Annotated in this window: 116 protein-coding genes, 3 tRNA genes and 1 pseudogene (2 of these 120 cut by a window edge); 72 read left to right on the top strand and 48 right to left on the bottom strand. The window is 60.0% G+C overall.

Features of this window, described 5'->3' with window-relative positions:
- A protein-coding gene (locus AC13C8_RS04090) for a saccharopine dehydrogenase NADP-binding domain-containing protein (protein WP_091429880.1) crosses the window boundary here: on the bottom strand, positions 1 to 728 show its 5' portion. The gene continues 313 nt to the left of window position 1, outside the view; only the first 728 of its 1041 coding nucleotides appear in the window; the start codon lies at positions 726 to 728; its stop codon lies off the left edge, out of view.
- Positions 729 to 1053: 325 nt separating this feature from the next.
- On the opposite strand from AC13C8_RS04090, the gene AC13C8_RS04085 reads away from it, so the two are divergent.
- Genes AC13C8_RS04085 through AC13C8_RS04060 form a run of 6 tightly spaced genes read left to right on the top strand, consistent with a single transcriptional unit; the run spans position 1054 to position 8877 of the window.
- Positions 1054 to 3438, top strand: coding sequence for a heavy metal translocating P-type ATPase (locus AC13C8_RS04085; protein WP_482846457.1), 2385 nt, complete (start codon positions 1054 to 1056; stop codon positions 3436 to 3438).
- A 17-nt stretch (positions 3439 to 3455) separates the two neighbouring features.
- A complete protein-coding gene (locus AC13C8_RS04080; RefSeq protein ID WP_091429882.1) occupies positions 3456 to 4904 on the top strand; it encodes a YfcC family protein in 1449 nt (482 codons plus the stop codon).
- A 22-nt stretch (positions 4905 to 4926) separates the two neighbouring features.
- Entirely contained in the window at positions 4927 to 6153 is a 1227-nt protein-coding gene (locus tag AC13C8_RS04075) for an arginine deiminase (RefSeq protein WP_482846456.1), read from the top strand.
- A gap of 14 nt (positions 6154 to 6167) precedes the next feature.
- Positions 6168 to 7169: an ornithine carbamoyltransferase gene (gene argF / locus AC13C8_RS04070; protein ID WP_091432216.1), complete on the top strand. Its 1002-nt coding sequence runs from the start codon at positions 6168 to 6170 to the stop codon at positions 7167 to 7169.
- A gap of 2 nt (positions 7170 to 7171) precedes the next feature.
- A complete protein-coding gene (arcC, locus tag AC13C8_RS04065) occupies positions 7172 to 8110 on the top strand; it encodes a carbamate kinase (protein WP_482846455.1) in 939 nt (312 codons plus the stop codon).
- The gene (locus AC13C8_RS04060) at positions 8107 to 8877 is read left to right on the top strand and encodes an SDR family NAD(P)-dependent oxidoreductase (protein ID WP_482846454.1); all 771 of its coding nucleotides are present in this window, start codon (positions 8107 to 8109) and stop codon (positions 8875 to 8877) included. Before arcC ends, AC13C8_RS04060 begins: the two co-directional genes overlap by 4 nt.
- 130 nt (positions 8878 to 9007) lie before the next feature.
- Here AC13C8_RS04060 and AC13C8_RS04055 read toward each other — a convergent pair whose 3' ends face one another.
- From AC13C8_RS04055 to AC13C8_RS04045, 3 genes are all read right to left on the bottom strand, one after another.
- Entirely contained in the window at positions 9008 to 10063 is a 1056-nt protein-coding gene (locus tag AC13C8_RS04055) for a type II glyceraldehyde-3-phosphate dehydrogenase (protein ID WP_482846453.1), read from the bottom strand.
- Positions 10060 to 11400, bottom strand: a complete 1341-nt coding sequence (locus AC13C8_RS04050; RefSeq protein ID WP_482846452.1) for a class I SAM-dependent methyltransferase — start codon at positions 11398 to 11400, stop codon at positions 10060 to 10062. Before AC13C8_RS04050 ends, AC13C8_RS04055 begins: the two co-directional genes overlap by 4 nt.
- A 259-nt stretch (positions 11401 to 11659) precedes the next feature.
- A complete protein-coding gene (locus AC13C8_RS04045) occupies positions 11660 to 12316 on the bottom strand; it encodes an RNA polymerase sigma factor (RefSeq protein ID WP_091429898.1) in 657 nt (218 codons plus the stop codon).
- Positions 12317 to 12698: 382 nt separating this feature from the next.
- Between AC13C8_RS04045 and AC13C8_RS04040 the strand changes: the two genes are divergently transcribed.
- From AC13C8_RS04040 to AC13C8_RS04005, 8 genes are all read left to right on the top strand, one after another.
- Complete coding sequence (locus tag AC13C8_RS04040) at positions 12699 to 13589, top strand: DMT family transporter (protein ID WP_091432217.1); 891 nt, start codon at positions 12699 to 12701, stop codon at positions 13587 to 13589.
- Between the two features lie 229 nt (positions 13590 to 13818).
- Positions 13819 to 14445 carry an RNA polymerase sigma factor gene (locus tag AC13C8_RS04035; protein WP_482846451.1) on the top strand — a complete coding sequence of 209 codons (627 nt, stop codon included), beginning with the start codon at positions 13819 to 13821 and terminating at the stop codon, positions 14443 to 14445.
- 92 nt (positions 14446 to 14537) lie between these two features.
- Entirely contained in the window at positions 14538 to 14870 is a 333-nt protein-coding gene (locus tag AC13C8_RS04030) for a hypothetical protein (RefSeq protein ID WP_245744693.1), read from the top strand.
- On the top strand, positions 14863 to 16629 hold the full coding sequence (locus AC13C8_RS04025) for a DUF3141 domain-containing protein (RefSeq protein ID WP_482846450.1): 1767 nt from the start codon (positions 14863 to 14865) through the stop codon (positions 16627 to 16629). Before AC13C8_RS04030 ends, AC13C8_RS04025 begins: the two co-directional genes overlap by 8 nt.
- A gap of 5 nt (positions 16630 to 16634) precedes the next feature.
- Positions 16635 to 16823, top strand: a complete 189-nt coding sequence (locus AC13C8_RS04020) for a hypothetical protein (protein WP_482846449.1) — start codon at positions 16635 to 16637, stop codon at positions 16821 to 16823.
- A complete protein-coding gene (gene fabI / locus AC13C8_RS04015; protein ID WP_482846448.1) occupies positions 16816 to 17661 on the top strand; it encodes an enoyl-ACP reductase FabI in 846 nt (281 codons plus the stop codon). Before AC13C8_RS04020 ends, fabI begins: the two co-directional genes overlap by 8 nt.
- Positions 17658 to 18257 carry a ubiquinol-cytochrome c reductase iron-sulfur subunit gene (gene petA, locus AC13C8_RS04010; RefSeq protein WP_482846447.1) on the top strand — a complete coding sequence of 200 codons (600 nt, stop codon included), beginning with the start codon at positions 17658 to 17660 and terminating at the stop codon, positions 18255 to 18257. The genes fabI and petA overlap by 4 nt, the downstream gene beginning before the upstream one ends.
- A gap of 47 nt (positions 18258 to 18304) precedes the next feature.
- Positions 18305 to 19000 (top strand): CBS domain-containing protein, encoded by a 696-nt coding sequence (locus AC13C8_RS04005; protein ID WP_091429905.1) that lies wholly within the window; start codon positions 18305 to 18307, stop codon positions 18998 to 19000.
- Between the two features lie 339 nt (positions 19001 to 19339).
- Here AC13C8_RS04005 and AC13C8_RS04000 read toward each other — a convergent pair whose 3' ends face one another.
- Positions 19340 to 19627, bottom strand: a complete 288-nt coding sequence (locus tag AC13C8_RS04000; protein ID WP_482846446.1) for a hypothetical protein — start codon at positions 19625 to 19627, stop codon at positions 19340 to 19342.
- Positions 19628 to 19654: 27 nt separating this feature from the next.
- On the opposite strand from AC13C8_RS04000, the gene AC13C8_RS03995 reads away from it, so the two are divergent.
- The 12 genes from AC13C8_RS03995 to AC13C8_RS03940 all read left to right on the top strand — a co-directional run bounded on the left by AC13C8_RS03995 (position 19655) and on the right by AC13C8_RS03940 (position 32577).
- A complete protein-coding gene (locus AC13C8_RS03995) occupies positions 19655 to 20020 on the top strand; it encodes a DUF5676 family membrane protein (RefSeq protein WP_091429908.1) in 366 nt (121 codons plus the stop codon).
- On the top strand, positions 20017 to 21399 hold the full coding sequence (locus tag AC13C8_RS03990) for an MBL fold metallo-hydrolase (protein ID WP_482846445.1): 1383 nt from the start codon (positions 20017 to 20019) through the stop codon (positions 21397 to 21399). The genes AC13C8_RS03995 and AC13C8_RS03990 overlap by 4 nt, the downstream gene beginning before the upstream one ends.
- On the top strand, positions 21396 to 22904 hold the full coding sequence (locus AC13C8_RS03985; protein WP_482846444.1) for a thymidine phosphorylase family protein: 1509 nt from the start codon (positions 21396 to 21398) through the stop codon (positions 22902 to 22904). The genes AC13C8_RS03990 and AC13C8_RS03985 overlap by 4 nt, the downstream gene beginning before the upstream one ends.
- The gene (locus AC13C8_RS03980) at positions 22901 to 23848 is read left to right on the top strand and encodes a ribose-phosphate diphosphokinase (protein ID WP_482846443.1); all 948 of its coding nucleotides are present in this window, start codon (positions 22901 to 22903) and stop codon (positions 23846 to 23848) included. The genes AC13C8_RS03985 and AC13C8_RS03980 overlap by 4 nt, the downstream gene beginning before the upstream one ends.
- Positions 23845 to 24270, top strand: coding sequence for a DUF6010 family protein (locus tag AC13C8_RS03975; RefSeq protein ID WP_482846442.1), 426 nt, complete (start codon positions 23845 to 23847; stop codon positions 24268 to 24270). Before AC13C8_RS03980 ends, AC13C8_RS03975 begins: the two co-directional genes overlap by 4 nt.
- Before the next feature lie 119 nt (positions 24271 to 24389).
- The gene (locus tag AC13C8_RS03970) at positions 24390 to 26747 is read left to right on the top strand and encodes a copper-transporting P-type ATPase (RefSeq protein WP_482846468.1); all 2358 of its coding nucleotides are present in this window, start codon (positions 24390 to 24392) and stop codon (positions 26745 to 26747) included.
- A complete protein-coding gene (locus tag AC13C8_RS03965) occupies positions 26744 to 27349 on the top strand; it encodes a hypothetical protein (protein ID WP_143064312.1) in 606 nt (201 codons plus the stop codon). The genes AC13C8_RS03970 and AC13C8_RS03965 overlap by 4 nt, the downstream gene beginning before the upstream one ends.
- Before the next feature lie 443 nt (positions 27350 to 27792).
- Positions 27793 to 28173 (top strand): c-type cytochrome, encoded by a 381-nt coding sequence (locus tag AC13C8_RS03960; RefSeq protein ID WP_245744694.1) that lies wholly within the window; start codon positions 27793 to 27795, stop codon positions 28171 to 28173.
- An 81-nt stretch (positions 28174 to 28254) separates the two neighbouring features.
- Positions 28255 to 28455 carry a hypothetical protein gene (locus tag AC13C8_RS03955; RefSeq protein WP_482846441.1) on the top strand — a complete coding sequence of 67 codons (201 nt, stop codon included), beginning with the start codon at positions 28255 to 28257 and terminating at the stop codon, positions 28453 to 28455.
- The gene (locus AC13C8_RS03950) at positions 28452 to 30521 is read left to right on the top strand and encodes an AarF/UbiB family protein (RefSeq protein WP_482846440.1); all 2070 of its coding nucleotides are present in this window, start codon (positions 28452 to 28454) and stop codon (positions 30519 to 30521) included. The genes AC13C8_RS03955 and AC13C8_RS03950 overlap by 4 nt, the downstream gene beginning before the upstream one ends.
- Complete coding sequence (locus AC13C8_RS03945; RefSeq protein ID WP_482846439.1) at positions 30505 to 31830, top strand: APC family permease; 1326 nt, start codon at positions 30505 to 30507, stop codon at positions 31828 to 31830. The genes AC13C8_RS03950 and AC13C8_RS03945 overlap by 17 nt, the downstream gene beginning before the upstream one ends.
- A gap of 39 nt (positions 31831 to 31869) precedes the next feature.
- The gene (locus AC13C8_RS03940; protein WP_482846438.1) at positions 31870 to 32577 is read left to right on the top strand and encodes a ferric reductase-like transmembrane domain-containing protein; all 708 of its coding nucleotides are present in this window, start codon (positions 31870 to 31872) and stop codon (positions 32575 to 32577) included.
- Between the two features lie 49 nt (positions 32578 to 32626).
- On the opposite strand, the gene AC13C8_RS03935 is transcribed toward AC13C8_RS03940, so the two are convergent.
- Positions 32627 to 33151, bottom strand: coding sequence for a potassium channel family protein (locus AC13C8_RS03935; protein ID WP_482846436.1), 525 nt, complete (start codon positions 33149 to 33151; stop codon positions 32627 to 32629).
- 416 nt (positions 33152 to 33567) lie between these two features.
- Here AC13C8_RS03935 and dusA point away from each other — a divergent pair, with 416 nt between their 5' ends.
- On the top strand, positions 33568 to 34563 hold the full coding sequence (gene dusA, locus AC13C8_RS03930; RefSeq protein ID WP_482846435.1) for a tRNA dihydrouridine(20/20a) synthase DusA: 996 nt from the start codon (positions 33568 to 33570) through the stop codon (positions 34561 to 34563).
- A gap of 8 nt (positions 34564 to 34571) precedes the next feature.
- Positions 34572 to 35396, top strand: coding sequence for a sulfite exporter TauE/SafE family protein (locus AC13C8_RS03925; RefSeq protein ID WP_091429926.1), 825 nt, complete (start codon positions 34572 to 34574; stop codon positions 35394 to 35396).
- 3 nt (positions 35397 to 35399) lie between these two features.
- On the opposite strand, the gene AC13C8_RS03920 is transcribed toward AC13C8_RS03925, so the two are convergent.
- The 6 genes from AC13C8_RS03920 to AC13C8_RS03895 form a co-directional block, all read right to left on the bottom strand.
- Positions 35400 to 35888: an acyl-CoA thioesterase gene (locus AC13C8_RS03920; protein ID WP_091429928.1), complete on the bottom strand. Its 489-nt coding sequence runs from the start codon at positions 35886 to 35888 to the stop codon at positions 35400 to 35402.
- Between the two features lie 60 nt (positions 35889 to 35948).
- A tRNA-Gly gene (locus AC13C8_RS03915) sits at positions 35949 to 36022 on the bottom strand.
- Between the two features lie 65 nt (positions 36023 to 36087).
- Positions 36088 to 38130, bottom strand: coding sequence for an ASKHA domain-containing protein (locus AC13C8_RS03910; RefSeq protein WP_091429929.1), 2043 nt, complete (start codon positions 38128 to 38130; stop codon positions 36088 to 36090).
- 139 nt (positions 38131 to 38269) lie between these two features.
- A complete protein-coding gene (locus AC13C8_RS03905; RefSeq protein WP_482846434.1) occupies positions 38270 to 39445 on the bottom strand; it encodes a CaiB/BaiF CoA transferase family protein in 1176 nt (391 codons plus the stop codon).
- A 199-nt stretch (positions 39446 to 39644) separates the two neighbouring features.
- Entirely contained in the window at positions 39645 to 40052 is a 408-nt protein-coding gene (locus tag AC13C8_RS03900; protein ID WP_322787722.1) for a putative quinol monooxygenase, read from the bottom strand.
- A gap of 91 nt (positions 40053 to 40143) precedes the next feature.
- Positions 40144 to 40458, bottom strand: a complete 315-nt coding sequence (locus AC13C8_RS03895) for a hypothetical protein (protein ID WP_482846432.1) — start codon at positions 40456 to 40458, stop codon at positions 40144 to 40146.
- A 136-nt stretch (positions 40459 to 40594) separates the two neighbouring features.
- Here AC13C8_RS03895 and AC13C8_RS03890 point away from each other — a divergent pair, with 136 nt between their 5' ends.
- Positions 40595 to 41146, top strand: coding sequence for a hypothetical protein (locus AC13C8_RS03890; RefSeq protein ID WP_482846431.1), 552 nt, complete (start codon positions 40595 to 40597; stop codon positions 41144 to 41146).
- A gap of 73 nt (positions 41147 to 41219) precedes the next feature.
- Here AC13C8_RS03890 and AC13C8_RS03885 read toward each other — a convergent pair whose 3' ends face one another.
- The 3 genes from AC13C8_RS03885 to AC13C8_RS03875 are packed head-to-tail and all read right to left on the bottom strand — an operon-like array spanning position 41220 to position 43558.
- Positions 41220 to 42293, bottom strand: coding sequence for a methyltetrahydrofolate cobalamin methyltransferase (locus tag AC13C8_RS03885; RefSeq protein ID WP_091429935.1), 1074 nt, complete (start codon positions 42291 to 42293; stop codon positions 41220 to 41222).
- Between the two features lie 3 nt (positions 42294 to 42296).
- Positions 42297 to 43235, bottom strand: coding sequence for a methylenetetrahydrofolate reductase (locus tag AC13C8_RS03880; RefSeq protein ID WP_482846429.1), 939 nt, complete (start codon positions 43233 to 43235; stop codon positions 42297 to 42299).
- 26 nt (positions 43236 to 43261) lie between these two features.
- Positions 43262 to 43558 carry a virulence factor gene (locus AC13C8_RS03875; protein ID WP_091429937.1) on the bottom strand — a complete coding sequence of 99 codons (297 nt, stop codon included), beginning with the start codon at positions 43556 to 43558 and terminating at the stop codon, positions 43262 to 43264.
- 278 nt (positions 43559 to 43836) lie between these two features.
- Here AC13C8_RS03875 and AC13C8_RS03870 point away from each other — a divergent pair, with 278 nt between their 5' ends.
- From AC13C8_RS03870 to betB, 3 genes are all read left to right on the top strand, one after another.
- On the top strand, positions 43837 to 44949 hold the full coding sequence (locus AC13C8_RS03870; RefSeq protein WP_482846427.1) for a Ppx/GppA phosphatase family protein: 1113 nt from the start codon (positions 43837 to 43839) through the stop codon (positions 44947 to 44949).
- The gene (locus tag AC13C8_RS03865; RefSeq protein ID WP_091429940.1) at positions 44949 to 45680 is read left to right on the top strand and encodes an RlmE family RNA methyltransferase; all 732 of its coding nucleotides are present in this window, start codon (positions 44949 to 44951) and stop codon (positions 45678 to 45680) included. Before AC13C8_RS03870 ends, AC13C8_RS03865 begins: the two co-directional genes overlap by 1 nt.
- A 164-nt stretch (positions 45681 to 45844) precedes the next feature.
- Positions 45845 to 47299, top strand: a complete 1455-nt coding sequence (gene betB, locus AC13C8_RS03860; protein WP_091429941.1) for a betaine-aldehyde dehydrogenase — start codon at positions 45845 to 45847, stop codon at positions 47297 to 47299.
- Between the two features lie 13 nt (positions 47300 to 47312).
- On the opposite strand, the gene AC13C8_RS03855 is transcribed toward betB, so the two are convergent.
- Positions 47313 to 49181 (bottom strand): hypothetical protein, encoded by a 1869-nt coding sequence (locus tag AC13C8_RS03855; protein ID WP_482846426.1) that lies wholly within the window; start codon positions 49179 to 49181, stop codon positions 47313 to 47315.
- A complete protein-coding gene (locus AC13C8_RS03850; RefSeq protein ID WP_482846425.1) occupies positions 49178 to 49756 on the bottom strand; it encodes a hypothetical protein in 579 nt (192 codons plus the stop codon). Before AC13C8_RS03850 ends, AC13C8_RS03855 begins: the two co-directional genes overlap by 4 nt.
- 315 nt (positions 49757 to 50071) lie before the next feature.
- Between AC13C8_RS03850 and AC13C8_RS03845 the strand changes: the two genes are divergently transcribed.
- The 4 genes from AC13C8_RS03845 (at position 50072) to AC13C8_RS03830 (ending at position 55325) form a co-directional block, all read left to right on the top strand.
- Positions 50072 to 52111: an AAA family ATPase gene (locus tag AC13C8_RS03845; protein ID WP_482846424.1), complete on the top strand. Its 2040-nt coding sequence runs from the start codon at positions 50072 to 50074 to the stop codon at positions 52109 to 52111.
- 295 nt (positions 52112 to 52406) lie between these two features.
- Positions 52407 to 52910 carry a hypothetical protein gene (locus AC13C8_RS03840; protein WP_482846422.1) on the top strand — a complete coding sequence of 168 codons (504 nt, stop codon included), beginning with the start codon at positions 52407 to 52409 and terminating at the stop codon, positions 52908 to 52910.
- The gene (locus AC13C8_RS03835) at positions 52900 to 54672 is read left to right on the top strand and encodes a phage terminase large subunit family protein (protein ID WP_482846421.1); all 1773 of its coding nucleotides are present in this window, start codon (positions 52900 to 52902) and stop codon (positions 54670 to 54672) included. Before AC13C8_RS03840 ends, AC13C8_RS03835 begins: the two co-directional genes overlap by 11 nt.
- 62 nt (positions 54673 to 54734) lie before the next feature.
- The gene (locus AC13C8_RS03830) at positions 54735 to 55325 is read left to right on the top strand and encodes a hypothetical protein (protein WP_482846420.1); all 591 of its coding nucleotides are present in this window, start codon (positions 54735 to 54737) and stop codon (positions 55323 to 55325) included.
- A gap of 7 nt (positions 55326 to 55332) precedes the next feature.
- On the opposite strand, the gene AC13C8_RS03825 is transcribed toward AC13C8_RS03830, so the two are convergent.
- Positions 55333 to 55572, bottom strand: a complete 240-nt coding sequence (locus AC13C8_RS03825; RefSeq protein WP_482846419.1) for a hypothetical protein — start codon at positions 55570 to 55572, stop codon at positions 55333 to 55335.
- Positions 55569 to 55811 (bottom strand): hypothetical protein, encoded by a 243-nt coding sequence (locus AC13C8_RS03820; protein WP_482846418.1) that lies wholly within the window; start codon positions 55809 to 55811, stop codon positions 55569 to 55571. The genes AC13C8_RS03825 and AC13C8_RS03820 overlap by 4 nt, the downstream gene beginning before the upstream one ends.
- 264 nt (positions 55812 to 56075) lie before the next feature.
- Between AC13C8_RS03820 and AC13C8_RS03815 the strand changes: the two genes are divergently transcribed.
- The 5 genes from AC13C8_RS03815 to AC13C8_RS03795 are packed head-to-tail and all read left to right on the top strand — an operon-like array spanning position 56076 to position 60363.
- Positions 56076 to 56654, top strand: a complete 579-nt coding sequence (locus AC13C8_RS03815; RefSeq protein WP_482846417.1) for a hypothetical protein — start codon at positions 56076 to 56078, stop codon at positions 56652 to 56654.
- Entirely contained in the window at positions 56651 to 58057 is a 1407-nt protein-coding gene (locus tag AC13C8_RS03810) for a phage portal protein (protein ID WP_482846416.1), read from the top strand. The genes AC13C8_RS03815 and AC13C8_RS03810 overlap by 4 nt, the downstream gene beginning before the upstream one ends.
- Positions 58047 to 59807 carry a prohead protease/major capsid protein fusion protein gene (locus AC13C8_RS03805; RefSeq protein ID WP_482846415.1) on the top strand — a complete coding sequence of 587 codons (1761 nt, stop codon included), beginning with the start codon at positions 58047 to 58049 and terminating at the stop codon, positions 59805 to 59807. Before AC13C8_RS03810 ends, AC13C8_RS03805 begins: the two co-directional genes overlap by 11 nt.
- Before the next feature lie 3 nt (positions 59808 to 59810).
- Entirely contained in the window at positions 59811 to 60032 is a 222-nt protein-coding gene (locus AC13C8_RS03800; protein WP_482846414.1) for a phage head-tail joining protein, read from the top strand.
- A 1-nt stretch (position 60033) separates the two neighbouring features.
- Positions 60034 to 60363, top strand: coding sequence for a DUF2190 family protein (locus AC13C8_RS03795; RefSeq protein WP_482846413.1), 330 nt, complete (start codon positions 60034 to 60036; stop codon positions 60361 to 60363).
- A 186-nt stretch (positions 60364 to 60549) separates the two neighbouring features.
- On the opposite strand, the gene AC13C8_RS03790 is transcribed toward AC13C8_RS03795, so the two are convergent.
- Together AC13C8_RS03790 and AC13C8_RS03785 are read right to left on the bottom strand one after the other, a co-directional pair.
- A complete protein-coding gene (locus tag AC13C8_RS03790; protein ID WP_482846467.1) occupies positions 60550 to 61818 on the bottom strand; it encodes a DUF6538 domain-containing protein in 1269 nt (422 codons plus the stop codon).
- A 143-nt stretch (positions 61819 to 61961) separates the two neighbouring features.
- Positions 61962 to 62051 (bottom strand) — tRNA-Ser (locus AC13C8_RS03785).
- Between the two features lie 167 nt (positions 62052 to 62218).
- Between AC13C8_RS03785 and AC13C8_RS03780 the strand changes: the two genes are divergently transcribed.
- Both AC13C8_RS03780 and AC13C8_RS03775 read left to right on the top strand, forming a co-directional pair.
- Positions 62219 to 63049: a DUF2059 domain-containing protein gene (locus AC13C8_RS03780; protein ID WP_482846412.1), complete on the top strand. Its 831-nt coding sequence runs from the start codon at positions 62219 to 62221 to the stop codon at positions 63047 to 63049.
- On the top strand, positions 63049 to 63930 hold the full coding sequence (locus AC13C8_RS03775; RefSeq protein ID WP_482846411.1) for a DUF2059 domain-containing protein: 882 nt from the start codon (positions 63049 to 63051) through the stop codon (positions 63928 to 63930). The genes AC13C8_RS03780 and AC13C8_RS03775 overlap by 1 nt, the downstream gene beginning before the upstream one ends.
- 45 nt (positions 63931 to 63975) lie before the next feature.
- Here the strand turns inward: AC13C8_RS03775 and AC13C8_RS03770 are convergent, their stop codons facing one another.
- Positions 63976 to 66144, bottom strand: a complete 2169-nt coding sequence (locus AC13C8_RS03770) for a tetratricopeptide repeat-containing sulfotransferase family protein (RefSeq protein ID WP_482846410.1) — start codon at positions 66142 to 66144, stop codon at positions 63976 to 63978.
- A gap of 328 nt (positions 66145 to 66472) precedes the next feature.
- Between AC13C8_RS03770 and AC13C8_RS03765 the strand changes: the two genes are divergently transcribed.
- The 8 genes from AC13C8_RS03765 (at position 66473) to AC13C8_RS03730 (ending at position 72645) form a co-directional block, all read left to right on the top strand.
- Positions 66473 to 67084, top strand: coding sequence for a 50S ribosomal protein L21 (locus tag AC13C8_RS03765; protein WP_091432229.1), 612 nt, complete (start codon positions 66473 to 66475; stop codon positions 67082 to 67084).
- Between the two features lie 21 nt (positions 67085 to 67105).
- Positions 67106 to 67375 carry a 50S ribosomal protein L27 gene (gene rpmA / locus AC13C8_RS03760; RefSeq protein WP_091429947.1) on the top strand — a complete coding sequence of 90 codons (270 nt, stop codon included), beginning with the start codon at positions 67106 to 67108 and terminating at the stop codon, positions 67373 to 67375.
- A 196-nt stretch (positions 67376 to 67571) separates the two neighbouring features.
- Positions 67572 to 68111 carry a GNAT family N-acetyltransferase gene (locus AC13C8_RS03755; RefSeq protein WP_091429949.1) on the top strand — a complete coding sequence of 180 codons (540 nt, stop codon included), beginning with the start codon at positions 67572 to 67574 and terminating at the stop codon, positions 68109 to 68111.
- A gap of 12 nt (positions 68112 to 68123) precedes the next feature.
- The gene (locus tag AC13C8_RS03750; protein ID WP_482846409.1) at positions 68124 to 68636 is read left to right on the top strand and encodes a GNAT family N-acetyltransferase; all 513 of its coding nucleotides are present in this window, start codon (positions 68124 to 68126) and stop codon (positions 68634 to 68636) included.
- Positions 68636 to 69151, top strand: a complete 516-nt coding sequence (locus AC13C8_RS03745) for a GNAT family N-acetyltransferase (protein WP_482846408.1) — start codon at positions 68636 to 68638, stop codon at positions 69149 to 69151. The genes AC13C8_RS03750 and AC13C8_RS03745 overlap by 1 nt, the downstream gene beginning before the upstream one ends.
- A 90-nt stretch (positions 69152 to 69241) precedes the next feature.
- Positions 69242 to 70273: a GTPase ObgE gene (gene obgE / locus AC13C8_RS03740; protein ID WP_482846407.1), complete on the top strand. Its 1032-nt coding sequence runs from the start codon at positions 69242 to 69244 to the stop codon at positions 70271 to 70273.
- Entirely contained in the window at positions 70261 to 71367 is a 1107-nt protein-coding gene (proB, locus tag AC13C8_RS03735; RefSeq protein ID WP_091429957.1) for a glutamate 5-kinase, read from the top strand. Before obgE ends, proB begins: the two co-directional genes overlap by 13 nt.
- Before the next feature lie 30 nt (positions 71368 to 71397).
- Entirely contained in the window at positions 71398 to 72645 is a 1248-nt protein-coding gene (locus AC13C8_RS03730) for a glutamate-5-semialdehyde dehydrogenase (protein WP_482846406.1), read from the top strand.
- A gap of 6 nt (positions 72646 to 72651) precedes the next feature.
- Here the strand turns inward: AC13C8_RS03730 and AC13C8_RS03725 are convergent, their stop codons facing one another.
- Positions 72652 to 73251: a histidine phosphotransferase family protein gene (locus AC13C8_RS03725; protein WP_482846405.1), complete on the bottom strand. Its 600-nt coding sequence runs from the start codon at positions 73249 to 73251 to the stop codon at positions 72652 to 72654.
- A 25-nt stretch (positions 73252 to 73276) separates the two neighbouring features.
- On the opposite strand from AC13C8_RS03725, the gene AC13C8_RS03720 reads away from it, so the two are divergent.
- The 3 genes from AC13C8_RS03720 to olsA all read left to right on the top strand — a co-directional run bounded on the left by AC13C8_RS03720 (position 73277) and on the right by olsA (position 75184).
- Positions 73277 to 73468 carry a DUF3553 domain-containing protein gene (locus tag AC13C8_RS03720; protein ID WP_091432231.1) on the top strand — a complete coding sequence of 64 codons (192 nt, stop codon included), beginning with the start codon at positions 73277 to 73279 and terminating at the stop codon, positions 73466 to 73468.
- A 106-nt stretch (positions 73469 to 73574) separates the two neighbouring features.
- Positions 73575 to 74351 (top strand): L-ornithine N(alpha)-acyltransferase, encoded by a 777-nt coding sequence (olsB, locus tag AC13C8_RS03715; RefSeq protein ID WP_482846404.1) that lies wholly within the window; start codon positions 73575 to 73577, stop codon positions 74349 to 74351.
- Positions 74348 to 75184: a lyso-ornithine lipid O-acyltransferase gene (gene olsA, locus AC13C8_RS03710; protein ID WP_091429966.1), complete on the top strand. Its 837-nt coding sequence runs from the start codon at positions 74348 to 74350 to the stop codon at positions 75182 to 75184. The genes olsB and olsA overlap by 4 nt, the downstream gene beginning before the upstream one ends.
- Here the strand turns inward: olsA and AC13C8_RS03705 are convergent.
- Together AC13C8_RS03705 and AC13C8_RS03700 are read right to left on the bottom strand one after the other, a co-directional pair.
- Positions 75181 to 75810 carry a thiamine phosphate synthase gene (locus tag AC13C8_RS03705; RefSeq protein ID WP_091432233.1) on the bottom strand — a complete coding sequence of 210 codons (630 nt, stop codon included), beginning with the start codon at positions 75808 to 75810 and terminating at the stop codon, positions 75181 to 75183. The genes olsA and AC13C8_RS03705 overlap by 4 nt on opposite strands.
- 82 nt (positions 75811 to 75892) lie before the next feature.
- Positions 75893 to 76222 (bottom strand): TfoX/Sxy family protein, encoded by a 330-nt coding sequence (locus AC13C8_RS03700; RefSeq protein ID WP_482846403.1) that lies wholly within the window; start codon positions 76220 to 76222, stop codon positions 75893 to 75895.
- 82 nt (positions 76223 to 76304) lie between these two features.
- Here AC13C8_RS03700 and AC13C8_RS03695 point away from each other — a divergent pair, with 82 nt between their 5' ends.
- Complete coding sequence (locus AC13C8_RS03695; RefSeq protein ID WP_091432235.1) at positions 76305 to 77048, top strand: RNA methyltransferase; 744 nt, start codon at positions 76305 to 76307, stop codon at positions 77046 to 77048.
- Here AC13C8_RS03695 and AC13C8_RS03690 read toward each other — a convergent pair whose 3' ends face one another.
- Positions 77049 to 77525 (bottom strand): disulfide bond formation protein B, encoded by a 477-nt coding sequence (locus AC13C8_RS03690; protein WP_091429969.1) that lies wholly within the window; start codon positions 77523 to 77525, stop codon positions 77049 to 77051.
- Complete coding sequence (locus AC13C8_RS03685) at positions 77522 to 78100, bottom strand: YqaA family protein (RefSeq protein WP_091429971.1); 579 nt, start codon at positions 78098 to 78100, stop codon at positions 77522 to 77524. The genes AC13C8_RS03690 and AC13C8_RS03685 overlap by 4 nt, the downstream gene beginning before the upstream one ends.
- 167 nt (positions 78101 to 78267) lie before the next feature.
- Here AC13C8_RS03685 and ypfJ point away from each other — a divergent pair, with 167 nt between their 5' ends.
- The 7 genes from ypfJ (at position 78268) to AC13C8_RS03650 (ending at position 84747) form a co-directional block, all read left to right on the top strand.
- Positions 78268 to 79107 (top strand): KPN_02809 family neutral zinc metallopeptidase, encoded by an 840-nt coding sequence (gene ypfJ / locus AC13C8_RS03680; protein ID WP_091429973.1) that lies wholly within the window; start codon positions 78268 to 78270, stop codon positions 79105 to 79107.
- A 294-nt stretch (positions 79108 to 79401) separates the two neighbouring features.
- Positions 79402 to 80439 carry a TRAP transporter substrate-binding protein gene (locus AC13C8_RS03675; protein WP_091429975.1) on the top strand — a complete coding sequence of 346 codons (1038 nt, stop codon included), beginning with the start codon at positions 79402 to 79404 and terminating at the stop codon, positions 80437 to 80439.
- Positions 80440 to 80550: 111 nt separating this feature from the next.
- Entirely contained in the window at positions 80551 to 81135 is a 585-nt protein-coding gene (locus AC13C8_RS03670; protein ID WP_482846402.1) for a TRAP transporter small permease, read from the top strand.
- On the top strand, positions 81132 to 82484 hold the full coding sequence (locus AC13C8_RS03665; protein WP_091429978.1) for a TRAP transporter large permease: 1353 nt from the start codon (positions 81132 to 81134) through the stop codon (positions 82482 to 82484). Before AC13C8_RS03670 ends, AC13C8_RS03665 begins: the two co-directional genes overlap by 4 nt.
- 74 nt (positions 82485 to 82558) lie before the next feature.
- Positions 82559 to 82644, top strand: a tRNA-Leu gene (locus AC13C8_RS03660).
- A 68-nt stretch (positions 82645 to 82712) separates the two neighbouring features.
- On the top strand, positions 82713 to 83831 hold the full coding sequence (locus tag AC13C8_RS03655) for a cystathionine gamma-lyase (protein ID WP_482846401.1): 1119 nt from the start codon (positions 82713 to 82715) through the stop codon (positions 83829 to 83831).
- Between the two features lie 241 nt (positions 83832 to 84072).
- On the top strand, positions 84073 to 84747 hold the full coding sequence (locus AC13C8_RS03650) for a Hint domain-containing protein (protein WP_482846400.1): 675 nt from the start codon (positions 84073 to 84075) through the stop codon (positions 84745 to 84747).
- A gap of 19 nt (positions 84748 to 84766) precedes the next feature.
- On the opposite strand, the gene AC13C8_RS03645 is transcribed toward AC13C8_RS03650, so the two are convergent.
- From AC13C8_RS03645 to AC13C8_RS03605, 9 genes are all read right to left on the bottom strand, one after another.
- Positions 84767 to 85366 carry a nucleotidyltransferase family protein gene (locus AC13C8_RS03645; protein WP_482846399.1) on the bottom strand — a complete coding sequence of 200 codons (600 nt, stop codon included), beginning with the start codon at positions 85364 to 85366 and terminating at the stop codon, positions 84767 to 84769.
- 7 nt (positions 85367 to 85373) lie between these two features.
- On the bottom strand, positions 85374 to 86729 hold the full coding sequence (locus tag AC13C8_RS03640; RefSeq protein ID WP_091429986.1) for a branched-chain amino acid ABC transporter permease: 1356 nt from the start codon (positions 86727 to 86729) through the stop codon (positions 85374 to 85376).
- Positions 86726 to 87736 (bottom strand): branched-chain amino acid ABC transporter permease, encoded by a 1011-nt coding sequence (locus AC13C8_RS03635; protein ID WP_091429988.1) that lies wholly within the window; start codon positions 87734 to 87736, stop codon positions 86726 to 86728. Before AC13C8_RS03635 ends, AC13C8_RS03640 begins: the two co-directional genes overlap by 4 nt.
- The gene (locus tag AC13C8_RS03630) at positions 87736 to 88077 is read right to left on the bottom strand and encodes a hypothetical protein (protein ID WP_482846398.1); all 342 of its coding nucleotides are present in this window, start codon (positions 88075 to 88077) and stop codon (positions 87736 to 87738) included. The genes AC13C8_RS03635 and AC13C8_RS03630 overlap by 1 nt, the downstream gene beginning before the upstream one ends.
- 2 nt (positions 88078 to 88079) lie before the next feature.
- Positions 88080 to 88907, bottom strand: coding sequence for an ABC transporter ATP-binding protein (locus AC13C8_RS03625; RefSeq protein ID WP_091429991.1), 828 nt, complete (start codon positions 88905 to 88907; stop codon positions 88080 to 88082).
- Entirely contained in the window at positions 88904 to 89686 is a 783-nt protein-coding gene (locus tag AC13C8_RS03620; protein WP_482846397.1) for an ABC transporter ATP-binding protein, read from the bottom strand. Before AC13C8_RS03620 ends, AC13C8_RS03625 begins: the two co-directional genes overlap by 4 nt.
- A 93-nt stretch (positions 89687 to 89779) precedes the next feature.
- Entirely contained in the window at positions 89780 to 90964 is a 1185-nt protein-coding gene (locus AC13C8_RS03615; protein ID WP_091429994.1) for an ABC transporter substrate-binding protein, read from the bottom strand.
- A 98-nt stretch (positions 90965 to 91062) separates the two neighbouring features.
- Positions 91063 to 91569, bottom strand: a complete 507-nt coding sequence (locus AC13C8_RS03610) for a GNAT family N-acetyltransferase (protein ID WP_091429995.1) — start codon at positions 91567 to 91569, stop codon at positions 91063 to 91065.
- Positions 91566 to 92555, bottom strand: a complete 990-nt coding sequence (locus AC13C8_RS03605; RefSeq protein ID WP_091429997.1) for a GlxA family transcriptional regulator — start codon at positions 92553 to 92555, stop codon at positions 91566 to 91568. Before AC13C8_RS03605 ends, AC13C8_RS03610 begins: the two co-directional genes overlap by 4 nt.
- A gap of 237 nt (positions 92556 to 92792) precedes the next feature.
- On the opposite strand from AC13C8_RS03605, the gene AC13C8_RS03600 reads away from it, so the two are divergent.
- Positions 92793 to 94166, top strand: a complete 1374-nt coding sequence (locus AC13C8_RS03600) for a class II 3-deoxy-7-phosphoheptulonate synthase (RefSeq protein ID WP_091429998.1) — start codon at positions 92793 to 92795, stop codon at positions 94164 to 94166.
- Between the two features lie 91 nt (positions 94167 to 94257).
- Here AC13C8_RS03600 and AC13C8_RS03595 read toward each other — a convergent pair whose 3' ends face one another.
- Positions 94258 to 95133, bottom strand: a complete 876-nt coding sequence (locus AC13C8_RS03595) for a PAS domain-containing protein (RefSeq protein ID WP_091430000.1) — start codon at positions 95131 to 95133, stop codon at positions 94258 to 94260.
- 169 nt (positions 95134 to 95302) lie between these two features.
- Between AC13C8_RS03595 and AC13C8_RS03590 the strand changes: the two genes are divergently transcribed.
- The 4 genes and pseudogenes from AC13C8_RS03590 to AC13C8_RS03575 form a co-directional block, all read left to right on the top strand.
- Positions 95303 to 96196, top strand: coding sequence for a YicC/YloC family endoribonuclease (locus AC13C8_RS03590; RefSeq protein ID WP_482846396.1), 894 nt, complete (start codon positions 95303 to 95305; stop codon positions 96194 to 96196).
- Between the two features lie 4 nt (positions 96197 to 96200).
- Positions 96201 to 96845 carry a guanylate kinase gene (gmk, locus tag AC13C8_RS03585; RefSeq protein WP_091430003.1) on the top strand — a complete coding sequence of 215 codons (645 nt, stop codon included), beginning with the start codon at positions 96201 to 96203 and terminating at the stop codon, positions 96843 to 96845.
- Positions 96842 to 97366: a gamma carbonic anhydrase family protein gene (locus tag AC13C8_RS03580; RefSeq protein WP_482846395.1), complete on the top strand. Its 525-nt coding sequence runs from the start codon at positions 96842 to 96844 to the stop codon at positions 97364 to 97366. Before gmk ends, AC13C8_RS03580 begins: the two co-directional genes overlap by 4 nt.
- Before the next feature lie 90 nt (positions 97367 to 97456).
- A pseudogene (locus AC13C8_RS03575) lies at positions 97457 to 97747 on the top strand (4a-hydroxytetrahydrobiopterin dehydratase); the annotation flags it as partial.
- A gap of 244 nt (positions 97748 to 97991) precedes the next feature.
- Here AC13C8_RS03575 and AC13C8_RS03570 read toward each other — a convergent pair.
- A complete protein-coding gene (locus tag AC13C8_RS03570) occupies positions 97992 to 98537 on the bottom strand; it encodes a redoxin family protein (protein ID WP_482846394.1) in 546 nt (181 codons plus the stop codon).
- A gap of 251 nt (positions 98538 to 98788) precedes the next feature.
- On the opposite strand from AC13C8_RS03570, the gene lipA reads away from it, so the two are divergent.
- A complete protein-coding gene (lipA, locus tag AC13C8_RS03565) occupies positions 98789 to 99739 on the top strand; it encodes a lipoyl synthase (RefSeq protein ID WP_482846393.1) in 951 nt (316 codons plus the stop codon).
- A 189-nt stretch (positions 99740 to 99928) separates the two neighbouring features.
- Here lipA and hpt read toward each other — a convergent pair whose 3' ends face one another.
- The gene (gene hpt, locus AC13C8_RS03560) at positions 99929 to 100474 is read right to left on the bottom strand and encodes a hypoxanthine phosphoribosyltransferase (RefSeq protein ID WP_091430012.1); all 546 of its coding nucleotides are present in this window, start codon (positions 100472 to 100474) and stop codon (positions 99929 to 99931) included.
- Between the two features lie 69 nt (positions 100475 to 100543).
- On the opposite strand from hpt, the gene AC13C8_RS03555 reads away from it, so the two are divergent.
- Positions 100544 to 101014, top strand: a complete 471-nt coding sequence (locus tag AC13C8_RS03555; RefSeq protein ID WP_091430013.1) for a type II toxin-antitoxin system RatA family toxin — start codon at positions 100544 to 100546, stop codon at positions 101012 to 101014.
- A 15-nt stretch (positions 101015 to 101029) separates the two neighbouring features.
- Here AC13C8_RS03555 and AC13C8_RS03550 read toward each other — a convergent pair whose 3' ends face one another.
- The 4 genes from AC13C8_RS03550 to AC13C8_RS03535 all read right to left on the bottom strand — a co-directional run bounded on the left by AC13C8_RS03550 (position 101030) and on the right by AC13C8_RS03535 (position 105902).
- On the bottom strand, positions 101030 to 102979 hold the full coding sequence (locus tag AC13C8_RS03550; protein ID WP_482846392.1) for a DEAD/DEAH box helicase: 1950 nt from the start codon (positions 102977 to 102979) through the stop codon (positions 101030 to 101032).
- Positions 102980 to 103103: 124 nt separating this feature from the next.
- Positions 103104 to 104042 carry a site-specific tyrosine recombinase XerD gene (locus AC13C8_RS03545; RefSeq protein ID WP_482846391.1) on the bottom strand — a complete coding sequence of 313 codons (939 nt, stop codon included), beginning with the start codon at positions 104040 to 104042 and terminating at the stop codon, positions 103104 to 103106.
- Entirely contained in the window at positions 104039 to 105652 is a 1614-nt protein-coding gene (locus AC13C8_RS03540) for a hypothetical protein (RefSeq protein WP_482846390.1), read from the bottom strand. The genes AC13C8_RS03545 and AC13C8_RS03540 overlap by 4 nt, the downstream gene beginning before the upstream one ends.
- A complete protein-coding gene (locus AC13C8_RS03535; RefSeq protein WP_482846389.1) occupies positions 105642 to 105902 on the bottom strand; it encodes a hypothetical protein in 261 nt (86 codons plus the stop codon). The genes AC13C8_RS03540 and AC13C8_RS03535 overlap by 11 nt, the downstream gene beginning before the upstream one ends.
- A 23-nt stretch (positions 105903 to 105925) precedes the next feature.
- Here AC13C8_RS03535 and AC13C8_RS03530 point away from each other — a divergent pair, with 23 nt between their 5' ends.
- Together AC13C8_RS03530 and aroB are read left to right on the top strand one after the other, a co-directional pair.
- Entirely contained in the window at positions 105926 to 106441 is a 516-nt protein-coding gene (locus AC13C8_RS03530; protein ID WP_482846466.1) for a shikimate kinase, read from the top strand.
- A gap of 1 nt (position 106442) precedes the next feature.
- Complete coding sequence (gene aroB / locus AC13C8_RS03525; protein ID WP_482846388.1) at positions 106443 to 107555, top strand: 3-dehydroquinate synthase; 1113 nt, start codon at positions 106443 to 106445, stop codon at positions 107553 to 107555.
- 49 nt (positions 107556 to 107604) lie between these two features.
- Here the strand turns inward: aroB and ssb are convergent, their stop codons facing one another.
- Complete coding sequence (gene ssb, locus AC13C8_RS03520) at positions 107605 to 108075, bottom strand: single-stranded DNA-binding protein (RefSeq protein WP_482846387.1); 471 nt, start codon at positions 108073 to 108075, stop codon at positions 107605 to 107607.
- A 213-nt stretch (positions 108076 to 108288) separates the two neighbouring features.
- On the opposite strand from ssb, the gene AC13C8_RS03515 reads away from it, so the two are divergent.
- Positions 108289 to 108897, top strand: a complete 609-nt coding sequence (locus tag AC13C8_RS03515; RefSeq protein ID WP_482846386.1) for a lytic transglycosylase domain-containing protein — start codon at positions 108289 to 108291, stop codon at positions 108895 to 108897.
- Positions 108898 to 108906: 9 nt separating this feature from the next.
- On the opposite strand, the gene AC13C8_RS03510 is transcribed toward AC13C8_RS03515, so the two are convergent.
- From AC13C8_RS03510 to AC13C8_RS03495, 4 genes are all read right to left on the bottom strand, one after another.
- Complete coding sequence (locus tag AC13C8_RS03510) at positions 108907 to 109254, bottom strand: antibiotic biosynthesis monooxygenase family protein (protein ID WP_482846385.1); 348 nt, start codon at positions 109252 to 109254, stop codon at positions 108907 to 108909.
- 50 nt (positions 109255 to 109304) lie between these two features.
- Entirely contained in the window at positions 109305 to 109850 is a 546-nt protein-coding gene (locus AC13C8_RS03505) for a VOC family protein (RefSeq protein ID WP_482846384.1), read from the bottom strand.
- Between the two features lie 92 nt (positions 109851 to 109942).
- Entirely contained in the window at positions 109943 to 111589 is a 1647-nt protein-coding gene (locus tag AC13C8_RS03500) for a hypothetical protein (protein WP_091430028.1), read from the bottom strand.
- A gap of 90 nt (positions 111590 to 111679) precedes the next feature.
- Positions 111680 to 111727, bottom strand: the end of a protein-coding gene (locus AC13C8_RS03495) for an AraC family transcriptional regulator (protein WP_091430030.1). The gene runs 759 nt beyond the window's last position; 48 of the gene's 807 nt are visible here — the last part of the coding sequence; the start codon falls outside the window, past its right edge — the gene reads right to left on this strand; the stop codon is at positions 111680 to 111682.

Here is a 111727-nt window from a genome sequence, read left to right as displayed (position 1 = left end):
TATCTGACCAGCAAAGGTGCGATCGCAGGCAGCATTCGCGTTGACCATTTCGGGACCAGTGCAAGGGCTGATGTTACAGTCTCCACCTGCAATTTCTGTTTCACTTTGTCCCGATCGACAAAATCGACCGGGATGACGTAGCGACCGACGGCTGGCAATGGGGGAACGATGCTTTCGGCCCTGCTTGCCTCAACGCAACGTGCCAGTGTCCAGTCCATTGCTTCCACGCCGTGTGTTCCGACCAAGCCAAGCTGCAAGATCAGTTCCGCGACCTCCGTTTGGGGTACGTCATCTACGATGTGTTGCAACATGAGATTGCTCAGGCCCGGCGCAAGACCGACCTCGGTGACAAGCGCGACATGCGCGGCTTGGGCATCAGCCGATATACTGCCAATAGTCCGCATGACCGATACGCTGGCTGCAACCGAAATCATGGATATTCTGTGATCAATGCAGGCGCGTGCGGCCGTTTCGGCACCAGCTTCGGTATTCAGAACAACAAGCGACGCCATCGGAAATACGGCATTGATGGAAGCGCGCGAGGTCAGGTCAATGTGCTGGGCGGTGACTCCCGATGCGAATGTGTCGGCAAGTGCTTTCGCTTTTTTCAGGGACCGGCCAGCCACGATGATCTGTGCTTCGGGCAGGTTCCTGTGCAGTTCGGTAACGATATGCGTTCCTACGGCACCGTAGCCGCCGACGATCAGGATTGTTTTTTCTTCCGGCAAATCTCAGCATCCTTTCCGGGGCGGATGGCCTGCTTAGGCACTTCTCTGGCCGCTTTTACGCGACGTTGGATACACCTGCTCATCATACCCCGACACATGAACTCAGACGCAGCACGGTGCAAAACCTTACGATGAAAGATGTTCCGGCACCCAAGATATACGTCGGGAAGGTTCGATCCGGCGACCATCCACGCCGCATATTGGATTGCCGGATGACCGTTTCCCACAAAATCTGTTGGTTGACGCTGTAACCTTTGGCGACAGGCAACGTCTATCACTCAAACGGTCGTTCCCGATCGCATGGATGATTAGACAGGAGCCAAACTTGAAAACACTGACCCTTGAGGTCCGCGGGCTGTTCGAGAAACTCGATCATCTCGCGGTCGAACGCCATTTGTCAGCCCTCGACGGGGTGCAACGCGCCGAGGCAAACCCTGCGTCGGCAAGCGTGACCGTGCACTACGATGAGACGGCGGTAGATGATGACGCACTGCGCAGGACGATTGACGCCTGCGGCTTCCATTGTGTCGGAGAACAGGTTCCAAACCATGTCGGTCAGCGGAACCAGATGGACCATGAAGGCCATGCAGCACAGGGCGGAAAAGCCCCTGCCGCCAAAGATGCGATGGCGCATGAGATGGGCCATGGTGGCGGCATGGAGATGGCCGACATGGTCCGCGACATGCGCAACCGTTTCTGGGTGGCGCTGCTTTTTACCATCCCGATCTTCATCTACTCGCCAATGGGCGGCATGTTCACGCCACCGGCGCCGCCTTTCGGTCTCAGGCTGGACCTGTGGCTGTTCTTCCTCGGTAGTGCGGCGGTGCTCTGGCCAAGCTGGCCGTTTTTCGTGGCGGCGTGGCGGGCCTTGAAAAACGGCATCCTCAACATGGCGGTGCTGGTCGTGCTGTCGGTCGGCACCGGCTATGTTTTCAGCGTCGGCTCGACCTTCTTCTTTCCAGGTGTGCAATTCTACGAGGCGGTCGCGGTGCTGTTGGTCTTTATCCTGCTGGGCCACTGGTTGGAAATGCGGGCGCGGGCAGGGGCGTCTGCGGCAATCCGGGCACTGCTCGACCTTGCGCCGCCGAAGGCCATTGTGATCCGCGACGGGCAAGAGGTCGAGGTGCCGACCTCCGAAGTGCTGGAAGGCGAAACGGTGGTGATCCGTCCCGGCAACAAGATCCCGGTGGATGGTGAGGTTTTGGAAGGATCGTCGCTGGTGGACGAGTCGATGCTGACGGGCGAGTCGATGCCGGTGAACAAGGCCGTGGGCGATACCGTTATCGGGGCCACGATCAACAAGAGCGGCACGTTCCGCTACCGCGCCACCAAGGTCGGTGCCGATACCGCGCTGGCGCAGATCGTCAAGCTGGTCCAAGAGGCGCAGAATTCCAAGGCACCGGCACAGCTTCTGGCGGACCGTGCCTCGCAATGGCTGGTCCTCATCGCTATCGTGATCGGGCTGGCCACCTTCGCGGTCTGGTTCTGGTGGATCGGTTCGCCGCTGTTGTTCGCGCTGACGCTGACGATCACCGTTTTCGTCATCGCCTGCCCGGATGCGTTGGGTCTGGCCACCCCGATGGCGGTGATGGTCGGCACCGGGCTGGGGGCGCAGCACGGCATCCTGTTCAAGAATGCCGGGGCGCTTGAGGACGCGACGAAGCTTGACGTGATCGTCTTCGACAAGACCGGCACGCTGACGATGGGCGAACCGCGCGTTGTCGAACTCGTCGCGGCCGAGGGTCGCTCCGAGGACGACGCCCTGCGCGCAGCGGCTGCCGTTGATCGCGGCTCGGACCATCCTCTGGCGCTGGCGATCGTCAAACGTGCCGAGGGTCTCGATGTGCCGCAGATGACCGGGTTCGAGAACCTTGAAGGCCGCGGCGCGCGTGCCGAGATCGCGGGCGAGCCCGTGCTGGTTGGCAACCGACGGCTGATGGATGAGGAACGTATTGACCTTGGGGCCCTGACAGCAAAGGCCGAGCGTCTGAAGGGTGAAGGCCGCACCGTGGTGCATGTGGCTCAGGCCGGGCGTGTGCTGGGCCTGATCGCCATTGCCGACGCGCCGCGCCCCAGCGCCAAGGCCGCCGTGGCCAAGCTGCGCGAACGCGGGGTCGAGGTCGCGATGCTGACCGGCGACAACGAGGGCACCGCGCGGCGCATCGCGGGCGAGCTTGGCATCGACATGGTGCTGGCCGACGTGCTGCCGGGTCAGAAGGCCGACAAGGTCAAGGAACTTCAGGCCCAAGGCAAAAAGGTCGGAATGGTCGGTGACGGCGTCAACGACGCGCCCGCGCTGACCCAGGCCGATGTCGGCTTTGCCATCGGAGCGGGCACCGATGTGGCGATGGAAAGCGCCGATGTCGTGCTGATGAAAAGCGATCCCTACGATGTCGTGGGGGCGATCGAATTGTCGCGCGCCACCCTGCGCAAGATGCACCAGAACCTGTTCTGGGCGGTGGCGTATAACGTTGTCGCGTTTCCGATGGCCGCGGGCGTGTTCTATCCGCTGATCATCAGCCCCGCCGTGGCGGCGATTGCCATGTCGGGCAGCTCGGCGTTGGTCGCCGTCAATGCGCTTCTGCTCAAGCGGACGCGGCTGGAAGGGATCGGCGGCGGCCAAGGCAGCGCGGGTGGTCGGCGCGATCCGGTGGAACCTGAATCCATCCAGGCGTTGGGTTCCACAAGTCAAGCGCACCAAACACATTGAATGAAGGGGAGGCCACTATGACCGATACATCAATAGACAAAAAACCCGACGGAGATGGGCTGGCGGCACGATTTCCCACCGCCTATTCGATCCTTTTCTTGCTGATCATTGTTGTTGCCGCTCTTACGTGGATCATTCCCGCAGGGCAGTACGACCGTGCGATGAATGACGAGGTCGGACGCGAGATTGCAGTGCCCGGCACCTATCAGACGGTCGAGGCAAATCCGCAGGGTTTCGTGGATGTCATGCTGGCACCCGTCGCGGGGTTCTACGACCCTGACAGCTATGCCGCCAATGCCATCGACGTGGCGCTGTTCGTGCTGCTGCTGGGCGGTTTTCTGGGTGTGGTGAATGCAACCAAAGCAATCGATACGGGGATTCAGACGGCGATGGTGCGGCTGAAGGGTCGCGAGATATGGATGATCCCGATCCTCATGTCGCTTTTCGCCTTGGGCGGCACCACCTATGGGATGGCCGAGGAAACGCTGGCCTTCTATGCCCTGCTGATCCCGGTCGTCATTGCCGCCGGTTACGATTCCGTGACCGGCGTGGCAATTATCCTGATCGGCGCGGGCATCGGCACGCTGGGATCGACCATCAACCCCTTCGCCACCGTGATCGCCTCGAACGCGGCGGGTATTCCATTCACCCAAGGCATGGCCTTGCGGCTGGTCATCCTGTTGGGTGGCCTCGTGATCTGTATCGCCTACGTCATGCGCTACGCTTCAAGGGTCAAGGCGGATCCGGTCCGGTCCGTCGTGGCCGGTCAACGCGACAGCGATCGCCAGTTTTTCCTGAACGACGCAGATGTGGACGTGATCGAACCGCAGCTGAGCGGCATCCAGAAACTGGTGCTTGTCCTGTTTTTCGCCACCTTTGCCGTAATGATCTGGGGTGTGTCGAGCCAGGGCTGGTGGATGGCCCGGATGGGCGCATTGTTCTTCGGTATGGCGATTGTCGTCGGGTTGGTCGCGCGGATGGGTGAAAAGAAGCTGACCACGGCCTTTGTCGACGGTGCGAAGGATCTGCTGGGGGTCGCCCTTGTGATCGGACTGGCGCGCGGCATCGTGGTCATCATGGAGCAGGGTCTGATCGCCGACACCATCCTGAACAGCGCGGCCGACTCCCTCGGTGGCCTGCCGGAGATCGCGTTCATCAACCTGATGCTCTGGATCGAAATCGGGATGAGCTTTCTTGTGCCGTCCTCGTCGGGCCTGGCGGTTCTGTCGATGCCGATCCTTGCGCCTTTGGGCGACTTTGCCGGCGTTGGCCGCGACCTTGTGGTGACTGCCTATCAATCCGCAAGCGGTCTGGTGAACCTGATTACGCCCACATCCGCTGTGGTGATCGGCGGTCTGGCCATCGGACGCGTGTCGTTCGACCGATGGGTCGTCTTCGTCTGGCCATTGCTGCTGATCCTTGTCGTCTTCATCTCGGCGGGCATCAGTCTGGCCGCCATTCTCTGATTGAAAAAAGGAGCTATCTCAGATGTCTGAGCTGAAATTGGGTGTCCATTCGGAAACCGGGCAGTTGCGTCAGGTGATCGTATCGCCACCGGGTCTTGCCCACCGTCGCCTGACCCCAGACAATTGTGCGGATCTGCTGTTTGACGATGTGTTCTGGGTCAAGCAGGCGATCAAGGACCATGCCGTCTTTGCCGACATTATGCGTGGCGAGGGGATCGAAGTGCTGGACGCCATGGCGCTGCTTGCCCAGACGCTGGACATACCGCAAGGGCGCGCCTGGGTGCTCGATCATCGGATCACCCGCAACGATGTGGGCGTGGGGATGCGGGACGATCTGCGCGCCTGGATGGAGGAGTTGCCGGGCGAAGATCTGGCCCGCTTCCTGGTGGGTGGCATAAGGGTGGATGATCTGCCCTTCACCCCGTCCGGCATGTTCGGCAGCTACCTTGGTCAGCACGGCTTCATCCTGCCGCCCTTGCCCAATTTCATCTTCACGCGGGACAACTCCGCCTGGGTCTATGGCGGGGTCACACTGAACCCGATGTACTGGCAGGCGCGGCGGCCTGAAACGCTGCTCATGGCCGCCGTCTATCGGTTTCACCCCAAGTTTACGGGCACGCGCGTCTGGTTCGGCGATCCGACGCGTGAATTCGGAGCCGCGACGCTGGAAGGTGGCGACATCATGCCCATCGGCCATGGGGTCGTGATGGTCGGCATGGGCGAACGCTCGTCCCCGCAGGCGGTGGGCCAGTTGGCCGAAGCCCTGTTCATGGGGGGCGATGTGACACGCGTCATCGCCTGCCAGATGCCCCGGTCGCGCGCGGCGATGCATCTGGACACGGTCTTCACCCATTGCGGCAATGATGTCGTGACCACGTTCAAGGAGGTGGCCGACGCCATCACCTGCTACGACCTGCGCCCCGGACCGGGAAACGCACCTCTCGATATTCGCCGTGACGCCCGCCACCTGTTCGAGATCACCGCCGAGATACTGGGGGTTAAGAAACTGCATCTTGTCCCGACGGGGGGCAGCGATCTGGCCGAACAATCGCGCGAGCAGTGGAATGACGGCAACAACGTGCTGGCGCTGCGCCCCGGCGTGGTGATCGGCTATGACCGCAACGACGACACCAACGCCGCGCTGAAAGACGCCGGGATCGAAGTGCTGGCCATTCCCGGTGCTGAACTTGGTCGGGGCAGGGGTGGCAGTCATTGCATGAGCTGCCCGACCATCCGCGACGCAATCTGACAAAAGGAAAACCCATGTCGTATAATCTGCGAAACCGCCACTTCCTGACGTTGCGGGACTTCAGCCCGCAGGAAATCGGCTTCTTGCTGAAACTGTCTGCCGATCTCAAGGCGGCCAAATATGGCGGCTATGAGGTGCCGCGCCTGACCGGAAAGGAAATCGCGCTGATCTTTGAAAAGGACAGCACCCGAACCCGCGTCGGGTTCGAGGTGGCGGCCCATGATCAGGGCGCGCATGTCACCTATCTGGGGCCGTCGGGATCGCATCTGGGCAAGAAGGAAACCGTAAAGGACACCGCCCGCGTGCTGGGCCGGGTCTATGATGCCATCGAATATCGCGGGTTTGGTCATCCGATCGTCGAGACGCTGGCCCAGTATGCAGGGGTGCCGGTCTATAATGGCCTCACGGACGAATTTCACCCGACCCAGATCCTAGCTGATTTTCTGACCATGTCCGAGCATTCGGACAAACCGCTGGGTCAGGTCGCCTATGCGTTTCTGGGCGATGCGGGCAACAACATGGGCGACAGCCTGTTGATCGGCGGGGCCAAGATGGGCATGGATGTGCGTCTGTGTGCACCAAAATCGCTCTGGCCCGAACAGGCCATTCGGGACGAGGCGCAAGAGATCGCCAGAAAGACCGGTGCGCGGATCACCATCACAGAGGATGTGTCCAAGGCCGTGAAAGACGCCGATTTTATCTACACCGATGTCTGGCTGTCGATGGGCGAATCCAAGGATAAATGGGAGGAGCGTATCCGCCAACTCCTGCCCTATCAGGTCAATGCCGACGTGATGGCGCAAACCGGCAATCCACAGACCAAATTCATGCATTGCCTGCCTGCCTTCCACAATGCCGACACCGAGGTTGGTGCCGAGATCGCCGAACATTTCGACATTACCGCGATGGAAGTGACCGAAGAGGTGTTCGAAAGTCCCGCCTCCATCGTGTTCGATCAGGCGGAAAACAGGTTGCACACGATCAAGGCGGTGCTTGTCGCCACGTTGGGGAACTAGACGTGCTGGTGGTCGCAGCATTGGGGGGCAATGCCCTGTTGCAGCGGGGCGAACCCCTGACGGCAGACAATCAGCGCGCCAACGTCCGCGCGGCCTCTGCGGCGCTCGCGGATGTGGTGCGCGCCGGACACCGGCTGGTGGTGACACACGGCAACGGACCACAGGTCGGGCTTCTGGCGCTTCAGGGCGCGGCCTACAAGCCTGATGAGGCATTCCCGCTTGACGTGCTGGGGGCCGAAACCGGTGGGATGATCGGCTATATGATCGAACAGGAGCTTGAGAATGCGCTGGACCATGCGCACCCGGTGGCCACGCTGCTGACGCAGGTGGTTGTCGATGCCGGCGATCCGGCGTTTCAGGCGCCCACCAAGTTCATCGGCCCGGTCTATGCGCGCGACGAGGCCGAAACACGCGCCGCCGCCGCCGGTTGGACCATCGCGCAGGACGGGGACAAATGGCGGCGCGTGGTCCCCTCGCCAAAGCCGCAGGATATCCCAGACTTGCGCGTGCTGCGCCTGCTGCTGGATCAGGGTGTGATCGTGATCTGCACCGGCGGTGGCGGTATTCCGGTGTTGCGTTTGCCTGACGGCAGTATGACCGGGATCGAGGCGGTGATCGACAAGGATGCCGCCAGTGCGCTGCTGGCGCGGCGGCTGGGGGCTGATGCGCTGCTTCTGCTGACCGACGTGGACGCGGCATACCGCGACTTCGGCACCGATCACGCAGCCCCGATCCGTCGGCTGACGCCAGAGGCAGCGCGTGCGCTGGACTTGCCTGAGGGGTCGATGGGTCCCAAGATGGCGGCGGCGGCCGATTTCGCCGACGGGGGCGGCCTTGCCGGGATCGGCCGCCTCAAGGATGCGCTGGCGTTGCTGGATGGAGCCGCCGGGACGCAGGTTCGTGTGTCACCATCAACACCAGAAAAAGGAGATTCTCAATGAAACGTCTTGCAGACAAAGTCGCCCTGATTACCGGGGGTGCAGCGGGTATCGGTCTGGAAACCGCGCGGCTCTTTCTCAGCCAAGGTGCCAAGGTGGCGGTCGTGGATCTCAAGGAGAGTGATCTGTCGGATGCCGCAAAGGATCTTGGCGAATCCGGCGATTTGCTGACAATTGCGGCGGATGTTTCCCTGGTCGAGGATTGCAAACGATACGTTGCGCAGACGATCGAGGAATTCGGGCGCATTGACGTGTTCTTCAACAACGCCGGGATCGAAGGCAAGGTCGCGCCGCTTGTCGATCAGAAGATCGAGGATTTCGACCGCGTGATGGCGGTCAACGTGCGCGGTCCTTTTCTTGGGTTGCAACATGTCCTGCCTGTGATGATCGGGCAGAACGCGGGCAGCGTCATCAACATGTCGTCGATTGCCGGCCTGAAGGGCAGCCCGAACGTCGCGCCTTATATCACGTCGAAACATGCCGTCGTCGGTTTGACGCGCGCCGCTGCGATTGAGGTCGCGGGCTACAATGTGCGCGTCAACTCCGTGCATCCGTCGCCGGTCAATACCCGGATGATGCGGTCGTTGGAGGACGGCTTCAATCCGGGCCATGGCGATGAAGTGAAGCAACAGCTTTCGGATACGATCCCACTAGGGCGATATGGCGAAAGCCTCGATATTGCCAACCTGGTCTTGTTCCTTGCCTCTGACGAATCCGCCTTCATCACAGGCGCGCAATATCCCGTCGATGGCGGCATGGCTGCGGGTTGATTCAACGGGCAGGGGGTGCAATCCCTTCGTCCAAAGCGTTCGACCTGATCCCTGTGACCGGGATCAGGTCGAACGCCACGCGACATTTGTATCTTTTGGGTGACGCGCCAAAAAACAGTGCGTCAGGTTCTTAGCGGGTCAGCGTTTCGGCTGTGAATGCACCGACCCCAAGTGCTGTGTTCGTGCGCGCAATCGATGCGGATCCGTCTGACTCGGCTTCGGTCAAGGCGCGGATCGCGTCGATGGTCTCGGGGATCACAATCGCCTGGTTGTCGACCATGTAGGCATAGAACAGCTCGTCACCCTCGACCTTGAGCATGTCTTCCCACAAAGCCACTTCGTAAAGGCTGTCGTTCGGGCGACCGAGATCCGCCATCATTTCCTTGACCGTGTTGATCGCACTCAGCCCGTCGGCCATTCGGATCAGCGCGATGCGGGATGACGCACGGAACGCCGCCAGAACTTCGTCCTTCGAGGCCTTTCGCGGCATGCGAACCGACCAGTAATGCAGATGCGCAAGGGTCTGGGGCACTTTGACCGCCATCGTGATCACGTCAAGATCAGGATCGACGCTTTGTGCATCCGGGCCTTGATGGCTGGGAATTTCAGGCTCGGGAACGAGGGTATTCATGATACCCCCCAAATGACTTTCCCAGGGGTCGGTGGCACGTCTGAGCAGCGTCCCGCGCGCGGAGACAAGAAGCCCGGCCTGCTTCAGCGCGGAAAGTGTGCGAACGATCGAGGTCGTGTTGCAGGAGACGACCCGGGTGCTGTCGCGCCCGACTGCGCTGGTATAATTCGCTTCCGCGACGAAGGAATGGCCGGTCACGGCGTGTTTTTCCCCTCCATGAACGATGAAGCGGATACCCTTTTTATGATAGGTATCGACATTGCGTGCAGCAATCTTTTTCGGTGTGCAATCAATCACGATGTCGGCTGCGGCAAGCATGTCGTCCAGTCCGCCAGCCAGTTCCAGCCCTGCGTCTTGCATTGCGGGCGCTCGTTCCGGGTCGGCGGCGTAGAGGGCAAAACCCTTCGTGGCAGGCATCCGTGCGCGCCAGTCGGCGACCACATCTGCCACGCCGATCAGGTCCATGTCTGCCTGCACGGCCACCGCGTCTGCGACACGTTTGCCGATCACGCCGTATCCGTTCACGGCCACCTTGATATGTTTCATGCCAGTCATCTCGTTCTCCCAGTTTGGTTGCCAGTCGACCTGACGTGCAAACGCCGATCTGACCTGGCTTCGGCAATGTAGGCTCGCGTCAGCGGAACGGTGTCGCGGCGTTTGGCAAGCTGGATCTGGAACACCATCAACCGACCATTCCGGAACGCCGTTTCGCAGGCGGCCAGATAGAACTCCCACATGCGGCAGAACCGTTCGTCATAGAGCCTGCGCGCGCTCTCACGTTCGGCAGCGAAGCGTTCGGACCAGTGTCGCAGGGTCTGTGCATAATGCAAGCGCAGGATCTCGACATCTGTGACCCACAGCCCGGACCGTTCCGCCGCAGCGATGGTTGCGGACAGCGGCGCAAGATAGCCACCGGGGAAGATGTATTTACGGATCCAAGGGTCGCTGCCACCAGCGGGCGCCATCGTGCCGATTGCATGCACAAGAGCTACGCCATCGGGCTTCAGAATCCTTTGGAGCGTGTTGAAATAATCATCGAAGCCGCTGTGCCCGACATGCTCCAACATGCCAACTGACACGACCCGGTCGTATCGGCCCCGTTCTTCGCGATAGTCGCGCTGTTCGAAGGCGACCCGGTCGGACAGACCGGATTGCGTTGCGCGGGCGCGCGCGGCGGCAATCTGTTCCGCCGACAGGCTCAGGCCGGTTACGTGGGCTTGATGTTGTTGGGCAAGATCCAGTGCCAGACCGCCCCAGCCCGACCCGATGTCAAGAACGTCGAGGCCGGGCCGCAACAGCAGTTTTGCCGCGATGTGCCGTTTTTTGAGGTCTTGCGCTTCGTCCAGAGTTTCGTTTCCCGTTGCGAAATAGGCGCAGGAATATTGTCGGTCTGCGTCAAGAAACAGATCATAGAGCTTGGTCGAGAGGTCATAGTGATGCGCCACGTTCGAACGGGCGCGGTTGATCGGATTGTGGTGCAGTCTGCGACTCAGCAACCTGTCCAGCCACCGCCGGAGCCTTTTCCCGGGCATCAGGTCAAGGGTATCAATGTCGGTTGTACAGATCATGAGAAGGTCGCGCAGGCTGCCCGTCTCAATGCGGAGCGTTCCGTCCATATATGCCTCGCCAAGCGCAAGGCTCGGGTTTGCCAGCAATCGCGCCGGCAATCCGACATCATCCAAACGGACCGAAACGGTCGGGCCGCCACCGGGGCCAAAGCACCATTTCTCGCCATTGGGATCGAACACGGTCAGACGACCGTTTTGAATGAGGCGGTGAAGCGATTTGGCGAGCAACCACATGGTTGCACGCCTTGGCGCAAAACTCTGGTGCCGCATTTGGCCGTCGTGCAGGTCAAGGCTTTCATCTGTGGAGGATTCACTATCGGACATGTGCTGACTCCGGGCTTGTGTTGATCAGGAAAGCGCATCAGGCGCCCCCGCTCACTTGAAACAGACGACAGATGCCGAGGTTCATTACAGGGCCGTGTTGTGGTGGGTGGCATCTGAAGCCAGATGAACTGCGTTCAGATGCACTTCGTCCGAAATGGGTGGCGCTCCTGAATTTTGCAGTCATTGTCGTCCGTGGGCGGTGACTGCGAACGCGACGGCAGTCAAAATGTGGGCGATCGTTCGTTGTTCTGTTTGTCCTTCAAACTTCGGTGGCGTCCGCCGGGGATTCTCGCCGCGCACGGGCTTTTTCGGCGGCGTCGCAGTGGCAGTCAAGAAAGCCATGGACCGGGCAGGTCAGGCACATTTGCTGCAACCGTGTTTTCAACGCCTGCCGACCCCGGTGAAGGCGAACGGTGATATTGTTCAACGTGATCCCGAGGTCTTCGGCAACCGCGGCGCGCGGTTGTTCCAGAAGATCCACGCGCCAGATCACTTCGGCATATTCCGGTCTGAGTGTTGGCAACAGTTTGTAGAGGCAATTGCATATTGCCTCATCGAGTTCTTCGTCAAAACCGATGTGTACGGCGTCAAGGTCGTTCGGAGCCATGACCACCTCGCTTCGACGCTGCCGCGATAACCCGCGACCATAGTCTGCAATCGAAGACGCAAGTACTTGGCTGAGCCATCCGCGAACGGCACGCAAATCACGAATTTGCACGGAGCGGTCGATGGCCCGCAACATGAACGATTGCAGTACATCTTCGGCGGCCTGCGGGTCGCCCAGTCTCCGACGCAGGAAATTCAGGATCTGCTGGCGGCCTTCCACCAACGCGCAACGGACGGCGGCGTCCGCAGCCTTGGCAGCAACGTCAGGCCGCTCTGCTGTGGACAATCTGTCTTTCTTTTCATATCGCATCAGACACCTCTGTAGGATAAGACGTCGAATGCTTGGGAATGTTACATCGTCGGGGTGAAATGCCAACCGGGGCGGTCTGCTGGTCTCGTGGTATATCTGCGCACCCTCGACCTCTGGGCGCGTCGGCAATCAGTCGTCTGTCTTGAGATGTGTAAGATTTCGGCTGACGCAACGTCCTGTTACTTCGCCCATCCGAGCCCATCGGATCGTCGCAAAGGCTCCGTTGCGCGTTACGCATGGTGTCGGAAATGTGTTGGCAATCGCTGTTTGGAATTGGCCAGCGATCATCAAATACGAGATAAAGCAGTCATTCGTCGCTGAGTTGGCAAGCCGGTAGATTTCCGCGGTTCGTGCCGGTTCCGACCTGAATAAGGAAATCCCGATGTCGCCGACAACAATAACAAAGATCGTTCTGGCCATGTTCCTGTGGGCGGTTTGCTTTCCGCTGATCACGGCAGGGCTGCAATATTCGCCACATTTGACCTTTGCGACAATGCGGGCGGTTCTGGCCGGAGCCGCCTTGGTGCTTGTTGCAGTCTTGCTGGGCCGCCCGTTTCCGCGTGGTTGGCGCATATGGGCAACGCTGGGTGTCGTTGGCCTTGGCGCGACAAGTCTGGGTTTCCTGGGCATGTTTCATGCGGCAGAATTTGTATCTCCCGGTCTTGCCACAGTCATCGCCAACGCTCAGCCGCTGCTTGCGTCAATGCTGGGCGTTGCGTGGCTTGGCGAGCGATTGCCGAAAATTGGTTGGGCAGGGCTTTTGATCGGGTTCGCGGGAATACTTGTGATCGCCTTGCCGCAACTGGCCGACGGAGGGCGAGACGGCTCAGCGATCGGCTTTGCCTATATCGTTTTGGCAGCGGTGGGAGTGACGGTCAGCAACGTGGCGATCAAATCCATCGCTGGCGAAGTTGACGGACTGTTCGCGATGGGCTTTCAGTTGCTGATCGGCAGCCTGCCTCTCGCGGTTGCGTCCTTCGTTCTTGAAGACCAGACTGCCATCCAATGGACGCCGGTTTTTGTAATGTCTCTGCTGGGTCTCGCCTTGTTTGGCTCTGCGTTGGTTTACTGGCTGTGGTTCTCGGTATTGGAAGAAGTCGAACTGAACCGGGCGATCGTGTTCAGCTTTCTTGTTCCGATCTTCGGTCTCACGATCGGGGCGCTGTTCTTTAACGAGCGCCTTACTGTGATGCAGCTTTCCGGAATATCATTGGTCATTCTGGGCATTGTGTTCGTCAACCTCAGAGGCAGATTGCAAAGCCAACACAGCTAGATCGGCAAAAGCTGTGCGATAGATCAATTGGTTGAGCGAACAGGCCATCGTTTGTGTCGTCGGAATCATCTCTCTGCCAAACGGACGAGTGCCGATTGATTTGCTGTTCAGGAGGACGAGCGTAGAGGCAAGTTATTTCACATAAATAATGCGTGCACATTGAACATACAGGAGATAATCACCAGTCTAATAGTGCTGCAAATCGAGACTATGGAAAGGCTGGCAAGTCATGGTTCCGCAAGATACCGGCAATCCGGAAAATCCCGACGGCTCGCCGGAACGTGCATTGTTGGACGGGCGCGGTGCGTTTCTGGGGTTTCTGATCAAACGACTTGGCAATCGGGCAGATGCAGAGGATGTCCTGCAAGATTTCTGCATCCGCGTGCTGAACCGCAAGGATCAACTCCGCGACGTTGAACGAATGGATGCTTGGCTCTATGCGATTCTGCGGTCCACATTGAACGACCATTACCGCAAGGGCACACGGCGCGGACGACTGGCGGCCGCGGTGGCTCGCGAACCGGAAGAATGGATAGCCGATGCGCCGACGCAGATGGCGCGGCTTTGCACCTGCCACGGTGGACTGATTTCCGAATTGCGCCCGGCGGATTCGGAATTGATCCGGCGCATTGACTTCGGCGAAGAGGATCGCGAAAGCGTGGCGAACGACCTTGGGTTGACCCGCAACGCTCTTGGCGTTCGATTGCACCGCGCGCGCACGGCTCTGCGCGAGGCGCTGACAAACCATTGCGGTGCATGCTGCCAGAATGACCGCGACGATTGTTTCTGTCCGCCTCAAGGTTGCGAGAATGACGAGCACGAGACTGATTGCGAGGCGGAGCCGCCGCAGTCCTGATCGTCATGCGGTCGGTCTTGTAATGTTTTACGCCAACCGCCGTCTTCTTCTGTGACTGCCCCAAGGGGCATTGCAGCGGGAGTGTTCGGCACATGCCAAAGATCACAACAAATGATAATGCGAGAGCAACGGAACGACCGTCGCGCGATATCGGCGTTCCAGCGTTCATGTCGCGGATGACCTGCGCATGTGCAGAGACTCTGACGCGCGCAAACGCCCCGCTGGCACAGGCGGTGTTCCATCATGTGGAAGTGTTGAAGCAACCCCCAACGGATGCTGCGCGCGCACTGGGCATCGAGCCTGGCGATGCGGCCTATCTTCTGACCGGTTTACGCGAGGATGTCGCAAAGGACCTCGTGCTATTGTTGGATGCGAAGCGCCAGTCCGAAGAAACCTCTGGAAAGAAGGAAATCAGCGATGAATAAGCGCCTGCGTCTTACGACAGTCAAACCCGATCATCCCGCTGCACCCGTCGCTGTCATTGCAAAGACGGGCGCAAACACACCCTATTCCCAAGACGCGTTTGAGCGCTGGGTGCTGTTCCTCGATACGCTGCGCGAGCGCGCGGACAACATGATCGCGCATGAACGGCAGGGCATGCCGCCGCTTCTGGATTTCGACTACGAGCTGCTTCTTGATGCGCGCACCTTTGACCGGCCAGCCAATTATGCCCTGCTCAGGATCACGCGGGCGGGCGACGATTGTTGGGAAGATTGTGTGGACGAGGCAAAGGCGCCGGTGATCGTCATCGACCCGCGCGCCGGCCATGGCCCCGGCATTGGCGGCTTCAAGCACGACAGCGAGGTCGGCATGGCGATGCATGAGGGCCATCCTGTCTATTTCGTGATCTTTTTCCCTGAGCCCGTGCCCGGCCAGACCCTGGCCGATGTGCACCATGCCCTGCGCGACTTCGTGTCCGAGGTCGTCCGACGTCACCCGAAGACGCCGCCCGTGCTCTATGGCAATTGCCAGGCCGGCTGGGCGGCCACACTTCTGGCCGCGGATTGCGACGGGCTGACCGGACCGGTTGTGCTGAACGGCTCGCCGCTCAGCTACTGGTCGGGCGAGGCGGAATCCAGCCCGATGCGGATGCTTGGTGCGCTGACTGGCGGGTCGTGGGCTGCACACATGGTCGCCGATCTGGGGGACGGGCGGTTCGACGGCGCGTGGCTGGCGCAGAATTTCGAGACCCTGCAACCCGAAAAAGCGATCTGGGAGAAATACGCGAACCTCTTTGTCCATGCCGATACAGAGCGCGAGCGGTTCCTTGAATTCGAACGCTGGTGGAATGGCTACTATACGCTCAGCCGCGAAGAAATTCTGGGCATCACGCAAAACCTGTTCATCGGCAACCGGCTGGAACAGGGCGAGATGGAGTTGGACGCGCATTGCACCATCGACCTGAGGCGGATCAGCAATCCAATCATCGTCTTCGCCTCGGAAGGCGACAACATCACGCCGCCACAGCAGGCATTGGGGTGGATCGCGCGGCTCTATCCCGACACCGATGCGCTCAAGGCCGCCGGGCAGCGCATCGTCTACATGACACATGAACATGTCGGGCACCTGGGCATCTTCGTGTCGGGGACCGTCGCGCGACTTCAACATCGGGCGATCCTGGAAAGCCTGGACGCGGTCGAGGCGCTCGCGCCCGGCCTTTATGAGATGGTGATCGACAAATCTTCCGATGGTCCGACGCGCAAGACCGACGATTTCAAGCTGCACTTCGAGCCGCGCGAAGTCCATGATCTTGGCATTGTCTCAGACGATGCGGCGCTGGCGCAGGTGGCCCAGATGTCGCGGATCAATGAAGCCGTCTACTCGACTTTTGTCAGCCCATGGCTCAGAGCTGCAACATCCCCGGCCAGCGCCGACACGCTGCGTGCCCTGCATCCCATGCGATGGACCAGAACGATGTTTTCCGAACGGGTGAACCCATGGATGGCCCTGATCAAATCCGCAGCCGATACGGTGCGCGAAAATCGGGAGCCTTTGCCGGACGACGAACCCGCAATCCTTGCGGAACGCGTGCTGTTGGCGCAGACGGGCGCGGTTCTGGGCGCCTGGCGCAAAGGGCGCGATGCGTGGGTCACACAGGTCTTTGGTGCGATGTACGGCAATTTCCCTTTCGCCACCTCCACCACACAGTCGGGCCAACCGACCGCCACATCAAAAAAGGAATGACGACTATGAATTGGCTTGTTGAAAACTGGGTCATTGTGCTCTTGTTGGGCGGAATGGCAGCGATGCACCTTTTCGGGCACAGTCACGGGCACGGTCACGGCGGCCATAAGCATGGCGGCAAGTCGAACAAGCAAAAAAGTGCGCGCGACGAGAAACCGGACGCCGACACCAGCGCACCATCGGAAGATGCCTGACTTTCCCGAATGCTGCGATCCGGCGGAACTGCTGGATCTGTCCGGTCGGAAGGGCTTGGTCATCGGCATCGCGAATGATCGCAGCCTGGCATGGCCTGCCGCGATGCATTTCCGACAGGCCGGAGCCGAACTTGCCATAACTTACGTCGATGAACGGACAAGACCTTACGTGGCACCCTTGGCGTCGCGGCTTGACGCGCCGATCGTCTTGCCCTGTGACGTCAATGTTCCACGCGAACTCGATGCCGTTTTCGATACGATTGCCAGACGTTGGGGGCGGTTGGATTTCATTCTTCATGCAGTGGGCAGTGTTCCACCCGCCGACCTTCACGGTCGCCTGACCGATTGCTCGGCCGAGGGGTTTTCAAAAGCAATGGCCGTTTCGGTTCATTCGCTGATCCGCATGGCGCATCTTGCTGAACTCCTGATGACCGACGGCGGCAGCCTGATCACCCTTAGCTATCTGGGTGGTGAGCGTGTGGTTGAGAATTACAATGTGATGGGACCGGTGAAGGCAGCACTTGAAGCTACCGTTCGCTATCTCGCGCATGAACTCGGCCCGGCGAACATCCGCGTCAATGCCATTTCGGCGGGACCGGTCCAGACCCGGGCGGCGTCGGGATTGACCGGCTTTGCGAGTCTTCTGGACGCGACCGCACGCGCCGCCCCCTTGCGCCGCAATATCGAAGCCGACGAGGTCGGTCGTGCGGCATTGCTCTTTGCCAGCGACTATACCAGCGGCATCACGGGCGAGGTGCTGCATGTCGATGCGGGTGTCCATGTCGAAAGCCCCGTTCGTGCGGCAGGAAAAAACACCAAGTCGGAGGATGCGCGATGACCGTTACCAAAGATGACCATGATCCGTTGCCCGCGTCGGAGCGCCGCGATTTCCTGTATTACGCAACCGCGTCCACAGGCGCGGTTGCTGTCGGTGCCGCAGTCTGGCCGTTGATCAACTCGATGAACCCTTCAGCCGACGTAACCGCTGCCGGAACCGTCCGGGTTGACCTGTCCGGCGTCGAACCCGGACAGCGGATTACCGTCAAGTGGCAGGGGCGCCCGGTCTTTGTCTGGCGCAGGACCCCGGCGGTGATCAAGGCCGCGCGCGCGGTTGATCTTGTTGATCTTGTCGACCCCATAGACAGTGCGCGTGAAAACCCGAACCAGGCAGGCGACACCCCCGCGCGGGACGAAAACCGCACGGCGGATGCGGCTGGCGAATGGTTGATCGTGATCGGTGTCTGCACCCATCTCGGCTGCATCCCACTGGGTCAGGATGGGTCGGCGGTTGGCGAATTTGGTGGCTGGTACTGCCCGTGCCATGGATCGCACTATGATATGTCTGGCCGTATCCGAAAGGGTCCTGCGCCACGCAACCTCGATATTCCGCCTTATGATCTGGGTGAGGATCTGCAACTCGTGATCGGCACCTGATTGATGGATCGGTCCATAAACCCATTACTCGCGAAGGAAACCATGACATGCAAGCCAAGGATATCATGACAACATCGGTGATCTCTGCCCAGCAGGACGGAAAGGTCGAGGACGCGGTTCGATTGATGCTGGATCATCACGTCAGCGCCCTGCCAGTTCTTGACGCCGAAGGCGATCTGAAGGGGCTTATCAGCGAAGGCGACCTGATGCGACGTGTCCGCAGGCTTGACGGTCCACGCCGATCCTGGTGGCTCGAAGTGCTGGGTGGCTGGGGTGACTCCGCCCAGGATTTCGTCAAGCTGAGAAGTCACCGTATCGAAGATGTGATGACCCGCGATGTCGTATCAGTCGGGGAATCCACTCCGGTTGCCGAGATTGCGCGTCTTCTGGAAAAGCACCGGATCAAACGGGTTCCCGTGCTGCATGACGGGCGCGTGGTGGGGATTGTCAGCCGCGCCAACCTGCTCCATGCCCTGTCGACCATTTCGGAAGGGACACTGCGCAAGCCGACCGAGGACGATCGCGTGTTGCGCACGAAAATAGATGTGTCCCTGAAGGAGGTGCCCGGTGCGGCGGTCAACCTGATCAACTACACCGTCGACAAGGGCCATGTCGCCGTCTGGGGCGTCGCAGATAGCGATTTCGAAGAGAACGCAATTCGCGTCGCGGTCGAGAACGTGCCAGGTGTGCGCAGTGTCGAGATCAAGATGGGCCGACTGCCGGCATGGTCCTATGGTATATAAGGGGCGCTGACTGACGCCTCCCCGAATGAGGACGGGCGTTGAAGTTACCACGCAACCACTCACCAGCGTCAGACCGATCAGTCGATCCGGGTGTGGGTTCCGACCTGCTCCAAAGACTGACCGATGCGGCATGAGGGACGCATAGGTCCAGCGGTTCGGGATGACCGTGTTCAAGGACTCGCCCCCGGCCTCCGTCAGCAGCCCGTTTGCCGTCCTGGCAGGCGATATCAGTCCTTCGGAACTTTTATCCCAACGGTTTCTGGCCGAGCACATGGTGAGCCGCATTCAAAATTTCATGTTGGGTATCCTGGTCCTGTAAGGCTTTCAGACGGCTGACGTCTACAGGATGAACGCAAACAAAAGGAGGTCCAGATGGACAACCGTTCCAACTCCCAGACTCAAGACAAATCCGCCGAGAATTCGACGGGATGTTGCGGTGGCAAGTCCGAAGCGCAGCCGCAAACCAAGGCGGAGCCGCGCGTCACGGAAGCCGCCAGCGACAAACCGGCCAAGTCCGGCTGCTGTTGCGGCCAGAACTGAAGCCAGCCCGCGCAGGGCAAACGCCTTGCGCGGATGCGCGCCCATCCTGAACCGATATCCGCTGGCCGAGGTGTCGGCGCGACGCATCGAAAATCGAGATGAAAGGAACAAGCCATGATGCCACTCATCTATTTCACTGCAATCGCAGCGATCCTTTTTCTGGCCCTGCGCATGACGTGCGGGGCCTGTGTCATGGGCGCGGAGACCGGGACAGGGCGTGCGCGTCTGCCGATCATGCCGCTGGGATGGGCGCTGAGCCTGTTTCTGGTGCTGACATATCTGGTTTGCGTCATATTCGACCTGATCTTCCCCGGTTATGCGATGTACCAGACTTGGGCGGGCCTGCTGCCCGGTTTCGTGTGGCTGACCCCAACCGGCTTTCTTATCGGCCTGGCTGAGAGCTTTCTGTATGGCTGGTACGCCGCGCTGATCTTCGGCGGACTCTTCAACGCCATCGCGAGCAACGGAGTTAAGGCATGACACTGATCGCACGTCCGAAACTGCGCTTTCTCGGTGCTGCCGGAACCGTGACGGGATCGCGCTACCTGATCGAGGCCATGGGACAGCGCATTCTGGTCGATTGCGGCCTGTTCCAGGGTTTCAAGCAATTGCGCGCACGCAATCGAAAGCCGTTTCCGGTGCGTCCCGATACCATTGACACGGTGCTGTTGACGCATGCACATCTGGACCATTCGGGGTATCTGCCTGCGCTGATCCGGGCGGGGTTTCGCGGACGGGTTCATTGCACCGAGGCAACCGCCGAATTGTGCGGCCTTATCCTGCCCGACAGCGGACATATTCAGGAAGAAGAGGCGCGTTTTGCCGCTCGCAAGAGGTTCTCGAAACATAAGAACCCGAAACCGCTCTATACGCTCAAGGACGCACAGACGGCGTTGGAACGCCTTCAGACGCACGGCTTCGATCACAGGATCAACCTTGGCGATGGGATTGCGGCCCGGTTCATTCCGGCTGGACATCTTCTGGGCGCCGCCCAGATCCGACTTGAGATCGGCGACAGGGTCGTTCACTTCAGCGGCGATCTGGGGCATGATCCGGATCCGGTGATGCGACCGCCGACACCTTTTGGCGGGGCCGATGTGCTGGTCTGCGAATCCACATATGGCAATCGTTTACACCCCGACACCGACCCCGAGGCCGAACTGGCTCCGATCCTGAAACGCACATTCTCGCGCGGTGGCACGGTGCTGATCCCGTCTTTTGCGGTCGGGCGGGCGCAGGGGCTGATGCTGCATATCTCGCGGCTGATGCGGCGCGGTGACATCCCCTATGTTCCAGTGTATCTCAACAGTCCGATGGCGGTGGATGCGACCGAAATCTATCACCGCCACCACACCGAGCATCACGTCAGCCGCGAAGACTGCAACGCGATGTTCGAGATTGCCAAGCGGGTGAACACGGTCGAGCAGTCGAAGGAACTGAACACGCGTCATGGCCCGATGATCATCGTGTCGGCCAGCGGGATGCTGACAGGCGGGCGTATCCTGCACCATCTGGCCAGCTTTGGAGGGGACCCGCGCAACACCATCCTGCTGTCCGGCTTTCAGGCTGGCGGAACGCGCGGCGCTGCACTGGCCGGGGGTGCGCAAAGTCTGCGCATGTTTGGTCGGGACTTCCCGATCAACGCCGAAGTGGTTCAGCTTCAGTCCTTTTCCGGGCATGCCGATGCCGATGAAATCCTGCATTGGATGTCTGCGGGTCCAGCCCCGGACATGACATATCTGACCCATGGGGAACCCACGGCGGCGGACACTCTGAGATTTCGTGTCGAACATGAGATTGGCCGCCCCGTGCGCGTGCCGGAGCACCTTGAATCTGTCTTTCTGGACCGCCCGCGATGACTGATACGCTTGCTCTTATCCCCGCCGGTATCGACACTTACAGTCAACCGATCGTTTATATGAATGAAGATTGCCATATTTGTCGCTCGGAAGGATTCGCCGCTCAGGCCCGCGTTCGGATCGATCTGGAGGGCCGCTGGATTATCGCGACCCTGAACGTCGTCGGTCGCGGGTCATGGCTTGGCGTAGACCAGGCGGCGCTATCCGCTTCCGCCTGGCAGGCGCTTGGCGCAAGGGAAGGGGACAAGGCCATGTTCTCGCACCCCGAACCGGCTGCTTCCGCGTCCGTGATCCGGGCGAAAGCCTATGGCGGCAGGTTGGATCAGGCGGGGTTTGCGGCAGTCGTCAGGGACACGCTCGACAATCGGTTGTCTGATCTTGACCTTGCAGCCTTCATCACCGCCTGCGCAGGCGATCGGCTGGACGAGGCCGAGACCGTGGCGCTGACGCGTGCCATGAAAGATGCGGGGCAGACGCTCGACTGGGGTGAACGCACCGTTCTCGACAAGCACTGCGTCGGTGGTTTGCCGGGCAACCGGACGACCCCGATTGTCGTGGCTATCGTTGCGGCGGCGGGGCACCTGATCCCCAAGACGTCCAGCAGGGCGATCACGTCGCCGGCGGGCACGGCCGACACGATGGAGGTCATGGCCCCGGTTGCGCTCGATGCCACCGCTTTGCGCCGGGTGGTCGAAGCCGAGGGCGGGTGCATCGTCTGGGGGGGCGGGCTTGCCCTTAGCCCCGCTGACGATCATTTCATCCGTGTTGAACGCCCGCTGGATTTCGACTCGACCGGTCAACTGGTGGCAAGCGTGCTGTCCAAAAAGGCCGCAGCAGGTGCCACGCATGTCCTGATCGACATGCCGGTTGGACCCACCGCCAAGGTGCGATCCATGGCGGCTGCGGAAGCCCTCGGTGCCCGGCTGTCGTCAGTGGGCAAGGCGATGGGTCTGAACCTGGCGCTGCATGTCAGCGACGGTGTGGCCCCCGTCGGGCGCGGCATCGGTCCTGCGCTGGAAGCCTTGGATGTGCTCGCGGTTCTGCGACGGGCGCCAGGTGCACCTGTGGATCTGCGCGAACGGGCGCTGGATCTGGCCGGGCATCTTCTGGACCTCGCACCGGGCACCGTGGCGGGGCAGGGACGGGGCCGGGCGCAGTCGGTGCTGGACAGTGGTGCCGCTGAAGCCAAATTCCTGGCCATCTGCGCAGCGCAGGGTGGCTTCCGGGAACCGGGAACGGCGGCGCAACGGATCGAGATAGACGCCCCGCACGCGGGCGTATTGATGGCCGTAGACAACCGCCGCATCGCCCGCATCGCCAAGTTGGCTGGCGCACCGCGCCAAAAAAGCGCAGGCATTCGATTGCTGACGCAGATCGGCGACCGGGTGGAGAAAGGTCAGCCGCTCTATGAGCTTCATGCCGAAACACCCGGCGAACTGGCATATGCCCTGTCCTATGCCGAATCCCAGACCGATGTAATCACGCTGTCCGAGAGTATGCCATGATCCTTGTTCCGTTTCCCGAGATGAAGCCGCTGGCCGAAACTCTGGCCCCCGCGATGGGGGTCGATTTGCGACCGCTCGATTGGCACCATTTCCCCGATGGCGAGAGCCTGATGACCCTGCCAGCCGATCTGGACGGGGCTGATGTGGCGCTGTTGGCAACCTTGCGCGATCCAGACCGTCTTGCCTTGCCCTTGCGCTTTGCCGCGGCGACCGCCCGCGAGATGGGCGCGCGCCGGGTCGGATTGATTGCACCCTATCTCGGCTACATGCGGCAGGATCGTCGTTTCAAGGTCGGGCAGGCGGTCAGCGCGCCGATCTTCGCGCAATTCCTGGGCGAAAGTTTCGACTGGCTGGTGAGCATTGATCCGCATCTGCACCGCATCGCGCAACTGGACGATGTCTTCCCGATACCTGCAATCCGGGCAGTGTCCGCCCCGCTGCTTGCGGAATGGATCGTGGAAAATATTCCTGACGCCGTTCTGCTCGGCCCAGACAGCGAAAGCCAGCAATGGGTGGCCGAGGTCGCGGACCTGGCCGGACGGCCCTATGAAGTGCTGCGCAAGATCCGAACCGGCGACCGTCAGGTCGAGGTCAGCGTGCCGGACAATGCCTTGTTGCGGGCAGGTACGCCTGTGATACTGGATGATATCGCTTCGTCTGGGCGGACACTGGTGCGCACCATCGAACGGTTGGTCTCGGCAGGCACCCGCGCGCCGGTGTGCCTGGTCATCCATGCGGTTTTTGCAGGATCGGCCCACGACGATATTCTGGCGGCCGGTGCCGCACGGATTGTCACAACCGATACGATTCCGCATCGGTCGAATTTCATCGGCGTGTCATCGCTTCTTGCCGAAACTATCCTGAAGATCACCAAGGGGGTTGACCTTCCGGCCACTGGAAGGAGCACGTTGAGCACCAGGAATTCGACAGGACGTAACGGATGAACGCGAATATGAAAGCCAGCAGTCACGCGCCGCATGGTGTAAGCCCCTTCTTCATGGGGGGCGGACTTTTTCTTGTCTCGGCGCCAGTTCACCTAAGTGTCGAGCAAGATGTGTCCATCCTGATTTCGGCGCTGACCCTGGCTTTGATCGGCGGTGCCTACATTGGTTTTGCGGCACAACACATTTCACAGAAAGTCTTCTGGGGTGAACTTGCAGTGGCAATCGGGTTTGCGCTGGCAGCGCTTGCGGGTGTGATGTGGTGGCCGGCGATGATTGGGCTGGGCTTGATCGCTCATGCTGTTTGGGACATCCTGCATCATAATCGCAAATTCGGGGCAGATGTTCCAAGCTGGTACATATCGTTGTGCGCCGTGTTCGACATCGCTGCCGGGCTATTCCTGCTTCTTCTATACGGGCTTTGACGCGTCTGGACGCGGCAACAGAAACTTCCGACTGAAATAAATAACATGTTCGAGGCAAACATATGAAACAGAAACTTCACTCTGCCGTTTCCGAAGACGGCATCATCTATACCTGTCCGATGCATCCCGAGGTGCGCGATACCAAACCCGGCGATTGCCCGAAATGCGGTATGCACCTGGTGCCCGAGACCGAGGTCGCGGAGTCAAAGCATTCTCACGGCGGACACGATGCCTGCCATGGTCATGATCATGGCGCCCATGATCATGGCGCCCATGCACATGGCGCCCATGCACATGGCGCCGCCGCGAATGGCGAAAAGGGTGGGCGCTACGACACCGTCCCCGCTGGCCACTTGGGTGCGATCTATACCTGCCCGATGCACCCCGAGGTCCGCCAGCCGGAACCAGGTTCCTGTCCAATTTGCGGCATGGGGCTGGAACTGGAAAGTGCAACCATGATCGAAGAGGGACCGAACCCCGAACTGGTGGATTTCACCCGCCGGTTCTGGGTCGGCACCGTGCTGACCATCCCGCTGCTTGTCCTGACGATGGCACCTTATGTGGGGTTCCCCGGCGTGCGCGAGATTTTTGGCGAACGCACGACGCTGTGGATCGAACTTGTGCTGGGCACGCCCGTTGTCCTTTGGAGCGGTTGGCCATTCATGGTGCGTGGCTGGAATTCTTTCCGGACGTTGAACCTCAACATGTTCTCGCTCATCAGCATGGGTGTGATGGCGGCGTGGCTCTTCAGTATCGTCGCCGTTCTGGCTCCTGATATCTTCCCCGATGGCTTTCGCGATCCCGAAGGTAATGTCGGTGTCTATTTTGAGGCTGCGGCCGTGATCGTCACCCTTGTCCTGCTGGGGCAGGTGATGGAATTGCGTGCCCGCGAAGGCACCGGCAAGGCGATCCGTGCGCTGCTGGACATGGCGGCAAAAACAGCGCGTGTGATCCGCGATGACGGGACCGAAGAAGAAATCCCTCTGGAGGAGGTGCAAGTCGGCGATCGTCTGCGCGTGCGCCCAGGTGACAAGGTGCCGGTTGATGGCACCGTTGTGGATGGGCGTTCTTCGGTGGATGAAAGCATGATTTCGGGCGAGCCGGTTCCGGTCGAGAAGACCGAGGGCGACGCGCTGACGGGGGCGACGATCAACGGAACCGGCAGCCTGGTGATGGAGGCGACGCGGGTCGGTGCCGACACGATGCTGTCTCAGATTGTCGAGATGGTGGCGAACGCACAACGCTCGCGCGCGCCGATCCAGAAATATGCCGACAAGGTCGCGGGTTTCTTCGTGCCTGTGGTGATCGTGATCGCGATCCTGTCTTTCATCGCCTGGGCGAGTTGGGGGCCGGCACCTGCGCTGAGCTATGCCCTGATTTCAGCGGTGGCGGTGCTGATCATTGCATGTCCCTGTGCGCTGGGTCTGGCCACGCCGATGTCGATCATGACGGCCACCGGCCGCGGTGCGCAGGCAGGCGTTCTGATCAAGAATGCCGAGGCGCTGGAGCGGTTCGAGAAGGTCGATACCCTGATCGTGGACAAGACCGGCACCCTGACCGAAGGCAAGCCCCGGCTTGTCGCGGTCTTGCCGGAACCGGGGCATGACGAGGCCGAGGTGCTGAGGCTGGCCGCTTCGCTTGAGCGTGGCTCGGAACACCCGCTGGCTGAAGCCATCGTGCGTGGCGCCGAAGATCGAAACGTGGACATGGCAAATGCCAGCGATTTCGAAGCGGTGACCGGCAAGGGCGTCAAAGGCGTGGTCGACGGACAAGCGGTGGCGCTGGGAAACCTCGCTTTGATCACCGACATGGGGCTTGAGGGTGGCGCGCTGACCGAAAAGGCCAACGCACGACGCGACGAGGGCGAAACCGTGATGTTTGTCGTGCTGGAAGGCAAGATTGCCGGTTTGGTCAGCGTGGCCGACCCGGTCAAGGAAACGACGCCTGCCGCGCTGAAAGCGCTGCATGATCTGGGCTTTCGGATCATCATGGCCACCGGTGACAACGAACGCACGGCCAAGGCCATTGGCGCGCGGCTGGGGATCGACGAGATCCGCGCCGACGTGTTGCCCGAGGACAAGGCGCGGATCATTCGCGATTTGCAGGATAAAGGCCGCAAGGTCGCCATGGCCGGTGATGGCGTCAACGACGCGCCCGCGCTGGCGCAGGCAGATGTTGGCATCGCCATGGGCACGGGCGCGGATGTGGCCATTGAAAGCGCGGGTTTCACGCTGATCAAAGGCAATCTCGACGGGATCGTGCGCGCGCGACGCCTGTCGCGCGCCACCATGCGCAACATCCGTCAGAACCTGTTCTTTGCGCTGATTTACAACGCTTCAGGCGTGCCAGTGGCTGCGGGTGTGTTGTTTCCATTCTTCGGCATTCTGATCAGCCCGATGTTTGCTGCTTTCGCGATGAGCGCCTCGTCCATCTCGGTGGTGCTGAACGCGCTGCGACTGCGAGGTGCAAAAATATGAGATTGAATGTCTTTCGGGCAGCGCTCTTTGCCTTTGGCCTTACCGTCACCGGAACAGCGGCAATCGCACACGAGTTCACCGCCGCGATTTTCGTGACCGGCGACAACCGCGAGTCGCGTCTCGCCGAGGCGGTCAACGGGTTTCTGCTCGCGGCAGACGAGCGCGACGGGCATCCAGCCGAAACATCCGATGGCCATCTTGGCGGGGTGGACGTGCAGGTTCTGCCACTGCCTGCCGAAGCCGCTGGTCGGGTCGTCGGATTGACCGGGTCACCGCAGTCGTCGCCTGATGTCCTGGTGGTGATGGGGTCAGAGACGCTGACCTCCGCGACGCTTTCGGAGTTCGGATTCGACGGGGTTTTGATACATACAGGCGCGCTTCCCGACAATTGGGCAACTGAAGACGCCCCGGGCAGCTTTGCCGCGCGCTATCGCAGCGCATATGGCACCGCACCGACCGAGGCGGCGGCACAGGGATATAACGCTGCACGACGTTTGGATGCTGCGATCCGTCCGCTTGACGGGATTTCTCCGCGCAGGGCATTGGAAACCTCGCTTGCTGATACGGTGGACGGCATCAATTGGATGGAGGATACCCGATAACGGAAAACCGGTGTCAGTTTCCGATCTGGCGCCCAAAATTCTCAGCACAACCAGCTGGGTCGAAACCGGATGTCAAGCAGACCGCCCCCCTTCGTCAGATTGTCACGTGCTGCGCTGACACTTGTCTGAACGATGTCTTGGCCTGAACGCTCGTCTTCCTCTGTGACGGACCCCAGTGCGTGATGAAACGCAGTAGCATCATGCAAGGGCCGACCATTCAGGCACTGGCGTTCCTTCCGGTTCTGGTGTGGTCACTTGTGCGATCGGTTCGCAGCAGGCAGGGTAAAAAGGGCACCTGCCAAACATCAACGAAACCTGTAACGGAGGTTTTATTGAATACGTCAGTTCTTATTCTCGCCACCGCTGCTACATTTCTGGGCAGTGTGCCGGCGCGGGCAGAAAGCCATCGACAAGATATGCCGGTCACGGTGTCAAACAGCCCTATGACGGGCAGATCGGACGCCGCCAAAGGACGGATGCTTTTTGCGTCGAAGGGCTGCGTTGTCTGCCATTCGGTCAATGGTGTCGGCGGCGAAGACGCGCCGCCGCTGGACGCCGAATTCATGGACTTGCCCATGAACGCCGTCGAATTCGCCGCCCGGATGTGGGCTGGTGCGGAGGCAATGGTCGAATTGCAACGTGACGAATTTGGCGATGTCGTCAATCTGAACGGTGCCGAACTGGCCGCCATAATCGCGTTTGCCCATGACGCCGATGAACAGGCGAAATTCTCGACGGCAGATATTCCGGACAAGGTCGGAAAAATGATGGACCACATGGAGCAGGAAGGCGCGCATGATGACATGCAAGACGATCATGACTAGGGCGTTTCGCCGGCAGGTTACATAGGTGCCGCTGACGGGTGCCATCACTCAATCATTCTGAAACAGGCAGGGCAGATCAATATGGCGCAAGACCAGATGTGCAGGGATCGAAGTATAGGGTTGATCCGTCTGGGTGGTGCCATCGAATTTGGCACGAGTGTGCCGATTTCGGACGCAGATGACCACCTGACCCTGTCCGGGGCGCTCGACGTCTTGCCGGGATTACGTCCGGTTTTGCCGGTTGAGACGTGGATCTACGGCACCAATGGAGACAGCGCATGAAACAGCTTCGGAGCCTCATGCGGTTGATCCGGATCTTCGCCAGCCTTTCTGCGGACATCCGGGCGCTTCGCCGGTACGTTCCAACCGGTGACGGTACGCGCGCAGCGGATCGGTTTGCCGAGAACCTTACGGCGCTCGGCCCGGTGTTTGTGAAGCTCGGACAAATTCTCAGCACCCGCCCGGACATCCTGCCGGAAGCCTATGTCGCACGGCTGACCGCTTTGCAGGAACATGCACCGGAAATCGCGTTCGAGACGGTTCGCCAGGTTGTCGAGGAAGAGCTTGCGACGTCTCTTGAAACGGCATTTGCCAGCTTTGAACCCTCGCCCGTCGCCGCCGCGTCGCTTGCCCAGGTGCACAAGGCAAGGTTGCTGGATGGCAGGACCGTTGCCGTCAAGGTGCAGCGGCCCGGGCTGGAGCCGCTGTTCCATCGCGATCTTGACGCTCTGGAACTTGGACTGCGAGTCGTCCGCCTTCTGGCACCGCGACGGCTTCGTCGCACAAACTTGGCTGCATTCCTGGCAGAGTTCCGGCGCTATTCGTTGGGCGAACTGGATTTCCGGGCCGAAGCCAGTGTGATGGAACGGTTTCGTGTAAATCTTGCCGAACAAGATGGCGTGCATATTCCATTGACCTTCGCGGACCTCACGACGGCCAGGATGCTGACAATGGATTGGGTCGACGGCATGCGGCTGTCCGAGGCGGCGACCACTCTTTCTGCACAGACCCGCTCCGCGCTGGTCGACAGGCTGGTGTCGGTGCTGCTCAAGATGTTCATCTCGGATGGCTTGTTTCACGCCGATCTTCATCCGGGCAACATCGTTTTTCACGCCGATGACACGTTCACCCTGCTGGATTTCGGTATGTTTGGCGCGTTGAATACGGAAGAACGCGACCGGTTCGTGCTTTACTGGATTGCCGTCGCACAGCGACAGACCCGGCGTGCCTATTACCATTTCAGCAAGCAGACCAAGCCGCTGCCTGACGCAGATCACGTGTTGTTCCAGCAAAGTTTTGAGAGTCTCGCTACCCGGTTCTACGCGGTGCCCTCGCGCGAGGCCAGCCTTGCGCGAACATACCTTGCAATGATGCGTGCGGGATACCGGGCGGGCTTCGTATTTCCCACGTCTCTCATGCTGCACGCCAAGGCACTCACCACCGCCGAGGCGCTGCTGTTCAAACTGGCGCCGGATATGCGCTTCGACGAAGTCTCGCGGCCGTTCATAGCGCGGGAACTGACCGCGAGGCTTGCACAATCCGATCCGTTGGGCAAAATCTCGCAAATCCTTCCCGAACTCTTGCTGACAGGGGCCATGCCACCCGCCGAAGCGATTGATGACACCTGGGACAGATCTGCGACCCATGGCATGTGGGAAAGCGTGCTGGGCGCGCGCGGGTCGTCGGATGGAGGCATCGGACGTGCTGGGCTTGCGACCCTATTTCACAGATTTGCGCGACGCCACCTGGGGCAGGAGACAGAGCAACTACTTTCGGAAACCTGGGCGACCTACGATACTCTCGAGACCGATATTCCGCTTCAGCCGAACATTGGCGCGATGCTGACCACACATCTCGCCGCGCTGACACTTGCGTTGCACCGGACGCTTGTCTCGCACGCGCGGTCGCCCGAGCAGAGCCACGCGCTGATCCATGCGATAGGCTGGGATATCTATCGCCGTATGGCCGATCCCCCCCTGGAACTGGCCCGTGCCATCACTGCTGACCCGGCAAAACGTCTGCGTATTGCGACCGACCTTTTCCGCCGCTTCCCGTTCGGGCCGCCGGGATACGGCTGGCGCGATGTCGATGCGGGCGAAGATGTTGTCGCCTTCGACTGCACGAAATGCCCCGTCGCAGACTTCTTTGCCCAAAACGGCAATGCGGAGCTTTGCACCGCGACATGGTGCGCGCTCGACTTTCCATTGGCCGAAAAATGGGGCGGGCGGCTAGTTCGGCCCAAGACCATTGCCAGCGGCCATGATCATTGTAACTTCCGTTGGCATACCGGACCGGTTCCGATTGATGCGGAAACAAACAAGGCAGGACAGAATGCAGAACCACGATAAAGATAACGACAGGCACGGCAGTTACCGTGAAGGCTCGATCAGCCTGGGTGGTGCCGTCGCCATGGGCACGGGGGTGATGATCGGCGCGGGTATCTTTGCGCTGACCGGACAGATCGCGCAACTTGCCGGTCCGCTTTTCCCGTTGGCCTTCATCGTCGGCGCCATCGTGACAGGCTTCAGTGCTTACAGCTATATCAAGATGTCGAACGCGTGGCCGTCGGCGGGTGGCATCGCGATGATCCTTCAGAAATGCTACGGTTCAGGCGCGATCGCGGCGGGGGCGGCGCTGCTCATGGCGCTCAGCATGGTGATCGCCCAAAGCCTCGTGGCGCGCACATTCGCGACCTATGTCCTGCGCCCCTTTGACATCACCGGCGGGCCGCTGGTCCCCATTCTGGCGGTGGCGGTGATTGTCTTTGCGTTTCTCGTCAACATCGCCGGGAACCGCTCTGTCGGGCTGCTGTCGCTGATCATGGCGGCGATCAAGATCGGCGGTATCGCGCTTTTTGGCATTGCCGCGCTCTGGTCGAGCGGGTTTCAGTTCGCTGCCGCATCGCAGACGGCCGAATCTTTCGGACTTGTCGGGTTCACTGCGTCGGTTGCGCTGGCGATCCTTGCCTTCAAGGGGTTTACGACGATCACCAACAGCGGCGGCGAGATCACCGACCCGCATCGCAATGTGGGTCGCACAATCATGATCTCCATTGCGATCTGCGTGGTTGTCTACCTGCTTGTAGCTTTCGGTGTCGGCGCGAGCCTGTCCATCGACGAGATCATCGCTGCGCGCGATTACTCACTGGCCCAAGCGGCCGAACCCGCGCTGGGACAGGTGGGGTTCTACCTGACGGTCTTGCTCGCCGCCGTGGCCACCGCGTCGGGCGTTCTGGCCAGCGTGTTCGCCGTGTCACGAATGCTGGCGATGTTGACCGACATGAAGATGATCCCGCACAGCCATTTCGGCATGTCGGGCAAGATCCAGCGCCACATGCTGCTCTATACGGTCGTGATCGCCTCGACGCTGGCGGTGTTCTTCGATCTGGGCAGGATCGCCTCGCTGGGTGCGTTTTTCTATCTCATCATGGATATGATCGTGCATTGGGGCGTCTTCCGGTTCAGACGGAAAGAGATCGGGGCGGCGGCACCGGTATTGTTGATGGCGCTCGCCTTTGATGCGGTGGTGTTGGCGGCCTTTACCTCGATGAAACTGCAAAGTGATCCCGCAATTGTTATCTATGCACTGCTTGCCATTCTCGCGGTTTTTGGCTTTGAAAGACTGTATCTCAAGGCTTGGACCAACCAGGCAGCGTAGTTATGCACGCATCAATCAATAAAAGCAGGAGCACGCGTCTTGAAATTGACAGTAGATCAAAGACCTTGGTGGCAACGACACTTGGTCGTTATCGTTTTGTCCGTGCTTGGCACCGGGCTTCTGTTGTATAGCCGTGCCGAATGGTCCGCCATGCACCGTTGGAACCGGGCCGTTGGCGATATGTCGATTGTTCTGGTCGCACTGGCAATGGCGATAGGGCCGGTATCGCGGCTTTGGCGTGGTTCTGTGCGATTTCTGCCTTATCGGCGAGAGTTGGGCATATACGCTATCCTGCTGGCCCTCGCTCATGCCGCCATTATCCTGTTCGGATGGGTCACGCTTGATCTGATGCGCCTGTTCGGGTTCGAATTCCACCCGGGACTACAACGATACGTCATGGTCAACCACGGGTTCGCACTGGCCAATCTGATCGGTTTGCTGGCGCTTCTTTATGGCATCATCCTGGCGGTTACGTCGAACGATTACAGCCAGCGGCGGTTGGGCAACAACGTATGGAAATTCATCCAGCAGGGCACGTATATACTCTGGTGGCTGACAGTGCTGCATACGGCCTATTTCCTGTTCCTGCATTTCCTGGATTACCACCGCCAGACGCCGGACCCGAACTGGGCGCAATGGCCGTTCGTGGCGCTTGTGGCGAGTGTCGTTGCCTTGCAATTCGCGGCGTCAACGGCGACATGGCGCAAATCTCGCCTAAAAAGGACCGGCATGGCCAAGGCTGAGTAGCGCGCGATTGTCGCGCGCGGATATTGCCCACATGGCGGCCATCTTCGGCTCAGACCTTGCCGTCATCCTCGTCGATGATGTCCTTCCGACCTTGCGCCGCAGGCGGTTGTCCTGACATATCTTGCGGCGGTCCATCCGGCCTGGCACAAGGCTGCCAAACCCACAGACGGTTCATCATTGCATAGAGAAATGTTGCGGACCAGGCGATCAGCAGAAGACCTATGAGCGCTTCAACGCCGGTTAGAAAACGCAAATGCTCGGTGGGGAATATGTCGCCTATTCCGAGGGAAGTATAGGTTATCGCCGAAAAATAGTAGTAATCGAGCAGTGTCACGATGGGTTCACCCGCAAACGCACCCAGGTTCAACCACCGTTCGGCCAAAGCATAAGCGACTGCGAAGATTCCGATTTCTAGCATGTGTATGGAAAACAGCAGGATCAATACCGCAAGAACGCGGGTCGAGGAGTGCAACGGTATCTTGGCCATCCCGCCACTACACCACCTCAGAGCGATGAGATGCATCACGGCCGTCAAAAGAAATGCCGATACGGAAAGAGCAATAGACAGAAGCAATGTTGCCTTCCTTTCGTTTCATTCGTGGCCACTATAAACGCCATGCGCGGTCCATACATCCCTGTCGCTGTCTGCGTTCGAACTCTGATATCTGGCAAACACCACAGGACCGAATGGTTGACGGATTTGGGTTCTACCCATTTTGTGCGTCCTGTTCTCTTCAGAAATCGTAGCACTTTTGGCGAGCATTCGAAGGCCGGAGTGATGGCATGGAAATGGATATTGGATCGGCGCAAAGCACAACAGCTGTTGCGCCGATCTGGATCTGGTATCCAGCGAAGGCGACCTCGCTTATAGTGGCCGTGTCGTGTGCGCCGCGTGTGCCATGAGTCGTCTAAAATGGAAAAATCTGGCGATGTTGGAGCGTATTCCTGCGCATAAACTTTGCCCTGCAACAGTTTGAAGATACAAGAGTAATGCTGCCAAGAAAACACGCCAGACTTTCTATTGCTCCGATGATGGATTGGTCCGACCGCCATTGCCGCTATTTCCATCGGCTGATGACCCGTCAAGCGCTACTTTATACCGAAATGGTGACTGCGCCCGCGCTGGTGCGTGGGGGGGCGGTGCATTTGCTTGATTTCAATCCCGAAGAACACCCGGTGGCGGTGCAGCTTGGCGGCTCTGACCCGCAGGAACTGGCCCAGGCCACGAAGCTGTGCGTTGCGCGCGGGTATGACGAAGTGAACCTGAATGTCGGCTGCCCGTCGGATCGCGTTCAGTCAGGGACGTTCGGTGCGGTGCTCATGCGCGATGCACCGTTGGTGGCAGAATGCATGAGGGCGATGAAAGACGTCGCGCAAGATACGGAAGTTACAGTAAAATGTCGGATAGGGGTGGATGATCAAAGTGCCGATGAGGTCCTGCCTGCGTTCATCGAAACCGTCGCCGCAGCCGGTGTAACCCGGTTTACCATCCATGCGCGAAAGGCGTGGCTGCAAGGGTTAAGCCCGAAGGAAAACCGGGACATTCCGCCGCTGGATTATCCCTTGGTGCACCGGATGAAGGCTGCGTTTCCCGCGCTGCACCTGTCGATCAATGGTGGCATCACCACGTTGGAGGACGCCCGCGCGCATCTTGACGTTATGGACGGGGTGATGATCGGGCGCGCGGCCTATCATGATCCAGCGAGTGTGCTGTTGGGCGCGGATCAGGCGATTTTCGGCGCGACCGACCCTTCGCGCACCGCCCATGAGGTGGTCGAGGCGATGTATCCTTACATTGAGGCGCAACTGACCAAGGGCGTGCGCCTGCATTCGATCACGCGTCACATGCTGGGAACCTTCACAGGCCGTCCGGGCGCGCGCAAGTGGCGTCGTATCCTTTCCGAAGGCGCGTCAAAGGACGGCGCAGGGGTTGCCTTGGTGGCCGAGGCTCTGTCACATGTGCCCGATCACGTCCCCGTAAGCTGAGGCCATTCATGCCAGACCTTTCGATTCTTCTGCCGATGGCCGGGCTTTTGCTGGTGATCGGCGCTTTCGCTGGCGTTCTGGCGGGCCTTCTTGGCGTTGGTGGTGGCATCGTGCTGGTGCCCGCGTTTTTCTATGCGTTCACCGCCTTGGGTTACGCGTCTGACCAGTTGATGCAAATCTGTCTGGCCACGTCGCTCGCAACGATCATCGTCACATCACTCCGGTCGGTTCATTCGCATAACCGCAAGGGCGCGGTGGAATGGGACATCCTGAAAACATGGGCGCCGGGCATAGCGGTGGGGGCCTTGATCGGAGTGCTGGTCGCCTCGGGTTTGCGCTCGACGGTGTTGCAGGCGATCTTTGGCGGGCTGGGGCTGGTGATCGGGGCCTATCTGGGGCTGGGGCGTGCCAACTGGCGATTGGCCGAAGCGATGCCGACCGGTCTGCGCCGCGCGCTGTTGTCACCTGCGCTTGGGTTTTTGTCGGTGCTGATGGGGATCGGCGGTGGTAGTTTCGGTGTGCCATTGATGACGCTGCACGGCCGCCCGATTCATAATGCGGTGGCGACAGCCGCGGGTTTTGGCGTATTGATCGCTGTGCCGTCGGTTCTGGGGTTCCTGTTGGTGTCGATTGCGCCCGACGCCCGCCCGCCCTTTACGATCGGTGCGGTCAACCTGCCAGCCTTCGGACTGGTGGTGGCGATGACGATGATCACCACACCCTACGGCGTGAAAATCGCCCATGCGATGGACCCGAAACCGCTGAAACGTATCTTTGCGGTGTTCCTGACGCTGGTGGCGTTGAACATGCTGCGCAAGGCTTTGCTGGGGTAAGAGTTACGCCGGGCCTTCGGCACCTTCGGCCCGGAAAGCTGCGATGGTGTCAGCGCGCAGGGCGCGCTTGGTCACGCCGTCCTGTTCCAAGGTCACGATCACACTTTCGGACCCGCACATCAGCTCGCCATCCACGTAGGTGCCGTATTCCATGACGAACGAACTGTTGCGGTAACTCTTGGTGCGCGCGGTGATCACATAGTTGTCGCCCAGATGCAGCGGTTTGAAATAACGTGCATAATTGGTTGCCAGAACCACTTGCGGGTCGCCGTCGCCGTAACTTGTGACATGGACGTGAGCGAAATAGGGGATGCGGATCGATTCAAACCACCGGAAATAGGCGACATTGTTGACGTGGTTCAAGGCGTCCAACTCGTGAAACCGAACGCGGTCCGCCAGCCCATAGTTCCAGCCCTCCGGCACGCCGACGCTGTGCAATTGGGTAGCATTCAGTGGCGTGACCAGCGGGATATGGGCAAATGGATCGGACATCGGGCACCTTGGCGTTTAGCCAGCTGCGCTGGTGTCGGCATCCGGCAAGCATTGGAAGACTGGAGCGGGTGAAGGGAATCGAACCCTCGTCGTCAGCTTGGGAAGCTGCTGCTCTACCATTGAGCTACACCCGCGTGCCACTTTGGTTATGTCACCCGTGAAGGGGCGTCAAGTGGCTGACATATGCCAGCGCCGCGTTTCAGCCGCGCCGCCGTCTGCGCCGCCGTCCACCGTCCTCTCCATCGCCGCCACCCGAGTTAAAGCTGGGGTCTGGCAATGTCACAATGCTGCGCAGGATCGGGAACGGCTCGACCGCGTTGGGCATGGCCGAAGCGTTGACGAAATGCTCCTGAAAGCGCGGCTCAACGGCGGTTTCGATCTTCTGGATCTTGCGCACGGTCTCTTCGATTTCGGCCCGTGCGGCACGGTTCAGAAGCGCGATACGCGCGCCGGTGCCCGCCGCGTTGCCTGCTGACGTCACCTTGTCCAGCGGGCAGTCCGGGATCATGCCCAGCACCATGGCGTGTTTGGCCGAGATATGCGCGCCAAAAGCACCGGCCAACACCACACGGTCCACCGCATCGACGCCGCGCTTGTCCATCAACAGACGCGCGCCGGAATAGAGCGCCGCTTTGGCCATCTGGATGGCGCGTATATCGGCGTTGGTGACGGCAATCGGGCCGTTATCACTGTCGCCATCCCACAGGCGATAGGAATAGGTGCGCCCGTCAGCAAAGCAACGGTCGGTGCCGGTTTGTTCTGGCGATCCGATCAACCCGCCCGCATCGACAAGCCCAGCCATGCGCATTTCTGCAATCACCTCGATGATGCCGGAGCCACAGATGCCGGTGACGCCCGTGGTCGCAATCGCCACGTCAAAACCCGGCTCGGTGGACCACAGGTCCGACCCGATCACCTTGAAGCGCGGCTCTTTGGTGGCGGGGTCGATCTCGACCCGTTCGATGGCGCCGGGGGCGGCGCGCTGGCCTGCGCTGATCTGTGCACCCTCGAAGGCCGGGCCGGTGGGCGACGAACACGCCATGACACCGGTCTTGTCACCCAACAGAATCTCGGCATTGGTGCCGACATCAACGACCAGCACAAGGTCGTCGGATTTGTCAGGCGCTTCCGACAGCGCCACGGCAGCCGCGTCCGCGCCCACATGGCCCGCGATGCAGGGCAGCAGGTAGACGCGCGCCGAGTGGTGGACCGACAGGTTCAGGTCATCCGCCCGCAGACGAAGCGCATTGGAGGTCGCAAGCGCGAACGGGGCCTGGCCCAGTTCAAACGGGTCAATCCCCAGCAGCAGGTGGTGCATGACCGGGTTGCAGACCACGACCACGTCCATAATCAGGCCCTTGTCGATCTCGGCGTCCGAGGCGATCTGCGTGAACAATGCATTCAGCCCTTCGCGCACCGCGTCGGTCATTTCCTGCGCGCCCGAGGGGTTCATCATTGAATAGCTGACCCGGCTCATCAGATCTTCGCCAAACCTGATCTGCGGGTTCATCAGGCCGGAGGAGGCGACGACCTCACCCGTTGCCAGATCGCACAGATGCGCGGCGATGGTTGTCGACCCAAGGTCGATGGCCACGCCATAAACCGCCCCGTCATAGTAGCCAGGCCACAAATGCATTATGCGCGGTGGGTTTTCATCGTCGCCCAGATGGACAGCCACCGTGACCTTCCATTCACCCTTGCGCAAAACCGGTTGCAAGCCTTGCAGGATGTGCAGATCAGCCTTCACATCCTCCAGGTCCCACTGCTCTTTCAGAGCCAGCACCAGACGTTCCAGATCGCCTGACGGTTCGTGCATGTCGGGTTCTTCAACCGCGACATAGAACAGCTTCACCAATGGGTCGAGTGTGATGTCCCGCGCCTCTGCCCGTTTGCGCACGACCTGTTTGTGCACCTGACTTTCAGGCGGCACGTCGATGACCACGTCGCCCTGGACCGTGGCCTGACAGCCCAGACGACGCCCCTTTGGCAGGCCGCGAATGTCGTCATAGCGTTGCTCGACCTTGTTCCATTCGGACAAGGCATCCTCGGCCACGGTCACGCCATGTTTGGAAAACTCGCCATAGCTGGGTGTGACCTGGCATTTCGAACAAATACCACGACCGCCACAGACACTGTCCAGATCGACGCCAAGTTTGCGGGCGGCGGTCAGAATCGGAGTGCCGACAGCAAAGCGGCCCCGTTTGCCAGAAGGGGTGAAAACGACCAAAGGATCCTGTGACATGCGCGCGTCTTCCTTGATGAGTTTCGCTTAATCTAGGGAAGGGGCCAGCAGGTGCAATGCCTGCCTGCGGCATCTTGGGTCTGGAAACGTCTTTTTTGGCAGATTGAGGGGAAATCAGATGCTTATCAGGCCAGTTGGGTCAGTCAGCCGGGGCCTTGCAGGTTTCCTTCTGATCAAGCCATTCCAGAATTTCTGCCCGGTTCCCGTCCAGCAACGGTGCAGGCCCCGCCGAGGTCAAGTCTGCCAGGCCGGACATTTTGATCGGATTGCCTGCCGCCTTGAAGGGCTGTTGCCCCGCCGGCGAGGGCATGCCTATGACCATGTTGCGGGCAACGATCTGCGGGTCCTGCATGGCTTCGGCCACGGTCTGAATGGGGGCGCAGGGAATGCCCGATGCTGTGAACAGCTCGATCCAGTAAGCGCGTGGATGGGCAAGGGTGACGGTCTCGATCTTGCGTCTGAGCAGCATGACGTTTTCGCACCGCGCCAGATTGGTCGCGAACGCGGCGCGTTTGGCCCATTTTGGCTTGCCGATCACGCCGCAGAACTTCTTGAACATGGCGTCGTTGCCACAGGCGATGACCATCAATCCGTCTTGCGTATGATAAGTTTCGAACGGCGCGATCGAAGGATGGCGCGCACCGGACGGGCCGGGTGATACACCGGTTTCGCTGGTGATTGCGATGGCGTGTTCCAGAATGGCCAGCTGGCTGTCCAGCATCGCCACGTCGATCTTCTGCCCCTTGCCGGTTTTTTGCCGCTGGTAGAGCGCTGCCAACAACCCGTGCCCCAGAAACATGCCCGCCACAATGTCACCGACCGAAGCACCCACTCGCACCGGCTCGCGGTTCTTTTCACCGGTGATCGACATCACTCCACCGCGCGCCTGAACAACCATATCATAAGCAGGACGCTGTGCGTCCGGCCCGGTATGCCCAAATCCCGACACGGCACCATAAATCAGTTGGGGATGCTTGGCAGACAGGCTGTCCCAACCATAGCCCAGCCGTTCCATTACGCCGGGCCTGTAATTCTCCATCACCACGTCAACCTGCCCCAACAGCCGATCAAGCACCGCCCGGTCGGCTTCGTCTTTCAGGTCGAGGGCAATGGATTGCTTGTTGCGGTTGATGGTGGCGAAATAGGCGCTGTAGTTATCGCGAAACGGGGGAAAATGCCGTGTGTCATCGCCCGTGCCCGGTTTCTCGACCTTGATCACCTTTGCTCCCAGATCCGACAGGATCATCGAGCAATATGGCCCGGCCAGAACATGGGTCAGATCAAGGATGGTGATATCTTCAAGCGGCGCGCTCATCGGCCTGTCCTTTCCTGTTTACGCAACCTCTGGGTAGAGGGCGCGCATCCCGATGACTTTGAGATGAGTCAATTGCAACGGTTAACTACAGGGAAAGAGGAAGGATTCTCCACTTCCTTTGTCGAACCCCGCGCAGCATTGTTTCGGTCGTTGCAAGAGCAGAACATCAATTCACGCAGGTAAGCGACAGAAACAAATGCTATAAAAGAATTTCGGATTCAACAAAATGATAGTGTTTGATGGACCGCGATTCAACGAGCTCGGCCTCCATCGGGTCGATATGCGGGCTGGAAATATCGTCCCCGACAAAGGCTTTTAACGCGTCGATGTCTTCCCATACCATGACGAAACAGAATTCTCGGGGAGTGTCAGCAAGCGGCGCACCTGGGATCACGTGGACAAGCCCCTTTGTCCTTTTCATCAACGGAATTGCAGTGTCGTGGAAGAACCTGCCGAACGCGTCTTCTTTGCCAGGTCGTGTAACAACTTGAAATATCCTCACAATCATGGGTTCACCCTCCTTTGGTGCGGTGCCTGAATGCAAGACCTTCTCAATCCTGACAACATAGCAGAAAACACCGACCGCGTCATCGGTGGGGAACGCCATCGCGGGACAAAAAAGGCCCGCGCTTGGCGAGCCCTGATTTATTTCGACTTGGGGCGAAGATCGGCCCCGGCGACGACGACCGCCGCGCCTGCTACTGCGAATGCGACCCCCAGGCACAACGATCAAACTCCGCATATTTGATCAGGCTGTCGCTTTGGTTTTCCACAACAAGGCGCGAACAGCCCTCGATCGCGGTTGCGCTTTCATAGACGCTTACGATTGCGCCGCTTTTGGTGGCTGCACACAGACCTTCACCGGGATCCAACTGGGCGGTTACGCGCGCTCCGGTCGGCGGAGTAACAGCAAAGAAATATGTCCGATCCGAGGAGTTCGTGACACAGCTTTCCGCCAGACCGCTTTCGGTCGTCAGCAGGATCGTACATATTGCAAGGGCGGTTTGATACATGGGGTTAAAGTGACCCAGGACGCATGAGGCGTCCAATCACGGCTGGTCACTCTGTATCCCGCGACGGTGATCAAAGTTGTGCCTGTGTGATGTCTCGTTCGGATACCTTATTTCCAAAGGCAATGTGGAGGATGGAATGATGAATATCAAGATTTTGATGGCTGCGATTGCTTCACTTGGGATGGCAGCAGGCGCGCAGGCCCAGGACAGCCCTTTCGGCACCGATGAGGATGCAGCCTATGCGCAGGCGGTTTGGGAAGTGATGAAAACCCAAAAACTTGCCGGAGAGGGTATGATCCGCAGCTTCCCGTATGACGGTGTTGAACCGCACGGGATGATGCTTGAGACGTTTTATTCCAGTGCCGAAGTGAATGGCCATACGGGCACCTTGATTGTGAAGCGTAACTTTGGACCGGAAGGGGTTGAGGTGGATCAGGTTCTGGCCGATCCGGACAAGCATCTTGGTGCTTACACGGTGATGTTTCAACGCGAAGAGGGATATGACGCCGACAACCAGAATTGGTTTTGGGCGAAGTATCTGCCAGATGGGTCGCTTGACATGAATGCAGGCGGCATGCGTTTGGCCGGACGGGTTGCCAAGGGCGCGGATGCCGGCTGTATCGCCTGTCACTCTGGGGCAGAAGACTATATTTTCACAACCGACGCGCCGATCGCGATGATGAAATAGTCAACGCGTATGCGTCTCGTTAAAAAATGCCCCCGGACTTTCCAGGGGCATTTTTCGTTGGAAACAGGGCGTATCAGCCCCTGCGGCGACGACCGCCGCGACGGCCACCCGCGGCACCCGCAGCACCAGCATTGACCGAGTTGAATTTGATCCATTCGGCCCCGCCATCATCGTTGTTGGTCAGGAAGTTGGCAGCGCGGATGGCCTCCATTTCCTTACCGGCTTTGGGCAAGGTCGATCCAAGGCCAAACAACTGGCAGAAGGTTTCATCGTCCATGTCTGCCGGGATCACGATGCCGCGGGCTTCCACTTCAGCCTTCTTTTCAGCCAGTTTGGTGGGGCCAACGGGCAGGGCGACCGGGTTCATGATCGCAGATGTCATGCCCGCGCCCATCGCCATTGGCAAAAACGCGTTGTTGATGCCGTGCCGGTTGGGCAGGCCGAACGAGATGTTCGACGCGCCGCAGGTCGTGTTCACGCCCAGTTCCTCGCGCAGGCGGCGCACAAGGGTAAAGACCTGAAGGCCCGCGGTGCCCATTGCACCGACCGGCATGACCAACGGGTCCACCACGATGTCATGCGCCGGAATGCCGAAATCGGCGGCACGTTCGACGATCTTCTTGGCCACCGCAAAGCGCACGTCCGGGTCTTCCGAAATACCCGTGTCATCGTTCGAGATCGCAACAACCGGCACGTTGTATTTTTTGACCAGCGGCAGAACCAGTTCCAGCCGCTCTTCTTCGCCCGTGACCGAGTTCAGAAGGGGGCGGCCATGCGCAGCTTTCAACCCAGCCTCCAGCGCGCCGGGAACGGAGCTGTCGATGCAGAGCGGACAATCGGTGACGGCCTGAACGGTCTCGACCAGTTGACGCATCAGGTCCGGTTCAACGAAGTTGTTATCCGCATAGCGCGGGTCTTCGGCCATCTTGTTGGAAAACACCGCACCCGAGTTGATGTCCAGCACCGTTGCACCCGCCGCGACCTGCGCCACCGCATCGCTTTGTACGCGGCTGAAATCGCCTGCTTCCAGTTCCGCGTTCAGAACCTTGCGCCCGGTCGGATTGATGCGTTCGCCAATGACACAGAACGGCTGGTCAAAGCCGATAATGGCGGTTTTCGTTTGCGATTCAACGATGGTACGGGTCATTCTTTATCCTTTGGTCACGTTGACTGGAGCGGTGTTTTCGCCGCCATTTTCGATGGCCCAGTTGGCATTGGTCTTGATCCCGCCCAGCGGGAAGAAATGCACCTGAGTGATGTTGAAGTCGGGATTGGCCGCCTTGTGGTTGGCCAGTTCGTTCAGAACCTCTGTCGGCTCATAGGGCAAAAGCAGCTTGGTCACATCCATCGCGCGCTTTTGCAGCACTTTCAGCGACGGGCCGACACCGCAGGCGATGGCGAATTTGATCAGCGTTTGCAGCTTCGCGGGGCCTGCGATGCCGATATGGATCGGCAGATCCACGCCCGCTTCTTTCAGCCCGTCCGCCCATTTGATGATCGGACCGGCTTCGAAGGCGAATTGCGTGGCAATCGCCATTTTCGCGTCTGTGCGTTCCGAGAATTTCTGTTTCCACAGAAGGGCTTCCATGACGTTCTTTCGTGAACCGTCCGGGTCGATGTCCCGGTTGCCTTCCGGGTGGCCTGCAACGTTCAACTGTGTGAATCCGGCCTTGTCGAACAGTCCGGTTTCCAACAGCTGCATCGAGCAGTCGAAATCGCCATGTGGCTTTTCCACGCCACCGGCCAGGAGAAGCGCTTGCTTCACATTCGCCTCACCTTGATAGCGTGCGATCCAGTCGGACAGCGTGGCTTCGTCCTTGATGATGCGCGCGGGAAAATGCGGCATTACCTCGAACCCTTCGGCGTTGATGCGTTTGGCGGTTGCAACCATATCCTCGATCGGGGTGCCGTCGATATGGGCGATATAGACGCGGGTGCCGTCGGGCAGCAGGTCGCGGAAATCCTCGACCTTCTCGGCGGTGCGCGGCATCACCTCGATCGAATAGCCTTTCAGGAAGTCCTGAAGGGCGGGGGACGCGGGCGTGGCCTGACCTTCGGTCGGCTTTTTGCGGAAGTTCAACAGCGCCATGGCTGCCTCCTTTATGCGGGACAGGCTTACGCCCATCCGTCGTTGCCAATCAGAGCGATCAGCCGCTCTTTGTCATAATCCGCGTCGATCTTGGCAGCTTCTGCCGCTGCGACCTCATGTGGATCTCCGTCCACGGAATAGGGGGCAGCCTTGCGCCATTCCGCCAGATAGGCGTCGCTGTCCTCAGCGCCGATCTTCATGGCGGCCCGGTCAATGGCCTGTTCGAACCGCTCGGGCAGCGGGGCTTTTGCCCCACGGCGCCCTTTGCCGACGATCACCTGGGCGGGAATGTCCCTCCAATACACAATGGTTACGTCTGGCATGCGAATCTTCCTCCTCCGCTTTCCTTTACCTACGCGTGGGCAGGGCGGTTCCCGCGTCGTTTTTCGACACCACGCAGACCACAAGCGACCTGCACGGCACGGATTGGCAAATGTGGGATACGTCAGATGGGCAGGCGCGGCCATGGGGGCGGGCCTGAAAACTTCTCAAGATGATTATGTGTGTTGACGAATTTATGCGTCCGACATGCAGGGAAGGGATTGTCAGACCCCCGGCGCGGCCCTATCTTGACGGTAACTTGATATGGAGGGCGTGAGCTATGGCGCCCAAGCGTCCCGAAGGTGCGGGCGCGTTCCCGAAAGCGGTCGATACCCCCGCGCCGTCACCCGTGGATCCGGCAAGCCTTTATGCGGCTCTGGACCTTGGAACAAACAGTTGTCGAATGCTGGTTGCCCAACCGAAGGGAAGCCAGTTTCATGTTGTGGACAGCTTTTCCAAATCTGTGCAGTTGGGCAATGGGCTGGAAGCCTCGGGTCGGCTCAGCCGGTCATCTATGTCGCGCACGATTCAGGCTTTGCGGATCTGCCGCAAGAAGCTGATCAAACACGATGTGAAACGCATGCGACTTGTCGCGACCGAGGCGTGCCGCCGCGCGTCAAACGGCCGAAGTTTCATGAATTACATCCGGCGCGAAACCGGATTGGAGCTTGAGATCATCAAGCCCGAGGAAGAAGCGCGCCTTGCAGTGGTGTCCTGCGCGCCTCTGGTGTCCACCAAGACCGAACAGTTGCTGGTCGTTGATATCGGCGGCGGCTCGACCGAGTTGGTCTGGATCGACCTGTCGAAAGTCCCGCCGCTGGAACGTCCGCGCTCCATCATGCGCATGGGGCGTGGCTTTGTCGGTGGCGTCAGCGACTTTCCAGCCGCCAGCGTGGTGGACTGGATTTCCGTGCCTTTGGGCGTCGCCACCTTGCGCGAGATGTTTGACGACGTGGATGACGATGCGGGGCGCTATGCCTTGATGTCGGTGCATTTCGAGGAACAACTGGCTGGCTTCAGCCCGTTCCACCACGAACCACCCCGTGCAGGGTTCCAGATCATTGGCACATCCGGCACGGTGACGACCGTGGCGGCGACCCATCTGGGCCTGCGCCGCTATGACCGGACCAAGGTGGACGGGTTGCGCATGACCTCGGACCAGATCGAACGGGTGATCCAGGGCTATCTGGCGTTGGGGCCGCAAGGGCGGCGGATGAATTCGCATATCGGGCGGGACCGGCAATCTCTGATCATGTCTGGCGCTGCGATCTTACAAGCGTTATTGCGCGTCTGGCCCACAGATCGGTTAAGTGTCGCAGACCGTGGCCTGCGCGAGGGCATCTTGTATTCGAAGATGTCTGCGGACGGCGTTTTGGAAGGCGGACCATTCTGATGACGGACACAGGCGGCAAGAAGGGCGGGCGAGTGCGCAAAAGCTCGGGCCGGGGGCAACGGGATTTGACCGTGAAGGTGAAAACCGCCCGCGGGCGGCGCAACAGCTCGACCCGATGGTTGCAGCGGCAGTTGAACGATCCTTACGTCGCGCGTGCCAAGGCCGAAGGCTATCGCGGGCGCGCGGCCTACAAGATCATGGAATTGGACGACAAGTTCCGGTTTCTGGTGAATGGGGCGCGGGTGGTCGATCTGGGCTGTGCGCCGGGAGGTTGGGCACAGGTCGCCGTGCCGCGCATAAATGCGCTTGGCGAAAAAAGCGGCAAAAAGGTCGGCACCTTCCTGGGCATCGACCTGCAAGAGGTTGAACCGCTGGCCGGGGCCACATTCCACCAGCTTGACTTCATGGAAGACGATGCGGATTTGGTGGTGAAAGAGCTTCTGGGCGGCAAGGCGGATGTGGTCATGTCCGACATGGCGGCGTCCAGTTCGGGCCACAAACAGACCGACCATTTGCGGATCATCGCTTTATGCGAAGCTGCGGCCTATTTTGCCTTCGACGTGCTGGACGAGGGCGGCACTTTTCTTGCCAAGGTGCTTGCGGGCGGCGCCGAAGGAGAGTTGCAGAAGCTGCTCAAGCTGAAATTCGAGAAGGTGGTGAATGTGAAGCCGCCGTCCAGCCGGTCGGACAGTTCCGAAAAATTCGTGGTCGCGATGGGCTTCAAGGGCTGATTGACCGCCGGGATGGATCGGGCATGGCGTCGAATGCGTGCCTTGGCCCGTCGCCTTTTGGATGGTTCTTCGTGATCTGTCCTGCAAACTTAGACAATACCACAGACACGCGCGAATCCCGTGATTCATCCACCGGTCATCGCGCATCGCAGAGAGGCAACCAAATGAGAGCGCAACCCAAAGCAAGCCATTTCATCGGCGGCGTGTATGTCGAAGACAAGGACGGCGCTCCGATTGACGTGATCTTTTCGGCAACCGGCGAGGTGATCGCCCAGCTTCATGCCGCGACCCCTGCAATTATCGACAAGGCTTTGGACGCTGCGAAAGCGGCGCAAATGGAATGGGCTGCGATGACAGGAACCGAACGGGGCCGGATCCTGCGTCGCGCCGCCGACATCATGCGCGACCGCAACCATGACCTGTCGGTTCTGGAAACGCTGGACACCGGCAAACCCTATCAGGAAACCAGCGTGGCGGACGCGACCTCCGGCGCTGATGCGTTGGAGTATTTCGGCGGGCTGGCGGGTAGTTTGACTGGCGAACATATCCCGCTTGCCAATGGAGATTTCGTCTATACCCGCCGCGAAGCTTTGGGTGTTTGCGTCGGGATCGGTGCATGGAACTATCCCACCCAGATTGCCTGTTGGAAAGCCGCACCTGCGCTGGCCTGCGGCAACACTTCGGTGTTCAAACCGTCCGAGATGACGCCACTTTCGGCGCTGAAAGTGGCGGAAATCCTGATAGAGGCCGGTGCGCCCGCCGGTGTGTTCAATGTCGTGCAAGGCTATGGCGAGGTTGGTGCCGCCCTCGTGACTGATCCGCGCGTGGCCAAGGTGTCGCTGACAGGGTCCGTGCCGACGGGCAAGAAGGTCTATGCCGCCGCTGCTGCCGAAATGAAGCATGTCACCATGGAATTGGGCGGTAAATCCCCGATGATCGTCTTTGACGATGCCAATGTGGAAAACGCTGTATCGGGCGCAATTCTGGGCAATTTCTATTCGTCCGGGCAGGTCTGTTCGAACGGCACGCGTGTTTTTGTGCAGAAAGGCATCAAAGAGGCATTTCTGACCCGTTTGACCGAACGACTGGAGGGTGCCGTCATTGGCGACCCGCTGGACCCGACCACCAGCTTCGGTCCGATGATCAGCGAAGGGCAGTTGAACATCGTCATGAACTATATCGAGAAGGGCAAGGAAGAAGGTGCGCGGCTGGTCCATGGCGGCGAGCGGATCAAGGGCGATGGCTTTTTCCTGAAACCCACCGTCTTCGCCGATGTGACCGACGATATGACCATCGCACGCGAAGAGATTTTCGGACCGGTCATGTCGGTGCTCGATTTCGACACCGAAGAAGAGGTTATGGCCCGTGCCAATGATACCGAATTTGGCTTGGCCGCCGGGGTCTTTACCAATGACCTGACTCGCGCGCACCGCGTCGTGGCCGGGTTCGAGGCCGGCACGTGCTATATCAACACGTATAACGACGCGCCGGTGGAAGCGCCGTTTGGCGGCACCAAAGCCTCGGGTGTGGGGCGTGAAAACTCGAAAGCGGCGATCGAGCATTACTCCGAGCTGAAAACCGTCTATGTGCGATTGAGCGAACTGGAAGCGCCGTTCTGATCGGGTGATCCCGTCACCGGCGGCTGGCAAACAGCGATGGGTCGGACAGTGGAAGATAATAACCGGTGGCCGAGATGAACACGGTCTTCCCGTCCCACGCACCATCGGGCAGGTCAAACTGAACCTCGGCGCGTTCGCCATAGCCAAGGATCAGGTTTTCCCCATCCTGAGCGGACAATTCTGTTGGCCATACGGCAGGGTAGGTTTCTTCGACGCCCTCATCATCTTGCAGGATCAGGGTGATCTGGTCGATATGGGCAAGTTCATGTTCTTTCTCGCGAATTTCCAGACGCCCATCGAATTGGCCAAGCTTCAACCGGTCGGTGCGTTTCTTGTTGGGAGATGTCGCACCCAACAAGAAATGGTTTTCTTCGATCCAGATGTCACCGTCTTCCTGATAGGTATAGATATAGGGACAACTGCCAATGCCCCCTCCGGCAAACAGGATGAAGTTGTTCGGGTCGTGCTGGCGGAAATCATATTTGATGCCATCCACTTCGACTGCCTGAATGGCCCATGCGGGACCGTATTCGAACCGCTCTACCAATTCAGGAATGCGCCCTTTGGGCAAGTCGGACGGGGGCAGGGCAAACAGCACGTTTGAACGCTCGTTCGGATGAACGAATGCAATCGGATTGGTCGCCGAGGTCGCAGCTGCGTCCCGGATCGCTTCGCTCGCTGCATAATTGTCACGATAGCTCGATGTGATCCAATCAAAGAACTCCGGCAACAAAGGCATTTCGATGCGAACCGGGATGACCAGCTTTTCCCCCGGCGCCAGCATTCCCGGCGGCCACAACCGCTTTTCGACAGGGCGCGCCGCGGCCAGAAGGGCCTGTGTGTCGTCATGGCGTCGCAAGGTCATCTGATTGGTTTCGGCGATGCTGAAGGCGCCCACATCCATCGGCGTGTCGCCGACGTTTTCCAGGACTGCCACTAGCAGATCGGCACTGCGCGTGTTGGCGGTGAACGACCAGCCGTAATGGATCCCGGGTTCACCCATCACAATGGCATAGTTGTCGGGCAAGCCGTTTCGTGCAAGGTATCGCAGCGCATCAAGGGAGGTGTGCTGAATGCGGCGTCCCGCAGAATATCCCGCGCCTGCATTGGCAAACAGCCCGCGTTCGGACCGTTGACGAAGGTCACTTGTGCTGCGCGCGTCATTGGAAATATCAAGCGCTCGACCCAGATAGGCATCATAACGGGTTTCATAATCCTCCAGGTCCGCCAGAGTCAGGGATCGCCACAGGGTGGGCGCGGTCATTTTCGATCCGGGTTCGACCCATTCCGCCGGCCCGGATGACGTGCCCCAAAAGGTCTGATAGCCCGCCGGGATTGCATATTGTTGAAACAGGGATCGGGCAGCATCCAGATCGGGGACGAAAAGCTCTCCGGGACCGAAGACCCGCCAGCCTTCGTTTGCCTTCAAATCCGGCATTGCGCCCGCATCGCTTTGAAACACCTTGATGTCAGCGTTCACCTCTTGCGCGTAGTCGGCAAGCCCCATGCTGAAGTCGCCACCTTCGAACCCCACATTGCCAGACAGATAGCTGCCCCCGATTTCCTGACCGAATTTATCGGTAAGATTGCGGATTTCGGAATGGACGGCGTTGTTGACGATGGCCTGCTGGCCGCCCAGATACTTCTCCCATTCAGGTGACAGCTTGCCGTTGATCAGAAAGCTCTGCCCGATGCCACCCAACCGGTAGTAGACGACACGGAACCGGGGTTTCTGGTCGCGGTCCTTGTAGCATACGACCGTCACATCGCCGCCGACATCCTGAATGACCGGACTGCAATCCCCATAGGTCGTGATGTCCTGAGCATGCGCGGCAAAGGGCAGGGCGGTCAGCGCCGCGATCCATGCCGCGCGCCCGATCATTGGCCGCCCGTGATGGAGACGTCGCCATCTACGTCCTGAAGGATCGGGCTGTTGTCACCGCTTGTGGTCACGTCGCCGCCGGTTTCGATCTTTTGCGTCGTCGTCGATGGTCTAGGGGTGTCCGAGGCGAACAGACCCGCCTTGTCGGCCGCGGCAAGCAAGGTTGCAACGGCTGTCACAACGGCGGCAATGCCCGTCAGAATGCCGGGAATTGTCTTCCAGAACGACTTCTCTTCAGGTTTCTTCGCGCCGTTTTGCGGTGGTTTCTGGTCTGTCATCGGGGTTGGATATACGCGATCCGTTAGCTTAAAATACGATAAAGCCCGACTTCGAACAACCATGAGTTTACCCGCAGGTTTGGTGCGGGCAAAGCGGGCTTGCCTGTGGCCCTTCCCATGGACCCGATGCATAAAGGGCACATTCTTGTCCGACGTGTCGAAAGATTGCTTGAAGGCTTTCTTTTCGCAGCGGCCAATCAGACATCTTTCGGGATGGCGACTTGCGACGAATGTAGGTGACGTTTTCTGATGACGTAAATTGTCGCTGTGCCGACACCCCATTAAACCATGCTTCATGCTTGGTGATGAACGTAAAGTCTAAATAATAATTGAAAACAAGCGGTAAAGGGGTAGTGGCGGAGAGACAGTCCGCCAATACTGCGACACAAACACCGTAAGTAACTGTTTTTGCTGTAACTTAGAAATTCGTGTGTCGCGATTTGTGCAGCAAAATGTGCAGCAGATTCAAGCCTGCCCTGCGAATCGTAGCGTTCCAATCTCTGAAATGAAAGCCGCCGCGCCGAGTGCAATCGGAGCGGCGGCAATCTGTGTTTCGTGTGACAGCGAGAAACCTCAGCCCCCGACCCGAGAAAACCCGAAGGAGAGACTTCCATGGCCGAGATAATAGCCCTTAACCCCCCGGAAAACAACCCGAACATGGCCGCCGCGCTTCGATTGGCCGAGGCCGGATACCCCGTTTTCCCGGTGTCCCAGGAGCGCAGGCCCCTGGTGCGCTGGAAGGACGCCGCGACCGACGATCCCGCCCAGGTTCGCCGCTGGTGGAGCAAGTGGCCGGACGCCATGCCCGCAATGCCGACGGGCTCCAAGAGCGGCGTGAGCGTCCTGGACATCGACCGCAAGAACGGGAAGGACGGCTATGCCGAGCTTCGCAAGATCGGGCTCGACCCGGACGCCCTCAGCCATGTGCGGGTGCAGACTCCGAGCGGGGGCGAGCACATCTATTTCCAGCACCCGAAGGGGCTCAGGAACTCGGCGTCGGAGATCGCCCCCGGCCTCGACGTGCGGGGCGATGGCGGCTACGTCCACGCCCTCGGCGCGGTTAATGGCTCGGATGTCTTCGAAGCCCTCGACACACATCTGGCCGACGACGTGCTCGGCTTGCCGGTATGGCCGGAGACGCTTCGGCAGGTGCGCCGTGAGCCCGAGCTTGCCCCGAGCCCGAAGGCCCCGGACGCGACCGACGATGACCTCGCCTGGGCGCGTCATGAGCTTGACGACGTGTGCGCCGAACTGGCCGCTGCCGAGCCTGGCGGGCGCAACCATGACCTCAACCGCGCGGCGCATCGTCTGGGCGGTATCGAAGCCGTGGGGCTCCTGGACGCCCAGGAGATCGGCTATCGGCTCCTGGCCGCGTGCGCCGCGAACGGCCTCCTGCGGGAAGACGGCAAGGAAGCCTGCGTGGCGACTATCAAGAGCGGGCGGAAGAGCGGACGCAAGGTTCCGCGCTATCCCCCGGACCCGCCTGTCACCGACGACGATTTCGAAGACCTTCGCACCGAAGAGGATTTCGAAGACCCGGACGAATGGGCGGCCTTCATCCTCGGCCAGCCGATCCCCGAGCCCTCGGCCAAGACCAAGACCGGCGGGCTCACCTTCATGTCACCCGGCGAATGTGAGGAAGAGGCGCGGCGTGGGTATGTGGTCAAGGGGCTGATCGGCCCCGGCCAAATCGGGTGCATCTTTGGCGATCCTGGAGCGGGCAAAAGCCTGATCGCCCCGAACATCGCCTATGCCGTCGCCCAAGGGCGCGAGACCTTCGGGATGCGGACCAAGGCCGCGCCCGTGTTCTATGTGGCTGCCGAGGATGAAGCCGGGATGCGGGGGCGCGTCCGCGCGCTCCTGGCCGAGCATGGCGAGGCGGACGGCTTCAAGCTGGTGGGCGGCGTGTCCGACCTCTTCCGCAAGGATGCGCCCGACCTCAAGGCGCTGCGCCGTGCCGTGAAGGACGAGCGCCCGAGCCTGATCGTGATCGACACGCTCGCCATGTCTTTTCCTGGGATGGACGAAAACAGCGCGGAAGGCATGGGGCGGGTGGTCAAGATCGCTCGGGCGCTCACCAAGTGGGGTGCGGCAGTTATTCTGGTCCACCACGGCACCAAGGCCGAGGGCAACACACCGCGCGGCCATTCCCTCTTCAACGGGGCGCTGGACATGGCGTTGCATCTCAAGGCCAAGGACCAGAACGGGATTGTGCGGGGGCACCTGACCAAGAACCGAAACGGTTCGATTGACCTCGACATCGCGTTCACCATTGGCGTCCACCAGTTTGGGCACGACGATGACGGCGACCCGATCACGTCGGCATTTGCCGAAGAGATTTCGTCCGACGCCCTGACCCGAACGGTTCGACTCTCTCCGACCGAACGCGCGGTCATGGCCAACTTCGCGGAATTGGCCAACGGCGCGGATCACGTCGAACGGCAGGGCCTTCGCGACAAGTGCCTATCGGACGGCGCGGTTTCATCTTCGGAGAATCCTGCCAGCCGCAAGGACACGTTCAACCGCGCTCTGCGGTCTCTGGCGCAGAAAGGCGTGTTGGAAGTCGGGACCGACCAAGTGGGGCTGGTCAATCCTGGAGGCGTTTCTGGCGACGATTTCGAAGACCTGGAAGATGAAGGGGCGGAGCAATGAGCCCGAGACAGACCGAGACCAAGGCGAGACAAGTCTCGATTGTCTCACCACGGCATGGCTGCGGAGACCGAGACAGACCGAGACCACACCCTTTAGGGTGGTCTCGCTGTCTGGTCTCGCTGCCCCGCGCTCTGCATCTCTGGAAATCTCTGGAGTTTCCTAGAACCGCAGGGACAGGGGGCGGCGGGGGCGGGTCCTTCCTGGCTTTGGCGTGTAGCGGGGGGCGCGGAGCCCCGGCATTTCGCTCACTCCAGAAATTTCCAGAAACAGAATCCAACTCTGGAGTGGTTGACTCATGAAACCAGAAATCCATGACCCCGAAGACCTCCTGGGCTTCGATTGGCCAGCGCCGGAGAACTCCGAAACCGTGAGCGCCGCCGATCTGTCCCAATGGCTGAACCTATCGCCCGCGCGCATCCACGCCTTGGCCCGCGAAGGCGTGATCCCGAGACATGACGGGCGGTTCGAACTGCGCCCCGCGATCCTCGCCTATGTCGAGCATCTGCGGGCCGGGCAGAAAGGCCGCCTGACCAGCAACCCGGACCTGGCCGAACAGAAGCTCAGGCTCGCCACGGCCAACGCCGAGAAAGTCGAGATCGCCAACGCGAAGGCGCGGGGCGAACTCCTGGACGCCCAGCAGGTCGCGCATGAATGGCGGGCCGTGGTGGTCGACCTGCGCGCCGCCGTCCTGGCGATCCCGAGCCGCGTCACCGCGCGCCTGGGGCTCGACCGCAAGGCGACACAAGCCCTGGACGCCGAAATCCGAGACGCCATGGAGATGATCGCCGATGACCGTTGACCCCCGTTTCGCCGATCTGCGCCGCGAGGCGCTGGAAGCGTTCCGCCCGCCCGCGAAGCTGCGTCTTTCCGAGTGGATCGAGTCCAGCGTCTTCCTGCCCTCCAGCCTGGCCGCCCAACCTGGGCGGATGCGCCTGTGGAAGCCTCAAGTCGAGATCGCCGACTCCATCGGCGACGATACGGTCGAGCGCGTCACCATCCTGAAATCGGCCCGCGTCGGCGCGACCCAACTCATAGTCGGCGCGCTCGGGCATTTCGTCCATAACGACCCGTCGCCGGTCCTCTGCACGGTCCCGGCGGAGGCGGACGCGCGGCACCTTATGGTGAGCGTCGTGGAACCGACCTTCAACGAGTCGCCGTCGCTGCGGGCCGCCCTGACGACGGATGCGTCGGGCCGTGACGTGCTCTTGCACCGGCATTTCGCGGGCGGATCGCTGTCCATCGTCTCGGCCCGCGCGCCCCGCAACCTTCGGGCCCGCACGGCGCGGGTTCTCTTCGCCGACGAAATCGACGCCTACGAACTCAGCGCCGGGGTGGAGGGCGATCCTGTCGAACTGGCGATCCGGCGAACTATGACCTTCGGCAATCGGCGGATCGTCCTTGCCTCGTCTCCCGTCGACGCCGAGACCAGCCGGATTCTGCGGGCCTATGAGCAATCCGACAAGCGGGTCTTCGAAGTGCCCTGTCCGGGGTGCGGCGATTTCCATGAGATCGTCTGGGCGGACATCCGGTGGGACGCGGACAAGCCCGAGACGGCGCATTGGGTGTGCCCGTCCTGCGGGTCGGTGGTGGAGGATCACCAGAAGCCGCCCATGGTCGCAGAAGGCCGCTGGAGGGCCACAGCGCCCCAGGTGGAGGGGCACCGGGGTTACAAGCTCACGTCGCTGACCTCGACCCTGCCGAACGCCTCATGGCCGCGCCTGGCCGCCGAGTTTGTGCAGGCCAAGCGGAGCCCGACGACTCTCAAGCCTTGGCTGAATACCGTCCTGGGCGAGCCCTGGAGGGGCGAGGGCGATGACCTGGACGCGACCGACCTCGGGGCGCTCCAGCGCCCGTTCTCGCTCGACTCCGTGCCTCCTGACGCGCTCCTGGTCACAGTGGGGGCCGACGTGCAGGCGGATCGCATCGAAGCGACATTCGTCGCCTGGACGCGGGACGGCGACATGCGCGTGCTCGGCCATGAGACCGTCTGGGGCGCACCGACCGAGAACGAAACCTGGGCCGAGGTTGACGACCTGTTGCGCCGTCAATTCCTGCACCCTGCCGGGGGGCTCCTGACGGTCGACGCGGCGGTCATCGACTCCGGGAATTGGGCCGATCATGTCTATGCGTTCTGCCGTCCTCGGGCCGCTCGGCGTGTGCTCGCGGGCAAGGGCGTGGCCGGGTTCTCTCGCCCGTCCCTGGCGTTCTCCACGAGCCGCAAGCTCAGGCTCGGGCTGGTCGGTATCGACGGTATCAAGCAACAGCTTCACCAGCGCCTTGCCCATGGCGAGACGATCCTGTTTTCCGAGACCCTGGGCGGGGACTACTTCGACCAGATACGGGCCGAGCGGCTGGTGACGAAATTCAGCCGGGGGCACCCGGTGCGGCGATGGGAGGTCATCAGCGGGCGGCGGAATGAAGCCCTAGACACGCTGGTCTATGCCTTCGCCGCCCGCCAGCTTGTCGGTGTTGACCTGGACCGGCGCGAGGCCGAGGTTGCTTCGAAGTCGGGTCCCCAAAAGCGACCTACCGTCGTAAGGTCCGCTTGGATGGAGCGTTGATTCTAGTATTTCTAGAGGCGGCACATCGACAACAGAATGGACCGGGGCAAAGGGCGCGGAATATGGAATGGCTAGTATTAATCGGAATTGGTTTTGTGATTGCGGTGATTTTTTCGGTGAGATCGGAAAACAAAAAGAAGAAGAAATTCGATGAGGACGCAAAGAATTACTCCGATAGCATTGAGACTGCGAAACAGGAGCTATTGACCGGCTCCAATTCTGCATCATTGCCCGTCCTGGACGCATCAGCCCATTCCTATAGGGCTGTTGGCAAGGAGAACCTATTGGCGATCCAAGGCGGTGCGACTCGCATGGAGATGAAGAGCACGGGCCGTTACAAGACAGGCGGTGCCTCGGTCTCTATCCCTATCGTCAAGGGTGTCAGATATCGTGTCGGGTCGGGTAGCATCAGGACCGAAAAAGAATGGCAGGCGACTGCAACCGGACGATTGATCGTGACCGACAAGGCAATCTCTTTCGAGAGTAGTCAGAAGAATGAGAGAATAACTTGGACCCAGGTCGCCGATATTGAGCTAATGCTGGACGGGTTCCAGATTGCGAAGAGGTCAGGCCCGCCGCGCACCTATTTGGTTGACAACCCAGACCCGAAATTCGCTGCGATTGTCGAACTGATGCTCTCCAGAACCGACTAGTCCGAAATTATTCGCCGCGCTTGGGCGATCCGCCTGCGGCCTCAAACCCGAGAACCGCCAGCGTGGCGATGCGTTCCAGAAGGTGGAAGTTGAACTTGGAGTCGGTCGCGGCGGCGGTGCGGATCGCTTCCACGACCTCAATGGTGGCCGTGTCGTGATCCTCCTGGCGGTGCTCGGCGTAGTCGGCGATGATCCGAAGTCCGGCGTCCAAGCCTTGTTCTCGTGACTCTTCCAGAGGGTCGGTCATAGGGTTCTCCCAGGATTGTAGAAACCGCCCGGAATCTCGTTCCTGAGCTTTTGTAGCGCCCGATAGTGCGCCATGTCCGGTTCCATCCTGTATTCCTTCAAGTGGTATTGGAAGACCTTCCTGAACTTCCGCCGCGTCTTGCGCGGCCAGTGCGGCTCGGGCTCGCCCCATTCGACCTCATCGGCAGGGACGGCGACGAGGCCGTCTTCGGTCAAATCAAACACTATCGCTCGGGGCATGGGCTCTCCTTTCATAAAAAATGGGGGCGGGGAGGAAAGGCACCCGCCCCCAAGTCTGAGGAATCGCGACGATCAGGCCGCACCCCCTAGATAGCCTATCGACATTCAATCCGCAAGCATCTGACGAGAAAAAGTTGCGAGTAAACTATTGGTTTTCAACACTAAACACGGAGTTGAGTGACCGTTTTAGACCCTACGGTTAACTTGTAAGCGGATCATTTGTCATCTATGTTCTGGGCACACCGCAGCCTGGAGAAAGACAACATGACCCACCAAATGAGCCTTCGCGAACAAGCGGATTTCACCGCCGATCTGGACGGAATCGCTGGCGATGAAGGACGCAAGGCCGTCTTCAATCGCTTCCGCACGATCCGGGACAATGGGGCTATCGCGCCCGATCTGCCGACCGACTCGGGGCGCGCTGGCGCATATTCGATGGTCGCGGTTTGCGGCGCTCGGCTGGTCTACACGACCTATGAGACCGCTCGGCGCGCGGACGTGTCCGTCCTCCTGGGCCGTTGGCTCACCGAACGCCCGCTGGACCCGTCCGCCGACGCCCCCGTCGGAGAAACCTACCAGCCGCCGAGCCGGATCGAATCCATTGTCCGCCGCGTGCAGGCGGGCGAGACCGTCACGCTCACCGTGGAGCATCGCCGACTGATCGAGCCCGGTCTTTCCTGGGGCTTCATCCTGTCGGAGCCCCCGGCGGAGTTGGAGCTTGCCGAGGCCGCTCGAATGGTTCGGGATGAAAAGCGCCGTGCCTCTTTTGAGGTCCGCGCCTCAATCGTCCTGCCGGTCTCCGATCTGATCCGTCCCGTCCTCGACATGCTCGGGGGCGAATGATGCGACTTCCCCGTCTCCTGTCCTCCTGGCGTGGGAACCGTCGCGCCGAACCGCCTGCCCAAACTCGGAGCTTCGACGCCCAGAGCGGGCGGCGGTTCGGCGCGCGTGCCAACTATGCCAGTCACGGGCCGGAGACGTTGGCGGCAGGCCCGACCATCCGAGCCCGAGCCCGGCACGCCTATGCGAACAATGGCTATATCCGCAACGGCGTGAACGCCATTGTGGCCGAGGCCGTGGGGGCCGGTATCGAAGCGACCTCGGCGCACCCCGACCTGACGATCCGGGCCGAGATCGACTCGGCCTTCCTGGACGCGGCGGCGCGGATTGACGCCGAGGGCCGCACTGATCTGCGGGGCCTCATGGCGGCGGCGGTGCAGGCCGAGATTGTCGACGGCGAAGCGTTCTTCATCATGGAAGACCGCGACGGGCGGGCCGTGCTTCGCCAGCTTCCGGCAGAATTTGTTGACGAGGCGATGACGATGGAGCTTGCGGGCGGCGGCTATATCGTTGCGGGAATCGAGTTTTCCACCCTGGGCGAGCGCGTGGCCTACCACATCCGGCCTGCACGCCCGACCGATCTATTCCCGACCGCGCGCGAGGCGATCCGCGTGCCCGCCGAAGACGTGTTGCACATCTTCCGCCCGCTCGGGCCGGGGCAGGTCCGGGGCGTGTCGCAACTGGCGAGCATCCTCCTGACGGTCAATGAGTTTGACCAGCTTCAAGACGCGCTCCTGGTCGGTGCCAAGGTGGCCGCGATGCACACGGGGTTTGTCACCGACGTGAACAACCTGGGCGGCGCGGGCGAAGGGTTCTCCGATGCCGACGCGCTCGGCGACATCAGCCTGGAGCCCGGCACCCTGCGGGTTCTGCCCGGCGGCCTGGACGTGAAATTCAACACCCCCGAGCAAGCCAAGGACGGGATTTCCTTCGCCAAGCTCACCCTCGGCCAGATTGCCGCTGGCCTGGGCGTGCCTCAACACCTAGTCGACGGCGATCTGACGGGGGCGAACTATTCGAGCCTTCGCGCGGGCCTCCTGCCGTTCCGGGCCAAGGTCGAACAATTCGTCTATCACACCCTGGTCCCGCAATTCCTGGACCCGGTGTTCCGGCGCGTCGTGACCGACGAATATCTGGCCGGACGCCTGGAGCTTCCCGACCTGACACCCGCCTTGCGTGTCGAATGGCTGGCCCCGCGCCCCATGCAGGTCGACCCGGCCAAGGACGCCCAGGCCGTGCGGGAACTCCTGTCAATGGGACTCACCAGTCGCCGTCAGGCCGTCGCCTCTCTTGGCTGGAACGTCGACCGACTCGACGCCGAGATCGCGGCGGATCGCGAACGCGAGCGTGCGCTTGGCCTGACCTTCACCGCCACCGAGACCGAGGAGTCAGACGATGCCTCTTGATATGACCCGCGCGGCCAGCACGCGCCCCAACTCTTTCGACCCCGAGACTCGAACGGTTTCGGCAGTCATCGCGACCCCCACGCCCGTCCCGCGCCGGGATGCTCGGGGGCCGTTCTTCGAAGTCCTGACGGCTGACACCCTGGACCAGTCCGCCGTCGACGGTTTGCCCGTCCTCGACTCACATCGAACCGCGTCGGTTCGAGACCAGCTTGGGCGGGTTCGGTCCATCGCCCAGGAGGGCGGCAACATCGTGGCCGTCCTGGAGATCACGTCCGCCGAAGATGCTGCCCCCGTGGTCCAGCGGATCGCGGACGGGACCGTCACCGGAGTCAGCATCGGCTACCGGGTGGCGGGATGGACCGAAAAGACCACGCCAGAGGGGCGGGTGAAGACCCCGACCCGCTGGCACATCACCGAGGTCACCTTGACCCCTAACCCCGCCGATCCCTCGGCACGACTCCGGCAGAAAGGAAACGACATGCCCGAAGACACTCTCGAAACGGTTTCGCCGGAAGCGGCGGAACAGACCCGGCGGAGCGACATTCGCACGCTGGTGCGCGAAGCGGGGCTCGGCCCCGAGATCGCCGACGACCTGATCGACGCTGGCGCGGACCTGACCCGTGCCAAGGCCGAGGTCTTTGACGCGGTGCAGGAGCGCCGCCGCTCGGCTCCGATCATCCGCACCCACACGGCGCAGAACGATGACCCGGCGGTCATCACCCGCCGTCAATCGGACGCCCTGGCAACCCGCATGGCGGGCGGCGAGTGCCCCGAGGATGCCCGGCAATACCTGAATCTGTCCCTGCGGGACATGGCGACGGAAAGCCTCCAGCGGGCCGGTGTGTCGACCCGTGGCATGAGCGCCGATGAAGTGTTCACCCGCGCCGCTGCCCACACCACGTCCGACTTCCCGCTTCTGGTGTCGAACGCCATGGGCAAGGTCGCGCTGGACAGCTACCGGGCCGCCGAGTCGCCGCTCAAGACCCTCTGCCGTCAGCGCACGTTGCCGAACTTCAAGGAGTCCACGGCGATCCGCCTGGGCGAAATGGGGCGGCTGGAAGAGATCGCCGAGAATGGCGAGATCACCCACACGTCGCGGGCCGAGAACGGCGAAACCATGCGCCTCAAGACTTTCGCGCGTTGCGTCACCGTGTCCCGGAATCTCCTGATTGACGATGACCTGGGGATGCTCGGCGACACGACCGCTGCCCTTGGCGAAGCCGCTGCCCAGACCGAGGCCGACATTCTGGTCGACCTGATCGTCGGCAACCCGAATCTCAGCGACGGCACGGCGGTTTTCGACGCCAGCCGGAGCAACGTCGGTTCCGCCGCTGCGCCGTCCGTGGCGGCCCTGACGGAAGCTCGGCAGGCCATGCGGACACGCACCGGCCTGGACGGCAAGACCATCATCAGCGCCACCCCGCGCTATGTCCTGGTGCCTGCCGATCTGGAGACCGAGGCCGAACAGGTTCTCGCCACCATCCAGCCGAACGCCACCAGCGACGTAAACCCGTTCGGCGGCAAGCTCACGCTCCTGGTCGAGCCCCGGCTTCCGGCTGGCACCTGGTATGTGTTCGCGGACACCGCCCGTCTGGCGGCGATGCAATACGCCTACCTGTCCAGCGCCCAGGGTGTGCAGATTCAGCGCACCGAGGCGTGGGATACGCTCGGGATGAAATTCCGCGCCTTCCTCGACTTCGGCGCGGGCTGGCTCGACTGGCGGGCGGCTCATCAGGTGCCGGGGGCGTAACCCATGGCCCTGACCGTCGACCAGCTTGTCGCGGCGCGTGACGCGCTCCTGGACGCCCGAGCTTCGGGTGTCCGGGAAGTGCGTGACCAGAACGGCGAGACCATCACCTACAAGGGCGACCGCGAGATGGCCGCCGCGTTGGCCGCCCTCGACCGCGAGATCGCCCAGGCGACGGGACGGGCGGCACCGACAACCCTCCGATTCAGAACCTCGAAAGGAACCTGACATGAAGAACTACATCCAACCCGGTGAGAACATCACCGTAACCGCAGAAGCCGCCACGACCTCTGGCGACGGCGTGAAGCTCGGCACCCTCTTCGGCATTGCCTCGGGTGACACCGAGATCGGCGACCCGCTCGTGCTGGTGACCGAAGGCGTGTTCGAGATGCCCAAGGTCGCGACCGACGACATCGCCGTCGGGGCCGCCGTCTACTGGCGCTCCAGCGATGGCCTGGTCACGACCACGGCATCGGGCAACACCAAGGTCGGTGTGGCCGTCCTGGCCGCTGGCAACCCTTCCAGCGCCGTCCGCGTCCGCCTGAACGGCACCTTCTGAGGGGGAGTCGGGTCGCGTGGTGTCCATCCAACGCATAGAGGCCGCCTTGCTCAAGGTGGCCGCGCTGGTGGAGCGCGACCCGGCTTTCTCGCCCGTGTTCGAGCGCCTGGAGGCCGAGCTTGCGAAGGCGCGGGCTCTCGACACCGGGGAAACCGAAGTCCAGCGGCGGGCGCGTGCCCTTCTGTCTCAGAGGGCGAAGCCCGCGACCAGCTTGGCGACGTGTTCGAGCGAAGCGCCCTTGCCGTAACGCTCACGGTCGAGCCGGTGGCCGAACAAATCGCGCCTGATCCTGTCATCAATCCCGGCTGCCAGCATCCGGTCTTCGAAGGAATGGCGCAGGGAGTAGAACGAATGATCGGGCGTTTCCAAGAGTCCCTTGCCCCGGAGATACTTGTTGACCGTCGCGCTCAGCGTGGCGCTGTCGCGGTATCTGGGGAAGCCTTCGGGGAAGTCTCGGAACGCCTCCAGCGACACGCCCGTGAGGGGGATGACCCGGCGGGCATATTGGCTCTTCAACTGGCGGCCTGTGGGCTCAATCGAGATGTGCGGCACGTCGGTGTCCAGCCGGATCGTGTCTGCCGTCAGGGCCGCGCCCTCGGATGGCCGGTAGCCGGTGTTGACCATGCCCAGGAGCAAGCCCCGCGCCTCGGCGTTGAGCCCGTCCAGCGCCCCAGGGGCGAGGAGTCGGGTCTTGATCCATTCGACCGAGAACGGCGGGCGCGTCCGCGTCTCGCCTTCCTTGAAGGAAAGCTCGCCCAGGGGCAGGTCGAGCCCGAGCCGCTTCATGGTGTTCACCGTCTTGAGAATGTCGCCCAGGTGAATGAGGTCCTTGTTGGCCGAGTTGGCCGTGACCTCGCCCCCTTCAATCCGCTCCAACCACATCTGGCGGAAGTCGAGCATGTCGTCGCGGGTGATGTTGTCGATTGCCTTGTCGCCGACGACGGCGACGAAATTCCGAACCGCCTTGATCCGGGGATTCCTCCAGCGGCGAAGCTGGTCCTCGCTCTTGCCGAAGGTCTTCTCACGGGCGAGAGTCCAGTAATGCTCCAGCGCCCGCGTGGCCGTGATCTGGGGTTCCTGGGCGGTTCCCAGGAGGGCGGTGGCCTCGGCCATGTCCGGCGATCCTGCGGGCGCGGAGACGGCTTCCACGCGCTCGACAAGCTCGGCCACGGGCAGGCTGGTGACTCGACCTATGTCGAGATACCGGAAGCCCCGGACGCGGGCCAACTCCTGGGCGGCGGAATAGCGCGCCTCGGCGTCATCGGTATCACCGGCAAGCCGGGCCTCCCATGCTTCGATCATCTGGCCCCATGCGCGATCCGCCTTGCTCTTGGCGACGGTCTCGGAGTCGGTGTGCAGGCTGATCCAGACGGTATCGCGCGGCTCCACGTCCCGGTAACGCCTCGGGACACGTCGTCTCAGGTGGTAGGTGTTGCTTCGCTTGGTAATGGACATGCCGTCGCCTCCTGCGCCCCCGTGCAGCGGATTGTGCAGCATGTTGTGCAGCAAAACAAGCGGATTTCTGGCCGCGATCTGATCCGAAAGCCTGATTTCTTCCATGAAATTAGCGCCTTAGACGATTTTCAATGTGATGAAAATGGCGGAGAGACAGGGATTCGAACCCTGGGTAGGCTTGCACCCACAACGGTTTTCGAGACCGCCCCGTTCGACCACTCCGGCACCTCTCCGCGGGGGTCTTGCGGGGGGCATAATTCGCTCGCGCGGCATGTGCAAGCCATTTTTTTTGAACAATTCATTGCCGACCGGCGGTTTCGTGATCGAGCAGAGCTTGGCACCCGAACTGTGTGGGGCTAGGTTATGGGGAACCAAACCAATCAAAAGGGCAATTGTTCCAATGAAACTTAACAGATTGGCACCGTTATTTGCCTTTGTGCTCTTGATTTTAGGGGGTGCGACTGCGGCGCAGGCGGCGGAAGAACAGGACATTCGCGACTTCCTGAAGGTCACGGGCTTTGACGTTGCGATTGCCTCGATCCAGCAGGGCGCGATGGCGGGACCGGCGCTGACCGGCGAGGATCCCGATGTGTTTGGCCGCCAATGGGTCAAACTGGCCGAGGAGGTTTTCAACCCTGACGAGATGATCTCGGAGGCGGTCGAAATGCTGGGCGCCGTCATGCCGGACGAGCTTCTGGATCACGGTGCGGCCTTCTATGGTAGTCCGCTTGGCCAGCGTTTGGTCGAGGTAGAAAATGAAAGCCACATGGCGGATGACACCGTGAAATATGCCGAAGGAGAGCGGCTGACCGGCGAATTGCTTGAACAAGACAGTATCCGCATTGATCTGTTTCGCGAAATGGGCACGGCGATTGGATCGACGGAAACCGCGATCAGGTCGATCGTGGAAATTCAAGTCCGGTATTTGATGGCGGCTGTGGCGGCGGGGGCCAGCGACTTTGACATCTCGGAGGAAGATCTGCGCCTGATGCTGATGGCGCAGTCGGGTGAGATGCGCAAGAACATCGAGGTCAACAGCCTTGTCGCGAATGCCTATGCCTATCGTGATCTGACCGATGAAGAACTGATCGATTATCTCGCCGCGCTTCAGGATCCGAAAATGGGCCAGGTCTACGAGATCTTGAACGCGGTTCAGTATCAGATCATGGCCGAGCGGTATGAGACGCTGGCCAGCCGTTTGGTCGATCTGCGCCCCGAGCAGGAACTGTGATGCCCATTCGACTGCGACATATATTTGGCGTCGCAGCGATGCTTTTCGCACTGACGGTGTCTGGTGTGGCAACCAGTGCCTGGGCTGTGCCGCGTGATGTGACACCTGTGGGGCAGAACGAGACGCAGACTTACGACAAGCTCTGGTCGCTTCTGCGATTGAACGAACTGCTGGACATCATGCATGAGGAAGGGGCCAGTATGGCGCTGGAGGCCGATGTTGATTTGCTGGGCCATCCGGGTGGCGATCCGTGGCGTCGTCGGGTGCAGGCGATATATGATGTTGACCGCCTGAAGTCCGAAGCCGAGTCTGCAATAAAAGCAGCGCTGGATGCCGCGCATCTGGATGCGCTATGTGATTTCTATGAGACGGATGACGTGCAGAGCGTTGTCGATCTTGAAATCACTGCCCGTCGTGCCTTTCTGGATGCCGATGTTGAAGATCGTGCTCGTCGCGCGTGGCTGAGCGGACGCATCCTGACGACGCATGAAGAGGCCATTCTGCGGTTTGTCGAGGTCAATGACCTGGTTGAACGCAACGTGATGGGCGCGCTGAATTCAAACTATGCATTCTTGCGGGCGATGACCGACGCCCATCCGGTTGCAGACGAAAAGCTGACCGAACAGGAAATCCTGTTCGAGGTCTGGTCGCAAGAGAAGGAAATCCGGCGCGACACTTCGGAATGGTTGTTTGCCTTTCTGTCGATGGCTTATGGTCCGCTGCCGCAGGATGTGCTGGATGACTATGTGGCGTTTTCCGAAACCGAGGCCGGTCACGCGCTGAATCAGGCGATGTTCGAGGCGCTGGATCAAATCTATGTCAGATTGTCCGCCGATCTGGGCCGTGCCGTGGGCGAGCTTGGGGCGCAGCAAGACCTCTAGACCACCGGTGAGTGGAAAAAGATGGGGCGGGCGGGGCGCATCTGGTCACTCCTCTGGCACTCCGTCCAACCCTTTCAGGCCGTCGATCATCTCGCTCAGCTGGTTTTCGTATCTACGCCATTTCCCGATGGACGAGCTGTATAACGGTTGCCGCACCTGCGCCAGCGACAGCGTTTTCACGTCACGGTCGGTCTTGTGGAAGTCCAGACAGGCGTCTTCCCACTCCAAATCGCAAAACTCCAACAGCTTTCGCACTTCCCGTTCGGGGTTGGCGACAAGGGCTTCATACTCAAGCTCATAGATACGGTCGGGTGCCATCTCTTGCCACAATGCAAGGTATTGGGTGAACAGGCGATAGGTCTCGACAAGATCCGATTGCGTGTAGGTATAAAGGTGCAGCCCCGTGACAAAGCGGTTCTTGAACATCGACCACAAATTGTCACGCGGATCGCGGCGCAGGGCGACAATCTTGGCATTGGGCAGTGCCAGCCATGCCAGCGGCGCGATCTGATAGGTCGAAATTGTCTTGTCGGTGATCCGCTCCGCCCCCGGAACACGAACATCAATGGCGGCCTGATAGTCGCGGCCCAAGGTCTCGAACTGGTCCGGGGTCATATCGGCAACAGTGCCCCCGTCGCGGTCAGTTCTTGCAACAGACCGAAACACCAACGGGTGCAGGATGCTCAACTCGTCTCCGCCGGTAATGGTCGAATGGCTGGCCAATATCTGCTCTACCAAAGTGGTTCCGGATCGCGGCAAGCCGGTCACGAAGATGGTTTGGTTGTCCTGATAGCCGACCTTGCCAATCTGGCGCTTGTCGAAGCCATCAAGAAACGCTTTCAGCTTGTCGAAATCCCGTTGCGCCTTGGCGCGGTCATAAGGGTGGCGCTTTGCCATGATTTCATTTGCGCGCGACAGATAGTGCCAGGCTTGATCGTCGTCGCCAAGGTCCTCCATGACTTTCAGAAGCCCATAGCCCAAATCCATGCGGCCATCATCGGGCAGGTCGTCACGCAGCCACAGGTCTTTCATTTCGGTGACGACCGGATCATCGGCAGCAAGTTTCTTGCCATGGGCGATCATCCGGTAAATCGCACCGGATCGCACATCGCGCGCCAGGGCATCCCGCAGAACGGTATCAGCGGCCTCCATAGCCCCTTCCTGTTGCAGGATGTTGGCCGCAATGGTGACAACGCGCAGATTGTTCGGATCAGCCTCCAAAGCCGCCTTGATGCGTTCATGGGCAGCATCGGCGTCACCCGCCAGCTTGCGGGCGACCGCCCCAAGGGCAAGCGTTTCTCCGGTGGGCGGGGCAAGCCGCTCCAGATGATCCAGATCGGCCAACGCAGCGGCAGCGTTTTCCAGAGAGAGATGCGCCTGCGCCCGCGTCATCAGGGCCAGACGGTTGTCCGGATCCTGTTTCAAAAGCCTGTCAAGGCAATCCACCGCTTCGTAGGGCGAACCCAGATCCTGATAGAGCTTGCCAAGGTTGCCCAAAACTATCGGGTTGTGCGGAATCAGCCGTCGGGCATGCAGCAGCAAAGGCTTGGCCTCCTGATGACGACCGGACGCCAAAAGCAATTGCCCCAGTTGTGCGGCGGCCTCGCCGTAATCGGGGTCAATGGTCAAGGCTGATCGAAAGGCGGTTTCCGCCTCCGCGGTGCGGCCCAGACTGGCCAGTGCCGCACCGTGTATGGTCGACAGAATCTCGCTTCCGCCACGCGTGGCGATCAATTGGCGCGCCTGCGCTTCGGCCTCTGCCATCTTGCCGGCATTGATCTGCGCGACCAGCCTGTCTATCTCGGCGGTCGTCACTTTGGTCGACACGCGTGCGGTGCTGGTCTGGACGGCATCCATTGCCTTGGCGATCGCCTTCCGATCGCGCTGTCCCAGATTTGCGGCTTTCAGCTGCGCCTTTGCCTCTTTCCGGGCGGTGTCATCGCCATAGGCGGCGATGGCGGCAGCGTAAGCCTGCCACACTTTCAATTCGGTCGGCGCAAGTTGGGCGGCGCGTGCCAGAAAGTGACTCGCATCCTTTGGACGCCCCGCCTGCATATGAATCTGTCCCATGTGAAAGGGGATCTCGGCGCGTTTCGGGGCGAGCTTCGAAATCTGGGCAAACAGGTCCAGCGCCTCGCGTGGTTTGCCGCCGCGTGCAAGCCCCATGGCGCGATTGAACATGGCAGGGATCTGGTTGGAATTTAGCGGCAGCATCGCAGGCTCCTTGCGCTTTGGTCATAGGCATGAGCAGCGGGCGCACATGCAGGATATTTCCATTCAAGGCCTAATATGTCATGCCATGGGTCGCAAGGGTTGTTGCGTGGCAGAGCGGGGTCGTGCGCCGGTGGAGTTTTCACTGGAAACCGGCTTGACTTGCAGGCCGTTTCACCCGATAAGCCGCCACTCCTACCGGGAATTTCCCGAGTGGGGGCGTTTAACATTGCCCATCGGGGCGCGCTGTTCGAGGCAAGTGAAGGGATCAACCCTTCGACAAACACCGGGTTTTCGGGGCCACAGAACGCGGAATATGAAGGAAGATCAAATGTTTGCGGTTATGAAAACCGGCGGCAAGCAGTATAAAGTCCAGGCAGGAGACGTTTTGCGCGTCGAAAAGCTGGCGGCTGCTGCGGGCGAAAAAGTCCAGTTCAACGAGATTCTGATGGTTGGTGCAACCGTGGGCACCCCCACCATTGCCGGTGCTGGTGTGCAGGCCGAAGTCATCGACCAGATCAAAGGCGACAAAGTCATTCACTTCGTGAAGCGTCGTCGTAAACATGGCTCCAAGCGCACCAAGGGCCACCGTCAGCAACTGACGCTCTTGCGCGTGACTGACATCCTGGAGAAGGGTGCAGACAAGTCGGGCGTGAAAGCTGCGATTGGTGCGGGGTCGGTTCCGGGTGGTGCTGCCGCTGCGCCGGCCAAGAAAACCGCGCCGAAAAAGGCTGCCCCGCAGAAAGCCGAGAAGGCCGAGGCCTCTGCGGCTGCTGCTGCGGACGACCTGACAGCAATCACCGGTGTCGGTCCCGCCGCCGCCAAGAAGCTGGCCGACGCTGGCATCACCACCTTCGCCCAACTTGCGGCCGTTGACGTTGACAGCTTTGACGCTGTCAAAGTTAAGCCCGAGTGGGTTGAGCAGGCCAAAACGCTGGCCTAATCTGAGCTAAGGAGAGATAGCATGGCACATAAAAAAGCAGGCGGTTCATCCCGTAACGGCCGCGACTCGGCCGGTCGTCGCCTTGGCGTCAAGAAATTTGGCGGTGAAGTCGTGATTCCCGGAAACATTATTGTGCGTCAGCGCGGCACCAAAATGTGGCCGGGCGCGAATGTTGGAATGGGCAAGGATCACACCATCTTCGCGACGGTTGAAGGCCAGGTCCAATTCCATAAAGGCCTGAAAGGCCGCACCTTTATTTCGGTTCTCCCGGTGGCGGAGGCCGCTGAGTAAGCCGAACCTGACAAGGTTGTGACAAACCAGGGGCCGGCTGTGAATGCCGGCCCCTTTTCTTTTTGTATCAAGCACCTATCTGCCATTCATCGGGATTTCATAATTTGGTCTTATTGCCCCCCATATCCTGCGATATGTCCACCAGGGAGAACTGACCAACCCGGTGCGTTCTGCGCTTTTCAGAGGAGGGAAAGCCATGAAGCATGTTGAGATCACACGCCAACCGCTTATCGAGGCGGACCGCTTTGTGCTTCGCCCCGTTCGACGTTCGGATGCGGGGATGCTGTCCATGTATACGGCGGATGAACGCGTGGCGTCTGGCACACGGTCGATCCCGCATCCCTTGCCACCCGGCACGACCGAGGCATTCATCGAACGGTCGTTGCAAGACGAGCGTAATGAAGATGTCTGGGTGATGGACGCCGCGCAAAATGATGGGCGCGAAGTCCTGGGCGTGATCAGTCTGACCCATTTGGATCGGGCGCAATCTCAACTTGGCTATTGGGTCGCGCCGGGGTTCTGGAACACCGGCATCGCGTCAGAGGCCGTGCAGGCGATTGTTGCGGCCAACCCACAGCACAACACGTCAATCTTTGCCGAGGTTTTTCAGGACAACGCCGCATCAGCCCGTGTTCTGACCCATGCGGGGTTTGAATATATCGGCGACGCCGAAAGCCACTGCGTGGCGCGCAACGCCAATGTGCCGACATGGACTTACATCAACAAGATATCTTAACGCGTTGCTATAATGGATGATTGTCTTATCAGGACGAAGCGGCTGACGCTCCGTCCTTTGACGGCTGCGGATGGTGATCAGGTGGTTGACTTGCTCAACGACTATGAGGTCGCGCGCTGGCTGACCGTCGTCCCGCACCCCTATACACTTGCTGATTTCAACGGGTTTCTGACCCATCTGGCCGACACCTCTCGGCTGGGCGGGTTGGCCATTGAACGGAACAACAGGGTCTTGGGCGTGGTTGGACTGGACCCGACACTTGGTTACTGGTTGGGGCGCGCGCACCAAGGACGCGGCGTGATGATCGAGGCGACGACGGCTCTCTTGGAGTGGGCCTTTGCCAATCTTGAGATCGACCAGGTCAGCTCGGGGTATTTTCGTGACAACATCGCGTCGCGCACGGTGCTGACAACGCTTGGATTTCGCCATACCGGCGTGATCGAACAGGTGCACTGCACCTCTCAAGATATTGATGTTGAACTGATTAAAGTCGAATTAAGTCGCGCAAATTGGCAGTCCCGCTGATGATGACCCGTCTGATCACTGACCGTTTGATGCTGCGCCGCACACAGCCTGCCGATGTCGACGCCTTCCACGCGCTGGTGTCTCACTTTGACGTGGTGCGCATGACCGCCAGTTGGCCCTGGCCCGCAGACCCTGCGTATACGAAATCGCGTTGTGCCCCCTGCGACCCGGCGGTCGGTCTGGCCGGTCCGGTATTTCGCCAGGGCCAGCTTGTCGGTGCCATGGGCATCATGTCCCGCGAAGAGAATGGCCCGGAACTGGGTTACATGTTCGCGCCCGCGCATTGGGGCAAAGGATATGCAACCGAAATGGGGGTAAAACTCATCGCTTATGTATGGGCGCATTACGATTGGGATGCGATCCGCGCAACGGCGTTTGAAGACAATCCGGCCTCGGTGCGGGTGCTGGACAAGCTGGGCTTCACCGAGACCTGCCCGACAATCGGCAGATGCACGGCGCGCAATGGCGATGTTCCCCTGCGCAGTTTCACCCTGCCACGCCCCGTCAATCCGTAAGCTGTTTGCGACGCAAACCACCTTGAACTCTTGAGCCTCGGCTCATTTCCCTCTATCGCAAATATCGTAACCAGAAAAGGCGTGCGCCCGATGAAATTCCTCGATCTCGCAAAGGTCTATATCCGTTCGGGTTCCGGCGGCGGGGGCTGCGTGTCGTTTCGGCGCGAGAAATACATCGAATATGGCGGTCCCGATGGTGGGGATGGCGGACGCGGTGGCGATGTTGTCATCGAGGTCGTTGACGGGCTGAACACCCTGATCGACTTTCGCTATCAACAACACTTTTTCGCAGGCAACGGGCGCCCCGGCATGGGGCAACAGCGCACCGGACCAGACGGCGACGATATTGTCCTGCGGGTGCCTGTGGGAACCGAGATCCTGGACGAAGACCAAGAGACCGTGATTGTCGACATGACCGAGGTCGGGCAGCGTTTTGTGCTGGCCAAGGGCGGCAATGGGGGGTTCGGAAACCTGCATTTCACCAGTTCGACCAACCGCGCGCCGCGCCGCGCCAATCCGGGGCAGGAAGGCGTCGAGCGCACGATCTGGCTGCGTCTGAAGCTGATCGCTGATGTGGGGTTGCTGGGCCTGCCGAACGCGGGAAAATCGACATTCCTTGCCGCGACCTCGAACGCGCGGCCCAAGATTGCGGATTATCCCTTCACCACGCTGCACCCCAATCTGGGAGTGGTCGGTGTTGACAACGCCGAATTCGTCGTGGCCGACATTCCCGGCCTGATCGAAGGTGCGTCGGAAGGGCGGGGTCTTGGCGATCTGTTCCTTGGCCATGTCGAACGTTGTTCCGTTTTGCTGCATCTGGTCGATGGCACGTCCGAAGATGTGGTGGCAGACTGGCAAACCATCATCACCGAGATCGAAGCCTATGGCGACATTCTGGGCGGCAAGCCCCGCGTCACCGTACTGAACAAGATCGACGCGTTGGATGACGAGGAACGCGCAGAAAAGCGCAAGATGCTTGAGGCCGTCGCCGGCCCAGTGATGTTGATGTCCGGTGTCGCTCATGAAGGGACCACCGACGTGCTGCGTGCTTTGCGTAAAGAGATTTCCGAGGACCGCATCCGCCAGAAACCCCGAGAGGAGCAACAGACGTGGCAACCCTGACGAAGGCCAGCCGTATCGTGGTCAAGATCGGCTCGGCGCTTCTGGTCGATGTCGCGACGGGGACATTGAAATCCGATTGGTTGCAGTCTCTGGCCGCCGACGTGGCTGCGCTGAAGGCGCGTGGGGCGGATGTGGTTCTGGTGTCCTCTGGCTCCATCGCCTTGGGGCGCGGGGTGTTGGGGTTGCCCTTGGGCACCTTGTCGCTGGAACAGTCGCAAGCGGCTGCTGCGGTCGGGCAAATCCGGCTGGCGCGAGCCTACGAAACGGCACTCGCCCCCTTGGGTGCGACCACCGCGCAGGTGCTGGTGACGCTGGAGGACAGCGCCGATCGCCGCCGATACCTGAACACACGCGCCACGTTAGAGACGCTTCTGTCGCTGGGCGTTGTGCCCATCGTGAACGAAAATGACACGGTGGCCACGGATGAAATCCGCTTTGGCGACAACGACCGGCTGGCCGCGCAGGTGGCCGTCACGGTTGGGGCCGACCATCTGGTTTTGCTGTCGGACGTGGATGGGTTCTATTCCGGCAACCCCAAGGACGATCCCGCCGCCACGCGCTATGACGTCATCGACGCAATCACGCCCGCGATTGAGGCGATGGCGGGCGACGCGGGCACGGGTCTGTCTAAAGGCGGGATGAAAACCAAGGTGATGGCCGCGAAAACCGCGACCGGGGCAGGGTGTGACATGACGATCACGCTGGGGTCGCGAATGAACCCCTTATCTGCCTTGGCCGAAGGCGCGGCGTCCACCTTGTTCACTGCGCGCACCGACCCGAAAGCAGCGCGGAAACATTGGATTGCGTCGATGAAATCGCGCGGCGCGGTGGTGGTCGATCAGGGGGCCGAACGCGCGCTGCGCTCGGGCAAATCGCTATTGCCTGCCGGGGTGGCCGCGGTGCGGGGTGATTTTCAGCGCGGCGACCCGATCGAAATACATGGGTCCGATGGAACCCATCTGGGCGCTGGCCTAAGCCGCTATACTGCGGACGAAGCGCGGGCGATCAAGGGGCAGCGGTCGGACAAGATCGAGGCCATTCTGGGCTATCCGGGCCGCGCCGCCCTGATCCATCGCGACGACATGGCCCTGTAAGGACAGCGATCAAGAGAACGGAGATCAACCATGAGCGAAGACATCACGTCCATGATGGCCGAGATCGGACGCCGCGCGCGCGATGCGGCCAAGGTGCTTGCCTTCGCTCCTGCAAGGGCCAAGGAAAAGGCCCTGCTGGCGGCTGCGGATGCCTGTTGGGACCGGCGGGCCGAAATTGCCGATGCCAACCAGAAAGACATGGCGTTTGGTCGCGACAAGGGTCTGTCGCCCGCCATGATGGACCGCTTGATGCTGGACGAAGATCGCATCAAGGGCATGTGCGACGGGTTGCGCGCCGTGGCGCGGCAGAACGATCCGGTGGGCGAGGTGCTTGAGGAATGGGATCGTCCCTCGGGCTTGCATATCAAACGCGTCCGCACGCCATTGGGTGTGATTGGCGTGATCTATGAAAGCCGTCCGAACGTGACCGCGGACGCGGGTGCGCTGTGCCTGAAGGCGGGGAATGCGGTGATCCTGCGTGGCGGGTCCGAGAGTTTTCATTCTGCCGGGCTGATCCATGCCTGTTTGCAAGACGGATTGCGTGCCGCGGGTTTACCTGTGGATGCCATCCAGCGTGTGCCGACCCGAAATCGAGCAGCGGTAAGCGAGATGCTGACAATGACCGATTACATCGACGTGATCGTGCCGCGTGGCGGCAAGGGGTTGGTGGGATTGGTCCAGCGCGAGGCGCGTGTGCCGGTCTTTGCACACCTTGAAGGCATCGTGCATATCTATATCGACAAGGACGCCGACCCGGACAAGACCGCACGGGTGGTGATGAATGCCAAGACCCGACGCACAGGAATTTGTGGCGCGGCCGAGTGCCTGTTGATTCACCGCGATACGGTCATCTTGGGACAGAAGGTGTTGAATGATCTTATGGATGCCGGGGTCGAGGTGCATGCGGGCGACGGGCTGACGGGCACCATCGCTGCCACCGAGGACGATTGGGGCAAGGAATTTTTGGACAGTATCATCGCGGCCCGGATAGTCGACGACGTGGACGGGGCGATTGACCATATCAACCGCTATTCTTCGTCTCATACCGATGCGATCCTGACCGAGAACGACGCGACTGCCGAACGGTTCTTCACCCGGCTGGACAGCGCGATCCTGATGCGCAATGCGTCGACCCAGTTTGCGGACGGAGGCGAGTTCGGCATGGGCGCTGAGATTGGCATCGCCACTGGCAAGATGCACGCGCGCGGGCCGGTGGGCGCGGCGCAACTGACATCGTTCAAATATCTGGTCGAAGGGGACGGCACGACCCGCGCGTGATATCTCCTAGAACTCCACGCTGATCGAATGTTCTGCTATGGTCACGCCGGCATTGCGACCTTGGCGGGCCAGTTCGGGCCCAACCAGCGCGAAGTGAACCTGCGCCGGGGGCACGTCGGCGTCGCTTTGCAGGGTCGAGACCATGTTCCATAGAACGGTGTCCACGTTCATCTTGTCCGCCTGACCCTGTATCCGCCAGTGTGCATCGTCGCGGCGCACTTCGATCCGACCGCCCCAAGGCATTGCGGTCTCAAAGCACTGAAGGATCAGGAAAGCCAATTTGACCGCGCAGCGCGGTTGGTTTCCGGTGGGGTGCCAGTCTACTTCAATCTTACGACCATCCACGCCGGGCGCAAGAATGGCACGGATTTCGTGTTCTGCGATCAGTTGATCTTCAGATGCAGCACCAAAGGCCACGCGGAAATAGCGAATGCGCAGGTTGGCGTTGGTGACGCTTTCTGCGATCAGCGCCATTTCCGGGCTATCGGCCAAACCGGAAAGCTGCAACAGTTCAACGCCGTTGCCGATCGCGCCCAGAGGGCTGATAAGATCATGGCAGATACGAGAGCCGATAAGGGACGTCAGGTCGCGGTCTTGTTGGGTCATGGAAGATACCTTGAAAGGAAGACGGATGAATTTGGGATCGATGCTGGAACCGGGTATGTTGGTGCGTCATCCGAACCAACCGGACTGGGGCGTAGGGCAGGTGCAATCAAATATCGGCGGCAAGATCACGGTGAATTTTGAGCATGCTGGCAAGCAGGTGATTGTTTCGGATCGCATAGACCTGATCCCGGTTTTTGAACCTCCGCAAGCAACTTAAAGTAAATCATCGGAAAGCAATACAATCATAACGAGCCACCCACTCAGTTGCAAACCCTAAGCCACCACCATAAAAGCCCAGCAAAGTTAGCAAAACGTTAATAACGATGCCCAAACCCGATTTTGCCCTGCGCCTGGCCCGAGACGAGGCTGACCTGATCGCTGCCCAGCGATTGCGCTATGACGTTTTCGTGGCTGAACTGGGCGGAACGGGCAAGTTGGTCGATCATGACGCGCGGCTGGAACGTGACGCGTTTGACCCCTATTTTGACCACTTGATTCTGTTCGATCAGGCCCGTGAAGGATGCCCTGCCGTGGGCGTCTATCGGTTGCTGAGGGGGGATCGGCTGTCGACGACCGGAAACGGCTTGTCGCGGTTTTATTCCGAAGATGAATATGATCTTACGCCACTACGAACTTCGGGTCGTAAGCTGTTGGAATTAGGGCGTTCCTGCCTTCATCCTGACTATCGTGGCGGCCGCGCGATGATGCTTCTCTGGACCGGGTTGGCCGACTATGTGGCAGAGCACAAGATCGAGCTTCTGTTTGGTGTCGCCTCGTTTCATGGCACGGATATCAACGCATTGGCAGCGCCTTTGTCCTTGCTGCATCACCGCCACTTGGCACCCGAAGCGTTACGGGTCAAAGCTCAACCTGCGCATTTTCAATCCATGAACCTGATCGATGCGGATCATATCGACCGGCCTGCCGCGATGCGGGCGGTGCCATCGTTGATCAAGGCCTATCTTCGGCTGGGTGGCTTTGTTGGGGAAGGGGCCTATGTTGACCATGAGTTCAACACGACGGATGTGTGCCTGATCATGGACACCGAACAGATGAGTGAGAAACACAAGGCAATCTACACCGGAAAGTCCCACAGATGACCGCCCAGTGGCATGGTGAGCCAGAGCCGCATCCCTTCCGTCCGTCTGGTGCAGATTGGCTGCTTATCGTCGCGCGCGGGTTTCCCTTGGCAGTGCTTGTTTTCGGCGGTTTGGTCGTGCTGTTGCTTATCCGACTGATCGAGCGGCCCTTGTGCGGCATCAGGCGACCGATCACACCGCACATCACCCAATTTGTCTGCCGTGTGGCGTTTGTGATCCTTGGCATCCCCTTCAAAGCGATCGGAACTCCCATGCGCGAGAAGGGGGCGGTGGTTGCCAACCATGCGGGCTGGCTTGATATCTTCTCGCTTAACGCCAGGAAGCGCGTCTATTTCGTGTCGAAATCCGAGGTGGCGGGTTGGCCCGGTATCGGCTGGTTGGCGCGCGCAACGGGCACCGTGTTTATCAACCGTGACCGGCGCGAAGCCACAATGCAGATCGAGGTCTTTCGCGAACGCCTCCAGGCCGGCCACAAGTTGCTCTTTTTTCCGGAGGGCACATCCAGCGACTCGCGCCGCGTTCTGCCTTTCAAATCAACGCTTTTCGCCGCGTTCTTTACGCCTGAAATGCGAGATTTCATGTGGGTTCAGCCGGTCACGGTGCGCTATATCGCGCCCCATGGTGCCGATCCACGTTTTTACGGCTGGTGGGGCGATATGGATTTTGCGCCGCATCTGGTGCAAACGCTTGCCGCACGTCGGCAGGGCCGGGTTGAAGTGGTCTATCACGCGCCGGTCAAGGTGTCTGACTTTGCCGGTCGGAAAGAACTGGCGGCCTATTGCGAAACCGCCGTTCGAAGCGGATTGGACGATTTGAAGGACCAGGCGACTTAACCGGTCATTGCACCCAAAAGCCGCGCCAGCGTCGCCGATGGGTCGTCCGTGCGCCAGATTTCTTCCCCGATGGCGAAGAAATCGGTGACGGGTGTCAAAGCACGGATGGTGTCTTCGTCCAGCGCGCCTTCAGCCACCACGGGCACTTCGATCATCTTGGACCACCAATCGAACAGGTCCGCCTCGGCCCGGGTGCCATCGCCAAGTGCGGTCGCGCCCACAGGCCCGAAGCTGACGTAATCTGCGCCCACTTCACCAGCCGTCATGCCATCATGGCGCGAGGCACCGCAAAATGCTCCGACAATGGCGTCGTGGCCAAGATCGTCGCGGCTCTTGCGCACCCGGCGCGCGCCATCCCCCAGATGAACCCCATCCAGCCCCAGGCGTTCAACCATCAGAGCGTGGTCCGCGATCACGATCGGCACGTCGCGCGTATGGGCCACTTCGCGGCAAGCGTCGGCGGCGCGCATGATGCGGTCCTCGTCCGTTGTGGCCAGCGATAGCCTCAGACAGGCGGTTTCATGGGCGTCCAGCACGCGGGCGAGCTGATCGGGAAACTGCGACAGCTCAAATTCGGGCGGTGTCACCAGATAAAGCTGGGGAAGTTCGAAAACTGTCTCGGCCATCGCGCGCGATCCTCTTCGTGGGGTGTTTTGCTGCTTCATAGACGGCTAGAGCGTCTTTGCAAGCCTGACAAGGGGATCGGCGTCACTTCGCAGGCAGCGAGGCGACATATTCCAGCGCCAAGCGAAGCAGGTCGCCGCGCGTGTCATCATCTGCCATTGCGTCCGGACCCGCCTCGATGAAGCCGCCCATGCGTCGGCCCGTGAACGCCATGGGTTCTGCCCCGGGCAGCGCCAGCGCAGCGGCTTCATTTACCTTGCCAACGCGATACATCGCGCCATCCTTGTGCACGCCGCACAGCATGTTGCCATTCAGCATAAAAGCGATCCCGCCGAACATCCGTTTTTCGGACAATCCGTGGGTCGCTGAAAGATCGTCTTTCAAAAGCTCATAGATTCCTTCGTCATATGCCATGCGCGACCTCATGCTTGCCCTGATGCTGCGCTCAGCGTATCACGCGCCCAATCAAAGGGAAGGGTCGGCATTGGCGGATCACATGACGGATAATCTGGGGCCGCAGCCCGAAATCGTGCTGGTGCGTCCGCAGATGGGCGAAAACATCGGGGCAGCGGCGCGCGCGATGCTGAATTTCGGGCTGGAGCGGATGCGCATCATCGCCCCGCGCGACGGTTGGCCGAACCAATCAGCGGTGGCCATGGCGTCTGGTGCGGGCCGGGTGCTGGACGGGGCGGGGGTCTATGACACGCTCGCGGACGGGATCGGCGATTGCGACTATGTTTACGCCACGACAGCGCGTTCGCGCGATTTGGCGAAACCGATCCTCAGCCCTGAACGCGCCATGGCCGAGGCGCGCGCGATGCGGGCAGAGGGCAAGAAGGTGGCGATCCTGTTTGGGCCGGAACGGACCGGGCTTGAGAATGGCGAGGTGGCGCGGGCAAACGCGATCATTTCGGTGCCGGTGAACCCCGGGTTTGCGTCTTTGAACCTTGCGCAATGCGTGCTTCTGACCGCCTATGAATGGCGGCGCCAGACCACCGAGTTTCAGCACGAGGTGATGGAATGGGCAGGCTCTGAGCGCGCACCGTCCATCGAGGTTGAAAAACTGGCGGAGCATTACGAGGCTCGACTGGATGAGGCCGGGTTCTTCTATCCGCCGACCAAGGCGCCGGTCATGAAAACCACGCTGCGCAATATGTGGAGCAGGATGCCCATGACGCGCGCCGATGTGCAGATTTTTCACGGTATCCTGCGCCAATTGTTGCGAGGCAAACAGGGTTGATCAGGTTTTTCGGGTGGCCGCCACCACCCAAATGATCGCCAACACGAGCGCGCCGACCGCGTTCAGGTTCGCCATGGTGACACCAAACAGATCCCATGGGATTTCATCGCAGCGGATCAGCGGCGCATCGTTGATTTTCGACAGCAGGTCATCGACAGACATATCTGCGACACCGCTGCCGGTGCACGAGCTTGGGCCGTCCCACAGCTTGCGTTCAACGCCTGAGTGGAAAAAGCCGATAGCGGATGTCGTTGCTGCCGCCAGCGCGCCAAGCCAGGCAAGCGCTTTCTGCTTTGTCGAAAGTGCCACGCCTCCGATCACGATGGCGGCAGCATGGGGCCAGCGTTGCCACAGGCACAGTTTGCAGGGCGCATAGCCCAAGGCCTGAAAGACGAATGCGCCGCCAAGGATCAGCGCCGAGGAGATGGCTGCGAAGGCGATCAACTGGTTCGCCGTGAAGCGGTCAAGAAATCTCATAGATATTTTACCGTGTAAAATCCGCCGATCAGGATCACGACGAACAGGATGAACATCAGACCCAAACGCCGCTCGATGAAGTCGCGGATCGGCGCGCCGAATTTCCACAAAAGGGCCGCGACAACAAAGAAACGCAAGCCTCTTGCAATCACGCTGGCGACCATGAAAACGCCAAAGTTCAGGCCGGTGGAGCCGGACAGAATGGTAATGACCTTGTAGGGGAACGGTGTCACACCCGCGATCAGCACAGCCCAGGCGCCCCATTGGTTATAGGTTTCGGCAAAGTGGCCAAACTCGTTGGTTTTGCCATAGAATTCCAGCACAGGCTGGCCGACGCTTTCAAACAGACCCCACCCGATGAAATAGCCAAACGCCCCGCCGAGGACGGACGCGACCAGCGCGACCGTGGCAATCACGAAAGCGCGCGACGGGCGGGCGATGATCATCGGGATCATCAGGATATCGGGTGGGATCGGAAAGACCGAGCTTTCCAGAAACGCCACAAACGCCAGCCCCCACAACGCGTGGCGCGTGTCTGCCAATCCCATGGTCCAATCGTAAAGACGCCTGATCATCTGCGTGCCTCTTGCTTTTTGCTCACGAACCACGCCCCGTGCGTGACGTCAAGGGACAGGCGGGACATCATGGCTTGATAGAAGTCGAATGGCCGGTAAACTGGCTGTGAAACGATAGTACAATGGTCCGATGCTTCGGTTTTCGGGTGGGCAAAGGGAGCATCACGATGAAATGGCAAGGCCGGCGCGGAAGTCGGAACATCGAAGATCGACGCCGGGCAGGGGGCGCGGCGCAGGTCGGCGGGCTTGGGCTTTTGGCGGTGTTGGCCATCGGCTATTTCCTGGGTGTTGACGTTACCCCATTCCTGCAAGGCGGCGGAACGCTCGGATCGGGCGGCGGCGGCGAAATCACCGAGGCCGACCGGCAGGAGGGTGAGTTTGTCTCGGTCACACTGGCCGATACCGAAGAAGTTTGGGACGAACTGTTTCGAACTCAAGTTGGGCAGAGTTACAATCCGGTGACGCTGGTGCTTTACAAAGGTGTCACGCAAAGCCCCTGTGGCGGTGCGTCTGGTGCGACCGGACCGTTCTATTGTCCGGGGGATCGCAAGGTTTATCTGGACACCTCGTTTTTCACCACACTGTCCCGACAGTTGGGCGCAAAAGGGGATTTCGCGGCGGCCTATGTGGTTGCACATGAGGTGGCGCACCATGTGCAGAACGAGTTGGGCATTCTGGGGCAGGCCAATTCCATCCGCGCGCAGGTTGGTGAAGCCGAGGCTAACGCGGTTTCGGTTCGGATCGAGCTTCAGGCAGATTGCTATTCGGGCATCTGGGCACGCGAGGCGCAGGCACGGTTTGGCTCGCTGGAACGTGGCGATGTGGCCGAGGCGATGAACGCCGCTCGTCAGATCGGTGATGATACGCTGCAACGCAGTGCAGGCCGCATACCGATGCCGCACACCTTTACCCATGGCACATCCGAACAGCGCCAGAACTGGTTCCTACGGGGCTATGAGAGTCGCGATATGCGCAGTTGCGATACCTTCTCGGCGGACCAGATCTGAACGGTGATTCTTTTTGGATTGGTTCGGGAATTGAACCGACAGCGTCCGACGTGGATGCACATACGCCAATATTACATGCGTTAAGTAGCGGAAAAATCGTCTTGTTTACAAGGTTGTTGCGCATGCAACGAGTTTTGTTTACGAATATTTCAGCGACAGGATCATAAGCAAACCCGACCGTGCAGTCGATAATACTTGCGTGACGGCAAAGAGCCTGTTTTTATCGGTTTGTCTGTAAGGCGGTGGAACCGCCAGTGGCAGACCGGACATAGTTCGCGTTTGGGAGGAAGCGAAATGAAATTCACCATGAAAACTGCTTTTGTTGGCGCTGTAGCACTTGGGCTGACCGCCGGAGCCAGCTTCGCGCAAGAAGTCACGCTGAGATGTCAGCACTTTTTACCGCCGACTGGGTCCACGCCGCTCTATTTCATGACGCCATGGGCCGAAAAGATCGAACAGGAATCCGGTGGTCGGATCAAGGTTGAACTTTATCCGGCCATGCAGCTGGGCGGCAAACCTCAGGCGCTGTATGACCAGATACGCGATGGCGTGATTGATTGTGGGTGGGCGCTGCCCGCCTATACGCCGGGCCGTTTCCCCGAAGCAGAAGCGTTCGAACTGCCCTTCATGACGGGCCGCAACGCCGAAGCCTCCTCCAAGGCGGCGTGGGAGTATTCGGAAAAATACCTGATGGAACGGATGAGCGACGTCAAACTTCTGGCCACCCATGTCCACGGCCCCGGTGTTGTCCACAAGAAGGGTGAACCGGTAAAGGCACTTGAGGATTTTCAAGGGCTGAAACTGCGTGGACCGTCGCGTCAGGCCAATGCGTTGTTTGAAGAACTGGGCGCATCCCCCATCGGGATGCCGCTTCCGACCTTCCCCGAAGCACTGTCCAAGGGCGTTGTGGATGGCGGGGTGATCCCATGGGAAATCGTGCCACCGCTGAAGGTGCATGAACTGGCTGACAGCCACACCGAATTTCCCGGCGATCGCTCGCTATACAACACGTTCTTCATCTGGGCGATGAACAAGGACACCTATGCCAACCTGCCGGACGACCTGAAAGCGGTGATCGACGCCAACTCGGGACTTGAGACCTCGGGTTGGGCCGGCGCCTCGTTCGACAAGGGCGACGTGATCGGGCGCGAGATTGTGGCGGGCACCGACAACACCATTCACGAGCTTGATCCGGCTCTGGTGGCCGAAATCCGGGCCATTGGCGACAAACAGGTTGAAGCCTGGGCGGCTGACATGACCTCCAAAGGCCTGGATGGTGAAGGCATGGTGGCCTATGCCAAAGAGCTTGTCGCCAAATATGCCGACAACTGATCGACGATAAAAACAGCTCCGGGCAGCGGGTTTGCCCGGAGTTTTTTTTGCGCAAAGGTGGTGCATCGAAAAAGGCACGCCGACCCGGCATCAGATAAACAGGGGATAGCTTTGGCAATCGCGAAATCGGCACAGATACGGGTTGGCCGCTGGTTGGAACGCGCAAGTCGTTGGATGGCGTATTCCGGCGGGGCGGTTCTGGTCGCAATTGCACTGACAACGGTGATTTCGATCATCGGGCGGACGCTTTCGGGTTTCGGTCTCAGCCCCGTCAAAGGCGACTATGAAATCGTTGAGATGGGATGCGCGATTGCGGTCTTTGCTTTCATGCCATGGTGCCAGTTCAAGCGCGGTCATGTCACGGTCGATATCTTTATTTCCAAACTGTCCGACAGGATGCAGGCGGTCCTTGGACTGATCGGGGATCTGTTCCTGACGGGGGCAGCGTTCATCATCCTGTGGCGGCTGTGGTTGGGGTTCGGCGAGAAGTTTCCGTTCGGTTCGGACGGTCTGCGCAATGTCCTTGGCATGGGGGCGAAACCCTTCTTTGCCGAAAGCACCTATGAACTTGAAATACCCCTATGGATCCCTTTCGGTCTGAGCTTGGTTGGCGCGGCATTCTTTATGATTGTCGCGGCCTATTCGGTCTGGCGGTCTTTCAACTGGGTGCTTGATGGCAAGGAGGAACGGGTATGACCGGGATCGAACTGGCGATTGTCGCCTTTGCCCTGATGCTGCTTGCGATCTTTCTGCGCCTGCCCATCGGGTTGGCCATGGGGCTGACCGGGTTTTTCGGCATCTGGTACCTGATGGGGCATCCATCAGTGACGCTGAGCCAGCTCAAGACGCTGTCGTATGACACGTTCTCCAGCTATTCGCTGTCCATCGTGCCGCTGTTTCTGCTGATGGGGCAGTTTGCGACGAAATCCGGCATGTCCGGCGCATTGTTCGAGGCTGCAAGCGATTGGCTTGGCCACCGCAAGGGTGGAGTGGCCATGGCCGCCGTCGGGGCCTGTGCGGGTTTCGGCGCGGTGTGTGGCTCGTCGCTGGCGACGGCCTCTACCATGGGGCAAGTGGCCTTGCCGGAAATGCGAAAGCGTGGCTATTCCGACGCCCTGTCCACCGGCGTTCTGGCCGCAGGCGGGACACTTGGTATCCTGATCCCGCCCTCGGTCATTCTGGTCATCTATGCGATCCTGACAGAGCAGAACATCGTAAAAATGTTCATCGCCGCCTTGGTGCCGGGCATCCTCGCCGCGCTTGGATACATGCTGACCGTGGCCGTCATGGTGCGGATCAATCCAGACAGCGCCACCACCGCGGATCGGGTGCCCTATGCGCACCGGTTCCGGACTTTGTTGTCGATCTGGCCGGTGGTGGTGATCTTTGGTCTGGTGATGGGCGGTATCGCTGCGGACTGGAACTGGACCAAGACTGGTGTGCAAGCCTTGTTCACCCCAACCGAAGGCGCCGCCGTAGGCGCGGTTGCCACCGGGCTTTACGGTGTGATGACCGGCGGGCTGACCTGGAAGGGGTTTCTGGACAGCATCCTGTCCACTGCGCAATCCACTGCGATGATCTTTTTCATCGTGCTGGGCGCGCAGATCTTCAACTCGTTTCTTGCCTTCACGCAGGCCCCGCAAATGCTGGCCGAATGGGTCACAGGACAGGGATTTTCGCCACTGGTGGTTTTGACACTGATGCTGATCGCCTATCTGGTCTTCGGTTGTGTCATGGACAGCCTGTCGATGATCCTTCTGACCATCCCGATCTTCTATCCGATCATCGAGGTGCTGGATTTCGGTCTGACCCCTGAAGAGGCGGGCATTTGGTTCGGCATCCTTGCCCTGATCGTAGTCGAGGTCGGATTGATTACGCCGCCGGTGGGCATGAACCTGTTCATCATCAACTCGATGGCCCGCGATATACCGATGTCGGCAACCTATCGCGGGGTCGCGCCCTTCGTGCTGTCCGACCTGATCCGCGTTGTGGTTCTGGTCGCCTTTCCGGGCATCACGCTGTGGCTGGTCGGGGTGATGTTCTAGCAGCAATAAAAACGCCGGGGGCAGGCCAAAACCTCGTTGACGTTGCCTCGGCGCTTGGGTAATCCCATCGCAGTGCCCAAGTGGCGGAATGGTAGACGCAGGGGATTCAAAATCCCCCGCCTTCACGGGCGTGAGAGTTCGAGTCTCTCCTTGGGCACCACTCCGAAGTCAGGTAGAACGGTCGTCACGTGGCGCATCCTTGCGCGATGTGTCGTAAGGGATGAAGGTATGGATAAACACGCACAGAAGATTGCCGCTGATCTGTTGCACCTTCGGGGGCAGGTTTTATCAAAAGGCGATCCAGTTGCGCTGCCGCTCGTATCCAGTTCGATGTTTCATCTGCCGGGTGATCCCGAGGGTGCGGCGGCCTATGGGCGCGTGGACAACCCAACCTGGGACGCGCTGGAGCATAGCCTGTCCGTGCTGGAAGACGCGCCCTGCGTTGCGTTCCCGTCGGGCATGGCGGCAATCTCGGCGGCGCTGTTTGCCACTCTGAAGGCCGGGCAAACCCTGTTGATTCCATCGGACGGCTATTACGTCACGCGTCTGTTGTCTGACCGATTTCTGTCACAGTTCGGTGTGCGCGTGGTTCAGCGGCCCATCCTTGGCTTTGCGGATGGTGGCTTTGATGGCATCGACGTGGCGTTCATCGAAAGCCCCTCCAACCCCGGGCTGGACCTGTGCGACATCCATGCGATCGCAACGGCGGTGCGCAAGGCGGGCGGAACCACCATCGTAGACAACACGACCATGACGCCATTTGGCCAGCGCCCGCTGGATCTGGGGGTGGATATGGTCGTGGCGTCCGATACCAAGGCGCCGGGTGGACATTCCGACCTTTTGATGGGCCATGTTGCCACGCGCAAGACGGCGCTGCGCGACGCGGTTCTGGACTGGCGCAAAATGTCCGGCGCCATCCCGGCACCCCATGCGGCGTGGCTGTTGCATCGCGGGCTTGAAACGCTCGACGTGCGGTTCGATCGCATGTGCCAATCGGCGGCAATCATCGCCCCGGCCCTGGCTGATCATCCGGCCATTACTGCGATCCGTTATCCGGGGCTGGCGACCGATCCTGCGCATGCGTTGGCAAAGCGGCAGATGTCGCGGTTTGGATTCCTGATCGGGCTGACGCTGGACACCAAAGACCGGGCCGAGGCGTTCATCACAGGCTGCCGCTATCTTCGTCCCGCCACCTCATTTGGCGGTCTGCACAGTTCGGCTGAACGACGGGCGCGTTGGGGGGATGATGTGGCCGGCGGGTTTGTGCGGCTGTCCGTTGGTTGTGAACCCGTCGATCAGCTTCTGGCTGACCTGATGACATCATTGGACCGCCTGATGTCCAAATAGGGCCGACAATATTGCAAGAATCATAGTCACTTCACTGCATAACTCCAGGGTGGTTAAGAGATGTCCACGCCGCAACCATAGGTCGTGAATCATGGCGCGAATGCGGCCATATTGCCTGAACTTTACCCGCAAGGATTGAAAACACACTGATTTTCAAAGGTTTTCTTCATAATTTGGGCGCAAATTGCTAATATGTTCGTATCGCCGGGGGTTATCCGGCTTGTTTTCAGGGGTATTTGAGTTGAGCTTGCGTGATATCCGAGTGCAGGAGACCATCCCGATCCATTGGACGGGCTTTTCATCGACATCGCCAGTGAATGACCCAATGCGGGGGCGCCACTCCCGCAGGGGCATCGCGTCGTCTGGACTGTCGGCCAATACGCGGGTGGAAACGTTGCGCGGCCCTGTGATTGCGCGTGAATTGCAGATCGGGGATCAGGTGAAGACCTATGGTGGTGGTTTCTCGACCCTGCGTTGGGTTGGCACATCACGCGTGGCCGATGAGGCGAGTGTACCGATGCGCCGCACGTCATTTGATGGTCATGAAAGCTCAACGCTTGTGACATCGGACCAGTTGGTTCTTGTATCGCATTATCAGACCGAAATTTTGTTTGGGGCCAATGAAGTGTTGTGCCCGGCCATCCATCTTGCCGACATTGGCATGTTCTCACCAGATCCGACCGTGAACCCCATATTCGTGCATCTGCTGTTTGACACCTATGAGCTTGTGAAATGCGGTGATGACTGGTTGGAAAGCCTGCGGCCGAATATGGATCAAATCGTCGCCGAAGACGCCAAGACAGCGCAGGAAATCCTGTCGCATCTTCCCAAACTGGTCAGCCAACAGGGCCGCGCGGCCTATGTGCGCACAAGACCCGTCCTGGATGATCGCGAGGTTGCCTTGCTGTTTGGCTAGAACACGCGAACCGGCGCAATCAGGGCTGCGCGGTCCGCGTCAACCACAATTGCCAATCTTCGCCCGTATCAATGTCGAAGGCAGCGTGATCGTCCGGAAGGGGAACAATCCGGGTTGGCACGTCCTTTAGGGTGTTTTGTGCGCCTTGATCCCCTTGAAGAACATCAAGTTTGCTCAGAAACCGTGCGGGAACAAGCACCGGATGGCCGGGGGTAAGGTTCTGCGTTCCACCTCGCAAGATGCAATCTGGACCGAAGGCCGCACAGACCTGGTTTATGTCCCGAGTTGTCAGGGCTGGCATATCGGCCAGCATGATCAACACTCCATCCAGATCAAGGGGCAACATCCCTATCGCATCCGACAGGCTGTGGCTCATGCCAAGGCTGGCATTCGGGCAGAAAAGGGGCGTGGCTTTTGTCGCGCGAACAATTTTCAGCCGGTCGGTGTCTTGGTCGGGCAGGGCGACAAATACAGGACGTCCGGTGGCAAGTGCGGTGTCGATCCGGTCGGCCAGCAAGGGCGCACCGTCACGACCCCGCAGCAACAGCTTGTCCCGCCCCATCCGCCGCGACTGGCCTGCGGCCATGATCAAGACTGCAAGGGAAGTGGCTTGGGACATGCCGGTGCTACCTCTCGGGGATCAGCCCCCTTGGGCTAAACCGCAACACCAAAAGCAAGATGATCCCCATAGAAAACAGGCGCATGTGGGCCGCGGAATCCAGAAGATGCGTTTTCAAGGGCGATCCGTCCGTCATGCCGGAGGTGACAATCGACATGAGCCAATTGCCGATCGGCTCAACCTGAATCCAGAAAAACCAGATGACGAAAGCCCCCAGCACAGACCCAAGGTTGTTGCCCGATCCTCCCACGATCACCATCACCCAGATCAGGAAAGTATAGCGGAGCGGTTGATACGTGCCCGGCGTCAACTGCCCGTCCAGCGTGGTCATCATGGCACCCGCCAGTCCGCACAAGGCTGACCCGAGCACGAAAATTTGCAAATGGCGGTGGGTCACGTCCTTGCCCATCGCCCTTGCTGCGACCTCGTTGTCGCGAATGGCGCGCATCATGCGACCCCAAGGCGATTTCAGGGACAATTGCGCCAAGATCACCAGCACCACCAACACAATTGTGAACAGCAGCGAATAGGACAGCTTCACCGCCAGCGTCGAGGCCGTGGTGACGTTCATACCGATCGCATCGGCCTTTTGGATGAAACTGGTGCTTTGTTGCAAGTCCACCTCATACGGCACGGGGCGGGGCAGTCCGATCACGTTTTTCACACCACGGCCAAGCCAATCTTCGTTCTTGACGACGGCAAGGATGATCTCGGCGATACCCAGCGTTGCAATGGCAAGGTAATCCGACCGCAAGCCAAGTGCGGTCTTGCCGACCAGCCATGCGGCCCCCGCCGCCAGCAATCCGCCCACCGGCCAAGCCAGCAGGGTCATATATCCATGGCCACGGTAATTGTCTTGACCGCCGGGATTCAACCCGCCCAGATATCCGGTTTGCGCCGGATTGATCGCCTCGACCCCTGCGACGCCCGCATCGAATATCCAGCGGAAGACGACGAAACCGACCACAAGCGTGGCAAACATGACCAGCGCGCGCAAACGCCCTTGCGCCAGGGTCTTGTATTGCCAGACCATCAGCATGATCGTGCCCGCGCCCATGATAAGGCCCGCGACGATCCTGAATCCGCCCGCGCCCCAAGCCCCGGGGGTGGGGGGCATCGCGATCAGGACTGTGGCCAATCCTCCCAAAGCGACAAAGCCCATGATCCCGACATTGAACAGGCCCGCATAACCCCATTGCAAATTCACACCCAACGCCATCACGGCAGAAATCAGCGCCATGTTCAGGATGGTCAGGGAGGAGTTCCAACTGCCCGCAAAGATCCACCAGTCCGTGGAACCTTGCAGAACGAACAGAAGCGCCACCAGCGCAAACAGAAGCGGTGTGCGAAGGGATTGGCTCATACCGATTGCCCCTTGAATAGACCCGTGGGTTTGAACAGCAACACGATGATCAGAATGACAAAGCTGACCGCGAATTTATAGTCGGTGGACATCAACTGCACGAGGCTGGACGGCTCAAGACTTTCGGGCAGCACATAGGTCGCGACCTTCTTCCACGCATAGGTCACTGCGACCTCGGAAAAGGCGATGACGAAGCCGCCCGCGATGGCCCCCAGCGGGTTGCCCAGCCCACCGACAATGGCCGAGGCGAAGATCGGCAGCAGAAGCTGGAAATAGGTGAACGGCTTGAAGGTCTTGTCCAGACCGTAAAGCACGCCTGCGATGGTGATCAGACCGGCCACGATGATCCATGTGATCATCACGACGCGTTCGGGATTGATACCGGACAGCAGCGCCAGATCCTCGTTGTCGGAAAAGGCGCGCATGGATTTCCCGGTGCGCGTCTTGTTCAGGAACCAGAACAGCGCGGCGACGACGATGACAGCGGTCACGATGGTCAGGCCCTGGCTGGTCTTGAACGCCAATCCTTCCTCCAGCCCGGTCATGGTCTTGAAGTCGCGCGCGCTGATGATGAAACGTGCGCCGTCACCGAATTGCTGGTCATCGGGACCGATGATGAAGCGCACAACACCGTTCATGATGAACATCACGCCCATCGAGGCCATGACAAACACGATGGGTTTGGCTTTGACCCGGCGATAGAACCGATAGACCACGCGGTCGGTGGCCAGCAGCATCAAGGCGGTTCCGACGATACCGAAGGGCAGAGCCAGAAGCGCGGTGGGCAGCGGGTCGATGGACAGGCCCATCGACTGGAACCACCAGGTGACAAGGATCGTCACCATCGCCCCGAAGGCCATGCTGTCGCCATGCGCAAAGTTCGAGAACCGCAGGATGCCGTAAATCAGCGTGACGCCCAGCGCACCCAGCGCCAGCTGGCTGCCATAGGCCATCGCGGGGATCACGACGAAGTTGAGAAGCGCCACAATGGCGTTCAGAAGATCCATCAGAACTCTCCCTCGCATGTGCCCAGATAGGTGATCGACGTGGGCCCGTCATTGGAGTGGGCAGTAAAGCGCGCAGTGCCGGCATTGCGCGATAACAGGTATTCCGCGCCTTCGCCGGTGGCGAAGACGGTGGTCAGGGGCGCGTCATTCTTTACGCCCACGACGGTCAGATCGCCAAAATCCGTGACCAGTTTCGCGTCGTCCAACGCGGCGGTCAGCGAAAAGCTGGTGTCCTGACAGGCCTCGGCTTCATAGCATTCTGTGGTGAAGGTGCAGGTCTGAGCAAGGGCGGGCAGGGCGACAAAGCTGGTCGCGGCGGCCATGCAAATATGTTTCAGCATCCTCATCCCCCCAAGAACGACCGGCGCACTTCGGGGTCCGCCAACAGTTCTTTTCCGGTGCCTGTATGCGCGTTCGCGCCCTGCACCAGAACATAGCCTTTATCCGCAATTTCAAGCGCTTGCCGCGCGTTCTGTTCCACCATCAAGATCGAGATGCCAGTGCGCGCCACTTCGATGATCCGGTCAAACAGCTCGTCCATCACGATGGGACTGACGCCGGCGGTGGGCTCGTCCAGCATCAGAACTTTCGGTTTGGTCATCAGAGCGCGCCCCACGGCAACCTGCTGTCGCTGGCCCCCCGACAACTCGCCCGCGGCCTGGTTGCGTTTCTCATAAAGGATCGGGAACAACTCATAGACCTGCGCCATGGTCTGGGAAATGTCATCCTCGCGAATGAACGCCCCCATTTCGAGGTTTTCCTTAACGGTCATTGACGTGAAAATATTCTGGGTTTGCGGCACGAAGCCCATGCCCTTATGGACACGCGCCTGCGGGGACAGGTCGGTGATATCCTCGCCATCCAGCCGGACCGAGCCTTGCCGCAAGTTCAGCATCCCGAACACGGCTTTCATGCCGGTGGATTTGCCCGCGCCATTGGGGCCGACGATCACCGCAATCTGGCCTTTGTCCACGGCGATGGTGCAGTCATGCAGAATGTCGGGGCCGGATTTCCCATAACCGCCGGTCATGCTGTCACCAATCAGAAAGGCATCGCCCGTGTGCATCTGGTGCCCGGTGCCGGTGGCCGGGATCATCGAGCCCTGACCCTTTGGGTTTACGATCGACGCATCCTTGTTGCCGCGATCGTCCTGATAGGGGTTCCCGCTCATGCGCCTACCTTATCCCTGTTTTTCAAACCGGTGCCCAGATAGGCCTCGATCACGTGTTCGTTGGCCTTGATCTCGTCCAGCGTGCCTTCGGCCAGAACCTTGCCTTCGGCCATGCAGATCACCGGGTCGCAGAGGCGGTCGATGAAATCCATGTCATGTTCGATCACCACGAAAGTATAGCCGCGTTCCTCGTTCAGACGTTTGATGGCGTCGGCAATCGTGTAGAGCAGCGTGCGGTTCACACCCGCGCCGACCTCGTCCAGAAAGACGATCCTGGCGTCGACCATCATGGTGCGGCCCAGTTCCAGCAGCTTTTTCTGCCCGCCCGAGATTTCGCCCGCGCGCAGGTCGGCGATGTGGGAAATGGTCAGAAACTCAAGCACTTCATCGGCCTTGGCACGCAGGGCGCGTTCTTCATCGGCAATGCGTTTGCGGCCAAACCACGTGTTCCAGAGTTGTTCGCCCGTCTGCCCGCCGGGCACCATCATCAGGTTCTCGCGGCAGGTCATCGAGCCGAACTCATGCGCGATCTGGAACGTGCGCAGAAGGCCCTTGTGAAACAATTCGTGCGGCGGCAATCCGGTGATGTCTTCGCCCGCCATGGTGATCCGGCCCGATGTCGGTTGCAGCACCCCGGCAATCACGTTGAACAAGGTGGTCTTGCCCGCGCCGTTGGGTCCGATCAACCCGGTGATCGAGCGTTCCTCGATCCGCATTGTCGCGCCGTCCACTGCGTGAAAGCCGCCAAAATGCTTGTGAACGTCTTCGATGACGATCATGTCTGTCCCCTCTCGCAACCGGAAGTAGGCCGCCCGCCTTACCAAAACAGCCCGGAAAACATCCGGGCTGTTTCGTTAGGTTTATAAGGTTGTTTAGTGGAACTTAACAGCCTCGATGGCGCCATCTTTGATTTCGATCTCACGATAGCTGCCACCGCTTTCACCGGGGCCGATCAGTTCAACGTCCGAGCCGCCGACATAGTCGATGTCGCCGCCTGCTGCCAGGATCTCAAGACCTTTCGCCAGCTCACCAGGGCCGATGGGTTCGCCGGGGGCGTTGGCCACTTCGGTCACGGCTGCGCTGACGGCAGCGCCGTCGGTAGACCCTGCGGCCTGCATCGCCAGAAGCAGAACAGCGGCGCTGTCATAGCCTTCCTTGGCATAAGGCGACGTGCCGTCGATCCCGCCAGCGGCCAGCATTTCTTCCAGCTTGCCAGCGCCGTCATTTGACGAACTCGGGTGTTGGCCGAAGCTGCCGTCGATGTCGCTGCCGAACTTCTGGGTCAGGATGTCAGACACCATGCCGTCGGGAAGAACGAATGTGTCAAACGCACCGGTGTCAAGCGAGCCCTGGATGATGCCCGAACCGCCCTGGTCCGAGTATCCCGCCACCACAAGCGCCTGACCGCCAGCAGATGCCAGCGCGCCAACCTCGGCCGAATAGTCAGCTTTGCCTTCTTCGTGGGCGGCGTTGATGGTCACAGTGCCACCGGCTGCTTCAAACGCGGCCGCGAAGCTGTCGGCCAGACCCTTCCCATAGTCGTTGTTGGTATAGGTAAGCGCCACTTCGTTGATGCCACGGCTGGTGATGATATCGGCCATGATCTCGCCCTGACGCGCATCGGACGGGGCCATGCGGAAGAACAGTCCGTTGTCTTCGATGGTCGACAAACCTGGCGACGTGGCTGACGGCGAGATCTGCACGATCCCGTTGGGCAAAGCCACGCTGGTCAGAACCGCACCGGTCGCGCCCGAGCACATTGCGCCGACGATACCGGCGACGCCTTCACCCGTGACCAGACGTTCGGCGGCTGCGGTGGCTGCGGCGGCATCGACGCAGGTTGAATCGCCGCGCACAGCCGTCACAGTGGACCCGTTCATGAACAAGCCCGAATCGTTGACTTCTGCGATGGCCATTTCCGCGCCGCCCGCGATGTGGGGCGCCAGCGATTCAAGCGGGCCGGTGAAGCCAAGAAGGACACCCACCTTCACTTCTTCTGCAAAGGCTGCGCCGCTCATCAATGCGCTGGCGGCGGTTGCCATAAGAATCTTTTTCATACTTTCTCTCCCAGTTGGAAAATATCCGAAGGCGAGCCTAGGCAAGCGTTTCGGAAAAGAAAAGAGCCAAGCGGTGTCGGACGGAAAAAAGCGGCACGTCACGCTTGGCGTTGGGGTCGGGACAGGTCGTAGTAGGTGCTGTCACACCATTCCCCGTTCACCTGCAAGGTGTTTTCGGCATGGCCCGTCACCTGAAACCCAAGCCGACTCAGCAGCCGGGCCGAGGTGATGTTGCGCGGGTCGATTTCGGCGGTGATCCTGTCAATCTGCGGATGCCGGTCCCAGGCGGCGTTCAGGACAGCCCCAAGGGCTTCGTGGGCCAACCCCTGGCCCCAATGATCGGGATGCAGGATGTATCCCAGTTCGGCAATGCGCCAAAGACCGGCCTTGCCAATCACCCGGCCTTGATGCTCGACGACAAATTCAACGCCGGTGGCCGTGTGCGACCGAATCATGTCGTGCAGCACCTGTTGCGTCTGCGCGCGCTGGGTATGGGCGGGATGGCTCCAGTATCGCATGGCCTCAACGTTGCCAAACACCCTGTGCAGGGCATCCAGATCGTCCTGTCGCGGCGCGCGCAGGCACAACCGGTCGGTTCGGATCACGTCGCGACGCGAGTGGCGTGGCTGCCACGTTCACGATAAGGCGTTGTGTCATAATGCGACCGATAGCACTTCGAGAAATGCGACGGGCTTGAAAAGCCACAGGCCAGCGCCACATTGATCACGCTCATATCCGTTTGCATCAACAGATTGCGGGCCTTCTGAAGCCGCAACTCCATGTAATACCGCTTGGGCGAACGGTTCAGATAGCGCCGGAACAACCGTTCAAGCTGTCGTGTCGACATGCCCACGTCGGCAGCAAGGATTGACGGCGAAATAGGCTCTTCGATATTGGCTTCCATCTTCTGGATCACATCGCTGAGCTTGGGATGGCGCACACCGATCCGTGTGGGCACCGACAGGCGCTGGGTGTCGCGGTCAGTGCGGATCGAGGTATAGATTTGCTGGTCGGCGACGATATTGGCGATGTCCTCGCCATGTTCATCCGCAATCAGTTTCAGCATCAGGTCAATCGACGAAGTGCCGCCTGCTGCGGTCATGATATTGCCGTCGATCACAAATACGCGTTTTGTCAGATCGACCTCGTCGAAGGCTTCGGCGAAGCTGTCGTGGTTTTCCCAGTGAATGGTCGCGCGTTTGTCGTTCAACAGACCTGCCTTGGCGATCACATGTGCGGCGGTGCACAAGCCTGCGACTTTGACGCCACGGCGCGCTTCACGCCGCAACCAGTTCAAAAGCTTTTGTGAACAATGGGTCTGAACATCCACACCCGAGCAGATGATCACTGTATCGTCGCGCCGAAGCTCGCCCAGATCACTATCCAGATTGAACGACGGCCCGGCAGACGATGTAATGGTCTGTCCGCCTTCGCCCATGATCACCCATTCATAAAGCGTTCGTCCGGCGGCGCGGTTGGCAATGCGCAACGCGTCCACGGCGCCCGCAAAGCTGAGCAGCGTAAACCCTTCGACAAGCACGAAAACAAACCGTTGGGGGGCCGAGCGCGTCGATACGGGTTTTTCAGTCATCCGAGTCACCTTGTGCAGATCGGTATCTTTGTGTTGCCGGGGACCACATCAGGTTTGAACGGATGCGGCAAGAGCGAAACCGCCGACATTTACACAACCAGTCAGGACTGGCCTTTCAGGACCTTAACGCGACCTATCCCTATTCCATAACGGTAATTGCACGTTAGCGCTGACCGCGCTAGAAGAAGGGCCTTAAACCCGCAGCCGCGGGATCATGACGCAAGACGGAGCAGAGACATGACGGAGTGGGACAAGTCGACCTGGCGCACAAAGCCACGGGTGCAGATGCCTGACTATACCGACGCGGCCAAACTGGCCGAGGTCGAGGCACAGCTTGCGAAGTATCCTCCGCTGGTCTTTGCCGGCGAAGCAATGCGCCTGCGTGCACAGCTCGGTCGCGCCTCGCGCGGTGAGGCGTTTCTGTTGCAGGGCGGGGATTGTGCCGAAAGTTTCTCGGATTTCTCGGCAGATGCGATCCGCGACACGTTCAAAGTGATGCTGCAAATGGCGATGGTGCTGACCTATGGCGCGAAAGTGCCGGTGATCAAGGTTGGCCGGATGGCCGGTCAGTTCGCCAAGCCACGCTCAGCCCCGACCGAGACGGTGGGTGGCGTCGAGCTTCCAAGCTACCGCGGAGACATCATCAACGAGTTGGACTTTACCGAAGCCTCGCGCGTTCCTGATCCGCAGAAGATGTTGCAGGCCTATACCCAAGCGGCCGCGACGCTGAATCTGTTGCGTGCCTTTTCAACGGGTGGTCTGGCGGATGTGCATAAGGTGCACAGCTGGACCCTTGGTTTCACCGAAAACGATGAGGCCGAGAAATACCGCGAAATGGCCGAGCGTATTCAGGACACGCTGGACTTCATGCGCGCCGCTGGTGTCGACAGCGACCGGGCCCATACCTTGCAGACCGTGGACTTCTACACCTCGCATGAAGGGTTGTTACTGGAATATGAAGAGGCGCTGACGCGTTTGGATTCCACCACGGGCAAAACCGTTGCGGGGTCCGGCCATATGTTGTGGATCGGGGATCGCACCCGGCAACCCGACGGGGCGCATGTGGAATTCTGCCGCGGGGTCATGAACCCGATTGGTCTGAAATGCGGGCCGACCACGACGGCGGATGACCTGAAGCTGTTGATGGCCAAGCTGAACCCGAACAACGACGCGGGTCGGCTGACCCTGATCGCGCGCTTCGGGGCAGGGAAAGTGTCAGAACACCTGCCGCGCTTGATCCAAACCGTGAAGGAAGAAGGGGCCAACGTCGTGTGGTCCTGCGATCCGATGCATGGCAACACGATAAAATCGGCAACGGGCTACAAGACCCGGCCGTTCGAATCCGTGCTGAAGGAAGTGCAGGAATTCTTCGCCGTCCACAAATCAGAAGGCACCATCCCCGGCGGTGTGCATTTCGAGATGACGGGTGCTGACGTCACCGAATGCACTGGTGGCGTGCGCGCCGTCACGGACGAGGATTTGTCGGACCGCTATCACACAGCCTGCGACCCACGCCTGAACGCCAGCCAGTCTCTCGAACTGGCATTCCTTGTGGCGGAAGAGCTGTCGTCGATGCGCAGCGAAGACGCGGCGGCCGTCAAAGCCAGCTGATCGCCCGAACACGCGGAAACAAAAGAAAACCCCGGTCCAAACGGCCGGGGTTTGTTTTGTCTGTGATGCCCGCGCGGCGGGGTGCGGTTGTTCAGTCCTGTTTGACAAGCCGCAGATGGCCACCGGGCCGTGCCGGCGCGTTCATGCGCAAGGGCTGCGAGGCTCCATGGAAACTTGCCGCAAGTTCAGCCATGCCCGGCACCGGGATGCCGCTGGTATCCGATGGGCGCATGATATGACCTTCGCCTTTGCGATTTTGTCCAGCCTGCGTCGGCCGGATATCGACGCGCGTCACATCCGGCTTGTCCGATCCCGACGATCGGGAAGTTGGCGCGCCACGGATGTCCCAGTAACCTGGTCGGGCAATGTCGCGCTTTTGCCGCCGCGCCGCATCGCAACTTTTGTGCTCAGGCGTCTGTGCCACCGTCAATGGACGGATGTCCAAGCTGCGAATTGTGAACCGTTGCGGTCCACGGCCAAGTTTTCCATCGACCTGAAACCCGCCAAGAACGCGCGTGACATTGCCGTGGATGTCTTTCAGGGGAAGCAGGATCAATTGCGCGTCCAATTTCTTGTGAAACAGATTGGATTCGCTGCGCAATGTCAGACTGACTTCGGCGGGTGTCGTGAACACGCTTTCCAGCGCTTCTTGCATCTCGTGTCGGGCGTCGGGTGTAAACAACGCGCTTAGAGGCATGCCGCGCACTTCCATCGACAGAACATCACTGACATGCTGACCCGCCAAACGGATGCGGGCATGGCCCGGCGCGATGCGTTCCAGTATCATTGCATATGTCAGGTTTTTTCCAAGACCGCGAGGGTCCACGTCACCGCGTGCGGGCATCAGACGACCATTCCGCAGTGCGTGCCAGTAAGCTTCAATCTGTGCGATGGCAGGAAATTTGATCGTCCGCCGGGCTGACGCCAGCGTGACAACATTACCATCTTTAAGATACTCAATTTTCATCTTCGCGTCCCAGGGTTTGAAACGATTTTAATAAATTTGGTGATAACCAGCGAGCTTGTTCAAATTGTGACCGTTTGTTAACGATTGGAAGGATAATCCTTACCGATGTCTTAATATGTCACATTCCATTCGAAATTGGCATAAAAACTTAGCAAATGGTTAATTCTACATGCCACAATCCATGACGGGCTTTGCCAGCACTGCGACCGAGGATGCCCGGTACAACTGGGTTTGGGACCTGCGGTCGGTAAACGCGCGCGGGTTGGATATCAAAATTCGGGTGCCCGATTGGTTGGGTGGCCTGGAGGAGGTTCTTCGCAAAAGCCTGAAGGCGGCAGTGGCGCGGGGCAGCGTCTCGGTCAGCCTGAAAATCACCCGTCGGGACGAGGCGGGATCGCAATCGATCAACCCCGACGAACTGACGCGCGTGTTGACCCAGTTGACCGCTATTGCCGCCGAAGCCGAAGCGCGCGGTTTGCGGGTCGCGCCGGTGCAACCCACTGATATTGCTGGAATGCGTGGCGTTTTGGAACAACGCGCCATGACAGATGACGACACGGCGCCCTTGCTGGCCAGATTGACAGAAGACATTCCCGCGCTGGTGGATCAGCTTCTTGCGTCGCGGGCACAAGAAGGTGCGGCGTTGGTCCAGGTTTTGTCAGATCAGCTAGACGAGGTGGCCCGGCTTGTCGCGGCGGCCGAGGCCGTGATGGCCGCCCGTCAGGATGCCCAAGTCACCGGGTTGCAAGACGCCCTGTCACGCGTGATGGCCAATACCGACGGGGCCGACCCTGATCGCGTTGCGCAAGAACTTGCCATATTGGCCGTGAAAACCGATGTGCGCGAGGAAATCGACCGGCTGAACGCCCATATCGACGCCGCACGCGGGCATCTGGCTTCGGATCAGCCCGTGGGCCGCAAGCTCGACTTTCTGATGCAGGAATTCAACCGCGAGGCCAACACCTTGTGTTCCAAGGCACAATTCAAGGATCTGACCGCCATTGGCCTTGACCTGAAGCATGTCATCGATCAGATGCGCGAACAGGTTCAGAACGTGGAGTAACGATATGTCCGACAGGCGCGGCCTTCTTATCATCCTGTCTTCGCCCTCCGGCGCGGGCAAATCCACTTTGGCGCGGCGGCTGATGGACTGGGATCCGACGCTCAGCTTCTCGGTCTCGGCTACCACCCGCGCGCCGCGCGAGGGCGAGGTGGACGGGCAGCACTATCACTTCGTGGACGAACCCAAGTTCAAGGACATGGTCATTCAGGGCGAAATGCTTGAACACGCCCACGTCTTTGGCAATTTCTACGGCTCGCCGTCTGAACCCGTGCGCAAGGCAATCGAAACGGGACGTGACGTTCTGTTCGACGTGGACTGGCAGGGCGAGGTGCAGATCCGCAATTCGTCCCTTGCCTCGCATTCGCTATCGATCTTCATCCTGCCGCCCTCGATCAAGGAATTGCGCGCAAGGCTTGAAGGGCGCGGACAGGACGACGCAGCGACAATCGCCAAGCGGATGCAGAAAAGCTGGGACGAGATCAGCCATTGGGGCAGCTATGATTATGTGCTGATCAACGATGATCTGGAAGAAACCGCACAAAGACTGATCACCATTGTCGAGGCTACCCGGCAGCGCCGCAACCAGCAACCGGGATTGTTGAACCATGTCCGTAAGTTGCAAGCCGAATTTGAAGAGGGAAGTGAATGATCTACGAATTGGACGAGGTTTCACCTGACATCGCCAATGACGCGTTCATCGCGCCGGATGCCAACCTGATCGGCAAGGTGCGGATTGGCGCGCGCGCTTCGGTCTGGTTCGGCAGCACCTTGCGCGGCGATAACGAATTGATCGACGTAGGCGCGGGAACAAACGTGCAGGAAAACTGCGTCTTTCACACGGATATGGGCTTCCCCCTGACCATCGGTGAAAACGTCACGGTCGGCCACAAAGTGCTTCTGCACGGCTGCACCATCGGTGACGGCAGCCTGATCGGTATGAACGCCACCGTAATGAACGGCGCTGTGATCGGCAAAAACTGTCTGATCGGGGCAGGGGCGCTGGTGACCGAGGGTAAAGTGATCCCCGACGGGTCCATGGTGCTGGGTGCACCCGGCAAAGTGGTGCGGGAGCTGGATGCGGCGACGATCGAAGGGCTGGAGGCGTCCGCCGCGCATTATCAGGAGAACGCGGCGCGGTTCTTGACGGGGTTGAAGGCTTTGGGTGCGTAGGTATCCAGTATCTTCTTCGCATCCGAGTGGACACAGGTTTCTGCCGGCTGTTCGGCAAGTTATACTCTTTTGAATGGAGGAAAGCTGAGAATGGCAGATATTTTGACACCCGAAGAGCGTCGGGAACATCTTATCCCATTGGGAGAAGTCGGTTGGGGAGCGGTCTCGGGCCGTGATGCAATTCGAAAAGTTTATATCTTTCGTGATTTTGTGGAGGCTTGGGGCTGGATGTCCCGCGTGGCGATTTGGTGTGAAAAGTGGAACCATCACCCAGAATGGCTCAATGTCTATCGAACTGTCGACGTCACCTTGACGACACATGATGCCGACGGACTAACGAATCTGGATATTAAGCTGGCGAAGAAAATGGACGCACTTGCGGACGCTTCGACCGCTGCAAGCCATCAATCGGACCTTTCGGAGCCGATTGCCTGTCTGTGTAATCCGGACGCGCCCCGTTGAGAACAAGGCGTTCAGGGGCTGATCGCGCTAAGCTGAATTGGCCCTGCACTTGCATTTCTGAACGGCGGTACCGATCCGCAACGAAGATATGCAGGCAGGCTATGAACACGTTCAAAAATTGAGCCGCTGAGATCAGCGGCCCAATTGGCATTTTCGATTTGCCTTACGCAACTTTCTCGGCCGCCTCTTTCAGCCAAGCCAGCACGTTTTCTGGCGCGCTTTCGCCGTAGGGGTCTTCGCCGTGGTTGTCGCAGCGACCGGGTTCTTCGAACCATGCTTCGACCACACCGTCGTTGATGACGGCGGCATAGCGCCACGAGCGGGCACCGAAGCCAAGGTTGTCCTTGTTGACCAGCATGCCCATGCCGCGGGTGAACTCGCCCGAACCGTCGGGGATGACCTTGACGTTCTCAAGCTCCTGGTTGCGGGCCCAGGCGTTCATGACGAAGCTGTCATTGACGGACATGCAATAGATCTCGTCGATGCCTTGTGCGCGGAAATCTTCGGCACCTTTTTCAAAGCCGGGCAGTTGGTAGGTCGAGCAGGTGGGCGTGAACGCGCCGGGCAGCGAGAACAGCACAACGCGCTTGCCTTTGAAGTAATCGTCCGAAGTCATGTCCTGCCAACGGAAGGGGTTGGGGCCTTCGATGCTGTCGTCACGGACACGGGTGCGGAAGGTGATGTTGGGAACGCGAACGCCGGTTTGCATGTCAAAATCCTTTTCTTGTCGCCCGCCCGGGGAATCGCGCGGGTTGGGTCGGTGATGTTGTTAGAACGATTCCAGATGGGGCTCAACGAAGATTTTGCAAGTGCAGCATTGGGTCACAGATGACCACTGCCATGCATTCGGCGCGGCGCTTGGTATGCGCCAGGATCATGTCAGCCATGCGGCTTTCAAGGTGACTCGTCAGCAGGATAACGTTATATGTCACACAGCCGACTTTGGCGCGGAGGAATGCCATGCGTGACCTGAAAATCCCGGAAAGCCGCCACCCTGAAAAGGCGCATCGCCCGGACAATGCACAGCCGAAAAAGCCCAGTTGGATCCGTGTGAAAGCACCCGGCGGCAAAGGCTATGCCGAAACGCACCGGATCATGCGCGAAAACAAGCTGTCCACGGTGTGCGAGGAAGCCGCTTGCCCCAATGCGGGCGAATGCTGGAGCCAGGGCCACGCCACCATGATGATCATGGGCGATATCTGCACGCGCGGCTGCACCTTCTGCAACGTCGCTACGGGACGACCCGACGAACTGGACGCGTTTGAGCCGGGCCGCGTGGCCCATGCGGTGAAAAAGCTGGGTCTGAATCACGTCGTGATCACGTCGGTGGACCGGGACGATTTGAAGGACGGTGGGGCAGACCATTTCGCCCAGACCATCCGCGCCATTCGTCACCAGTCGCCCGACACGACGATCGAGATTCTGACCCCGGATTTCCTGAAATGCGACCCGACCGTTCTGGAAACCGTGGTCGAGGCGCGGCCGGACGTGTTCAACCACAACCTTGAAACCGTGCCCGGTCTTTATCCGCAGGTGCGTCCCGGTGCGCGGTATTTCCATTCGCTGCGCCTGTTGCAGCGGGTGAAAGAGCTTGATCCGTCGATGTTCACCAAATCCGGCATCATGGTGGGGCTTGGCGAAGATCGGCAGGGCGTGTTGCAGGTGATGGACGATATGCGCGCGGCGAGTATTGATTTCCTGACCATCGGGCAGTATCTGCAACCGACCCCGAAACACCACGCGGTAGAGCGGTTCGTGCATCCCGATGAGTTCAAGGATTACGAAACCGCGGCTTACGGCAAGGGGTTCCTGATGGTGTCTTCGACCCCGCTGACGCGATCATCCTACCACGCGGGTGATGACTTCGCGCGGCTGCGCACCGCGCGTGAGGAGCAGCTTGCAAGAGGTTGATTGAAAACAGAATTAAGGTTTGAAGCGGACGCGTTCAATCTGCATCCAATCCGGCATTCCGAACATCTTTTCAATTGCTACAATCAGCAAACTGATTGCGACCACAGCCAAGATCAGCTTTACCCGTTTGGCTGATGGTGGGTTGCGCGCCCATCTTGACATGCGCATGAACCAACGTGGGTTCATGGTTCAGTCTTCATCCAGAAACCGCACCTTGCCGATATGCGGCAGATTGCGGTCGCGCTGTGCGAAGTCGATGCCATAGCCCACCACGAATTCGTCCGGGATGTCAAACCCGATCCAGTCGGCGCAGATGTCGACCTCGCGGCGGGAGGGTTTGTCCAACAGCGCGATGGTCTTCAGTTTGCGCGGGGATTTGGCCTTCAACAGTCCAACGACATGTTTCAGGGTGAAGCCAGTATCGACAATATCCTCGACCACCAGCACGTCACGCCCCGAAATCTCGCCGCGTAAGTCTTTGAGAATGCGCACTTCACGGCTGCTTTCAGTCGAATCTCCGTAGGACGAAGCCTCCAGAAAATCGACTTCGACCGGCAGATCCAATTCCCGGACAACATCGGCGATGAAGACAAAGGATCCGCGCAGCAGCCCCACGACCACCAGCTTGTCGGTGCCCTTGAACTCGTCTTGGATCTCCTGCGCCAGCTCTTCAACCCGTGCCGCAATCTGCTTGGCCGAGATCATCGTGTCGATGACATATGGTCGCTGTGCCATGTCTTCCCCCTTGATTTCCGGTCGTATTCCTAGGACATGTGCGGGCAAGTGAGAAGGGAAAACGTCGTCATGCCGACACATGGTGAAAAACGCGTCCTGCCATATACGGCCGAACAGATGTATGATCTGGTGGCAGATGTGGGTCGATATCCCGAGTTTCTGCCATGGAATTCCGCCGCGCGTGTGCGTCGTATCACGCCTCAGCCGGACGGGCGCGACCTGATGGACGCCGATCTGGTGATCAGTTTCAAGGTGTTTCGCGAACGTTTTGCCAGCCGGGTCTGGTTGGACAAAGAAGGGCAACGGATCGACACAGAATATTTGGACGGCCCCTTCAAATATTTGAAATCCCATTGGATATTTCATCCGCATCCGGATGGGTGCGAGGTAGAGTTTTTCGTGGACTTCGAATTCAAGAGCGCGATTTTGCAAAAGGTGATCGGGCTTGTGTTCAACGAAGCGATGCACCGGATCGTCGCGGCGTTCGAGACGCGCGCCTCAGCGCTTTACACCCCACAAGGCCAGACCCCGCTCGCCTAGGGGCGCGGTTCTTCGTCAGCTTTGCCGCCGTTTCGGTGCGCTGTCACCACCCTTGGCTTTTGCGATCGCCTTGGCGGCAGCACGGGCCCTGTTTTTCTTGCTGGACGCTTTACCTTTCGGCGGGGGTGGCCCTTTTTTACCGTCGGTCGGGCGTTTACCCTTGGGCTTGTCGCCATCAGGTTTGGGTGCCTTGCGGGGTTTCCGATCCTCGTCCTTCGACTTGGCATAGGGTTTGACCGGACGATCTGCGTCCTTGTCGTCTTTCCACTTGTGCTTGGGGTTGGATTTGCGTTCGGACGGCGCGGCAGTCTTGACCGGCCCTTTGCGGTGCGGCTTCGGGTCCGCCTTGTCAAACTTGCGTGGCTTGCCACGCGGCGCAGGTTTGCCGGTGCGCCCAAGATCCGGGGGGGTGTCCAAACGTTCGACGGCAAATGTTTCGATCGTCATGCCTGCGCCGAGGGTGGAAAGGAACCCGTCGACCTGAGCCTCCTTCACCTCGAAATAGGATTTATCGTCCTGAATGCGAATGGCCCCGATGTCGTTGCGGGTGATATTGCCCGCCTTGCACAGCATCGGCAGCAAGTGGCGCGGATCGGCCCCCTGTTCCCGCCCTTTGGCAAGGGTGAACCAGACGCTTGGCCCAAACGGCTTGCGCTCTTCAGGTTTGGCGTTGGTCGCTGACAGCTCTTCCGGGGCGGCATGGGCCGTGTGGTAAAGCTGAAGATAGGCTGTGGCCAATTGAGCGGGGGTGAATTTCGCCACCAGCTCTTCGGCCAAGGCGGCCTCGTTCGCGGTCGGCTCCTGCGTCCAGACCTCATCTTCCAGAATGCGCTTTTGATCTTCGGCATGAACCTCTTGTGCGGAAGGGGCAGGGCCCCAGTCTGCGGTCAGCTTGGCAAAGCGCAAGAGGCGTTCGGCCTTTTTGCGCGATGCGGGCGGCACAATCAGCGTGCTGACCCCTTTGCGCCCGGCACGCCCGGTGCGGCCCGACCGGTGCAGGAGGGTTTCGTGGTTGTTGGGCAGTTCGGCGTGAATCACCAGATCCAGCTTCGGCAGGTCGATGCCGCGCGCCGCCACGTCGGTTGCCACACAGATCCGTGCCCGACCGTCGCGCATGGATTGCAGCGCGTTTGACCGTTCGTTCTGGGTCAACTCACCAGACAGAGCCACGACGGAAAAGCCACGGTTCGACAGGCGGGTGGCCAACCTGCTGACCATCGCACGGGTGTTGCAGAAGATGATGGCATTGGGAGCTTCAAAGAAGCGCAGCACGTTGATGATCGCGTTTTCACCATCACGGGGGGCCACGGCCATGGCGCGATATTCAATATCGCTGTGCTGACTTTTCTCGGCCACGGTGGTTACACGTTGCGCGTCTTTCTGATAACGCGCGGCAAGGGTCGCGATGCTTTTCGGCACGGTTGCGGAGAACAGCAGGGTTTGGCGATCTTCGGGGGTTTCGTCCAGAATGAACTCAAGATCTTCGCGGAAACCCAGATCGAGCATTTCGTCTGCCTCGTCCAGCACCACACTGCATAATGCTGACAGATCAATCGAGCCGCGCATGACGTGGTCGCGCAAACGCCCCGGCGTGGCGACGACGATATGCGCGCCACGGGCCAAGGCGCGACGTTCATCGCGCATATCCATCCCGCCCACGCAGGACGCCACAACCGCTCCGGTCTTGGCAAACAGCCAGTTCAGCTCGCGTTTGACCTGCATGGCCAGTTCGCGCGTCGGGGCGATCACCAGACCCAGCGGGCTTGCGGCCGGTCCGAACTGATCGTCCTCTCCCAACAGAACCGGTGCGATGGCCAGGCCGAAGCCTACGGTTTTTCCCGATCCGGTTTGTGCCGACACCAGCAGGTCCGCGCCTTCCAGCGCGGGGTCGGACACGGCGGTCTGGACCGGTGTCAGTGTGTCATATCCGCGCTCGGCAAGCGCGTCAGAGATAAGCTGTTTCACGGGCGATCAATTCTGTTCTGTTGGGCAGGGCAAGATGGGCGATGATGTGCTGTGGCCCTGCGGTATTGGATGCGAAAGCGGGCTGATAGCCTGTCCGCCCGCGAATGTATAGCGCAATAACGCGTCAGTCGGGGTCCGATAGCGGGTGATGGGTCAGAACAAGGTCTTTCAGACGTTCTTCCAACACATGGGTATAGATTTCGGTGGTGGAGATGTCGGCATGGCCCAGAAGGGTTTGGATCGAGCGCAGGTCAGCGCCATGGGCCAGCAGATGCGTGGCGAAGGCATGGCGCAGGCGATGGGGCGTTACCGCCGAGGGCGCGACGCCGGCGGCCACGGCAATTTCTTTGATCAGCCCATAGAAACGATGCCGGGTCAGATGGCCGCTTTTTCCACCAGACGGAAACAAAAATGGCGACGGCTTCGCGCCGGTTTTTGCGCGCGCCTCCTCCTCGGCCTGATCGCGGGTCGCAAGCCAGACGGCCAGCGCATCGCGGGACGGGGCGGACAGCGGCACCATGCGTTCCTTGCCACCCTTGCCCCTGACCAGCAGCATATGTGGTTCGCCCCGCGCGGCAGCGACGGGCAGCGAGACAAGCTCGCTGACCCGCATACCGGTCGCATAGATCAATTCCATCAGGCAGGTGTTCCGTTGCTGGTCCATCGGGCTGCGACCGTAATCGCGCGCGGTGGTCAATAGCGCGTCAACCTGATCTTCGCTCAGGATCTTCGGCAGGGATTTCGACCGTCCCGGCCCCCGGATCTTGATTGCCGGGTTGTCTTTGCGCCAGCCTTCTTCGTAGGCAAACCGATATAATTGCTTGATGGCAGACAGGCGACGGGCGCGGGTGGATTGGGCCAGTCCCATCGTGTCGCAATCCACCATGAAAGCCTCGATATCGGCGCGGGCAATGTCGGCAAAGCCCATCCCCCTGTCGTCCGCAAATTCGGCAAACCCTTTCAGGTCGCGCCCATAGGCCAAAAGCGTGTTCTCGGACGCGTCAAGTTCGGCCGCCTGTGCGTCCAGAAAGGTCGAAATCCAGCGGGCGTGGTCGGCGTTCATCCGCGCCTCTCAAGGATCAGGAATTCAAGCGCGGCCTGACGGGCAACCTGTTCCAGCCCCACTTGTCGGAAAAAGGCCAGCGCATCGGTCAGCTCATCCAGATCGCCATTGCTGCCCGCAGTGAACAGCTCGATCGCGCGCAAGATGGCTTCGCCCAGTCGATCCTGTTCGACGAGCGAGCGCAGGCGGACCGGCAGGGCGGTGGCCGAGAACCCCTCCAACACCGCGCGGGTGCGATCGTCAATCGGCGACAGGTCAGCGGTTTGACCGCGGGCGATCCCCAAAAGAATCGGGGCAAGCGCGTCGCCTGGGCTTGGTTGTGCGGCCTCGGCCACCTGTTCATATTGCGCCGACAGAAGCCCGAGTCGCAGCGCAATGTCCCCCGCATTTCCCGGCAGATTACGCGTGGCAAGATCGGGGCCGAGCAGCTGCGCAAAGGGGACTTCCAGACCGCTTTCTTCCAGGTGTGGCCACAGGTTCAGAACCGCGCGCGCCGTTTTGTCGTCATCCTGTGCGGCCAGGGCGGTTTCGACGCGCTTCACCGCGCTCATCCGGTCCCAGATGCCGCCGGACGCTGCGGGCTTGCGTTCGGAATACAGCCCCAATAGCTGGTTTTCGGTGACGGCACCCACACGGGCCAATCGTTCGCCCGCCTCGGCCCGAGCCTTCCAGCCGATATTTGCGCGCAAGTCGGATTGCGCGAAGGCCAGCGGCAGGGATGCGGTGTTGATATGCAGCCCAATGGCTTCGAACATGCGGAATGTCAGGGGCGAGGGGTGATCTGGTCGGGGCAGGCCCGGTTCGTCTTCGAACAGGTCCGGATCCAGAAACCGCGCCAGCAATGCATCGTCTTCATCGCTGATATACCCCAGCGCCCGCCCGGTTTCCAAGGTCAGAACGGCGGCATCCCAATCGCCGCTGCGGGCCAGACAGAACACCCGCGCGGGGAATGTCGGGCTAAGCTCGGGCGTGGCGCGCAGGGTGGTGCATTGCAGGTCTTCGTTGCCCAACAGAAGCGCCGTATCGAAAGCGCGGCGAAAGACGCGTGGATTTACTGACCCCGCCCGCGCCAGCAAGGCCTCGGCCTGATCCAGCGCACCGATGGACAAGAGCCGGTCGACACGCGCCAGAAACAAGCGATCCTCGCCTGCGCTGGCCCCCTTCGGAGGGTCAAGTTCGGCCAGCATCATTCGTTGCAGCAGGTTTTGCATCGCGGGCAACAGGTCAAGATCAAGGGCCGCAATGCGGCGCGCAAGGTCGTCAGGGCGCGACAGGCCCCACAGGTTGCGCGGAAGGCCCGTTACGACGCTGGGCAACAGGCCCACGGCATCCAGCACCGGCGTTTCCAGCAGCGCCATCGTCACCTCGGCGACCGAGGCACCGGTGCTTGTGGCGGGTTCATCCAGTGCCGGGGGCAGAATGGCGCTGTCCGATGACGGGGGCGGCAGCGCGATACTGTCCGACAGCCAGTCGATAGCCGACAGGGGACCGGCCCCTTGCGGGGTCTGTGCCGCCGTGGGTGATGCCAAACTGCCAAGAGCACATAACAGCGCGCCGCTCAGAGAAGCGGCGCGTTTTCGTCGTCGCTCCGGTCGTCGTTCAGCCGCCATTCAGCATCACAGTGCTGCTTTGCGGCGCGGTCCTTGGTGCCATATCACCAAAGAATGCGTAACCGGTCAGGCCGATAAAGCCAACGATTGCCAAGAAGAATATAAGCTTGATCAAACGGATCAGCATGTCTTTCCACCCATTTTCTGCCTCAAGTGGTATTTTGTCTGATTTTATATATGGCATTTCCGGTAAGATCACGCCATTCAGGAAAGAAATCCGAATTTGGGCAAGTGGGCGCCGTTTTGGCATTCAAGGTAAAGAAATCCATCGTCATGGTGGGCATGATGGGTGCGGGCAAGACCGCAGTGGGACAGGCGGTGGCCAACCGTCTGCATGTGCCGTTTCTGGACAGTGACGAAGAAATCGTCCGGGCTGCCAACATGTCGATCGCAGAGATTTTCGAACGGGATGGCGAAGAATTCTTTCGCAAGCGCGAATCAGAGGTGATTGGCCGCCTTCTGGACACGGAACGCGCGGTGCTGTCCACGGGTGGTGGCGCATTCATGTCCGAACAGAACCGGAAAATGATCTCGGATCGCGGTGTGGCGGTCTGGCTGAATGCCGATCTGGATTTGCTGTGGGCACGGGTCAAACACAAAGACACCCGCCCTTTGCTGCGCACCGCAGACCCAAAGGCTACTCTGACCCAAATCTATGACACCCGCGTTCCCGTTTATGCACTGGCTGATCTGTCGGTCGAGGCACAGCGTGATTTCACGATTGCCGATATGGCGGATGCGGTGGTGAGGGCGTTGCTGAGCCGACCCGATGTGCTTGAGGAGACCTGATATGACTACGGTCCATGTGCCGCTTGATGACCGCGCCTACGACGTTCGAATCGAACCGGGGCTGTTGTCGCGGGCCGGGAGCGAAATCGCGCCTCTACTGAACCGACCGATAGTCTGGATCGTGACGGAGACGACTGTGGCCGGGCTGCATCTGTCGCGTTTGCAGGATGGGCTTGCCGCGCAGGGTATTGCCTCCAAGGCGTTGGTTCTGCCACCCGGCGAAGGCACCAAGAGCTGGCCATATCTGATGCAGACGGTCGAATGGCTGCTGGAAGAACGGGTCGAGCGAAAGGACGTCGTGCTGGCTTTTGGCGGTGGTGTGATCGGCGATCTGGTGGGGTTCGCGGCCGCGATCCTACGCCGTGGTGTGCGCTTTGTGCAGCTTCCCACATCGCTTCTGGCACAGGTGGACAGTTCGGTCGGGGGCAAAACCGGGATCAACGCACCGCAGGGCAAGAACCTGATCGGTGCCTTTCATCAACCTTCTCTGGTTCTGGCCGATATCGAGGCGTTGGGGACGCTGAGCCCGCGCGATTTTCTGGCCGGTTACGGCGAGGTCGTGAAATATGGCGGGCTGGGCGACGGCGCGTTCTTCGAATGGCTTGAGGTCAACGGCCCGGCACTGGCCGCGGGCGATATGGAACTGCGTGAAGAGGCCGTGCGCCGATCCGTCCAGATGAAAGCCGACATCGTGGTGCGCGACGAGACCGAGCAGGGGGATCGCGCCCTTCTGAACCTTGGTCACACGTTCGGCCATGCGCTCGAGGCGGCAACGGGTTATTCCGACCGTCTGCTCCATGGTGAAGGCGTCGCCATCGGGTGCGTGTTGGCGTTCGAAACGTCGGCTCGGTTGGGGCTGATCAGTCAGGAAAGCCCGTCGCGATTCCGTCAACATCTGGCGGCGATGGACATGAAAAAGGACCTGTCCGATATTGCAGGCGATCTGCCGGACACAGACGGTTTGATCACACTGATGGGGCAGGACAAGAAGGTCGAGCAGGGCAAGCTGCGGTTCATCCTTGCCCGCGCCATTGGGGATGCTTTCGTGGCCGATGACGTTGATATGGACGTTGTGCGCGCGGTTCTGGATGAGGCGTTGGCCGGACGGGCCTAGGAAAACAGCCGCCCAAAAAGGACGGCTGCTTGTGTCTTTTCAGATGTCATCAGAACGGGATTTCATCGTCGAACCCGCCGCCCGCAGGCGCGGCGCCGGGATCTCCTTCGCCATAGCCACCCGGATTGCCACCACCCTGATTGCCGCCCCCTTGGCCAGCGCCTTCGCCGCGCCCATCAAGCATGGTCAATGTGCCGTCAAATCCTTGCAGCACCACCTCGGTCGAATAGCGGTCGTTACCGGATTGGTCTTGCCATTTGCGGGTTTGCAGTTTGCCTTCGACGAAAACTTTCGACCCTTTGCGCAAATATTGCTCGCAAATGCGCACCAGACCTTCCTGGAAGATCGCAACCGAATGCCACTCGGTTTTCTCGCGCCGCTCGCCCGTTTGTTTGTCTTTCCAGGTTTCCGACGTGGCGATACGCAGGTTGCACACCTTGCCACCGTTCTGGAATGTGCGCACTTCCGGGTCAGCGCCCAGATTGCCGATGAGCATGACCTTGTTAAGCGAACCCGCCATCCGTCGTCCTTTCGATTCTGTAATTCGACCCCATCGTTACACCATGTGGTGGCGCAGATGAAAACGGAAATCCCGTTGACCTTGCCAGATTGGCCCGTCCAGAACGGCGGGATTTCCAAGCGTGTCAGAGCGCATCTTCGCAAAATGCCGCACCCTCTTCCCCAAAAAGACGAAGTTGCGTATATTGCGCCCGAGGATTTTCAGGGGACAGGCATGTCGCGCAAGAAATTTTTGAAGACATACGGTGCCGTTTTGGGTCTTGCGGCGGGCATCACCCCGATGGGCGAGGCCGCTTTTGCAGAAAACCTGTTCTCAAGCTCGGGCGGTCGGGCGGCTTTTGCCTCGCAGACCCGTGTTCTGGATACGCGCGCGGCCCAGCAATATGCGGCCAGCACGCGCCTGACCCCCAACAAAGATGCCGTGCCGACATATGGCATTCCGTCCTTTAACGGAAAATACAAGGGCGAGTATCTGGCGCTGGCGAAAGCCGCCGCGCTGCGCCACGGCATTCCACAAGACCTGTTCTTGCGACTGGTGCAACAGGAAAGCGGTTGGAACCCGCGCGCGCGCAGCCATGCAGGCGCAATTGGACTGGCACAGCTTATGCCGTTCACCGCGCGCAAGTTGGGGGTCGACCCTCATAACCCCGCCCAGAATCTCGAGGGCGGCGCACGTTATCTGCGCCAGCAATATGATCGGTTCCGGTCGTGGAAATTGGCCCTTGCGGCGTATAATGCCGGGCCGGAAGCGGTGCTGAAATATTCTGGGGTGCCGCCTTACAAAGAAACGCGCGGCTATGTCCGGGCCATTCTGGGCAGTTAGGATAGCCGCTCAGACAGAACGGCCATGCGGTCCGCAATAGGCGCGTTCGACCTTTGCCACCCGTAAACTGTATCGTTCATACCAGCCTTTGATCCCGAGCTTTTGCGCGATCAAATGATCTGATACCTGTTTCCACGCCTGAATGGCGTCTTCATCTGCCCAATACGACACGGTGATCCCATGGCCCGACGCATCGCGGGTGGTTTCAGCCCCCAAGAACCCTTGCTGAGTCCGAGCAAGGTCGAAAATCTTGTCTGCCATTGCCTCGTATCCCGGCGCGACCTTGGCCAGTTGATTGGTGAAAATCACCGCGTAATAAGGGGGCTTTGGCAGGGGGGCGAAGCGGGGTTGGGGCATCTGGACGCGTCCTTGTGAGGATCGCGCCCAGATTAGAGTGGTGGCCTTGATTATTCTACCCCGGACAATTCTTTCTTGTGCAGCCATTCGGCATGTTTTGGCGCGCGTTTGGTTTGCGACCATTCGTTCAGCATATCCCATTTGACCTCGTCCATCCGGGCCAGCATCGCTTCTTCTTCGGGGTCGGGACAGGCCAGTTCGACGCGGTGCCCGTTGGGATCAAAGAAATAGATCGAATGGAATATCGAATGATCGGTGACGCCGAGGACCTCGACACCTTCTTTCTCAAGATGTTTTTTGAACTCAATCAGTTCGTCGCGGTCTTTTACCTTAAACGCGATGTGCTGCACCCAGATCGGCGTGTTCGGATCGCGCCCCATCTCGGGTTTGGTGGGAAGTTCGAAGAAAGCCAGCACATTGCCGTTCCCGGCGTCAAGAAAGACGTGCATGTACGGGTCGGGCTCATGGGTTGATGGCACATGGTCTTCGGCGATCGCCAGAACGAAGTCCATGTTCAGCATTTTCCCATACCATTCAACGGTTTCCTTCGCGTCCTTGCAGCGATAGGCGACGTGGTGAATCTGTTCGATCTTCATGAGTGTCCTCCTGTTTCGATGTTAACTAACATAAAGTCATTTCATTTGCAACGAATAGGGTGAGCGAAAACCCTGACCCTGATCTGACCAGTTTATGCCGGGGCAAGAGAGAGGGCGTATGCGTAGGTTACGATGATGAAGGCGCTTAGGATCAGGGACCAGATCACGCTGTCGCGCGGCGACCGAAGTGACATGATCCGAATGACATGATCGCCGCTGGGCGTTGTCAGGCGCCGAAACAGCGACCGTTCCTGATCCAACTGGCCTTCGATCAGAATGAAAAATGAGAACACCATGGATGGCAGGTAGACGGTAATGAACATCTCGGCCAACCATGTTTCGGGGCGTGCCAAAAGGCCAATGGCGGCCGTGGCTACAAGACAGGCCGCCAGCGAGACATGCCTGCCTAACCGTAGGGTGCGATTTCGTACATGTGCCAGATGGTCAAGCTTTTGCGCAATCTCTCGATACCCATCTGCGATCAAGGCTCGGCGAAGCAAGTGATAGCGGCGTTTGAAACTGACGGGACTTTGGCGCCTGCACAGGTTCTGGAACGCGTCGGACAGATGCGTATCCTTGTCGGCCAAGGCATGATTCAACCCGATCAAAAGACGTTCCTCTTCCTCTGTCTGGCGTGACACCTGGCCCAGTCCCTCGACCAGAATGACGACGAAAAAGATGCTCAGAATGCTCAGGGCATCGAAATAGAACTCGTTCTCGATGAAAAAAGGAGGCACGAAGTAACACCATGAGCCAGCCGCCAAAACCGTCAGAACAAGCGACTTGAATGCCCTTGACGTGTCGGCGGCGATGGTCAGCAGCAGATTTGAACTCAGGATGAAGGTCAGGCCGATCAGCTCGTGCCCCTTCAGGGATTCTCCGGTCCAGAGCGAGAACAGCAAAAGGGAAAAGGCGGGTGTAAAGAACCAGACAAACCCGTCGGATGCGCGTTTCAATTTTAATGTGGCAAAGGAATACAGAACCGAGGACGAAAAGTTCAGCCCGACCACCACAATCATCCATGGCAAGGCTGCCCAGAGGCTGGGCATTGGCACATCAATTTCTGGATTGCTGCCCGAAAGGAACACGAAATAGATCGCGAACAGTGGCAGAGCTGGCAGAAAAAAGAACTGCAAAAGGAAATAACTCAGGACAGGACCGATGTGATGACGGTCGCGCATCAACTTCACCGCGCGCGCCTTGAACGCGACGGACAAGCCCATGGCCACAGCCGAGGCCAGAGCAAGCAAGGCGCCGATCCATGTGCTCGTATCCACACCATCCAGCTTTGAGGGAAGGTCAAGCACCAGCACCACGCCTAGACAAGCGATGCTACCCCAAAGATAATCACTGCCGTTCAACCGGCTGAGTTGATCTCGCAAAAGATACCCCATCGCGATGGCCGACGGAATTGGCCATGTTTCGGCGATGACGATGGCCACCGGCGTATCAAGCGAGGCAAGAGACATCGTAAAAAGAAGCAGGGACAGAATGAAAAAGAAGGCCTGTATCGAGGCCAGCGACAGGATGTTCCGGTCCTTTAGGGACAGAAGGAACCGGCTGCGCCCCCAGGCAGATACCACCACAGGCAATGAAATCGCGACTTTCAGTGCAATCAGGACGACCGGGAAACTTGAAACGAGCTGTGGATCCATTTCCGAAAGGGCGACCGGAATGGCCGCATAGGCCGCAGCGGAAAGAAGGATCAACTCGATCGTCGAAGCGCGTTTGTAATTCATGAAAAAAACACTCGGGTTACAGCGTCAGGGCGACCTTTTGGCAAGTGTTTCAGGCGACACTACCCATGTGTTGCGAATTCGTCAGCCGGGTTAGCCGCCTTTACGAAACGCGGACGGTGTGGTGCCGGTTTGCTTCTG

This window comes from Aliiroseovarius sp. B-4 (assembly GCF_056857795.1).
The sequence above is the reverse complement of the archived record's forward strand: the minus strand, read 5'-3'. Positions and strand labels throughout refer to the sequence as shown.

Bases quoted from the DNA above. Each gene is read 5' to 3' on its own strand.
- argF (WP_091432216.1), top strand. From the start codon at position 6,168: ATGTCGTATAATCTGCGAAACCGCCACTTCCTGACGTTGCGGGACTTC.
- AC13C8_RS03815 (WP_482846417.1), top strand. From the start codon at position 56,076: ATGACCCACCAAATGAGCCTTCGCGAACAAGCGGATTTCACCGCCGAT.
- betB (WP_091429941.1), top strand. From the start codon at position 45,845: ATGAGAGCGCAACCCAAAGCAAGCCATTTCATCGGCGGCGTGTATGTC.
- ssb (WP_482846387.1), bottom strand. From the start codon at position 108,075: ATGGCGGGTTCGCTTAACAAGGTCATGCTCATCGGCAATCTGGGCGCT.
- AC13C8_RS03925 (WP_091429926.1), top strand. From the start codon at position 34,572: ATGCCAGACCTTTCGATTCTTCTGCCGATGGCCGGGCTTTTGCTGGTG.
- AC13C8_RS04050 (WP_482846452.1), bottom strand. From the start codon at position 11,400: ATGTCCGATAGTGAATCCTCCACAGATGAAAGCCTTGACCTGCACGAC.
- AC13C8_RS03960 (WP_245744694.1), top strand. From the start codon at position 27,793: ATGACGGGCAGATCGGACGCCGCCAAAGGACGGATGCTTTTTGCGTCG.
- AC13C8_RS03725 (WP_482846405.1), bottom strand. From the start codon at position 73,251: ATGACCCAACAAGACCGCGACCTGACGTCCCTTATCGGCTCTCGTATC.
- AC13C8_RS03850 (WP_482846425.1), bottom strand. From the start codon at position 49,756: ATGAAGCATGGTTTAATGGGGTGTCGGCACAGCGACAATTTACGTCAT.
- AC13C8_RS03500 (WP_091430028.1), bottom strand. From the start codon at position 111,589: ATGAATTACAAACGCGCTTCGACGATCGAGTTGATCCTTCTTTCCGCT.
- AC13C8_RS03685 (WP_091429971.1), bottom strand. From the start codon at position 78,100: ATGATCAGGCGTCTTTACGATTGGACCATGGGATTGGCAGACACGCGC.
- AC13C8_RS03790 (WP_482846467.1), bottom strand. From the start codon at position 61,818: ATGTCCATTACCAAGCGAAGCAACACCTACCACCTGAGACGACGTGTC.
- AC13C8_RS03990 (WP_482846445.1), top strand. From the start codon at position 20,017: ATGACACTGATCGCACGTCCGAAACTGCGCTTTCTCGGTGCTGCCGGA.
- AC13C8_RS03540 (WP_482846390.1), bottom strand. From the start codon at position 105,652: ATGGCGGCTGAACGACGACCGGAGCGACGACGAAAACGCGCCGCTTCT.
- AC13C8_RS04075 (WP_482846456.1), top strand. From the start codon at position 4,927: ATGTCTGAGCTGAAATTGGGTGTCCATTCGGAAACCGGGCAGTTGCGT.
- AC13C8_RS03655 (WP_482846401.1), top strand. From the start codon at position 82,713: ATGGATAAACACGCACAGAAGATTGCCGCTGATCTGTTGCACCTTCGG.
- AC13C8_RS03515 (WP_482846386.1), top strand. From the start codon at position 108,289: ATGTCGCGCAAGAAATTTTTGAAGACATACGGTGCCGTTTTGGGTCTT.
- AC13C8_RS04030 (WP_245744693.1), top strand. From the start codon at position 14,538: ATGCCAAAGATCACAACAAATGATAATGCGAGAGCAACGGAACGACCG.
- AC13C8_RS03995 (WP_091429908.1), top strand. From the start codon at position 19,655: ATGATGCCACTCATCTATTTCACTGCAATCGCAGCGATCCTTTTTCTG.
- AC13C8_RS03825 (WP_482846419.1), bottom strand. From the start codon at position 55,572: ATGACCGACCCTCTGGAAGAGTCACGAGAACAAGGCTTGGACGCCGGA.
- AC13C8_RS03675 (WP_091429975.1), top strand. From the start codon at position 79,402: ATGAAATTCACCATGAAAACTGCTTTTGTTGGCGCTGTAGCACTTGGG.
- rpmA (WP_091429947.1), top strand. From the start codon at position 67,106: ATGGCACATAAAAAAGCAGGCGGTTCATCCCGTAACGGCCGCGACTCG.
- AC13C8_RS03830 (WP_482846420.1), top strand. From the start codon at position 54,735: ATGGAATGGCTAGTATTAATCGGAATTGGTTTTGTGATTGCGGTGATT.
- fabI (WP_482846448.1), top strand. From the start codon at position 16,816: ATGCCTGACTTTCCCGAATGCTGCGATCCGGCGGAACTGCTGGATCTG.
- AC13C8_RS03700 (WP_482846403.1), bottom strand. From the start codon at position 76,222: ATGGCATATGACGAAGGAATCTATGAGCTTTTGAAAGACGATCTTTCA.
- AC13C8_RS04020 (WP_482846449.1), top strand. From the start codon at position 16,635: ATGAATTGGCTTGTTGAAAACTGGGTCATTGTGCTCTTGTTGGGCGGA.
- AC13C8_RS03955 (WP_482846441.1), top strand. From the start codon at position 28,255: ATGGCGCAAGACCAGATGTGCAGGGATCGAAGTATAGGGTTGATCCGT.
- AC13C8_RS04045 (WP_091429898.1), bottom strand. From the start codon at position 12,316: ATGCGATATGAAAAGAAAGACAGATTGTCCACAGCAGAGCGGCCTGAC.
- AC13C8_RS03985 (WP_482846444.1), top strand. From the start codon at position 21,396: ATGACTGATACGCTTGCTCTTATCCCCGCCGGTATCGACACTTACAGT.
- olsB (WP_482846404.1), top strand. From the start codon at position 73,575: ATGCCCAAACCCGATTTTGCCCTGCGCCTGGCCCGAGACGAGGCTGAC.
- AC13C8_RS03590 (WP_482846396.1), top strand. From the start codon at position 95,303: ATGCCACAATCCATGACGGGCTTTGCCAGCACTGCGACCGAGGATGCC.
- AC13C8_RS03910 (WP_091429929.1), bottom strand. From the start codon at position 38,130: ATGTCACAGGATCCTTTGGTCGTTTTCACCCCTTCTGGCAAACGGGGC.
- AC13C8_RS03900 (WP_322787722.1), bottom strand. From the start codon at position 40,052: ATGGCGTTCCCCACCGATGACGCGGTCGGTGTTTTCTGCTATGTTGTC.
- AC13C8_RS03750 (WP_482846409.1), top strand. From the start codon at position 68,124: ATGGATGATTGTCTTATCAGGACGAAGCGGCTGACGCTCCGTCCTTTG.
- AC13C8_RS03555 (WP_091430013.1), top strand. From the start codon at position 100,544: ATGCCGACACATGGTGAAAAACGCGTCCTGCCATATACGGCCGAACAG.
- AC13C8_RS03810 (WP_482846416.1), top strand. From the start codon at position 56,651: ATGATGCGACTTCCCCGTCTCCTGTCCTCCTGGCGTGGGAACCGTCGC.
- AC13C8_RS04005 (WP_091429905.1), top strand. From the start codon at position 18,305: ATGCAAGCCAAGGATATCATGACAACATCGGTGATCTCTGCCCAGCAG.
- AC13C8_RS03510 (WP_482846385.1), bottom strand. From the start codon at position 109,254: ATGCCCCAACCCCGCTTCGCCCCCCTGCCAAAGCCCCCTTATTACGCG.
- AC13C8_RS04080 (WP_091429882.1), top strand. From the start codon at position 3,456: ATGACCGATACATCAATAGACAAAAAACCCGACGGAGATGGGCTGGCG.
- AC13C8_RS03620 (WP_482846397.1), bottom strand. From the start codon at position 89,686: ATGATCGTCATCGAAGACGTTCACAAGCATTTTGGCGGCTTTCACGCA.
- AC13C8_RS03895 (WP_482846432.1), bottom strand. From the start codon at position 40,458: ATGTATCAAACCGCCCTTGCAATATGTACGATCCTGCTGACGACCGAA.
- AC13C8_RS03865 (WP_091429940.1), top strand. From the start codon at position 44,949: ATGACGGACACAGGCGGCAAGAAGGGCGGGCGAGTGCGCAAAAGCTCG.
- AC13C8_RS03780 (WP_482846412.1), top strand. From the start codon at position 62,219: ATGAAACTTAACAGATTGGCACCGTTATTTGCCTTTGTGCTCTTGATT.
- gmk (WP_091430003.1), top strand. From the start codon at position 96,201: ATGTCCGACAGGCGCGGCCTTCTTATCATCCTGTCTTCGCCCTCCGGC.
- AC13C8_RS03695 (WP_091432235.1), top strand. From the start codon at position 76,305: ATGACGGATAATCTGGGGCCGCAGCCCGAAATCGTGCTGGTGCGTCCG.
- lipA (WP_482846393.1), top strand. From the start codon at position 98,789: ATGCGTGACCTGAAAATCCCGGAAAGCCGCCACCCTGAAAAGGCGCAT.
- AC13C8_RS03945 (WP_482846439.1), top strand. From the start codon at position 30,505: ATGCAGAACCACGATAAAGATAACGACAGGCACGGCAGTTACCGTGAA.
- AC13C8_RS04000 (WP_482846446.1), bottom strand. From the start codon at position 19,627: ATGCGTCGCGCCGACACCTCGGCCAGCGGATATCGGTTCAGGATGGGC.
- AC13C8_RS03690 (WP_091429969.1), bottom strand. From the start codon at position 77,525: ATGAGATTTCTTGACCGCTTCACGGCGAACCAGTTGATCGCCTTCGCA.
- AC13C8_RS03570 (WP_482846394.1), bottom strand. From the start codon at position 98,537: ATGCAAACCGGCGTTCGCGTTCCCAACATCACCTTCCGCACCCGTGTC.
- hpt (WP_091430012.1), bottom strand. From the start codon at position 100,474: ATGGCACAGCGACCATATGTCATCGACACGATGATCTCGGCCAAGCAG.
- AC13C8_RS03665 (WP_091429978.1), top strand. From the start codon at position 81,132: ATGACCGGGATCGAACTGGCGATTGTCGCCTTTGCCCTGATGCTGCTT.
- AC13C8_RS03885 (WP_091429935.1), bottom strand. From the start codon at position 42,293: ATGACCCGTACCATCGTTGAATCGCAAACGAAAACCGCCATTATCGGC.
- AC13C8_RS03880 (WP_482846429.1), bottom strand. From the start codon at position 43,235: ATGGCGCTGTTGAACTTCCGCAAAAAGCCGACCGAAGGTCAGGCCACG.
- AC13C8_RS03820 (WP_482846418.1), bottom strand. From the start codon at position 55,811: ATGCCCCGAGCGATAGTGTTTGATTTGACCGAAGACGGCCTCGTCGCC.
- obgE (WP_482846407.1), top strand. From the start codon at position 69,242: ATGAAATTCCTCGATCTCGCAAAGGTCTATATCCGTTCGGGTTCCGGC.
- AC13C8_RS03720 (WP_091432231.1), top strand. From the start codon at position 73,277: ATGAATTTGGGATCGATGCTGGAACCGGGTATGTTGGTGCGTCATCCG.
- AC13C8_RS03800 (WP_482846414.1), top strand. From the start codon at position 59,811: ATGGCCCTGACCGTCGACCAGCTTGTCGCGGCGCGTGACGCGCTCCTG.
- AC13C8_RS03535 (WP_482846389.1), bottom strand. From the start codon at position 105,902: ATGCCAAAACGGCGCCCACTTGCCCAAATTCGGATTTCTTTCCTGAAT.
- AC13C8_RS03630 (WP_482846398.1), bottom strand. From the start codon at position 88,077: ATGCTGAAACATATTTGCATGGCCGCCGCGACCAGCTTTGTCGCCCTG.
- AC13C8_RS03775 (WP_482846411.1), top strand. From the start codon at position 63,049: ATGCCCATTCGACTGCGACATATATTTGGCGTCGCAGCGATGCTTTTC.
- AC13C8_RS03640 (WP_091429986.1), bottom strand. From the start codon at position 86,729: ATGAGCCAATCCCTTCGCACACCGCTTCTGTTTGCGCTGGTGGCGCTT.
- AC13C8_RS03745 (WP_482846408.1), top strand. From the start codon at position 68,636: ATGATGACCCGTCTGATCACTGACCGTTTGATGCTGCGCCGCACACAG.
- AC13C8_RS04040 (WP_091432217.1), top strand. From the start codon at position 12,699: ATGTCGCCGACAACAATAACAAAGATCGTTCTGGCCATGTTCCTGTGG.
- dusA (WP_482846435.1), top strand. From the start codon at position 33,568: ATGCTGCCAAGAAAACACGCCAGACTTTCTATTGCTCCGATGATGGAT.
- AC13C8_RS03905 (WP_482846434.1), bottom strand. From the start codon at position 39,445: ATGAGCGCGCCGCTTGAAGATATCACCATCCTTGATCTGACCCATGTT.
- ypfJ (WP_091429973.1), top strand. From the start codon at position 78,268: ATGAAATGGCAAGGCCGGCGCGGAAGTCGGAACATCGAAGATCGACGC.
- AC13C8_RS03625 (WP_091429991.1), bottom strand. From the start codon at position 88,907: ATGAGCGGGAACCCCTATCAGGACGATCGCGGCAACAAGGATGCGTCG.
- AC13C8_RS03705 (WP_091432233.1), bottom strand. From the start codon at position 75,810: ATGGCCGAGACAGTTTTCGAACTTCCCCAGCTTTATCTGGTGACACCG.
- AC13C8_RS03615 (WP_091429994.1), bottom strand. From the start codon at position 90,964: ATGAAAAAGATTCTTATGGCAACCGCCGCCAGCGCATTGATGAGCGGC.
- AC13C8_RS03875 (WP_091429937.1), bottom strand. From the start codon at position 43,558: ATGCCAGACGTAACCATTGTGTATTGGAGGGACATTCCCGCCCAGGTG.
- AC13C8_RS03950 (WP_482846440.1), top strand. From the start codon at position 28,452: ATGAAACAGCTTCGGAGCCTCATGCGGTTGATCCGGATCTTCGCCAGC.
- AC13C8_RS03530 (WP_482846466.1), top strand. From the start codon at position 105,926: ATGGTGGGCATGATGGGTGCGGGCAAGACCGCAGTGGGACAGGCGGTG.
- AC13C8_RS04035 (WP_482846451.1), top strand. From the start codon at position 13,819: ATGGTTCCGCAAGATACCGGCAATCCGGAAAATCCCGACGGCTCGCCG.
- AC13C8_RS03730 (WP_482846406.1), top strand. From the start codon at position 71,398: ATGAGCGAAGACATCACGTCCATGATGGCCGAGATCGGACGCCGCGCG.
- petA (WP_482846447.1), top strand. From the start codon at position 17,658: ATGACCGTTACCAAAGATGACCATGATCCGTTGCCCGCGTCGGAGCGC.
- AC13C8_RS03795 (WP_482846413.1), top strand. From the start codon at position 60,034: ATGAAGAACTACATCCAACCCGGTGAGAACATCACCGTAACCGCAGAA.
- AC13C8_RS03505 (WP_482846384.1), bottom strand. From the start codon at position 109,850: ATGAAGATCGAACAGATTCACCACGTCGCCTATCGCTGCAAGGACGCG.
- AC13C8_RS03770 (WP_482846410.1), bottom strand. From the start codon at position 66,144: ATGCTGCCGCTAAATTCCAACCAGATCCCTGCCATGTTCAATCGCGCC.
- aroB (WP_482846388.1), top strand. From the start codon at position 106,443: ATGACTACGGTCCATGTGCCGCTTGATGACCGCGCCTACGACGTTCGA.
- AC13C8_RS03855 (WP_482846426.1), bottom strand. From the start codon at position 49,181: ATGATCGGGCGCGCGGCATGGATCGCGGCGCTGACCGCCCTGCCCTTT.
- AC13C8_RS03980 (WP_482846443.1), top strand. From the start codon at position 22,901: ATGATCCTTGTTCCGTTTCCCGAGATGAAGCCGCTGGCCGAAACTCTG.
- AC13C8_RS03975 (WP_482846442.1), top strand. From the start codon at position 23,845: ATGAACGCGAATATGAAAGCCAGCAGTCACGCGCCGCATGGTGTAAGC.
- AC13C8_RS03805 (WP_482846415.1), top strand. From the start codon at position 58,047: ATGCCTCTTGATATGACCCGCGCGGCCAGCACGCGCCCCAACTCTTTC.
- AC13C8_RS03965 (WP_143064312.1), top strand. From the start codon at position 26,744: ATGAGATTGAATGTCTTTCGGGCAGCGCTCTTTGCCTTTGGCCTTACC.
- AC13C8_RS03645 (WP_482846399.1), bottom strand. From the start codon at position 85,366: ATGTCCCAAGCCACTTCCCTTGCAGTCTTGATCATGGCCGCAGGCCAG.
- AC13C8_RS03970 (WP_482846468.1), top strand. From the start codon at position 24,390: ATGCATCCCGAGGTGCGCGATACCAAACCCGGCGATTGCCCGAAATGC.
- AC13C8_RS04055 (WP_482846453.1), bottom strand. From the start codon at position 10,063: ATGACTGGCATGAAACATATCAAGGTGGCCGTGAACGGATACGGCGTG.
- AC13C8_RS03635 (WP_091429988.1), bottom strand. From the start codon at position 87,736: ATGGATCTTCTGAACGCCATTGTGGCGCTTCTCAACTTCGTCGTGATC.
- AC13C8_RS03755 (WP_091429949.1), top strand. From the start codon at position 67,572: ATGAAGCATGTTGAGATCACACGCCAACCGCTTATCGAGGCGGACCGC.
- AC13C8_RS04025 (WP_482846450.1), top strand. From the start codon at position 14,863: ATGAATAAGCGCCTGCGTCTTACGACAGTCAAACCCGATCATCCCGCT.
- AC13C8_RS03870 (WP_482846427.1), top strand. From the start codon at position 43,837: ATGGCGCCCAAGCGTCCCGAAGGTGCGGGCGCGTTCCCGAAAGCGGTC.
- AC13C8_RS03600 (WP_091429998.1), top strand. From the start codon at position 92,793: ATGACGGAGTGGGACAAGTCGACCTGGCGCACAAAGCCACGGGTGCAG.
- AC13C8_RS04060 (WP_482846454.1), top strand. From the start codon at position 8,107: ATGAAACGTCTTGCAGACAAAGTCGCCCTGATTACCGGGGGTGCAGCG.
- AC13C8_RS03580 (WP_482846395.1), top strand. From the start codon at position 96,842: ATGATCTACGAATTGGACGAGGTTTCACCTGACATCGCCAATGACGCG.
- AC13C8_RS03595 (WP_091430000.1), bottom strand. From the start codon at position 95,133: ATGAAAATTGAGTATCTTAAAGATGGTAATGTTGTCACGCTGGCGTCA.
- AC13C8_RS03840 (WP_482846422.1), top strand. From the start codon at position 52,407: ATGAAACCAGAAATCCATGACCCCGAAGACCTCCTGGGCTTCGATTGG.
- AC13C8_RS03835 (WP_482846421.1), top strand. From the start codon at position 52,900: ATGACCGTTGACCCCCGTTTCGCCGATCTGCGCCGCGAGGCGCTGGAA.
- AC13C8_RS03890 (WP_482846431.1), top strand. From the start codon at position 40,595: ATGATGAATATCAAGATTTTGATGGCTGCGATTGCTTCACTTGGGATG.
- AC13C8_RS03920 (WP_091429928.1), bottom strand. From the start codon at position 35,888: ATGTCCGATCCATTTGCCCATATCCCGCTGGTCACGCCACTGAATGCT.
- AC13C8_RS03605 (WP_091429997.1), bottom strand. From the start codon at position 92,555: ATGACTGAAAAACCCGTATCGACGCGCTCGGCCCCCCAACGGTTTGTT.
- AC13C8_RS03765 (WP_091432229.1), top strand. From the start codon at position 66,473: ATGTTTGCGGTTATGAAAACCGGCGGCAAGCAGTATAAAGTCCAGGCA.
- AC13C8_RS03845 (WP_482846424.1), top strand. From the start codon at position 50,072: ATGGCCGAGATAATAGCCCTTAACCCCCCGGAAAACAACCCGAACATG.
- AC13C8_RS03545 (WP_482846391.1), bottom strand. From the start codon at position 104,042: ATGAACGCCGACCACGCCCGCTGGATTTCGACCTTTCTGGACGCACAG.
- olsA (WP_091429966.1), top strand. From the start codon at position 74,348: ATGACCGCCCAGTGGCATGGTGAGCCAGAGCCGCATCCCTTCCGTCCG.